Here is a 110,835-nt window from a genome sequence, read left to right as displayed (position 1 = left end):
GGTTCCGTCCTCACGCCGCAGGTCCTCCTGACCGGTCGGTCTCACTCCGATAAACAATGCCCGTGCGCGGGACTGATCCCGACGAATGTGGTTAGGGTCAACCCGTCCACGCAGCGCGGCATGGCACACCATGCCCGCGGCTCGGTCGCTCCACCCTTCGGGGGTCAACCGTGGCTCTCGAGGTTCGCACATCCAAGCGAGGTATCGATGACGTTCAAGCGCAAGGCGACCCCGGTCGCCGTGCTGGCGGTTGCGGCCCTGGCCCTGACGGCCTGCGCCCAGTCCGACCGTGACGACTCCGGGTCGGACACGGGTTCCACCTCCGGTTCCGACGGGGGCACGTCCACCTTCACCTTCGGCGCCGCCGGCGCCCCCAAGGTCATGGACCCCTTCTACGCCACCGACGGCGAGACCTTCCGGGTCACCCGTCAGATGTTCGAGGGGCTCGTCGGCATCAAGGCCGGCAGCGCCGAGATCGAACCCGAGCTCGCCGAGAAGTGGGAGCCGGACGCCTCCGGGACCAACTGGACCTTCACCCTGCGCGAGGGCGTGAAGTTCCACGACGGTGAGCCGTTCAACGCGGACGCCGTGTGCAAGAACTTCGAGCGGATGTTCGACCAGAACCCGGCCGGCCAGGTGGCCGCCGAGTACTGGTCCGGCACCTTCGGCGCCTTCAAGGCCAAGGCCGCGGAGTCGCTCTACAAGGGCTGCGAGGCCAAGGACGAGAAGACCGTGGTCCTCTCCGTGACCCGCCCCACGTCCGGCTTCCCCGTCTTCCTCTCGCTCGACTCGCTCTCCATGCAGTCGCCCAAGGCGATGGACGCCGGCAAGGCCAACGAGGTCGTCGCCCAGGGCGAGGGCTTCATCTACCCCGCCTACTCCAAGGCGGGCGTCGGCACCGGCCCCTACAAGCTCGAGAAGTACGACGAGGCCAACAAGACGGTCTCGCTCGTGCGCAACGACGACTACTGGGGCGAGAAGGCCAAGAACGCCAAGGTCGTCTTCAAGATCATCCCCGACGAGAGCACCCGTCGCCAGGAGCTCGAGGCCAAGAGCATCAACGGCTACGACCTGCCGAACCCGGCCGACTGGAAGGGTCTGGAGACCGCGGGCAACAAGGTCGAGATCCGTCCGGCGTTCAACGTGTTCTACCTGGGCCTCAACCCGACCAAGAACGCCAAGCTCACCGACCTCAAGGTCCGCAAGGCCATCTACCAGGCCATCAACCGCGACGAGCTCGTCAAGACCCAGCTCCCCGAGGGCGCCAAGGTCGCGACGCAGATGATGCCCGACACCGTGAGCGGCTACAACAAGTCGCTGGAGGCCGAGAAGTACGACCCGGCGGCGGCCAAGGCAGCCATCGCGGCGGCCGGTGGGCTGACGCTCAACTTCGCGTATCCGTCCGAGGTCACGCGTCCGTACATGCCGAACCCGCAGAAGCTCTACCAGGCCATGGCGGGCGACCTCGAGGCCGCCGGCATCAAGGTCAACGTCGTCACCAAGCCGTGGAACGGTGGTTACCTCGACGGGGTCGACGCGAACGCGTTCGACGCCTTCCTCCTCGGGTGGACCGGCGACTACGACTCACCGCACAACTTCATCGGCACCTTCTTCGGCAGCCTCGACGCGAACAACTTCGGTCTGGCCAAGCACTCGTTCGGCACCAAGCTCGCCGGCGACCTCGCCAAGGCGGACGCGATCGTCGACGAGGCGGAGCGCACCAAGGCCTATGAGGAGCTGAACCGCCAGATCCAGGAGGAGTACCTCCCGGCCCTCGCGATCAGCCACTCCCCGCCGGCGCTCGTCGTCGGTGAGGACGTCGAGGGCGTCGTGCCCTCGCCGCTCACCGCGGAGGAGTTCAGTGGCGTGACCGTCGGCGGCAAGTGACCCCTGAGGTAACTGCCCGTTGACGAGGTGGCCGTCCCGGCGAAGGATCGCCGGGACGGCCACCGCCATGACCGAAGGAGGATCGCGTGCTGAGGTTCATCATCAGGCGCCTGGTACAGATGGTCGGCGTCCTCGTTGTGCTGTCGTTGTTGTTGTTCCTGTGGTTGCGCTCCCTCCCCGGCGGGACGGTCTCCGCGATCCTCGGTGAGCGGGCGACGCCGGCCACACGCGCGGCGATGGAGAAGGCCTTCGGTCTCGACGAGCCCGTCTGGGTCCAGTACGGCAAGTTCGTGGGACGCGTTCTCCAGGGCGACTTCGGTCCCTCGACGAGCGTCCTTCCCGGGACCGACGCCCTCGACATCTTCCTGCAGCGCTTCCCGGCGACGATCGAGCTCAGCTTCTTCGCGATGCTCATCGCGGTCGCCCTCGGAATCCCGATGGGATACGTCGCCGCCCGGCGCCGGGCGAGCTTCCTCGACAACGCGTCGGTGGTCTTCTCCCTCGTCGGCGTCGCGGTCCCCGTCTTCTTCCTCGCGTTCCTGCTCAAGTACGTCTTCGCGATCAAGCTCGGCTGGCTGCCCGTGTCGGGCCGCCAGGACGGCAGCCTCGATGCCACCCGGGTCACCGGGTTCTTCGTCATCGACGGCCTGCTCACCCGCGAGTTCGACGCCTCGGTGAACGCGCTCAAGCACCTCGTGCTGCCTGCGGTGGCGCTGGCGAGCATCCCCTTCGCGGTGATCTTCAGGATCACCCGCGCATCGGTCCTCGAGGTGCTCGACGAGGACTACATCCGCACGGCCGAGTCGAAGGGTCTGACCAACCGGGTCATCCGGGGCCGCCACGTCCTGCGCAACGCGATGCTGCCCGTGACGACGACGATCGGACTGCAGATCGGTGCACTCCTGGGCGGCGCCGTCCTCACCGAGGCCGTCTTCTCGTGGGGTGGCATCGGTGAGGCCTTGGCGCTCTCGTTCAGCCGGCGTGACTATCCGGTGCTGCAGGTCATCATCCTCGCCGCGGCCGCCGTCTACGTGCTCGTCAACCTGCTGGTCGACATCATGTACGCCGTGATCGACCCCCGAGTCCGGACGAGGTGACCGGGATGACCCCCTCCCCCATGGATCCGCGCCCCAGCGCGAAGAAGAACCGCATCGACTCTCTCGCCGCAACTGCCGGCGGCGGGACCGCGACCGCGGTCAAGGACGTCCACGTCAGCGCGGCCGGCAAGGTCGGGGACACCGGCGGTGTCTCGCTCATCGCGAGTGCCTGGGCTCGGCTGCGCCGCAACCCGGTCTTCCTCCTCGGAGCCGCCATCACGCTCGTCTTCGTCGTGCTCGCCCTCGTGGCACCGTGGATCGCGCCCCACGACGCCAGCAAGCGGATCCCCGAGCTGCTGGACGACCTGAGGCCGGGCGCCATCCCCGGGCCGCGGGACGGTTTCCCGCTCGGATCCGACGAGTTCGGCCGCGACCTGCTCTCCCGGCTGCTCGTCGGGGCCCGTCAGACGCTCATCGTGGGTGTCTTCGCGACGATCTTCGGCCTCACCGGTGGCCTCGTCCTCGGGACCCTTGCCGGCGCGCTCGGCGGGTGGGTCGACTCGGTCGTGATGCGGGTCGTCGACGTCATGCTCTCGATCCCCTCCCTGCTGCTCGCGGTCTCGATCGCGGCGCTTGCCCCCAGGCCCTCGCAGTGGACGGTGATCATCGCCATCGCCACCGTGCAGGTGCCGATCTTCGCCCGCCTGCTGCGCGGCTCCATGCTGGCCCAGCGCTCGAGCGACCACGTCCTGGCCGCCCGGGCGCTCGGGGTGAAGCCACAGGCCATCATCTTCCGGCACATGCTGCCGAACTCGCTGGGACCGGTCATCGTGCAGTCGACCCTCGTCCTCGCGACGTCGATCATCGACGCCGCCGGTCTCTCCTTCCTCGGCCTCGGCAACTCCGACGACCGCCAGCCGGAGTGGGGGCAGATGCTCGGCGAGGCCCAGCGCCTCATCCAGGACTACCCGCACCTCGCGTTCTACCCGGCGATCTGCATCATCATCGTCGCCCTCGGGTTCACGCTCATGGGCGAGTCCCTGCGCGAGGCCCTCGACCCCAAGAGCCGGAGGTGACCCGGAGATGACCAGCACCAGCACGTCACCCTCCACCCACCCGCACGGCAGGACCGGCTCCTCCGAGCCCCTGCTCTCCGTGCGGGACCTGCGCGTGACCTTCCAGCGCCAGGGGCAGGAGCCGTTCGAGGCCGTCCAGGGCGTCAGCTTCGACGTCCACCCCGGCCAGACCGTCGGCCTCGTCGGCGAGTCCGGCTGCGGCAAGTCGGTCACCTCGCTCGCGATCATGGGCCTGCTTCCCGCGCGCGGCAACCGGGTCTCGGGGACGGTGAGCTACGACGGGACCGACCTGCTCACGCTGTCGGACCAGCAGATGAGGGACAAGCGCGGCAAGGACATCGCCATGGTGTTCCAGGACCCGCTGTCCTCGCTCAACCCGGTCATCCCGATCGGGCTCCAGGTCACCGAGGTCCTCGAGCGCCACCGCGGCATGTCCCGCAAGGCGGCCACCCCCGTCGCCCGCGACCTGCTCGACCGGGTCGGCATCCCCGACCCCGACCGCCGGCTCACCGACTACCCGCACCAGCTGTCCGGCGGTATGCGTCAGCGCGCCCTCATCGCGATCGCCCTGGCCTGCCAGCCGCGCCTGCTCATCGCCGACGAGCCGACGACGGCCCTCGACGTGACGATCCAGGCCCAGATCCTCGCCCTGCTCAAGGAGCTCGTGCAGGACACCGGGACGGCGCTGGTGATGATCACCCACGACCTCGGCGTCGTCGCCGGCCTCTGCGACGAGGTCAACGTCCTCTACGGCGGCCGGATCGTCGAACGGGGCGAGCGGCACGAGCTGTTCGCGCAGCCGCGGCACCCGTACACCCACGGGCTGCTCGCCTCGATCCCCCGGCTGGACGCCCCCCGCGGCCAGCGGCTCACCCCGATCCCGGGGTCGGTGGCGGACAACCTGCCGTGGACGCACGCCTGCGCGTTCGCGCCGCGCTGCTCGCAGCCGATCGAGGTGTGCACCCGCGTCATGCCGGAGCTCGTCCCGCACGAGGGCCGACCGCTGCGCTGCCACAACCCCGTGGAGGAGTCCCGATGAGCGAGCAGACGACCACCCCCACCGTCGAGGGGACGGCACCCGACGGTGACGTCCTCGTCGAGGCGCGCGGCATCAAGGTCCACTTCCCCATCAAGCGGGGCGTCATCTTCGACAAGACGATCGGCCACGTGTACGCCGTGGACGGCGTGGACCTCAAGATCCGTCGCGGCGAGACCTACGGCCTCGTCGGCGAGTCCGGCTGCGGCAAGTCGACGCTGGGCCGGGCCATCCTCAAGCTCGAGCCACCCACCGACGGCTCGGTCATCTTCGACGGCATCGACATCGCCACGCTCGAGGGCGAGGAGCTGCGACGCAAGCGCCAGGACATCCAGATGGTCTTCCAGGACCCGCTGTCGAGCCTGGACCCGCGCCAGTCCGTCGAGTCGCTCCTCTTCGAGGGGATGAAGGCGCACGGCATCGCGAAGAACGCCAAGGAGGCCCGGCCCCGGCTCGTCGAGCTGCTCGAGGCGGTCGGGCTGCCCGAGGCAGCGCTCGCGAAGTACCCCCACGAGTTCTCCGGCGGCCAGCGCCAGCGCATCGGCATCGCCCGGGCCCTGTCGGTCAACCCCAAGCTCATCGTCGCCGACGAGCCCGTCTCCGCCCTCGACGTCTCCGTGCAGGCGCAGGTCATCAACCTCCTCGAGGACCTCCAGGAGGAGTTCGGCCTCACCTACCTCGTCGTCGCCCACGACCTGGCCGTGGTGCGTCACATCAGCGACCGCATCGGGGTCATGTACCTCGGCGCCCTCGTGGAGGAGGCGGAGGCGGACGACCTCTACGCGGCTCCGCTGCACCCCTACACGCGGGCCCTCATGTCGGCCGTGCCGGTCCCCGACCCGGTCATCGAGGACCGGCGCGAGCAGATCCTGCTCACCGGCGACCTCCCGTCCCCGTCGAACCCGCCGACCGGGTGCCGCTTCCACACCCGCTGCCCCTGGCGGCAGGAGACGAAGTGCGAGACCGAGCGCCCGGTGCTGCGCGTGCCCGAGATCGCGGGCGTGAACCCCAGCCAGAGGGTCGCCTGCCACTGGACCGAGCAGATCGCCTCGGGCGAGATCGAACGGCACGCCGTCACGGCGACCGCGACCGAGGCGGGCGACCTCGACACCGGCCCCGACAGCCTCATGGGCCCGGCCTCCATCTCGGAAGCGCTCTGATTCGGCGATTCCGCCCCCGCGGTACCTGACGGGCGGTAGCGTCCGCGAAGCCGGGCTCGTCCCGGCCTTCGCACGACCCTTGCCTCCCCTGCCACACCTCGACCGACCCTGGAGGTCACATGAGCATCCGACGCATCGCTGCCGCCGGCGCCCTCGCCGCAGGCCTCGTCGCGGGATCCGCGCTCGCGGCCCACGCCATCACCGGAGGCCAGCCCGACGGCGAGGGCCACCCCAACGTGGCCCTCATTGCGTTCTACGACGCGACCGGCCGCTACCGCTGCTCCGCGAGCCTGGTCTCCCCGACCGTCCTCGTCACCGCCGCCCACTGCACCGACGGCACCGTGGGCAGCACCGCCGTCACCTTCAAGACGAAGATCGCCGACGCCCCCCCGTCGCCGCTCCCGGTCGCGAAGGACGTGGCCGCCGGCTACACCCCCGCCGAGCTCAAGGCTGCGGGCTACCTGTCCGGTACGGCGCACACCCACCCGGAGTACTCGGACTTCACCGACCTCAGGAACTGGAACGACGTCGGCGTCATCGTCCTCGACGAGCCGGTCACCGGCATCGCCCCCGTCACGGTCGCGCCCGAGGGCTACCTCGACCAGTTCACGCCCCGGATCCTCAACCAGACGCTCTTCACGTCGGTCGGCTACGGCACCGAGGTCCGCAAGGCCGAGAGCGGCCCGCAGAAGCCCACGCCGCAGTCCTATCCGCTCCTGCGCCGCGTCACGGAGGAGAAGGGCCAGAAGCTCATGCCGCAGATCCTCCAGGTCAACGGCAACGAGAACGACCCGTTCGGCGGCGGTGGCACCTGCTTCGGTGACTCCGGTGGCCCGACGTTCAAGGGTGGCTACCAGGTCACCGTGACGAGCTACGGCTACACCTCGAACTGCCGCTACCTCGGTGGCCTCCAGCGGATCGACATCCCCGTCGTCCAGGACTGGCTCGCCGAGTTCGGCGTCGACGCTGCGGCCTGACGCTCCCCGTCCCACCCGAGAGGCCGGTTCCGCACACCGCGGAGCCGGCCTCACGGCATACGACGTCGTATGCCGGGAGCGCGGGTCCGCGCGAAGGCGCGCCTTGCTGGACGGGCGCCCCCCATGCGGGACAGGCTGGGGGCATGAGCCGCCTGCTGACTGACGAGGAGGTCGAGCGCCAGCTCGCCGACCTCCCCCTGTGGACCCGCGAGGGCGATGCCATCGTCGCCACGATCGAGGCGCCGGACTTCCCCGCCGCCATCCGGATCGTCACCGACGCGGCCGAGGTCGCCGAGGAGATGAACCACCACCCCGACATCGACATCCGCTGGCGCACGACGACGTGGCTGCTGACGACGCACGACGCGGGGGGCCTCACCCAGCTGGACGTCGAGCAGGCGCACCGGATCACCGAGATCGCCCGTCGACACGGAGCGACGCACGGTGGCTGACACGTCACAGGTCATCGACGAGCACGACGAGCCGCACGACGACTCCATCGGCACCCGGCTCAACTGGCTGCGCGCCGGAGTTCTCGGGGCCAACGACGGCATCGTGTCGACGGCCGGCCTCGTCATCGGCGTCGCGGCGGCGACGACGGACCGCGCCGCGATCCTCACCGCGGGTCTCGCCGGGCTGGCGGCCGGTGCGATGAGCATGGCGGTCGGCGAGTACGTCTCGGTGAGCACGCAGCGCGACACCGAGCAGTCGCTGCTGGCCAAGGAGCGACGCGAGCTCCTCGAGGAGCCGGAGGCGGAGCTCCAGGAGCTCGCCGAGATCTATGCCGCCAAGGGGCTCGACCACGACCTGTCCCATCGGGTCGCCGTGCAGCTGACCGCGCACGACGCGCTCGGTGCCCACGCCGAGGCCGAGCTGGGGATCGACCCCAACGGCCTCACGAACCCGTGGCACGCGGCCTGGGCCTCGTGCATCGCGTTCATCCTCGGGGCCGCCCTGCCCCTGGCGGCCATCCTCCTCGTCTCGGTGGGGGCCAGGGTCCCGGTGACCGTCGCCGCCGTCATCCTCGCGCTCGCGACCACCGGCTTCGTGAGCGCCCGCCTGGGGTCCGCACCCCCGGGCCGGGCCGTCGGTCGCGTCGTGCTCGGTGGCCTCGTCGCCATGGCCGTGACCTATGCGATCGGCTCCCTGGTCGGCACCCAGATCTGAGCCGCGGGCCTGGGGGTCAGGGTGCTGCTCGCTCCGGGACCAGGGCCCGCAGGGCGTCGAGCTCGGCCTCGAAGAACGCGATGAGCTGGTCGGGCACCGGGACCGAGGCTGCGTCCACCTTGAACCCGATCCGCACCGTGTCGGCGTAGCTCAGGACGCACACCCCCAGCGTCTGGCCGCCCGACCCGGGCACCCAGCCGAGGACGCCCTTGACCTCGACACCGGCGAGGAAGCGCGGCTCCTTCGGGCCCATGACGTTCGTGGTCACCCCGATGGCCTTGCCTGCGAAGAAGTCGACGAGGGGCTTGTCGATGGCGTGGAGGAAGCCGATGCCGTCGGCGACGGCCGAGGTGATGAAGACCTCGGGCGAGTGCTTGATCTGCTCCATCCGCCGATGCACCTCCGCCAGTCGCTGCGCCACCGTGAGGTCACCCGTCGGCAGGTGGAGCAGGACGAGGGCGAACTTGTTGCCGAGCTCCCGGGGAAGGGGTTCGCCCGGCGGCCTGATGTTGACCGGGACCATGGTCGTGAGGTGGTCGACCGCCTCGCCGAACGACGCGAGGTAGCGCGCGAGCGCTCCCGACAGCGCCGCCATGAGGACGTCGTTGACCGTACTCCCGGTCTCCCTGCCGATCGCCTTGACGTCGGCCAGCGGCAGGGGCCGTGACCAGGCCAGCAGCTTGTCGACGCCGGGCTCCCCGCTGAGCAGCGTCCTCGGCAGGACTCCGAGCACGAGCTTGCGGCTGACCTGGACCGCCTGGAGCATCGTGAGAGGGACCGACGGCAGGCTCAGGGCGCTGCGCACGAGGCCGGTGGCCCGGGCCGCGACGGACCAGCCGCGGTTCGCCGGCTCGACCTCGCGCGGTTCGTCCCTGGCGTCCGGCGCGGGATCCGTCAGGGTGAGCATGACCTGGGCCAGCGCCATGCCGTCGGCCATCGCGTGGTGCAGGCGAAGGAAGAGCACGGAGCCCTCCCCGTAGCCGTCCACCAGCCAGGCCTCCCACAGTGGTCGGCTGCGGTCGAGGGGCCGGCTGACCTTCTTCTCGAGGAAGCTGCGCAGCTGCTTCTCACCCCCCGGCTTGCGCAGCCGGGCACGGTGCAGGTGGTGGGACAGCGCGAAGTCGGGGTCGTCCTCCCAGCTCGGGAGCTCCCAGGGGTGAACGGGGTCGACCGGGCGCTGGCCGAACACAGGGTAGGTGTCGACCAGTCTCTCCTGCAGCGTGGCTCGCAGCTGGCTCCAGTCCAGCCGCTGCTCGGTCCACATGATGCCGTCGATGACCATGAGGTGGTTCGGTCGGTCGGTGTGCAGCCACATGGCGTCCGCGGCCCCCATCGTCCGTCGGGTCGGGGTGGTCATGACGGCACCCCGGCCGGCTGGGCGGTGACGGGCCCGGTGCTGCTGCTCGTCCCGCCCGACGCACGCGCCGCCAGGGCCAGGGTCCGGATCCGGTCGATGTCCTCGGGCGTGAAGACGCCGTTGACGCCGGAGATGGTGGCCAGCCTCATCCCGTGCTTGAGTCCCAGCCGGTAGATCTCCTTGACCTTCTCCCACTCGATGTTGCGCCCGACGGTGAAGCTCTCGTAGCGGCCCTCCAGGGCGAGGACGACGGTCTCCGCGAGGCAGGCGTAGGCGACGTTCTTGGGCAGCCCGATGTCGCCCATGTGCACGTCGCCGGGGAGCTCGATCTCGCCCGACTCGACGACGAGCACGTCCGGTCGGGTGGCGACGTCCTCGGCGGACAGGTCGAGGGGCCGGGCCACGTCGGTGATGACGCAGCCGGGCTTGACGGCCCCGATGTCGAGGACGCGCTTGCCCGCACCCGAGGTGGCGGTGACGATGAGGTCCATCTCGGAGATGGCGTCGTCGGGGGTGGCGGCGATGTGCACCTCGACACGGGGGTGCTCACGCTCGATGAGCTCCTTGAGGGCCAGCAGCTTGCCGGACTCGGGCGAGACCAGCCACAGCCTGGCCTCCGCGACCGCGAGCAGGCGGGCACAGACCGAGCCGATGGCGCCGGTGGCCCCCACCACCATGGCATTCCCCCGCAGCGCCCCGGTGTCGTCCACCTCCGCCAGGCCGAGCCGGCGCAGCGCGTCGTGGGCCGCCCACAGGGCGCCGGACGCGCTGTAGCTGTTGCCGGTCGTCACCGGGAGCGGGGCCTGCCTGGCCACCGTCACCCCGGCGTCGCCGACGACCTTGGTGAAGGCGCCCAGGCCCATGATCTGGGCGCCGAGCTTGCGGGCGGTGTCGGCAGCGGTGAGCAGGCGGCGGTAGGTGAACTCGGGGCTGTGGGCCATCATCTCGCGGGGCGTGCCACCGACCGTGATGAGCCAGCCCTCCGCCTCGGCACCGGTGGGGGACGTGATGCCGGTGACGTGGCTGTAGGTGAACGGCGGGCTGTAGGCGGCGGCCTTCTCGACGAGGTCCATGACGGGACCGGGGGCGAAGCGGGCGATCGACCGCAGGGGCTCGACGTTCTGGAGGTACTGCTGGGACAGGGGGTGGATGACGAACGCGAAGCGGCTCTTGCGCCTGGGACCGTTGGGGTGGAGCTGTCGCGGCTCGAGCCCGGCATCGACGATCATGTCCAGCAGGTCGTCGTCGGTGAGCGGGCTGTCCCCGTGCACCCGCGCCATCATCAGCGCCTGCAGCGTCGCCGCGTTGACGATGACGTCGAACGGTTGCGGCGTCACGTCGACGACGAGGTAGACCCCGCGGTCGCCCAGGTCGGCCAGCCGCTCCTCGGAGACCGCCGAGGTGATGAGGGTCTTGCCGGCGAGGTCCTCGAGACCGAAGCCGGTCAGCTCCTCGTAAGTCCCGACCACGACGTCGCAGTCCCGGGCCGCTCGTCGCGCCAGTGCTCGCGCGGCCAGCCGGGCGGGCGAGTCGACCTGATCCCTGACCACATCGGGCACCATCCGCATCGCCAGCCCGGCCGCCCCACCCACGGCGTCGGCGGCCAGCCCCAGGACCGGCGTGCTGTGGAGCCGCCCGGGCAGGTCGAGACTGAGCAGGGGGTCGGCGAACTGGATGTTCTGCGTGTACTCACGCAGGATGCGGGTGGTCCGGCCGTGGTTCCTGCCTCCCAGCACGACGGTCCGTGCGTTCGTGAAGTGCCCCGGCATCTCGCCGTTGACCCGCCGGACCGCCCACTCCTGCAGCACCTCGAGCAGCTCGGTGCCGTCGGTGGCGGGGACGGCCCCCGCCTCGGCCATGATCCGCCTGTGGTTCCGCAGCTGACCGGCATACAGTCCGGCGGCTCGTGCGTCCCGTATGCCGGTGACGGCCAGGGCGCTCGACCTCGGCGCCCACAGGCGCACCTGGGCGAGGGCGGCCTCGACGTCGCCGGACGTCCCTCGGCGAACGATCCGGAAGCGCTGCCCGAGGAAGGTGACCCTCGTGTCGTAGTCCCACTCCGGGCCCATGAGGCTGATGTTGACGACCACTGGGGCTGCGCGTGTCATGTCTCTCCTCGTGTCAGACCATGGCCGCGGAGTCGAGCTCGGGGTGCTCGACCATGAAGTCCACCAGCCGGTCGGCGTAGTCCTCGAACCGCGCGCACCGCACGCCCGTGCCTGCGAGGTCGGTGAGCGTGTGCGTCGTGTCGTAGGTGGTGGGCGAGGCGAAGTACTCCAGCGCCTCTGCCGGGAGACCTGCGAGCCGTTCGACCAGCGGAAGGGAGATCGCCACCCTGGTGAGCAGGAGGGGCAGCGGCACCCAGACGACGCGCTTGCCGAGTCGGTGCGCGAACCTGTCGACCAGCTGGCGCGCGGTCGGCGGTTCGGGGTCCGTGAGGGCGTAGGTCCGGCCCCTCGACCCCTCGAGCACCGACAACCGGTCCATGGCCTCGATGACGAAGTCCCGTGGGACGAGGCAGAACCGCACCCGGTCGGGGTCGGCCACGGCGGGGACGACGGCGAGCGGTGGCTGACGGCGCAGGAAGGTGGCGAGGAAGTAGGGCCCGTCGTACTTCTGCGTCGCCCCGGTGCGGGAGTCCCCCACGACGATCCCGGGCCGGTAGATCGTCGCGGGCAGTCCCCCCGCCATGGCCCGGCGCACGAGCAGCTCGGCCTCGAACTTCGTCGACTCGTAGTGGTTGCGGAAGCTCTGGCCGACGTCGAGATCGTCCTCCCGGAACTCCCCGTCGTGCCGGCCGCTGACGTAGCACGTGCTGACGTGGTGGAGCCGGGTGAGGTGCTCGAGGTCGGCGCACAGCTCGAGCACCCGCGCAGTGCCGTCGACATTGACCCGCCGGGCCACCTCCTCGCCGACGGTGAGGTCGTAGACGGCGGCGAGGTGCCACACCTCGGTGACGTCCTCGAGCGAGCCTCTGTCCGAGGCGGTCAGACCGAGGCCGGGCAGCGTGAGGTCGCCGACGACGAGCCGCACCCGGCCGGCGACGTGCGCCTCGGTGGCCTCGATCTCCGACAGCCGTGCTCGCGCCTCGCCGAGATGCTTCTCCTGGACGACGCACACGGCGTCGGTCCCGGGGCGCCTGGCCAGCAGCCGTGCCAGCAGGGCCGAGCCCAGGAACCCGGGGAACCCGGTCATCACGAGCGCAGCCATCTGCTCCACCCTCCACTTCGTCGTCGGACCCCCAGCCTCGTCACCGCTGCGTGCGGGCGTCAGGGCCGAACGTCCCGGGGAAGCGGGACGGGTGGCGGGGGTCGGCGTCAGCGGCCGTCAGCGGCGGTCAGCGGCCGTCGGCGGCGTCGAAGAGCACGGGGGCCAGCTCGGACCGCATCGCGTCCTCGAGCGAGACCAGCGCACCATCCGGACCGGTGAGCGGCAGGCGCCAGTTCGGGTACTCGTCAGCGGTGCCGGGCTGGTTGATGGCGCGGCGGTCGCCGACGGCGTCGGCGAGCGAGATCGCGAGCAGCGCACTCGGGGTGTGGCCGAGCCAGCGGTGCATGGCCTCCATGACCGAGGGCACCCCCGCACCGGGCTCCAGCCACCCGCGGGCGACGAGGGCGTCGCGCACCTGCGCGATGGACTGCTCCTCGACCGCGCGCTCCTCCGCCACCGGGCGGGTGAGCAGGCCCAGCCGCTCACGGATGTCGACGTGCTCGAGCGCGAGGAAGCCCGCGGTCGGCGGCAGGTCGTGCGTCGTCACCGACGACAGGCACAGCTCGCGGTAGCGCTCCGGCGGCGTCGGCGCACCGTCCGTGGTCTCGAACCACATGATGCTCGTCCCGAGCACCCCGCGCTCGTGCAGGTAGTCGCGGGCGTTGGCGGGCACCACACCGAGGTCCTCGCCGATGACGACCGCGCCGGCGCGCTGCGCCTCGAGGCAGAGGATGCCGATGAGCGCCTCGTGGTCGTAGGTGACGTAGGTGCCGTCGGCCGGCGTCAGGCCCTTCGGGATCCACCACAGGCGGAACAGCCCGATGACGTGGTCGACGCGCACGCCGCCGGAGTCGCGCAGGACGGTGCGCACCATGTCACGGAACGGCGCGTAGCCGAGCTCCGCCAGGCGCTCCGGGTGCCACGGCGGCTGCGACCAGTTCTGGCCCAGCTGGTTGAACTGGTCCGGAGGCGCGCCCACGGTCACGCCGAGGGCCAGCGCGTCGGCGAGACCCCACGAGTCCGCGCCGCCCGGGCTGACGCCCACGGCGAGGTCGTGGATGACCCCGAGCGACATGCCCGCCGCCGTGGCCTCGCGCTGCACCTCGCCGAGCTGGCGGTCGAGGAGCCACTGGAGCCACATGTGGAAGCGGACGAGGTCCTCCTGTGACTTGGTGAACTCGGCCACGGCGGGGCTGGTGGGGTCGTGGTACTCGCTCGGCCACTGCGACCACGGCAGCCCGTGGCGGTCGGCGAGGGCGCACCAGGTGGCGAACGTCGCCAGCCCCTCGCCCTCGCGCTCGCGGAACCGCTCGAAGTCCCGGGCGCGCCGGCCCTCGAGGCCGACGGCGTGGACGAGCGCGAGCGCCTCCCGCTTGGCCGCCCAGGCGGCGTCCCGGTCGATGGTGTCGGTGGTGTTCAGCGCCCGCGCCTCGGTGGCGAGCTCCTCCATCCGGGTGCGAGCGGCGGCGTCGAGGCGCACGACCTCGGGGATGTCCTCGACGCGCAGGTAGATCGGGTTGACGAAGCGCCGGGTCGACGGGAGGTAGGGCGAGGCCTCCATCGGGGGGACCGGCTCGGCGGCGTGGAGCGGGTTGACGAGGACGAACTCGGCCCCCAGCTCGGTGGCGGCCCAGGACGCGAGGTCGCCGAGGTCGGCGAGGTCGCCGATCCCCCAGGACCCGGCCGAGCGGACCTGGTAGATCTGGGTCATCAGCCCGGTGACCCCGCCGTGGCGCAGCGTCTCGGGCAGCTCGAGGCGGGCGGGTGTGACGACCAGGGTCGAGATCTCCGTGCCGGCCGCCACCGGGTCCGCGTCGAGGTGGGCGACGAGGCGGTGCCACCCGGTCGGGAGGTCACCGGGCAGCTCGAAGGTCGCCTCGCCGACCTCGCGACCGTCGATGACGCGCGGATGCACCCACCGCTCCACCTGGGGCACGTCACGGGCGCCGCCGTCCTCGAGCTCGACCGTCAGGCGGACCGAGGAGCCGTGGGGCACGTGCGCGTGGATCCAAGGGGTCCACGCTTCACGGCAGACGACGGTCGCGGGGAGGGTGCGTCGCCACTCGCGGTCCGCCGCGTCCGCGAGCGAGGCCGACACCGCGTCGGGGGTCCCGGCGTCCACCCCCAGCGCGCCGAGGACGGCACGCAGGGTCTCCTCGGTGATGACGGTGTGGGCGCCCTTCCAGTCGTGGAAGTCGGTGGCCACCCCGTGGGCGCGGGCGAGCTCGAGCAGTGCGGGGGACGGTGCGACCGGAGGCATTGCCCCATCCTGCCGGTCGGCGGGCGGGAACGCGCACGGGGCGCCGCCGCGACTGCGGCGACGCCCCGGTGCTGGGCCGGAACGGCTCAGGGGCTGGCCGTGATCTCGTGCGGACCGAGGTTGAGCTTCTCGACGCGGGGGTCGCCCTCGTCGGCGAAGTAGTCGCCCTTGATCGTCTCGTCGATGCCCTTCGGGACCTTGGCCGCGTTGAGGGCGAGGCTGAGGACACCGGCGATGACGAGGTTGATGACGAACGCCGTCATCGCGATGTAGCCCATCTGCGCGATCCCCGGGATGTTGGCGATGGAGCCACCGAAGTGGGCTCCCGTCACCGGGTTGACGACGTTGTACGCCGACCACGTCCCGTAGACCATGCCGACGGCCCAGCCGGCGAGCAGGGCCCACCGGTGGAACCAGCGGGTGTAGAGCCCGAAGACGATCGAGGGGAAGGTCTGGAGGATCCAGATCCCCCCGAGGAGCTGGAAGTTGATCGCGTTCTGCTTGTCGAGCAGCAGGACGAAGACCAGCGCGAAGCCCTTGACCATCAGCGACACGAGCTTGGAGACCTGCGCCTCCTGCTTCGGCGTCGCGTTCGGCTTGATCCACTCCTTGTAGATGTTGCGGGTGAACGTGTTCGCCGCCGCGATCGACATGATCGCCGCCGGCACGAGCGCACCGATGGCGATGGCCGCGAACGCGACGCCGGCGAACCAGCTCGGGAACATGTCCTCGAACAGCTGCGGGATGACGAGCTGCGCGTTCGGCTTGCCGTCGAGGCCGATCGGCTTGGTCCCGGCCGCGATCGCCACCCACCCGAGCAGGGCCAGGAGGCCGAGGACGAAGGAGTAGGCCGGGAGGATCGCCGCGTTGCGCCGGATGACGTTGCGACTGCTCGCCGAGAGGCTCGCCGTGATCGAGTGCGGGTACATGAACAGCGCGAGCGCCGAACCGAGGCCGAGTGTGGCGTAGGCCCACATCTGCTGGCTCCCCGGGATGAACGCGCCGTTCGGCTTGCCCGTCGCGGGGTTCGTCGCCGCCATCTTCTCCTCGGCCGCGCCGAACACCGCCTCCCAGCCGCCCACCTTGGACGGCAGGTAGATGATCGCCACGATGATGACGAGGTAGATGAGGGTGTCCTTGACGAACGCGATCATGGCCGGGGCGCGCAGCCCGCTGCTGTAGGTGTAGGCCGCGAGCAGGGCGAACGCGATGAAGAGCGGCGCGTCCTTGGCGAGCCAGTTGTCGCCGCCACCCACGCCGGCGACCTCGAGGACCGCCTGGATCCCGACGAGCTGGAGCGCGATGTAGGGCATGGTCGCGAGGAAGCCGGTGACCGCGACGGCGAGCGAGAGCTCCCGGCTGCCGTAGCGACCCTTGACGAAGTCCGCCGGCGTGACGTAGCCGTGGCGGTGGCTCACCGACCACAGGCGGGCCATGAAGACGAAGATGATCGGGTAGAGGACGATCGTGTAGGGCACGGCGAAGAAGCCCGACACCGACCCGAGCGCGAACATCGCCGCCGGGACGGCGACGAACGTGTATGCCGTGTAGAGGTCGCCTCCGAGGAGGAACCACGTGACCCACGTGCCGAACGACCGTCCACCCAGACCCCACTCGTCGAGCGACTCCATGCTCGACGGGCGGCGCCAGCGGGTGGCGAGGAAGCCCATGACCGTGACGCCGAGGAAGAGGACGATGAGGATCGTCAGTGCCACGACGTTGACGCCACCGCTGTTCGCGGCGGGCAGTGCTGCTCCGAGCTGGCTCATCGGACGTCCTCCGGTCCGTCGAAGGGCTGGTCGTCGTGCAGGCCGGCGTCGGTGCCGTCACCCATCGCCGCGCCCCGCTGGTGGCGGCCGCGGCGGCCGTGCTTCTTCGGCTGGCGCATGGCGTCGCCCATGGCGCGGTGCGGGCGGGCCTTGAGCACGAGCCGGTACGCCGCGTAGGTCATCGCGGAGCAGAGGAAGACCCAGAGGAACTGGTACCAGATGAAGAACGGGAAGCCCCAGAGCTTCGGCTCGACCCTGCTGTAGGAGCTCACCCACATCAGCGCGACGATCGGGGCGAGCAGGAGCACGCCGGCTGCGGCGAGCAGCCCCTTGTTGGCCGGTGGGACCGTGTCGTGGTCGACGACCTCGTGTTCGTCCACGAGAAACCTCTCTCATCGGGGAGCGGGCGCCGTTGCGCGCACCGGGGAGAAACCTAGGCGGTGCACGTGACCTGCGCCACATCTGGGGAGGGGCGTCCTTTCCCCGGGCCCCCCGCCGGTCCTCACGAACGCGGCACAGGTCACGCGTTCGCGAGGACCGGGAGGCGGGACGAGCTCAGACGTTGAAGCGGAACTCCACGACGTCGCCGTCCTGCATGACGTAGTCCTTGCCCTCCATGCGGACCTTGCCCACCGACTTCGCCGCGGCCATCGACCCGGCGGCGTCGAGGTCGGTGAACGACACGATCTCGGCCTTGATGAAGCCGCGCTGGAAGTCGGTGTGGATGACCCCGGCGGCCTGCGGCGCGGTCCACCCGCGGCCGATGGTCCAGGCCCGCGACTCCTTGGGCCCGGCCGTGAGGTAGGTCTGCAGCCCCAGCGTGTGGAACCCGGTGCGCGCCAGCTGGTCGAGCCCGGACTCGGTCGCGCCGAACCCCTCGAGCATCTCCTGCGCGTCCTCCGGCGACATGTCCATGAGGTCCATCTCGAGCTTGGCGTTGAGGAAGACCGCGTCAGCCGGCTCCACGAGCGCCGCGAGCGAGGTCTTGAGCGCGTCGTCGGTGAGCTGGTCCTCGTCGAGGTTGAACACGTAGATGAACGGCTTCGTCGTGAGCAGGCCCAGCCCACGTGCCTGGTCGAGGTCGACACCGGCAGCCGGCCCACCGGCATACAGGGTGCTTCCCTCTTCGAGCACCTTCTGGGCGGCGAGCGCGTTGTCCAGGAGCGGTTTGGACTCCTTCTTGATCCGCGCCTCCTTCTCGAGCCGCGCGACCGCCTTCTCGAGGGTCTGCAGGTCGGCGAGGACCAGCTCGGTGTGGATGGTCTCGATGTCGGACTCGGGAGAGACCTTGCCGTCGACGTGCACGACGTCGCCGTCCTCGAAGGCCCGCACGACCTGGCAGATCGCGTCGGCCTCGCGGATGTTGGCGAGGAACTTGTTGCCGAGCCCCTCCCCCTCCGAGGCGCCACGCACGATCCCCGCGATGTCGACGAACGACACCGTCGCCGGGAGGATCTTGTCGGACCCGTGGATCTCGGCGAGGCGAGCCAGGCGGTCGTCCGGCAGCGGGACGACACCGACGTTGGGCTCGATGGTCGCGAAGGGGTAGTTCGCGGCGAGGACGTTGTTCTTGGTCAGGGCGTTGAACATCGTCGACTTGCCGACGTTGGGGAGCCCGACGATTCCGATGGTGAGTGCCACGGGGACAGGAGTCTAGTCGCGCTCGCGCCGTGCCCCCGCCACGCGCCGCACGGCCCAGGCCGCCAGCCCTCCCACGGCGATGCCGACCCCGGCGAAGAGGGCGTACGTCGTGGCCGCCCGCCCGTCATCCTGGCTCAGGGCGTAGGCGAGCGCAGCGAGGCTGACGAACACCCACCCGAGGACGAGCGCCGCGAGCAGCATCGCGGCGAGGATGCCCGCGAACCTGCCGACCCTCACGCCATGCCCCCCGGCACTTCGCTGTTCTCGAGGTACGCCGCGTGCTCACCGGCGAGGACCTGCTCCAGCATCCGCACGTTGTAGGGCGCGACGTGCGCCGGGACGTCCGCCGGCGCCACCCAGTGCACGGCCTTGAGCTCGCGCCTGAGCAGGGTGAGGTCGTCGGAGAACGAGCGCGGGACCGTGCCGAGGTCGTAGAGGAACAGGACGGCGTCGTCCCAGCCGCGCCACGGGGGCAGCCAGTTGACCGTGACGAGACCCTCGATCCCGACGCTGACGCCGAGCTCCTCGCTGATCTCCCGCACGACGCACGCGGCCGGGCTCTCCCGCGGGTCGACGACCCCACCGGGCAGGTCCCACTCGGACTTGTAGGTCAGCTCGCAGAGCAGGATCTCGCCGTCCTCGTTGCGCAGCAGTCCCTGCGCGATGTTGCGCTTGCGCGGGAGGCGGTCGTTGAGGACGTGGATGAACGAGCGCCCACTGTCAGCCATGTGCCGAGGCTAACCTCCCGCCGGATGTCGGTGCCCGCTGGCACGGTGTCCCCATGAACCCGTGGATCGCGTTGGTGGGCGGCATCGTCATCGGTGCGCTCATGGCACACCTGCTCCTTCGTTCGTCGTATGCCGTCCGCTCGGCCTCCGCCGACACCGAGCGCGACCTCCTGCGCGAGCGGGTCGTCGACCTCGAGGCGTCCCTCGCCGAGGACCTCGAGACCGCGTCGCTGCTGGCGCCGCTGCGCGACGCCCTGGGCCGGGTCGAGCGCCAGGTCGGGGTGCTCGAGCGTGACCGGGTCGAGCAGTTCGGCGCGCTGCGGGCGGTCATGGGCCGGGTCGAGTCCGAGGCCCAGCACCTCGGCCGCCAGACGCAGTCGCTCGCCGGGTCACTCCGCTCGTCGTCGGTGCGCGGGTCGTGGGGTGAGGTCCAGCTCCGCCGCGTCCTCGAGGCCTCCGGCATGCTCGCGCGCTGCGACTTCGAGGAGCAGGTCCGCAGCCGCAGCCGGCACGACCGCGAGGTCCGCCCCGACGTCGTCGTGCGCCTGCCCGGCGGGCGCTCGCTCGTCATCGACGCCAAGGCACCGATGAGCGCCTTCCTCGACGCCCAGACCGAGGACCTGCCGGACGACGAGCGGAGCCAGCTGCTCCGCGAGCACGCCACCGCCCTGCGCCAGCACGTCCTGGCGCTCTCGGCCAAGGACTACTGGTCCGCGTTCGAGTCCACGCCCGAGATGGTCGTCTGCTTCGTCCCCAGCGACGCGATGCTCGCCGCCGCGCTGTCCGCCGACCCCGGCCTGCACGAGCGGGCGATGACGTCGAAGGTCGTGCTCGTCGGCCCCGGCACGCTCCTCGCCCTGCTCCGCACGGTCGCCTTCGGCTGGCAGCAGGACTCGCTCTCGACCAGTGCCCGCGAGCTGCTCGCCCTGGGTCAGGAGCTCTACCGCCGGCTGGGGTCGCTCGGCACCCACACCGCGAAGATGGGGCGCTCGCTGCACGCGACCGTCGAGAGCTACAACCAGTTCGTCGGCGCCCTGGAGTCGCGGGTCCTCGTCACGGCCCGTCGGATGCAGGAGCTCGACGTCGTCACCGACGCGCTGCCGCACCTCGTTCCCGTCGAGACCGGGCCGAGGGTGCTGACGGCGATCGAGCTCCTCGAGGCCGTCGGGGCCGAGCACGAGCGTCCCGACCTGCTGCTCGACGCCGAGCGCGACGGCCGGGGCGGCTCGCGAGCCGGGTAGGTCGTCGCGAAGCGGCTCGCGAGCCACGGGCGGCTCGGGAGCCGCTCCTCAGGCCGTGACGAGCTCGCCCTCACCGGGGAGCCACGCTCGACCGTCCGGGGCGCGGAAGGCCACCGGCACCCCACGTGCCGACGCCCCCTCGATCGAGTCGCTGACCTGGAGGTGGACGTGCGGCTCCGTGCTGTTGCCGGTGTTCCCGCACTCCCCCACCTGCTCGCCGACCGCGACCTGCTGCCCGATGCGGACCGACGCGGACCCCTGACGCAGGTGGGCGAGCAGGACGAACGGCCCCGCTGGTGCGAGCGCGATCACGACGTGGTTGCCGGCCAGCCCGACGATGCCGCGGCGGGCCCGTCCGGCCTGGCCCATCGCGTACGCGGCGAGCCGCAGCGGCGAGCGCCGCGCCTCGTGGTCGGGTTCGGCGTCGTGCACGGCCACGACCACACCGGCCGCCGGTGCGAGCACCGGCTCACCGAACCCGAGGAAGCCCTCCGGGTCCTCGACGCCCACCCGGGTGCGCCACGTGCGGGGGGCCGAGAGGTTGCGCTCGTCCACCGCGACGAAGTCGATGGCGTGGGACACCCCGAACGCCTCCGTGCCGTGGCTGGGAACGCGTCGGGCCGGACTGTTCTCCACCCGCCACGTCCCCCGGAACGGGAACGACAGGACGACGACGCCGTCCGGGGTCGGCACCGTCAGTGCAGGGAGCCGGCCTCGACGAACGACCCGTCGTGGCGCATCTTGTCCGACAGTCCGGCGGCCTTGAGGTCGCGGCGGATCTCGTTGGGGAGGGAGAACATCAGCGACTCCTCCGCGGCGACGACCGGGCGGACGTCCTCGTACCCGCGCTCGGCGAGGTAGTCGAGGACTCCGCGGACGAGGAGCTCGGGCACGGACGCGCCGGAGGTGACGCCGACGGTGCCCACCCCGTCGAGCCACGACTCGTCGATCTCGTCCGCGTAGTCGACGAGGTGACCGGCGCGGGAGCCGTGCTCCAGGGCGACCTCGACGAGGCGGACCGAGTTGGAGGAGTTGCGCGAGCCGACGACGATCATGAGGTCGGTGTCGGGAGCCATGTGCTTGACCGCGAGCTGGCGGTTCTGGGTGGCGTAGCAGATGTCGTCGCTGGGCGGGTCCTGCAGCTTCGGGAACCTCTCGCGCAGCCTGCGGACCGTCTCCATCGTCTCGTCGACCGAGAGCGTGGTCTGGGACAGCCAGACGACCTTGTCGGGGTCGCGGACCTCGATGTTGTCGACGTCGTCGGGGCCGTCGACGAGGGTGATGTGCTCAGGGGCCTCACCGGCCGTGCCGACGACCTCCTCGTGACCCTCGTGACCGATGAGCAGGATGTCGAAGTCGTCGCTCGCGAACCGGACGGCCTCGCGGTGGACCTTGGTGACGAGCGGGCAGGTCGCGTCGATGGTCTTGAGGCCCAGCGCCTTGGCCTCCTCGTGCACCACGGGGGCGACGCCGTGCGCGGAGAAGATCACGGTGGCGCCCTCGGGCACCTCGTCGGTCTCCTCGACGAAGATCGCGCCGCGCCTCTCGAGCGTCGTCACGACGTGCTTGTTGTGGACGATCTCCTTGCGGACGTAGACGGGCGCGCCGTAGAGGTCGAGCGCCTTCTCGACGGTGACGACGGCCCGGTCGACACCGGCGCAGTAGCCGCGGGGCGCGGCGAGGAGGACGCGCTTGGTGGCCTGGTCAGTCGTGGCGGTCATGGCCCCATCGTAGGCGGGACGTCTGGGCCTGCCCTGTGCGCCCGTCCGGCACCGGAGGCATGGGGCGGGACCACATGGCCTCGACCGTCGGCACGTGATGGGGTCCGAGGGTGTACACCCACCTCACCGACCACCTCCGCTGGACCCTGCCGCAGGTCCTCGCCGACCAGGCAGTGCGCCACGGCGACCGGGTCCTCGTCACCGTCATCGGCGAGGGGGACCTGACCTACGCCGACGCGCAGCGGGACGCCGGCCGCATGGCCAACCACCTCAGCGCTTCCGGAGTGGGGGTCGGCGACCCCGTGGCCGTCGTCCTGCCCAACGGGCTCGACTTCGTCCGGGTGTGGCTCGCGCTGGGTCGGCTCGGGGCGGTCATGGTGCCGGTCAACACCGCACTCACCGGTGACTTCCTCGCCCACCAGCTGCGCGACAGCGGAGCGCAGCACGTGGTCGTCGCGGGCACCGCAGCGGCCGCCGTCGCCGAGGTCCTGGACGCCGTGCCCGGGCTCGCGCCGCTGTCGCTGGCCGGATGGGACTTGCAGCCGTCACGACCCGGGGCCGAGACCCACGACGCGGCCGCGAGCGACGTCGCGTGCGTCATGTACACCTCCGGCACGACCGGCCCCTCGAAGGGCGTGCTCATGCCCCACGCCCACTGCTACCTCTTCGGGCTCGGCAGCATCGAGGCCCTCGGCCTCACCGCGGAGGACCGCTACTACATCTGCATGCCGTTCTTCCACGCCAACGGCCTCTTCATGCAGCTCTACGCGACCCTCATCGCCGGGGCCACCGCCGTCGTCCGCCCTCGTTTCAGCGCCTCCGCGTGGCTGGGCGACGTGCGCGCACACCGGTGCACCGTCACCAACCTCCTCGGCGCGATGAGCCAGTTCGTCCAGGCGCAGCCCGCGGCGGACGACCGTGACCACGCCCTTCGCGTCATCTGCCCCGTCCCGAACCCGCCGACCCACGAGGAGACGTGGCGGGAGCGCTTCGGCATCGCCGACGTCGTCTCGGCCTACGGGATGACCGAGGTCAACATCCCCCTCTACGGCCGCCTGGGCCGGTCGCGCCCGGGGACTGCGGGTCTCGTCCTCGACCGGTTCTTCGAGGTGTCCATCCGCCACCCCGACACCGATGACGCCCTCGCCCCGGGAGAGGTCGGCGAGATCATGGTCCGGCCGCGGATCCCGTTCGGGTTCATGGCCGGCTACGCCGGGCTCCCCGAGGCCACGGCCGAGGCGTGGCGCAGCTCCTGGTTCCACACCGGGGACTCCGGGACGATGGACGGCGACGGGTGGGTGACCTTCGTCGACCGGACGAAGGACTGCATCCGCCGGCGCGGGGAGAACATCTCCTCGTTCGAGGTCGAGGCCGCGGTGACGCGGCTCACGGGCGTGGCCGAGGTGGCCGCGTATGCCGTCCCGGCGGGCGCCGAGGGCACGGAGGACGAGGTGATGCTCGCGGTCGTCGCCGAACCGGGCTCCGGACTCTCCGCCCCCGAGGTGGCCGCGCACGCCGACCGCGTGCTCCCACGCTTCGCCCAGCCGCGCTACGTCGAGCTCGTCACCGAGATCCCCCGGACCCCCACCGAGAAGGTGCGCAAGGCCGAGCTGCGACGACGCGGGGTCACCGCGGCGACCTGGGACCGGCTCGGTGACGGTGGCCGCTCCTAGAGTGGGCGACGTGAGCAGCCCTCCCGAGCGTCCCGCCCTGCCCGAACGGGCCGGTGACACCACCGCGGAGCACCCGTGGCCGGTGCGGCTGCTGAGCATGAAGATCGCCGAGTACGTCGACAGGATGTCCGTGCTCTGGGTCGAGGGGCAGGTCGTCCAGCTCAACCGGCGCCCGGGCGCGCGGACGGCCTACCTCACCCTGCGCGACCCGGACGTCGACATGTCGCTGTCGGTCGCCATCCAGGTCAACGCCCTCGACGCGATGGCGGCACCCGTCGCCGAGGGAGCCCGGGTCGTCGTCCAGGCCAAGCCGTCCTTCTGGACCCAGCGCGGCACGCTCATGCTCGACGGCCGCCAGATCCGACCGGTCGGTGTCGGCGAGCTCCTGGCCCGGATCGAGTACCTCAAGCGCAACCTCGCGAGCGAGGGCCTCTTCGACGCCGACCGCAAGCGCCCCCTGCCCTTCCTCCCGCGCCGGATCGGGCTCATCTGCGGCCGGGCGAGCGCCGCCGAGAACGACGTCGTCGAGAACTCCCGGCGCCGCTGGCCGACCGCGCGGTTCGAGATCCGGCAGGTGGCGGTCCAGGGCGCGAGTGCCGTCACCGAGGTGTCGCAGGCGCTGCGCGAGCTCGACGCGGCACCGGAGGTCGACGTCATCGTCATCGCGCGCGGCGGCGGCAGCGTCGAGGACCTCCTGCCGTTCAGCAACGAGGCGATGATCCGGGCCGTCGCCGCCGCCCGCACCCCGGTCGTCAGCGCCATCGGGCACGACGTCGACTCACCCCTGCTCGACCTCGTCGCCGACCACCGAGCCTCGACCCCGACCGACGCGGCCAAGGCGATCGTCCCCGACGCCGAGAGGGAGCACCAGCTCGTCCAGGCAGCGCGCACGCGCGGTCGCCGGGCCCTCGAGGCCCGGCTGCACCACGAGCGCCGGCGTCTGGTCGAGCTGCGGTCGCGCCCCGTGCTGGCCGACCCGGGCGCGTTCGTCCGGGTCCAGCGCGAGGTCGTCGCGGCCCTGCGCGCCCGCGCCCGGCGTCGCGCCGAGGCCCAGCTGCACCGGCACCAGGACGGCGTCGCCCACCTCGGCGCCCAGCTGCGGACCCTGTCACCCCAGTCCACGCTGGACCGTGGCTACGCGATCGTGCAGCGGGTGGGCGGCGAGATCGTCATGGACCCCGAGGAGCTCGACGTCGACGAGCTGCTGCGGGTCACCGTGGCCCGAGGCGACTTCGGCGTCCGGACGGCGGGTTAGGGTGCTCGGCATGGCCCAGGACACCCCGCAGACCGAGACCGACGACGTCGACGTCCAGCCGACGCAGACCGTCACTGCGGGCGGCGCCGACGCCAACGCCGACGTGCCGCAGCTGAGCTACGAGGCCGCCCGCGACGAGCTCGTCGACATCGTCTCGCGGCTCGAGAACGGCCAGGTCGGCCTCGAGGACAGCATGGGCCTGTGGCAGCGCGGGGAGGCGCTCGCCGCCCACTGCGCGAAGTGGCTCGACGACGCCGAGGCCAAGCTCAGCGACTGACCGTCACGGGGCGACCGGCGCGAGTCGCTCGGCGACGTAGGCCAGCTCCTCGAAGGTCCCGGTCCCGGTGAGCAGGGTGGTGAGCTCCCCCGACCCGGTGCGCCGGTCGAGCAGGCTGTTCTGGACCTTGGCCCCACGCTCGTACTTCAGCCACGTGATGCCCGCGGCCTGCAGCTCCCCGATGCGGCGGGCGCGGTTGGTCTGCGCCTCGACCCACCCCTGCGTCGCGTCACGGGTCTGCTCGACGGCGACGTAGTTGCCGGACGGGGCCTGGTAGCCGGCGTGCCACGTCATCAGCCCGTCCGTGCCCTTGACGTAGCGGGCGCTCGTCGTCGTCCAGCCCTGGGGCAGGTCGACGGCCTCCGAGATGGGCCAGCCGCTGTCCCGGGCGACGGTGAGCGCGGTGCCGTGCACGTCGACCGTCGGTCCGCCGAGGGTGTTGACCCGGGGGGTCATGAACCAGATGATCGCCATGAGGGCACCGATGACGAGCAGCGACCGCAGCATGTTGGGGGTCGATCCCATGGAGTAGCGGCTCTTGCCCGGCGCGGTGCTCACCCCTCCATGGTCGCTGATGACCGCACGATTCGAGCCATCGGGGTCGGCGATAGAGTCGGCGCGCAGGTTCCGCTCACGCCTCGGCACGCCGCGCCCCGTCAAGGAAGACAGGTCCACCCATGCCTGACGCCCCGTCCACGAACGTCCCCGACCGCAACCTCGCGCTCGAGCTCGTCCGGGTCACCGAGGCCGCCGCGATGGCCGGCGGACGCTGGGTCGGCCGCGGCGACAAGAACCTCGCGGACGGCGCCGCCGTGGAGGCGATGCGCGCCCTCATCGCCACCGTCGAGATGCGCGGCACGGTCGTCATCGGCGAGGGCGAGAAGGACAACGCCCCCATGCTCTTCAACGGCGAGCAGGTCGGCAACGGGTCGGGGCCGGAGGTCGACGTCGCGGTGGACCCGATCGACGGCACGACCCTCGCCGCCAAGGGCATGCCCAACGCCATCGCCGTCATGGCCGTGAGCGACCGCGGGACCATGTACGACCCCAGCGCGGTCTTCTACATGGACAAGCTCGTCGCCGGGCCGGAGGTCGCCGACGTCGTCGACATCCGCCTCCCGCCGGCCGAGAACATCCGGCGGATCGCCAGGGCCAAGAAGGAGCGACCGCAGGACGTCACCGTCGTCATGCTCGACCGACCGCGCCACGAGACCCTCGCCCAGGAGGTGCGCGACGCCGGCGCCCGGATCAAGTTCATCTCCGACGGCGACGTGGCCGGCGCCATCTCTGCGGCCCGCGAGACCACCGGCATCGACCTCCTCCTCGGCATCGGCGGCACCCCCGAGGGCATCATCACCGCCTGCGCCATCAAGTGCCTCGGCGGCGTCATCCAGGGCCGCCTCTGGCCCACCGACGACGACGAGCGGCAGCGGGCGCTCGACGCCGGCCACGACCTCGACAAGGTGCTGACGACCGAGGACCTCGTCACCTCGGACAACTGCTTCTTCGTCGCCACCGGGATCACCGACGGCGAGCTCCTCCGAGGGGTCCGATACTCCCGAGGCCAGGCGACGACGAACTCGATCGTCATGCGCAGCAAGTCCGGCACGGTCCGGGTCATCGAGAGCCACCACGTGCTCGACCGCACGGCCGGCCTCCCGAAGGGCGATGCCTGACATGGCCGCCGCGCAGCAGGTGCTCGTCGTCGGGGAGACCCTCGTCGACATCGTGCACACGCCCGACGGCCTCGTCGAGGAGCACGTGGGCGGCTCTCCCGCGAACGTCGCGATGGGCCTCGCCCGGTTGAGTCACGACACGGTCCTCGCGACCTCGCTCGGCGAGGACCCCCACGGCACCCGCTGCCGCGGCCACGTCACCGACCGGGGCGTGAGGATCGAGAACCTCGACGCCGGGGACCACCCCACCTCCACCGCCATCGCGACGCTCGACGACTCCGGCGCCGCCGAGTACGAGTTCGACCTGCACTGGGACCTGCGCCCCATCCACCGGCTCGACCGCTTCGCCCACGTCCACACCGGGTCGATCGCCGCCACCCTCACCCCCGGGGCCGCCGTCGTCGCGCAGACGCTGCGCGACGCCCGGGCCCACGCGACCATCTCCTACGACCCCAACGCGCGCCCCACGATCATGGGCGACGTGGACGGGGTGCGCCCGCGCATCGAGGAGCTCATCGCGCTCAGCGACGTCGTCAAGGCCAGCGAGGACGACGTCGAGTGGCTGTATGCCGGCCGGACCCTTCCCGACGTCATGGCCGCCTGGGGCCGGCTGGGACCGGGCCTGGTCGTCATCACCCGGGGTGGCGACGGCGTCACCTACCGCGTCACCGCCACCGGTGAGACCGCCGAGTCCCCCGCCCGGGTGGACCGGGTCACCGACACCGTGGGCGCCGGCGACTCGTTCATGGCCGGACTCGTCTCGGGCCTGCTCGACGCCGGGCTGCTCGGCGAGGCCGCCGCCCGTGCCCGCCTGGCCGGCGCCACCCTCGGCGACGTCACCGGCGCGGTCGACCGGGCCATGAGCACGAGCGCGATCACCGTCGTGCACGCCGGCGCCTACGCTCCCACCCGGGACGAGCTCCCGGCCGACGCCGCCACCACCCCACAGGGACGAGGACCGCAGTGAACGACGACACGACTGCTCCGCACGGGTTCGACGACCTGCTGGCCGCGAACGCGGCCTTCGCGCAGGACTTCACGCTCGGGGGCTTCGACGGCATCGCACACCGCGGCGTCGCCGTCGTGACCTGCATGGACTCGCGCATCGACCCGCTGGGCATGATCGGGCTGTCGCCCGGCGACGCCAAGATCTTCCGCAACCCGGGCGGGCGCGTCACCGCGGCGGCGCTCGAGGCCCTCGTCCTCGGCGTGCACCTCCTCAACGTGCAGCGCATCCTCGTCGTCCCGCACACCCGCTGCGCCATGGCGAACCACACGGAGGTCGAGCTGCGCGCCCTCATCGGCCAGAAGGCCGGCTCCGACGCGTCCTGGCAGGGGTTCCACGTCGTCGCCGACCAGGACGCCGCCCTGCGGGCGGACGTCGCGGCGATCCGGTCGCACCCGCTCATCCCCGACACCGTGGACGTCGGCGGCTTCCTCTACGACGTCGACTCCGGCCTGCTCGAGCACCGCGCCTGAGTGAGGGCCGGTCGAGGACGAGGGCGAGGTATCCCGTGAGGGTCGTCGGGCTCAACGTGCACCCCGTGAAGAGCTGCGCGATCCGGCCGGTCCGGTCGGCCGTCGTCGAACGCGCCGGGTTCGCGGGAGACCGTCGGTGGATGGTCGTGGACGCCCACGGCCGGCTCGTCTCCGCCCGCGAGCTGCACGCGCTGTTCTCCGTCGTCCCCGACACCGCCGAGACGAGCGACGAGGTGGACGACGGCCTGCGCCTGCGGGCTCCCGGAGTACCCGACCTGCACCTGCACGGTGACACCGGTGAGGAGGTCCCGGTGCGGCTGCACCGCCACGAGCTCACCGGCGCGCCGGTCTCGCCCGCCGCCGACACCTGGCTCCAGCAGGTGCTGGGGCGGCCCGGCCTCCGGCTCGTGCGCTGCGTCGACCCGACCCGGCGCGCCCTCAACCCGGCGTACAGCGTGGCCGGCGACCACACGGCATACGCGGACGGGTACCCGGTCACGCTCGCGAGCCGAGCCTCGCTGCGGCAGCTGGACGACTGGATGGCCGAGGGTGCGGTCGAGCGCGGCGAGCCCGTGCCGGAGCCCCTGCCGGTCGAGCGCTTCCGCGCCAACGTCGTCGTCGACGGCGATCTGGAGGCGTTCGTCGAGGACACGTGGGCCCGGGTGCGGATCGGCGGCGTGACCTTCCGGGTCGCCAAGCCGGTCGACCGCTGCGTCATGACGACGATCGACCTCGAGAGCCTCGAGACGGGCAGGGAGCCGATCCGGACCCTGGCCCGCCACCGGCGCTGGGACGGCGCCACGTGGTTCGCCGTCCAGCTCGTCCCCGACGGCACCGGTGCGGTGCACGTCGGAGACGAGGTCACGCCGGGCTGAGCGCCTCGCCGATCGGGGTGTCGCCGCTGGTGAACTCGATGGTCGAGCCGGCCAGCTCGGGGTGGTCCAGGACGTGCGCGACCACCGCGGCCACGTCGTCGCGCGAGACGCTCCGGCCGCCCGCGTCGCCACCCACCTCGACCCGCCCGGTGCCGGTGTCGTCGGTGAGGGCACTCGGCCCGAGCACGACCCACCTCAGGGCCGACGCACGGAGGTGCCCGTCGGCCGCCGCCTTGGCCTCGGCATACGTGTGGAACGGGTTGTCCTCCGGCACTCCGTGGTCCGTTCGGGCTCCGAAGTAGGACACCATGACGTAGAGCGGGTCGCCCGAGCGCGCGGCCGCGTCCATGGAGCGGATCGCGGCGTCCCGGTCGACGGCGAGGGTCCGCTCCGGACTGCCACCGCCGGCGCCGGCGGACCACACCACCGCGTCGGCGCCCGCGAGCGCGGCCGCCATCTCCTCCCCGGACATCTGCTCGACGTCGAGGACGGCCGGCGTCGCGCCCACCGCCTCGATGTCCGGGCCCTGGTCCGCGCTGCGGATCCACGACGTGACGTCGTGGCCGGCGTCGGTGAGCAGTCCGGCGAGCCGGAGGGCGATCTTGCCGTGCCCGCCGATGATCGTGACGGAGGCCTTCGGGTCGTTGACTGCGTCGGGTGCCATGCCGACACCCTGCCTCAGTACTCGGGGCAGCACTACCGTGGGCCCATGACGTTCCAGACGACCTTCCCCGACGGCTTCCTCTGGGGGGCAGCGACCGCGAGCTACCAGATCGAGGGTGCGGTGTCCGAGGACGGCCGCTCGCCGTCCATCTGGGACACGTTCAGCGCAGTCCCGGGCAAGGTGCTCGGCGGCGACTCCGGCGCGGTCGCGTGCGACCACTACCACCGGTTGGAGTCCGACGTCGACCTCATGAAGGGCCTCGGCCTCGAGGCGTACCGCTTCTCGGTCGCGTGGCCGCGCGTCATCCCGACCGGGACGGGCGCGGTGAACCAGGCGGGGCTCGACTTCTACTCGCGGCTCGTCGACCGGCTGCTGGACAACGGGATCCGTCCCTTCGTCACGCTCTACCACTGGGACCTGCCGCAGGTGCTCGACGATCGCGGCGGCTGGCTCAACCGGGACGTCAAGGACTGGTTCACCGACTACACCGCCGCCGTCGTCGGGGCGCTGGGCGACCGGGTCACCCACTGGACGACCCTCAACGAGCCGTGGTGCTCGTCGGTCCTCAGCTACGCCATCGGCGCCCACGCGCCCGGGCACACCGACGCGGCCGAGTCCCTGGTCGCCGCGCACCACCTCACCCTCGCGCACGGCACGGCGGTCCCCGTCATCCGCGAGCTCTCCCCCGGCGCCGAGGTGTCGGTCACGCTCAACCCCACCCAGGTGCACGGGCCCGAGGACCCGGACGAGCGCGACGTCGACGCCGTACGCCGTGCCGACAACGCCCTCAACGGGATCTTCTTCGGCCCGTTGTTCCACGGCGCCTACCCCCAGGGGATGCTCGAGGACACCGCGCACCTCACGGACCACGCCTACCTCCACGACGGCGACTTCGCCGTCACCAGCGCGCCCCTGGACAACCTCGGGGTCAACAACTACTTCCCGACGCGGGTGCGCTTCTCCGAGGGGGCGCAGAACCCGATGCCGGGCTGCGACGGTGTCGAGGAGACGGCTCCCCGCCCGCCCCTGACCGACATGGGCTGGGAGATCTCGCCCGACAGCCACCACGACATCATCCTGCGGTCGTCGCGGGAGTCGGGGCTGCCGATCTACATCACCGAGAACGGCTCGGCCTGGCCGGACACCGTCGGCGCGGACGGGGCGGTCCACGACCCGGACCGGACGGCATACCTCCACGGCCACCTCGAGGCGGTGCGCCGCGCGATCGACGACGGCGCGGACGTCCGCGGGTACTTCGCGTGGTCGCTCATGGACAACTTCGAGTGGGCGTACGGCTACAGCAAGCGCTTCGGGATCGTCCACGTCGACTACGAGACGCAGGAGCGGACGGTGAAGGACTCCGGTCTCGAGTACGCCCGGATCATCGCCGCCCATCAGCGCTGACCGCGGCGACACCGGCGCAACACAGGTCACGATTCGGGCGTCCGATGGGGGAAAAACGGTCCATCCGGCCCCCCGCTGGGTAGGGTCAGCGACTAGTCAGATGTGGGTCGACCACGTCAACTACTGCCAAGGAGTACCGGTGACCACCTCACGTACCCGCCGCGCCAGCACCATTGCTGCCGTGGCCCTCGTCTCCACGCTCGCCCTCGCGGCCTGCGGCTCCAGCGACGGCGACGGCGACGCCGATGCAGCCGCCACGAACTCCAGCGGGATCACGACGATCGAGTCGGGCAAGCTCAAGGCCTGCACCCACCTGTCGTACAAGCCCTTCGAGTTCAAGGAGGGTTCCAAGGTCGTCGGCTTCGACGTCGACCTCATGGACCTGCTCGCCAAGGAGCTCGGCCTCGAGCAGGAGGTCGTCGACATCGAGTTCGCGACGATCACCTCCGGCGCGGCGTTCGCGGCCAAGAAGTGCGACGCCGGCTACGGCGCCACGACCATCAACGACGAGCGCAAGAAGGCCGTGCTCTTCTCCGACCCGTACTTCGACTCCACGGCGGCCCTCATCGTCAAGAAGGACTCGGGCATCACCGACCTCGCCGGACTCAAGGGCAAGAAGCTCGGTGTCCAGACCGACACCACGGGCCAGGAGTTCGCCGAGAAGGAGAAGGCCGCCAACGGCTTCACGCCGGTCGTCTTCGACGACCTGCCGACCCAGCTCGCCGGCGTCCTGTCCGGCCGCGTCGACGGTGCGATCAACGACAACGGCCCGCTCCTCGACTACGCCAAGGACAACCCGACGACCGAGGTCGTCAAGGAGTTCGACACCGGCGAGCAGTACGGCCTGATGTTCAAGAAGGACGACCCCAACGGCACCAAGATGGCGGAGAAGGCCAACGAGATCCTCGCGGCCGCCAAGACGGACGGCCGCTACAACACGATCTACAAGAAGTGGTTCGGGGTCGACGCCCCGAAGTGATCCTTCCTTCGACGCCGAGGGCGGCGGTACGGTTCGACCGGACCGCCGCCCTTCGGCGTCCTTGGTCCCCGCACCCGCAGGCCGGCAGGAGAACTCATGAGCACCGCCATCACTGACGCTCCCGCGAAGAAGAAGCTGTCACCCCGCAGACGCGCGCAGCGCATCCGATGGACGCAGTACGCGCTCCTGGTGGCCTTCGTCATCGCCTTCGCGCTCGGCGCCGACTGGGGCCAGATCCAGAGCGTCTTCTTCCGCTCGGACCTCGTCAAGGCCACGCTCACCGAAGGCCTCCCCAACGCCTTCAAGAACACCCTGGTCTACACCGCGGGCGCGTTCGTCCTCGGACTGCTGCTGGGAACGGTGCTCGCCCTGATGCGCCTGTCCTCGGTCGGCCCCTACCGGTGGATCTCGACGGCGTGGATCGAGTTCTTCCGAGGGCTTCCCGCGATCGTCGTCTTCATCGCCTTCAGCCTGCTGCCCCTGGCCTTCGAGGGCCTCGTCATCCCGTACGACCCGTACGGCACGGTCTGGGTGGCACTCGGTCTCGTCGCCTCGGCCTACATGGCCGAGACCATCCGTGCGGGCATCCAGGCGGTGCCGCCGGGCCAGATCGAGGCGGCGCGGTCGCTCGGTATGCCGGCCGGTGTCGCCACGCGCAAGATCATCCTGCCCCAGGCGTTCCGCATCATCACCCCACCCCTGACCAACGAGGTGATCCTGCTCGTCAAGGACTCCTCGCTGGTCTACGTGCTCGGGCTCTCCGCCGCGGGCTACGAGCTGACGAAGTACGGCCGAGACCTCGCGAGCTCCAACGCCAACCTCACCCCGCTCGTCGTCGCCGGCTTCTGCTACCTCGTCATCACCCTGCCACTGTCCTACGTCGTGCGTCGCATGGAAGCCCGCCAGAAGAAGGAGCGCTGAGCATGAGCTCATCAGCCACCCACCGGGGAGCAGCCGTCGTCGAGGTCACCGACCTCCACAAGTCGTTCGGCTCCAACCACGTCCTCCGGGGCCTCGACGCCACGATCCGCCAGGGCGAGGTCGTCTGTGTCATCGGACCGTCCGGGTCGGGCAAGTCGACCTTCCTGCGGTGCATCAACCTGCTCGAGCAGCCGACCAGCGGCTCGATCAAGGTCGGCGGGGAGGAGGTCACCGACCCCGACTGCGACATCGACGCGATCCGTCGCAACATGGGCATGGTCTTCCAGCAGTTCAACCTCTTCCCGCACCTGTCGGTCCTCGACAACTGCACCGTCGCCCAGACCACCGTGCTCAAGCGGGGCAAGGAGGAGGCGGAGACCAAGGCGCGTGACAACCTCGAGAAGGTCGGGCTCTCCGACAAGGCCGACGCCTACCCGGCCCAGCTCTCGGGTGGCCAGCAGCAACGCGTCGCGATCGCCCGCGCGCTGTCGATGGACCCCAAGCTCATGCTCTTCGACGAGCCGACGTCGGCCCTGGACCCCGAGCTGGTGGGCGACGTGCTCTCGGTCATGCGCCGCCTGGCCACCGAGGGGATGACGATGTTCGTCGTCACGCACGAGATGGCGTTCGCGCGCGAGGTCGCCGACCGGGTGATCTTCATGGACGGTGGCTCGATCGTCGAGGAGGGCGTCCCCAGCCAGGTCATCGGATCGCCCACCGAGGAGCGGACCCGCGTCTTCCTCCAGCGCGTCCTCGACCCGACGCACGTGGACCCCGGGGCGGAGGACGAGGCTCACGCCGAACGTCACCGGGCCGCCGCCGCAGCGGCCGGCTCGACGCCCGGCGTCCCGCTCGACCCCCAGCGCTGACCCGGCTCCCGCCTCGTCAGAGGGTCAGGCGCTCCCTGACGACCTTGACGAGGCGGTCGGCGACGTCCTGGGCGTCCTCGGCCGTGACCGCCTCGACCATGACGCGCACGACCGGCTCCGTGCCGGACTTGCGCAGCAGGACCCGGCCCCTGCCGTCCAGGAGGACCGTCTCCGCGGCCACGGCTGCCTGCACGCCCTCGTCGGTGTCGACGCGGGCCTTGTCGACGCCCTTGACGTTGACGAGCACCTGCGGCATCCGGGTCATCACGGTGCCGAGGTCGGCGATCGTGCGGCCGGTCTGCGCCATGCGCGCAGCCAGCATGAGGCCGGTGAGGACTCCGTCACCCGTCGTGCCGTGCTCCATCATGATGACGTGGCCGGACTGCTCGCCGCCCAGCGTGTGGCCGGACCGGCGCATCTCCTCGAGCACGTAGCGGTCCCCCACCCCGGTCTGCTTGACGGTGATGCCCTCGCGCTCCATGGCCTGGAGGAGGCCGAGGTTGCTCATCACGGTGGCGACGAGGGTGTCCCCGGCCAGTGCGCCACGCTCCTTGAGCGCGACGGCGAGGATGCCCATGATCTGGTCGCCGTCGATCTCGTTGCCGTCGGCGTCGACGGCCAGGCAGCGGTCGGCGTCGCCGTCGTGGGCGATGCCGATGTGGGCGCCCTTGGCGGCGACGGCCTGCTTGAGGTGGCCGAGGTGGGTCGAGCCGTAGCCGTCGTTGATGTTGAGGCCGTCCGGCTCGGTGCCGATCTCGATGACCTCGGCCCCGGCGAGGCGGAACACCTCGGGCGAGACCGACGAGGCGGCGCCGTGGGCGCCGTCGATGACGACGGTGAGCCCGTCGAGGCGGTTGGGCAGGGCCTGGAGCAGGTGCGCGACGTAGCGAGCCTGCCCGGCGCGGTTCTGGTGGACCCGCCCGATCTGGGCGCCCGTGGGGCGCTCCCACTCGCGGCCGAGACCCGCGGCGATCTCGTCCTCCACCGAGTCGGGGAGCTTGTGACCGCCTGAGGCGAAGAACTTGATGCCGTTGTCGGGCATGGCGTTGTGCGAGGCCGAGAGCATGACGCCGAAGTGGGCGTCCATGTCGGAGGTGAGGAAGGCGACGGCGGGCGTCGGGAGGACGCCGACGTTGTGGACGTCGACCCCGGCCGAGGCGAGGCCGGCGACGACGGCTGCGCCGAGGAACTCCCCCGAGGCGCGGGGGTCGCGCCCCACGACGGCCTTCGGGCGGCGGCCGGCCTCGCGGGCCTCACGGCCGAGGACGTGCGCCGCCGAGACGGCGAGCCCCAGGGCGAGGTCCGCGGTGATGTCGACGTTGGCGAGTCCTCGGACCCCGTCGGTCCCGAACAGTCGTGCCATGCGCGTGCCGTGCCTTTCCTCGTCCTGCTGGGGTGTCGGCCGTGGAAACCGGCCGACGAGTCAACCTACCGCCGCACGCCGAAGGCGGCACCCCTGGAGAGATGCCGCCTTCGTCGCGGAACGCGCCACAACGGGCGCCTGCCGATCAGCGCTTGCTGTACTGGGGCGCCTTGCGGGCCTTCTTGAGACCGGCCTTCTTGCGCTCGGGGACGCGGGCGTCACGGGTGAGGAAGCCGGCCTTCTTGAGCGCCGGACGGTTCAGCTCCTCGTCGACCCCGTTGAGCGAGCGGGCGACACCGAGGCGGACCGCGCCGGCCTGGCCGGAGGGGCCACCACCGTGGACGCGCACGAGCACGTCGTAGGCGCCGACGAGCTCGAGGACCGCGAGCGGCTCGTTGACGATCTGCTGGTGCACCTTGTTGGGGAAGTACCCCTCGAGGGAGCGGCCGTTGATCTTCCACTCACCGGTGCCGGGGACGATGCGCACGCGGGCGATGGCCTGCTTGCGACGACCGGTGGCAGCGCCGGGGGCGGAGGCGGTCGGGCGACGGGTCTCCTCGCCCGCGACGTCGCCGGAGGACTCCGAGGTGTACTCGGAGATCTCGACGTCGTCGGCGTCGGTGCCGAGCTCGACGTCGGACTCGATGGAGGTGTTCTCGGTCATTACTGGGCCACCTGGGTGATCTCGAAGGGCTTGGGCTGCTGGGCCGCGTGGGGGTGCTCGGAGCCGGCGTAGACCTTGAGCTTGGTCAGCTGCGCGCGACCGAGCGTGGTCCGCGGGAGCATGCCGCGCACGGCCTTCTCGACGGCCTTGGCGGGGAACTTGTCGAGCATCTCGACGTAGGTGCGGCTCCGGAGACCACCCGGGAAGCCCGAGTGGCGGTAGGCACGCTTCTGCTCGGCCTTGGAGCCGGTGAGGGCCACCTTCTCGGCGTTGATGATGATGACGAAGTCACCGGTGTCGACGTGGGGGGCGAAGGTCGCCTTGTGCTTGCCGCGCAGCAGGATCGCGGTCTGGCTCGCGAGGCGCCCCAGCACGACGTCAGTGGCGTCGATGACGTGCCACTGCCGCGTGATGTCGCCCGACTTCGGGGTGAAGGTACGCACGGTGTTACCTAACGTGTGGATGGAACGGGAACCTGCGACGGTGAACCTCCGGCCGACAGGGGTATGCCGTGTGCTCCCGCCAGGGCTCTCACCTCTCGGGCCACCCTGGGAAGGGCGCACGGCACAACAGTCACCAAGTTTACGGGGGCACGCCCGCGCACCCAAATCCCCGGTCGCGCCGCCTGAAACACCCGCTGACCTGCACGGACGGTGCCCGGAGCACGCCGTGCACACTACTTGTGCACACAGAGTGTGCAGAGGTATTGTGCACGCATGGCCTCCGAACCGTCCGCCAACACCCGTGGTCTCACCGGCATCCGGCTGGACTCGACCTCGCTCAAGGTGCTCGCCCACCCGCTGCGCTCGCGACTGCTCTCCACCCTCCGGCGCAACGGGCCGGCGACGGCGACCGACCTCGCCGCGACCCTGCACACGAACTCGGGGGCGACGAGCTACCACCTCCGCAAGCTCGAGGCGGTGGGGCTGGTCGCCGACACCGGGGACGGCGAGGGCAAGCGCCGGCTGTGGCGCGCCGCCACCGAGAGCCACCAGTTTGACGCCAGCGACTTCGCCGGCGACGAGGACTCCGAGACCGCGCTCAACTGGCTCGTGCGTGACTACACGAGGCACTTCGCCGAGCAGTTCGAGAAGTGGCTCGACGTCGAGGGCGCGTGGCCGCTCGCCTGGCGGGACGCCGCCGGGATGAACGACTCCTACGTCGTGGCCACCCCCGCCCAGCTCCGGGCGATGAACGCCGAGATCGACGAGGTCATCACGCGCTACCGGCGCGTGGGCCAGGGCAACCCGGCGGCGCGACGGCTCGCCGTCTACAGCGTCGCCTACCCGCTCGACCTCGACCGCATCCCGCGGGGGGAGGAGGCGTGAGCACCCACCTCTCGCCTTCCGCCGCCCGCCGCGTCTTCCTCGTCCTCACCGCCACCCGGTGGCTTCCCGTCGGGTTCGTCATCGGGGTGTTCACCCTGTTCGCGCTCGAACGCGGGTTGACCGTCCAGGAGACGATGACCTACGGCGCCGCGCAGGGCGTCATGGTCCTGCTCCTCGAGCTTCCCACGAGCGGCTTCGCCGACGCCTTCGGCCGCAAGGCCGTCCTCGTCGCGGCCGGCGTCGTCAACGTCATCGCGGGCGTCCTCTACCTGACCGCGACGACGTTCTGGCAGTTCGCCCTGGCTGCGGGCTTCCTCGGGATCTACCGCGCGCTCGACTCGGGGCCGCTCGAGGCGTGGTTCGTCGACACCGTGCACCTCACCGAGCCCGGCGCGGACGTCGACCAGGCCCTCGCCGCCCAGGGCACCATCGTCGGTGTCGCGATCGCCGGCGGGTCGCTGGCCTCCGGCGGACTGATCCTGTGGCACCCGTTCGCGGACTACAGCGCCATCGCGTTCCCGATCGTCGTCTCCATCGCCTTCGCCGTCGTCCACCTCGTCCTCACCCTGACGATGGTCCACGAGCCGCACGAGTCGTCGGAAACGACCCGGGCGCGTCAGGCGCTGGACTCGGCCAGGGACACCCCCAAGGTCATCGGCGACGGGCTGACCCTGCTGCGGCACAACCGGATCCTCGCCGGGCTGATCGGTGTCGAGCTCTTCTGGGTCATCGGCATGATGGTCTTCGAGACGATGCTCCCGATCCGGCTGTCCGAGATGCTCGGCACCACGGACGCCGGCGTCCTTCTGGGGCCCGTCGCCGCGGGCGGGTGGGCCGTGTTCGCCTTCGGCTCGGCCGTCGCCGGCCGGATGATGCGGCGCTGGGGCGTGGTGCGCGCAGCCATCGCGGCACGCGTCCTCAACGGCCTCGGCGCCGCCGTCATGGGCCTCATGCTCGGTCCCGCCGGCCTCGTCGGCGCCTACCTCGTGACCTACATGCTGCACGGCGTCGGTGGGGCCCCGCACCTGACCCTGCTCCACCGCGAGGCGAGCGCCCGCAACCGCGCCACCGTGCTGTCGATGAACTCGATGGTCATGCAGGCCGGTGGCGCGGTGGCCGCGCCGACGATCGGGTGGCTGGCCGCGACCACCTCGGTGCAGACGGCGATGGTCGCCGCCGGGCTCGTCAGCGTGCTGGGCGCGTTCCTCTACCTCCCGGCACTGCGCCAGGAGCGCGCCCTCAAGGGCGGCGCCCACCCGGCGCCCGTCACCTGAGCCCCCTGCCCCCGTCTGCGTGGATGGTCGAGAACCTCACCATCCACGCAGACGCCAACGCGGGTCACGGGGTCACGGGGCGGCGGCGACGCTCGTGACGGTGGTGCGGTGGGTCGCCGAGTCGTAGACGAAGTTCGTCGTCGCCCCGGCGCTCGGCACCGTCACGCTGATGTCGCCGCCGTTGGGGACGCCGCCGTCGCCGTAGTTCTCGGTCCACGACTGGTCGTGGGCGATCTTGAACTGCCACGTGCCCGCGGGGATCTTCGTCGTCGCCCAGGTGAAGACGCCGTCGCCGTCCTTGTCCTGCAGCCACGGGCGCATGCAGTCCGGGGACCAGTCCGCGGGGCAGCCGAGCTCGGACTGGAACGTGCCGGCCGCGGTGATGATCTCGGTCTGCTCGTCCGAGGTGCCCCAGTGGGTGCGCGGGTCGTAGAAGAACGTCACCGTCCCGTCGAGCGTCTCGTACGAGATGTTCTCCGTCCCGCCACCGTCCCCGTAGGACTCGGTCCACGAGCGGTCGTGCGCCACCTTGTAGGCGTACGGCCCGGCCGGAATCGTGAACGTCTTCTTCCAGATGAGGTCGTCGGGGTCGAGGGCCAGCTGGGCCTGGTCGCAGTCCGGCGCCCAGTCCCCGCTCACGCCGAGGTTGGTCGGGCAGCCCATCTCCGAGTTGTGCGTCCCCGGCACGGAGACCGCCGTCGGCTGGGTCGCCGGCGGGTCGCCGATCTCACCCTCCGTCGAGCCGCCGGTGGCCTCCGCGACCACCGAGGCCCACGTGCCGTCCGCGGCCACCCGGCCCGCAGCGTCACGCACGACCGCGCGGTACTCGAGGACGGAGCCCAGCGGCATACCTGCGACGTCGTGGAAGACCCGGAAGGGGGCGTTGTCGTCGGTCCCGATGGGGCGCCACGTCGCCGTCCCGACCGGGCGGTAGAGGAACGTCGTCTGCGCGAACGTGCTGGTCGTGACGTCCGCCGCCACCTCGGCGCGACCGGCCACCGTGGAGTCCGACCCTGCGGACAGCTCCACGGTCGGGGCGGCGCCGGTGGTGGCGATGGGCTTGTTGGCCCGCCAGACGCTCACGGTCAGCGGCGGCACCGTCACCTTCACCGAGCCGTCGGCCGTCGGCTTGACGGCCCTGTCGGTGCCGGACACCGGCGTGAACACCACGCCCTTGCCCCTGCTCCACGTCGGGAACGTCGCGGTTGCGGGCTTGCTGTCGTTGTTGGCCGCGACGACGTACTCGACCTTCTGGCCGGCGTCGATCCGGGACACGGCGAAGATGCCCGCGCCCGGTGCGGCGTACCGGTTGACCTGGGCGCCGTCCGCGAGGGCCGGGTGCTTGGCGCGCACCGCCGAGAGTGCCTTGATGTGCTCGTAGAGCGGGTGGGTGGTCGAGTACCGGTCCCGCGAGCCCTCCGGCCCTGCGAGCACGTCCTCGGTGTTGTAGACGTCGACCTTGCTCGCGAACATGTCCTCGCGGGCCAGCTGGTCGCCACCGGTGCCGACGAAGCCCTGCTCGTCGCCGTAGTAGGTGACCGGGTTGCCGCGCGTCGCGAACATCAGCGAGTCCGCGAACTTCACCCGGGCGAGGTGCTGGGCCTCGCTCGTCACGCCCTCCTTGAGGAACATGGCGGCGCGCCCCATGTCGTGGTTCCCGAGGAAGGTCGGCAACTGGTAGGCGTTGCTGTCGGCGTCGGTGTACCAGTCGTCCTTGGCGAAGAAGTCCGCGAGCGCGCCGGCCGGCTTGCCCTTGGCGAAGTCGATGCCCTGCTGCTGGAAGCCGAAGTCGAGGGTCGCCTGGAGCTTGCCGCGGGTCGTGTACTCGGACATGACCGCGGGGTTGCCGTCGTAGACCTCGCCGAACGCGAAGAAGTCGTCGTTCTTCTTCGCCGCGTGCTCGAGCAGGTCCGGCATGAACTTCTGCCAGAACTCGAGGTTGACGTGCTTCACGGTGTCGATGCGGAAGCCGTCGATGCCGAAGTCGACCCACTGCTTGTAGATCTCGCCCATCCCCTCGACGACCTCGGGCCGCTCGGTGAACAGGTCGTCGAGCCCGATGAAGTCGCCGTACGTCGAGGACTCGCCGGCGAAGGTCGAGTCACCGCGGTTGTGGTACATCAGCGGGTCGTTGAGCCACGCAGGCGTCTTGGCGTCCTCGTCGCCCGGGCGGAGGACCGGGGTGTACGGGAAGGACGTCGCCGGGTCCATCTCGGGGAAGGTCTCGTTGACGAAGTCCCGGTCGTCGAAGACCTCTCCGGCGGCGTCCCTGTACGGGAACGCCTTCTTGGAGCGGTAGGTGTACTGCTGCTCCTCGTAGTCGATGACGTCCGCGGTGTGGTTGGTGATGATGTCGAAGAAGACCTTCATCCCCTTCTTGTGGGCCGCGGCGATGAGCGCCTTCATCTCCTCGTTGGTGCCGAGGTGGGGGTCGATCTGGGTGAAGTCGGTGATCCAGTAGCCGTGGTAGCCCGCGCTCTCCTCGCCTGCCTTGCCCTGGACCGGCTTGTTCTTGAAGCTCGGCGTGAGCCAGATCGCGGTCGTCCCCATGCCCTTGATGTAGTCGAGCTTGTTGATGACGCCCTTGAGGTCCCCACCGTGGTAGAAGCCCTTGTTGGTCGGGTCGAACCCGGTCGTCAACGGACCGCCGGTGAGCCCGCCCCTGTCGTTGGCGGTGCTGCCGTTGGCGAACCGGTCGGCCATGAGGAAGTAGAACCGCTCGCGCGTCAGGGGCTGGCGCAGCGAGCTCTGGGCGAGCGCCGCGTCACCCGCCGTCGTGCCGCCGGAGAGGTTCTGGGGCGTGAGGCTCACGAGGTGCGTGGCGTCGTCGTAGGTGAACGTCAGCGTCGCCGGGGCCTCGAGCACGAGGGGGAGGTTGCCTCCGTCGAGCACGCCGCCGGCGCCGTAGTTGACCGTCCACGTGTCGTTGAGGGCGACCTTGTACTCGTACGTCCCCGCGGGCACGGTGAACGTCTTCGTGTATGCCGTCGTGTCACCCACCCGGGCCAGCTCGGAGGCCGCACACTCCGGCTTCCAGTCCTCGGGGCAGCCGATCTCGGACTGGAGCGAGCCGACGAGGGCGACGGTGGTCGTCTCCGCCGCGGCGGGGAGGGAGGACCCCACCACGGGGGTCAGGGCGACTGCGGCTCCTGCTGCGACGGCTAGCAGGCGGCGTGGACTGGGCATCGTTGCTCCTCCGGGGGTCCCCGCGCTGCCGTCGTGGCCCCGCGGAAGGGATGTCTGCCGTCGAGGCTAGCTGCGAAAACGCTTTACAGGCACCCCCGACGCCCGGCCGTCTGTGGCTCGGCGCGGGCGGGGCGCGCGCTCAGGCACGCAGGGCAGGATCGCCTGCGTGAAACAGTTCGCCCTCGGGGCCGTGTCGATGCTCGTCGCCCTCGTCGTCGCCGTGCTCGCCCTCATCTGGTCGGTGGGCAGCCCGGGCGCCGGCCGGGGCGTCCCCGCCCCCACCGCCACCGTGTCGACTCCGGCCACCGCCCCGCCCGACCTCGCCACCGGCGAGACCTGGCTGCAGGACGTGCGTCTGACCAGCGCCGACGTCACGACCTCCGACGGTGGCCTGAGCGACGTGACGGCCGTCGGCTCGGACGTCGCCCTCACGCCCGACGGCCTGCGAGCGGGGCGACTCGACATCGACGCGACGCTGCCGTTCGCCACCGCGGCGAGCCAGATCGGCGGCGGGGTGAGCCTGTACGCCGCCGACGCAGGCCTGGCGGGGCTGCGCCGCCGAGTGAGCGTCCTGGGGCGCGACGTCGAGGTGCGGGCGACCGGGACCGTGAGGGCCGTCGACGGACGGCTGGTCATCGAGCCCGAGACGATCGACCTCGACGGCCCCGACTGGCTCGACTCGGCGGCGTCGACCGTCGTCCGACAGCTCGTGACCATCCGGCACACGGTCGAGGGCGTCCCGGAGGGCATGGCGCTCACGTCCGTCTCGGTACAGCCCGGCGGCTTCCGCGCCCACCTGCGCGGCGACGACGTCACGATCACCCGCTGAGGCGGTCGCGGTCAGTCGGCGAGGGCGCGCGTCGAGCGGGCCTGGCGGGCTCGCTCCGCCAGCTGCGCGTCGGGTGGGTACGAGACCTCCTCGAGCGAGAGCCCGTGGGCAGGCATGACCTTCACCCGGGGATCGCGGGCGCGGGCGGTGAGGACCTCGTGGGGGAAGGCGACGTCGGCACGCCCCAGTCCGACGGGGACGACGGCTCCCACGAGCGCGCGAACCATGCTGTGGCAGAACGCATCCGCGACCACTGTGGCTTCAACGGTGCCGTCCGGCTCACGATCCCACTCATACGCGAGCAGGGTCCTGACGGTCGTCGCGCCCTCCCTCTTCCTGCAGAACGCCGCGAAGTCGTGCAGGCCCATGAGGCGTCTGGTGGCCGCTGTCATCGCGAGGAGGTCGAGCCGGTCCTTGACGACGACCGTGTCGCGGCGCCTCAGGGGGTCGAGGGTTCCCGGGACGTCACAGATCCGGTAGCGGTAGCGCCGTCGAAGCGCGGAGAAGCGGGCGTCGAAGCCGTCAGGGGCCCGGCTCACCCGTCGCACCACGACGTCGGCAGGAAGGAGTCCGGCGAGGCGCGCGCGCGCCGCCTCCTCGGCCGAGCGTGAGGACCGTCCGGGCAGGACGGCATACAGGGACTCGTCGACGTCTGCGTGGGCGACCTGTCCGCGGGCATGGACCCCGGCGTCGGTGCGGCCGGCGACGGTGAGGCGCACCGGTTCCGGCGCGCGCAGGAGCGTCGTCAGCGCCGTCGACAGCTCGCCCTCGACGGTTCGTCGTCCGGGCTGCGCAGCCCACCCCGAGAAGTCGGTGCCGTCGTAGGCGAGGTCGATCCGCACCCGCAGCAACGTCATGGCATCGCAGCCTAGGTCACCCTGACCGGCGTCCACGCCACCGTCACCTGGCCTCGCGGTTCACGCCAGACCTAGCCCGACTCCTCGTCGAGGAGGGCGAAGTCGGTGGGCACACCGGCCGTCACCACGGTCCCGTCGTCCCGGACGATCGGGGAGGGCACTCTCGGCACGACGTGGGTGAGCCGGGGACCCTGTCCGTCGAGGGCCACCCGCACGGGCGCGTCCGGGCCGACGTCGTGGGAGGTGCCGCGGACCCCGACCGTGAACGGGTCGCCGTCGACGAGCGTGAAGGTGATCGCCTCCTGCTCGAGGTCGACGCGGATCTTGCTGTCTCGCAGCCGCATCCGGAAGGTCAGGCGGGGCCAGGACTCCGGGAGTCGGGGATCGAACGTCAGGCCGCCGCCGTGGTCGCGCATTCCCGCGAAGCCGTAGACGAGCGCGTTCCACACCCCGCCCGCCGAGGCGATGTGCACGCCGTCGGAGGTGTTGCGGTGCAGGTCGGCCAGGTCGACGAAGAGACCGCTGCGGAAGTAGTGCATCGCCATGCGGTGGTGCCCCACCTCGGCGGCGATGATCGACTGGACGACCGCACTCAGCGAGGAGTCACCCGTGGTGATCGGGTCGTAGTACTCGAAGTTGCGTCGCTTCTCCTCGAGACTGAACCGGTTGCCCTGCAACAGCATCGCGAGGACGACGTCGGCCTGTTTGAGCACCTGGAACCGGTAGATCACCAGCGGGTGGTAGTTGAGCAGCAGCGGACGCTTGTCCGGGGGCGTGACCGACAGGTCCCACATCTCACGGTCGAGGAAGTTCTCGTCCTGTGGGTGGATGCCCAGTCCCTCGTCGAACGGGATGGCCATGGCCGCGGCGCACTCCTCCCACTCCTCGACCTCGCCCTCCTCGAGGCGCAGTCGCGAGCTGAACCGGGCGTATGCGGTCGGGTCTGCCTGACGCAGCTCACGCACCGCGGCTGCGGCCCGCTCGAGGTTGAAGCGGGCCATGACGTTGGTGAAGAGGTTGTTGTTGACGACCGTCGTGTACTCGTCCGGGCCGGTGACGCCGTGGATGTGGAAGGTCCGAGAGCCGTCGACCCGCCAGAACCCCAGGTCGGCCCACATGCGCGCGGTCTCGACGAGGATCTCGGCGCCGTCCCGGCGCTGGAAGGCGGTGTCCCCGGTGGCGTCGCAGTAGCGCGCCACGGCGTACGCGATGTCGGCGTCGATGTGGTACTGGGCGGTGCCCGCCGCGTAGTAGGCAGAGGCCTCCAGCCCGTTGATGGTGCGCCACGGGAAGAGCGCCCCGCGCTGGGCCAGCTCCCTGGCCCGCTCCCGTGCCCGGTCGAGCAGGTTGACGCGGAAGCGCAGGAGGTTCTTGGCGGCGACCGGGAACGTGTAGGCGAGGAACGGGACGACGTAGATCTCGGTGTCCCAGAAGCAGTGGCCCTCGTAGCCGCTGCCGGTGACGCCCTTGGCCGGGACACCGAGCTGGTCGGCCCGCGCCGACGCCTGCGCGATCTGGAAGAGGTTCCAGCGGATCGCCTGCTGCAGCTCGGGCTCGCCCTCGACCTCGACGTCGGCGTTGAGCCAGTACTTGTCGATCCACTCCGACTGGAGCCGGAACTGATGGGCCGTGCCGTCACGCCGCACCCGGTCGAGCGTGCGTCGGCACCGGTCGAACAGCTCACGGGTGGGCACGCCGCGCGACGTGTGGTACGCCACCGACTTCGTGATGCGGATCGGCCGGCCCTCGGTCGCGTCGACCCGGTACACCTTCTTGCCGAGGTCCTGCTCGGTGTCGATGAGCTCCTCGAAGGTGTTGTCGGTGTCGATGCCGTGGTCCGCTCCGACCGCGATCGTCATCCCCGACCGCGCGCAGCGGTAGCCGAGGATCATCCGACGGTCGCTGTGCCAGTTGCCCTGCGGCTCGAGGACCCGCGCCTCGAAGGACCCGGCCCGTCGGGGGTCCCAACCCTTCTCGGCCATGGCGTCTCGGTCCTGGTACTCGTCCGCACCGTCCTGGCGGTTGAGGATCTGGCTGGAGATGACGACGGGTGCGTCTCCCGCGAGCATCGTCACCTCGATGGTCATCACCGCCAGGTGGCGTTCGGTGAACGAGATCATCAGGCTCGTGTCGACCCGCACGACCTTGCCCGACGGCGTGCGCCAGACGAGGTGGCGGCGGGCGACCCCGTCACGGAAGTCGAGGGAGCGCTCGTACTCGACGAGGTCCGCCGTCGACAGCAGCAGCGGCTCGTCGTCGACGTAGAGCTTCATGACCTTGCTGTCCGGCGCGTTGACGATCGTCTGTCCCGTGTGGGCGAACCCGTAGGCCTGCTCCGCGTGGTGGATCTCCCACGTCTCGTGGAAGCCGTTGACGAACGTGCCGTGGCTCAGCGTGGGCCTGCCCTCGGGCGGGTTGCCGCGCATGCCCAGGTAGCCGTTGCCGACGGCGAAGAGCGTCTCGGTCACGCCCACGTCGGCGTCGCTGGGGAACGCCTCGACGAGCCGCCACTCGTCCACCGGGAAGCGCTGCCGGTCCATGGGGTCGTGCTCGAAGTGTTCCGCGGTCACGGCAGGAGCTCCGCGAGGTCCTGCACGACGAGGTCGGCGCCGGCCTCGGTCAGGGCGGCCGCACCCGCACCACGGTCCACCCCGACGACGAGCCCGAACTCACCGTCGCGGCCGGCGCGCACCCCGGACGTCGCGTCCTCGAGCACGACCGCCCGCTCCCTCGTCACGCCGAGCGCGAAGGCCGCGTGCAGGAAGGTCTCGGGCGACGGCTTGCCGGCCAGCCCCAGCTCGTTCGCCTCGGCCCCGGACACGACGACGGGGAAGCGGTCCGCGATCCCGGCCGCTTCGAGCACGGCGGCGGCGTTCTTCGACGACGACACCACGGCCATCCGTGTCCCTGCCTTCTCCAGCGCGTCGAGGAGCCGGATCGACCCCTCGTATGCCGTGACGCCGTCCCGCGCGAGGACCACGTTGAAGGCCTCGTTCTTCCGGTTCCCCAGCCCGCTCACCGTCTCCGCGTCGGTGCCGTCCGACGGGTCGCCCTCGGGCAGCTCGATCCCCCGGGACTCGAGGAAGGTCCGCACCCCCTCGTACCGGGGCCGCCCGTCGACGTGCGCGAAGTAGTCCTCGTCCGTGTACGGCTCCGAGACGCCCCTGGCCCGCAGGAAGTCGTTGAACATCTCGCTCCACGCCCGCATGTGCACCTCCGCCGTGGGCGTCAGCACACCGTCGAGGTCGAACAGGGCAGCGTCATACAGGGTCCAGTCCACCCACCCAGCCTACGGACCCGAGCCCACCCCCCGCGCCCCCCTCCACACCGCACCCGAGCGCGGCCCCCGAGACCCGCCGAGTGAGTGTGCCGGAGTGCGGCGACCCAGCCGGCCGGAGCGGACGCGGGCCGATTCGCCGCCGGCTGGGCCTGGCGGCGGGTCCCACGCTCTGCGTGGGCGCGGGAGTGCGCGCAGCGCGCGAGCGCGGATGGGACAGCGGCGAATCGGCCTGCGTCCGCGACCACACCACGACGCGACCGACGACAGAACGGCATACGAAAGGGCCGTCCACCTGGCGAGAGGTGAACGGCCCCGTTCGTGTGCCGAGTGGCAGGTCAGGCGTCGTCGCCGTCGACCTGCTGCTTCGACTCGCCGCCGGCCGGCTCGAAGCCGGCTGCCTGGGCGTCGTCCGCCGAGGCGAACCAGAACTCGGCGTCGGTCTGTTCGTACCACTGCGAACCCTCGACGTGGTACTTGCCGGAGTCGGCGTTGCCCTTGACCGAGTAGCCCTCGGGAGCGGAGCCGTCCTCGTTCGAGGCGACCGCACCCTTCGGCAGCTCGACGAGCGCAGTGGCCTCGGTGGCCTCGGTGGCCTCGGCGGCCGGGGCCTCCGTGGTCTCCGTGGCAGCCGCCGTGTCGGCGTCCTTCGCGGCACGCTTGGTCGCGCCCTCGGCCTCCTTGACGGTGGCCTTCCTGGCGACGGGCTCGCGGACGAGCTCGATGACCGCCATGGGGGCGTTGTCGCCCTTGCGCGGGCCGATCTTCGTGATCCGCGTGTAGCCACCCTGGCGCTCGGCCATGTCGGGGGCGACCTCGACGAACAGGCGGTGGACGACACCCTTGTCGCGCACGACCGTCATCACCCGGCGACGGGCGTGGAGGTCACCACGCTTCGCGAAGGTGATGAGCCGCTCGGCGAGCGGACGGAGGCGCTTGGCCTTCGTCTCGGTCGTCGTGATGGAGTCGTGCTCGAACAGCGCGGTCACGAGGTTCGCCAGGATGTGGCGCTCGTGAGCCGGGCCGCCTCCGAGACGGGGACCCTTGGTGGGCGTAGGCATGTCTATATCTCCTAGGGGTTAAGTCAGCGTCAGAGCTGCTCGTCCTCGGCGAACGACGCGTCCTCGGCGTCGTCGGCGTCGGCGAAGCTGAACTCGTCGTCGTAGGAAGCGATCTGGCTCGGGTCGAAGCCTGCCGGGCTGTCCTTGAGGGCCAGACCCATGCCGTGCAGCTTGGCCTTGACCTCGTCGATGGACTTCTGACCGAAGTTGCGGATGTCGAGCAGGTCGGCCTCGCTGCGACCGACCAGCTCACCCACGGTGTGGATGCCCTCGCGCTTGAGGCAGTTGTAGGACCGGACGGTGAGGTCGAGGTCCTCGATCGGCAGGGCGAGGTCGGCGGCCAGGGCGGCGTCGGTGGGCGACGGGCCCATGTCGATGCCCTCGGCCTCGACATTGAGCTCACGGGCGAGCCCGAAGAGCTCGACGAGGGTCTTGCCGGCGGAGGCGAGAGCGTCGCGCGGGGTGACCGACTGCTTGGTCTCGACGTCGAGGACGAGGCTGTTGAAGTCGGTGCGCTGCTCGACTCGGGTCAGCTCGACCTTGTAGGTGACGGTGAGGACCGGGCTGTAGATGGAGTCGACCGGGATGCGGCCGATCTCCTGGTCACCGGACTTGTTCTGCTGCGCGGAGACGTAGCCGCGACCGCGCTCGACGGTCAGCTCCATCTCGACGCTGCCCTTGTCGTTGAGCGTGGCGATGTGCAGGTCGGGGTTGATGACCTCGACACCGGCCGGCGGAGCGATGTCCGCGGCCGTGACGGCGCCCGCACCCTGCTTGCGCAGGTACATGACGACCGGCTCGTCGTGCTCGGAGGAGACGACGAGGCCCTTGATGTTGAGGATGATCTCGGTGACGTCCTCCTTGACCCCGGGGATCGTGGAGAACTCGTGGAGCACGCCGTCGACGCGGATGCTCGTCACGGCGGCACCGGGGATGCTCGAGAGCAGGGTGCGACGGAGGGAGTTGCCGAGCGTGTAGCCGAAGCCGGGCTCGAGCGGAGCGATGGTGAACCGGCTCCGGTTCTCGGAGATGACGTCCTCGGTGAGGATCGGACGTTGTGCGATGAGCACGGTGATGTTCCTTCCCACGGGCGACCGCTATATGACGCCTCGTGAAGCTGCCGGGTCCTGCCCGGCGTCCGACCCACCTCTGTACGTGGTCCGGACAAGCCATTCGGTATGCCGTGACGCACCGGGGTGCCCACGGCCGACTTATTGCGACTTTCGGCGCGCAGACCGCGGTCGGCGCACCGACGCTGGAACGCGCCGAAAGTCGCAATAAGTCGGTTGGTGCTCAGTTCTTCGAGTAGAACTCGACGATGAGCTGCTCGGTCAGGATCGTGTCGATCTGGGCACGGATCGGGAGCGAGTGGATGAGGATCTGCAGCGAGCCCGGGACGACCTGGATCCAGGCCGGGGTCGGGCGGTCGCCGAAGGTCTCGCGAGCCAGCTGGATCGGGAGCTTCTCCGTCGACTGCTTGCGCACGGTGACGATGTCGTACTGCTCGACGCGGTAGGACGGGACGTCGACGCGCACGCCGTTGACCTCGAAGTGGCCGTGCGTGACGAGCTGACGCGCGGCACGACGGGTGCGGGCGAGGCCGGCACGGTAGATGACGTTGTCGAGCCGGGACTCGAGGATCGTCAGGATGTTCTCACCGGTCTTGCCGGGGCGGTTCGCCGCTTCCTTGTAGTAGCGGCGGAACTGCTTCTCCATGACGCCGTAGGTGAAGCGGGCCTTCTGCTTCTCCTGCAGCTGGGTGAGGTACTCCTTCTCCTGCATCCGGCGACGGCCGTGCTGGCCGGGCGGGAAGGGGCGGAGGTCGAAGTTCTTGTCTCCGCCGACGAGGTCAACCCTCAGGCGACGGGACTTCTTGGTGATCGGGCCGGTGTAACGAGCCATGTCTCTAGTTCTCTTTCCGTCTTCTCAGGCGCTCAGACGCGGCGGCGCTTGGGCGGGCGGACACCGTTGTGCGGCGCGGGGGTGACGTCCTGGATCGAACCGACCTCGAGGCCGGCTGCGGTCAGGGAGCGGATCGCGGTCTCACGACCGGAGCCGGGGCCCTTGACGAAGACGTCGACCTTGCGCATGCCGTGGTCCATGGCCCGACGGGCAGCGGCCTCGGCGGCGGTCTGCGCGGCGAACGGGGTCGACTTGCGCGAACCCTTGAAGCCGACCTGGCCGGCGGAGGCCCAGGCGATGACGGCACCGGCGGGGTCGGTGATCGAGATGATCGTGTTGTTGAACGTCGACTTGATGTGGGCCTGGCCCACGGCGATGTTCTTCTTCTCCTTGCGGCGCACCTTCTTGGCGCCCGTAGCCATACGGCCCTTGGGAGGCATTACTTACCAACCTTCTTCTTGCCGGCGACGGTGCGCTTGGGGCCCTTGCGGGTGCGCGCGTTGGTCTTGGTCCGCTGACCGCGGACGGGGAGGCCGCGACGGTGGCGGATTCCCTCGTAGGACCCGATCTCGACCTTGCGACGGATGTCGGCGGCGACCTCACGGCGGAGGTCACCCTCGACCTTGAGGTGCTCGTCGATCCAGTCGCGCAGGGAGACGAGGTCGGCGTCGCTGAGGTCCTTGACGCGGGTGTTGGGGTCCACGCCGGTGGCGGCGAGGGCCTTCTGGGAGCTGGGGCGGCCCACACCGAAGATGTAGGTCAGTGCGATCTCGACACGCTTCTCACGCGGCAGATCGACTCCTTGGAGACGTGCCATCTGTTGATGGTTCCTGTTCTGGTGTTCCGGAGGTCTGGTGCAGTCGCCGGTCCGGTCGTGTCCGGTCCCCGGCCTCCGGGCCGGGGGTGACGTCCCTCGCTCACCTCTACAGGTGACGGACAAGGGGGTCGGGCGCTGCGTTCTCAACATTCACTTGTGCGTGTGCTCGAAGCTGTGCCTCGTGCAGGACTCCGACCGGGTGGGAGGGAGGTGGTCTCTGGTCAGCCCTGGCGCTGCTTGTGGCGCGGGTTCTCGCAGATGACCATGACCCGACCGTTGCGGCGGATCACCTTGCACTTCTCACAGATCTTCTTGACGCTCGGCTGAACCTTCATTGCCTCTGCTGTCTTGTCGATCCTCCCGACACGGCGGAGGCCGTGACGGGTTGTGCTCTGGGGTGTTCTGGTGGTGCGGTGCTGCTGCTGGCCCGGGGAACCGGTCAGCGGTAGCGGAAGACGATGCGGCCTCGGGTCAGGTCGTAGGGGCTGAGCTCCACCACCACGCGGTCCTCGGGGAGGATCCGGATGTAGTGCTGGCGCATCTTGCCCGAGATGTGCGCGAGCACCTTGTGACCGTTGGTGAGCTCCACGCGAAACATCGCGTTGGGGAGCGCCTCAACGATGGTGCCCTCGATCTCGATGACGCCGTCCTTCTTGGCCATACCCTCTCAATCCGTTGCTGGCCCCACCCTGGGTGCGGCGCGAGGCCACCAGTGGAACCATGGAAGTGGTCGCGCATGCGTGAGCACACGAGACCGACGCTCCATCCTACGGGAGCGGGTCCTGAGCACGAAATCGTCCCGGGGCCGGCCGCGGTCCGCTCGTGACCGGCATACGAGGTCGTATGCCGTCCGCACCCACCGGACGTCGTGGTCGCCTCCGCGGGTGGGGAGACTGGAGTCCATGACCGTGCGCATCGCTGCCGTGGGGGACCCCGGACGGCACCAGGACCAGCAGGCCGTCGACCGGGCCCGAGCCCTGTCCGTGGGCGGGGCCGCCGACCTCGAGTGGTGGCCGGTGTCTCGCGCGGACGTGCACGGCGACCGGCTGGACCGGTTCGACGGGGTCTGGCTCACCGACTGGCCGCAGGATCCGGCCGCCGAGGCACTGCGCGCGGCGGCGCACCGGGCCCACGCCCTCGGGATGCCCGTCGTCGTCTCCGCGACCGAGCCCGCACCGGTGTTCGTGGCGCAGGCGCGTCGTCGCGCGCGCCTGCGCGAGGAGCACGAACGCCGCCTGGCCGAGGCCGCCGCGCTCGAGGCGGGCGAGCGCGAGCCCCGCACCTACGTCCACCAGATGCGGGGGCCGCGCCACCGCTGGTGGCGACCCCTCGTCGCGCTGGCGGTCGCGACCGCCGTGTTCCTCCTGTCCGTGGCGCTCGTCTTCGGGGCGCTGTTCGGGTTGGGCCTCGTCGAGAACGAGGACCAGATGACCAACCCCGTCGACCCGTGGGCCTCGCTGTCGCTCAACCTCCTGCTCGCGGCCCTGATCCCGGCCACCTTCCTCGGCGTCTGGGTCGGCTTCCGCCGGAGTCCGTGGCGGGTGCTGTCCGTGGCGGGACGGATGCGCTGGCGGTGGTTGGGGTGGTGCCTGCTCGTCGTGACGCCGCTGTGGGCGGTCTACCTCGCGGTGACCTGGGTGGTGTTCGACCAGGAGGTCCTCGAGCGTCCGCAGGACTGGGGGTGGCTCCTCGTCATCACCCTCCTGACGACGCCGCTGCAGGCCGCCGGCGAGGAGGTGGGCTTCCGCGGCGGCCTCGTGCAGGGGGTCGGGGCGTGGGTCCGCTCCCCCGTCGCCGCCCTCGCCGTGACCACGGTGCTGTCGACGGCCGCCTTCGTGGCCGCACACGGGTCCGCCGACCCGTGGATCGTCATCGAGCTCGGCTCGCTCGCCGTCGCGGGGTGCTGGCTCGCGTGGCGGACGGGCGGTCTGGAGGCCGTCATCGTCATGCACGTCGTCAACAACCTGCTCATCCTGTTCACCGGGATCCTGTTCGGCGGGATCGAGGAGTCCTATGTCGACGGGGCCAGCGAGGGCTCACCGCTGTCGGCCGGGATGAACCTCGTCGCGACGGCCCTCGTCACGGCGGTGCTGCTGTGGCTGGCCCGCCGTCGCGGCATCGCCCCGGCCGGATGGCGCACCCCTGCTCGCGGCTGACACCGGAGCCACGGGCTCACGTCAGGTCAGTCGGCGTGGCCGAACAGGCCCAGCACCTGCGCGGCGGCGTCGACGGCGCTGAGCTCACCCGAGCGCACCGCCGCCTCGATCTCGGCCCGATGCACCCGCACCGCCGGCGCGGCACGGACGGCGTCGGTGAGGTGGGCGTCGACGAGCGCCCACATCCAGTCCTGCTGCTGCTGGGCGCGGCGGGCCTCGAGCGAGCCCTCCGATTCGAGGTGGGCCCGGTGGTCGAGCACCGCCGCCCAGACCTCGTCGAGCCCCGCCCCGGTCTGCGCGGAGCAGGTGAGCACCGCCGGGCGCCGGACGTCCTTGCCCGGCAGCATGAGCCGCATCGCCGCGGTGAGGTCCTTGGCGGCACCGCGAGCCGGGATCTCGCCGTCCCCGTCGGCCTTGTTGACCGCGATGACGTCGGCGAGCTCGAGGATGCCGCGCTTGATCCCCTGCAGCTGGTCTCCCGCCCGGGCCAGGGTGAGCAGGAGGAAGGTGTCGACCATCTCGGAGACGGCGATCTCGTTCTGCCCCACGCCGACGGTCTCGACGATGACGACGTCGAAGCCGGCCGCCTCGAGGACGAGCATCGACTCACGCGTCGCCCGGGCCACTCCCCCGAGGTGGCGACCGCTCGGGCTGGGTCGCACGAACGCCCGGTCGCCGGCGCTCAGCTCCCCCATCCGGGTGCGGTCACCGAGGATGGACCCGCCGGTGCGCCGCGAGCTCGGGTCGACCGCGACGACCGCGACCTGGTGGCCTGCGTCGATGAGGCGGACCCCCATCGCGTTGATGAACGTCGACTTGCCCGCACCGGGCACGCCCGAGATCCCGACGCGGACGGCCGACCCCGTGTGGGGCGCGAGCTCCGTGAGCAGGGCACGTGCCCGCTCGCGGTGGTCGGGTCGGGTGGACTCCACGAGGGTGATCGCGCGCGCCACTGCGGCCCGGTCCCCCGCGCGGATCCCGGCGAAGAGCTCGTCGGTCACGCGCGTCCCGCGGCAGCGTCAGGGACATCGGCTCCCGAGCCGTCCTCGCTCTCGCGAGCCGCGTCAAGGGGGCTCGCGACCGGAGCGTCGGCTCCCGAGCCGGCGTGCAGGCGGGCGCGCAGGTCGCCGATGAGCCCGATCGCCGCGCGCGAGATGACCGTGCCGGGCGGGTAGATGGCGTCGGCACCGGCGGCGCGCAGGTCGTCGAAGTCCTGGGTGGGGATGACCCCGCCAACGACGATCATGAGGTCCTCACGGCCGAGGGCGTCGAGCTCCCGGCGCAGGGCGGGGACCAGCGTGAGGTGCCCGGCCGCCAGCGACGAGACACCGACGACGTGCACGTCGGACTCGACCGCCTGGCGCGCCACCTCGGTGGGCGTCTGGAACAGCGGACCCACGTCGACGTCGAAGCCGAGGTCCGCGAACGCGGTGGCGATGACCTTCTGGCCGCGGTCGTGGCCGTCCTGGCCCATCTTCGCGACGAGGATGCGCGGACGGCGGCCCTCGGCCTCGGCGAACTCCTCGACGAGGTCCTGCGCCTGGCGCACGGTCGCGTCGCTGCCGGCCTCGTCGGAGTACACGCCACCGATCGTACGGATCTGGGCGGTGTAGCGGCCGAAGGCCTCCTCCATCGCCGCGGACATCTCGCCGACCGTCGCCTTGGCCCGGGCGGCGTCGATCGCGAGGGCGAGGAGGTTGGTCTCCATCGAGCCGTCCGAGCCACCGCGGGCGGCGGCGGTCAGGCGCTCGAGTGCCGCACGGCATACGGGCTCGTCCCGCTCGGCGCGCAGCCGCTCGAGCTTCGCGATCTGGCTCGTGCGCACGGCCGCGTTGTCGACCCGGAGCACCTCGAAGGGCTCGTCACCGTCCGGGACGTAGCGGTTGACGCCGATCACCGGCTGCTGGCCGGAGTCGATCCGCGCCTGGGTGCGGGCTGCCGCCTCCTCGATCCGCATCTTGGGGATGCCGGCCTCGATCGCCTTGGCCATGCCACCGGCGGCCTCGACCTCCTCGATGTGCGCCCACGCGCGCTCGGCGAGGTCGTGGGTGAGCCGCTCGACGTACGCCGACCCGGCCCACGGGTCGATGGTGCGGGTCGTGCCCGACTCCTGCTGGAGGACGAGCTGGGTGTTGCGGGCGATGCGCGCGCTGAAGTCCGTGGGCAGCGCGATCGCCTCGTCGAGGGCGTTGGTGTGCAGGCTCTGGGTTAGGCCCTGGGTCGCCGCCATCGCCTCGATGCAGGTCCGCACGACGTTGTTGAAGACGTCCTGCGCGGTGAGCGACCACCCGCTGGTCTGGCAGTGGGTCCGCAGGCTGAGCGACTTCGGGTTCTTGGCGCCCTGCTCCTCGACGAGCCGCGCCCAGAGCAGGCGGGCCGCGCGCATCTTGGCGACCTCCATGAAGAAGTTCATCCCGATGGCCCAGAAGAACGACAGCCGCGGGGCGAAGCGGTCGACGTCGAGGCCCACGGCCTGGCCGGCGCGGAGGTACTCGGCACCGTCGGCGAGCGTGTAGGCGAGCTCGAGGTCCTGCGTCGCACCGGCCTCCTGCATGTGGTAGCCCGAGATGGAGATCGAGTTGTAGCGGGGCATCCTCTCGGAAGTGAACGCGAAGATGTCGCTGATGATCCGCATCGACGGCTCGGGCGGGTAGATGTAGGTGTTGCGGACCATGAACTCCTTGAGGATGTCGTTCTGGATGGTCCCAGAAAGCATGTGAGCTGGTACCCCTTGTTCCTCCGCGGCGACGACGAAGAGCGCGAGGACGGGGATGACCGCGCCGTTCATCGTCATCGACACCGACATCTGGTCGAGCGGGATGCCGTCGAAGAGGGTGCGCATGTCGTAGATCGAGTCGATCGCGACACCCGCCATGCCGACGTCGCCCTCGACTCGCGGGTGGTCGCTGTCGTACCCGCGGTGCGTGGCGAGGTCGAAGGCGACGCTCAGGCCCTTCTGCCCCGCGGCGAGGTTGCGCCGGTAGAAGGCGTTGGACTCCTCCGCGGTGGAGAAGCCGGCGTACTGGCGGATCGTCCACGGCTGGTTGACGTACATCGTCGGGTACGGACCGCGCAGGTACGGCGGCGCCCCGGGGATGGTGTCGAGGAAGTCCAGGCCCTCGAGGTCGGCGTCGGTGTAGAGCGGCGGCACCTCGATCTGCTCGGGTGTCAGCCACGTCCGGCCACCGAGGTCGCGGGGCTCGGCCGCGGTGGCGGGCCGGCCGTCACCGAGGTCGACCTGGGCGAAGTCGGGGATCGAGCTCATGCGGGAGCTCCTGTCTCGTCGAGGAGCGCGGAGAGGAAGGCGACGACGTCCATGTCCCCGGCCACGCCCTCGTAGCCCGTGTCGGTCGCCGTGAGGGACGCCGCGACGTCGGTGCCGTCGTCCGCGGCCTCGATGCCGGCGACGGTGAGGATGTTGACAGCGTCGACGCGTCGGTCGGCGGCGCGCGGCACCGCCAGGGTCGGCACCGCGACCCGCGGTGGGTGCCCGTGCTCCGCCGCGAAGGCCGCCGAGCGGTCGCGGAGCGCCTCGAAGATCGCCGAGTCGCGGTGTGGCAGAAGGGCACCAGCCTGGGTCGGCAGGGCCGCCCGGCGGACCCGACCCAGTGGCTTCTCGCCGGCGAGCGGGAACGTGCTGACGCCGGTCAACGGCTGCGCCCGCGTGGCCAACGCATGGTCCCGCGCCGCCACGTCAGCGGAGATCCGCTGTGCGACAGCGCCGTTCGCGAGCGCCTCGACCATTCCGCCGCCGCGCTCGACCTCCTGCAGCACGGCCCACGCCGCGGTCGCGACGTCGTCGGTGAGGGCCTCGACGTACCAGGCGCCCCCTGCCGGGTCGGTCACCCGCGCCACGTAGGACTCCTCCGCGAGGATGATCTGGGTGTTGCGGGCGATCCGGCGCGAGAACGCGGTCGGCAGCCCGGCGACGGTGTCGAACGGCAGGACGGTGATGGCGTCCGCGCCCCCCAGGCTCGCCCCGAACGTCGCCAGCGTGCTCCGCAGGATGTTGGTCCACGCGTCGTCCCGGCTGAACATCCGTCCCGACGTCACGGCGTGGGTGAAGGCGCCGCGCGAGGCCTCGGGGACACCCACGCTCTCCCCCACGCGCGCCCAGGCGCGTCGGAGTGCGCGCAGCGCCGCGGCCGTGAGGAACTGGTCGGCGCTCGCGCTCACCCGGAACTCGATGTGCCGGAACGCGTCGACGACCTCGACCCCTTCGCCCTCGAGGTGGCGGAGATAGGCGACGCCCGTCGCGAGCGCGAACCCGAGCTCGTCGGTGACGGAGGCACCGGCCTCCGCGTAGGGCCGCGTGTCGACGGTGACCGCCCGGAGCTCCGCGCGCCCGACGAGTCGACGCACCGCGCCGGCCAGGGGAGAGAGGTCGGCGGGTGCTCCCGTGCGGGCCGCGGCACCGAGGGGGTCGTGCCCGAGGTTGCCCGAGGCGGCCGCGGAACCGGACAGGACGGCATACAGGGCATCGGCGGCACCGACCTGGTCGTCCCAGGAGGAGACGACGACCGGGGCGAGGTCGAGCCGCACGTCGGCCAGCGCCTCGGCGACGTCCGCCGCGGCCAGTCCGTCGGCTCCGACGTGGAGCCAGACCGAGGTCACACCGCTCTCGAGGTCCGCGAGGACCGACGAACGCGTCGCGGCGGCATCGGGGTCGTCGTGGAGCTGGCGGACGTCCCACGGGACGTCGGCGTCGCGGACGGCCCGACCGCGGGTGAAGGGCATCTCGCCGGGTACGCCCAGGGGCGTCGGCTCGGCGGGCCGCGTGTAGAGGGGCTCGACGACGAGGCCACCGTCGATGCGGCTGCGCATCGACGCGACGGCGTCGTCGGGGCCGAGGTGCTCGCCCTCGGGCCGGCCCTTGTTGACGACGCCGGCGACGAGCTCGCGCCACTCTGCCTCGGTACGTTCGGGGAAGTGTGCCGCCAGCGCCATCGCCGCGGGCCGCTTCGGGGCCACCGTCATCCACCGCTCCTTCGCGCTGATCGAGTCGGCCGCACCTGCGTCATGAGGTCTGCGGACCTTGCGTCACCCTACCGGCGGCCACGTGCGCCGACGACGAGAGTTTGGGCACACCGCGCTCAGACGAGGGACTCGTATGCCGCCCGCAACCGTTCGCTCGCGAGCGGGCCCCGGCGCGTGGGCAGCGGGACGCCGAGGTGGCGCGACCGGAGCTCGTCCATGAGCTCGGCGACCATCTCCGGCCCGCCCTCCTCCATGAGCTGCTGGCGGATGGTCAGCTGCGGGCTGGTGTCGCGGTGGGCCCGGCCCCAGGTGCCGAGGGCGACGAGGACCGGAAGGGTCTGGATGCCGGCCTCGGTGAGGGTGTAGCGCGCCCGCTGGCCGCGGGTGGCGTCGTCGCGGACGAGGAGGCCGGCGGCGACGAGGAACTTGAGTCGGGAGGCGAGCACGTTGCTCGCGATCCCCTCCTCCGAGCCGGTGAGCAGCTCCCGGAAGTAGCGCCGGTCGCCGAACATCATGTCGCGCAGCACGATGAGGCTCCACGGGTCGCCGAGCGCCTCGACGGCGGCGTTGATCGGACAGCCCGACCGTGGTTCGCTCCGCATCGATCTCCTCAAAGTGCTTGCCAACAGCAATCACCTTACTCTAGCGTGACGAGTGGTTGCCTGTCGCAATCACTCGCCACTCGAGGAGCCGCCATGTCACTCGTCCGGGTCACCCAGTTCAGCGTCTCGCTCGACGGCTATGCCACCGGCGAGGGCCAGTCGTTCGAGGCCCCGTTCGGCCATGCCGGCGACCGGCTCATGGAGTGGTTCGCCGCGACGCGCCTCGGCCGCCAGGTGCACGACGACGGCACCCCCGCCCGCAGGGGCGTCGACGACGCCCTCGTCTCCTCCGGCTGGGACGGCAGCGTCGGCGCCGAGATCATGGGCCGAGGGAAGTTCGGGCCGCAGACCGGGCCGTGGACCGACGACGGGTGGCGCGGCTGGTGGGGTGAGGACCCGCCCTTCCACACGCCGGTGTTCGTGCTCACCCACCACCCGCGACCGCCGATGGAGATGGAGGGCGGCACGACCTTCCACTTCGTCGACGCCACCCCCGAGGAGGTGCTCGCGCAGGCCCGCGAGGCTGCCGGCGGGCTGGACGTGCGCATTGGCGGGGGGCCCAGCACCGTGCGGCAGTTCCTCGCCGCCGGGCTCGTCGACCTCATGCACGTCGCCCTCGTGCCCATCGTCCTCGGCCGAGGGGTCTCCCTCTGGGACGGGCTCGAGGGGGTCGAGGCCGGCTTCGACATCGAGACGGTCCACTCACCGACCTCGCGGGTCACCCACCTGCTCTTCCAGCGCAAGGAGAGCTGATGGGTCGCCTCCGCTACGGGATGATGATCTCGCTCGACGGGTTCATCCGGGACGCCTCGGGGTCGACCGACTGGATGCTCGCCGACGAGGAGCTGCACGGCTTTGCCAGCGCACAGGACCGCACGGTCGGAACGCGCGTCTACGGCCGCGGCCTGTGGGAGACGATGCGCTACTGGCAGTCCCCACCCGAGGAGGACCTCACCGCCCCCGAGGCCCGCGAGTTCGCGCAGACCTGGCAGGACACCGACAAGATCGTCGTCTCGACCACCCTCGCTCCCCCGGCGGAGCCCCGCACGTCGCTGTGGGACCGGCTCGACGTCGACCGGCTCGCCGCCCTGGTGCGCGACAGCGACCTCGACGTGGAGATCGGCGGCCCGACCCTGGCCGCCCACGCGCTGGAGGCGGGACTCGTCGACGAGCTCACGGCATACGTCATGCCGCACCTCGCCGGCGGTGGCACTGCGTGGCTCCCCGCAGGGTTCTCCACCGGGCTGGCCCTGCGCCGGCAGCACACCTTCGCCAGCGGAGCACTCGCGCTCGTCTACGACGTGGTCCACGAGGGCGACTCGGGGTGACGCCGGTTGGTCCGGTGCCGGTCAGGCGCCCGGTCAGGCGATGGGCGCGTAGGCGGCACCGAGCTCGCCCAGCCGGGCCTCGCCGCCGTCGACCTCGGTGAGCACCCAGAGCCCGCGGGACGTGGCCGCGACGGTGTTCTCCCAGTGGGCGGCGCGTGAGCCGTCGTCGGTGATGATCGTCCAGTCGTCCTCGAGCACATGGTTGGCCTCGTCGCCGAGGGTCACCATCGGCTCGATGGCGACGGTCGTCGCGTCGACGACGGTGGGACCCTTGCCACTCACCCGGTAGTTCGGGACCTGCGGGTCCATGTGCATCGACGTGCCGATGCCGTGGCCGACGTAGTCCTCGACGATGCCGTACTGACGGCCTCGCCGCTTCCCCGCCGCGGTGAGGCTGTCCTCGACGGCCTCGCCGACGGCGTGCAGGCTCCTGCCGACGCTGAGGGCGGTGATGCCGGCCCACATCGAGGCCTCGGTGTCGTCGATGAGCTCGAGGTCCTCCGGGCGGCCCGCCTCGCGACCACCGACGATGAGCGAGATGGCGGCGTCGCCGTGCCAGCCCTCGACGACGGCGCCGCAGTCGATGGAGAGCAGGTCGCCCTCGTGCAGGACGCGAGGGCCGGGGATCCCGTGGACGATCTCGTCGTTGACCGAGGTGCAGAGGGTGCCGGTGAACCCGTGGTAGCCGAGGAAGCTCGGGGTGCCGCCGCCGTCACGGATGTGGGTCTCGGCGAGGGCGTCGAGGTCCCCGGTCGTCATGCCCGGACGCACCGAGGCACGCATAAGCTCGAGCGTCCGGCCGACGAGCAGTCCGGCGGCGCGCATGAGCAGCACCTGCTCGGGGGTCTTGGCCTCGATGCGCTCACGTCCGAACAGTCCCATGGGCCGCACGCTACCGCCCGGCCACCCGCTCCCCCGAATCGCGGAGGTCAGGGACCGGGCAGGCGCCTGACCGGTCGGGGGTCAGGACCGGGCGGGGACCTCGTCGAGGTCGAGCACCTTGGCGCGGAGCGCGTCGAGGAGCCCACGGAGCTCGGCCGCCGCCCCGGTCTCGTCGGCGACGGCTCCCGCGGGGGTGAGCTGCTCGGGGAAGGTCAGGCCCAGGTCACCGACGACGTCGGCCTCGACGTGGGTGAGGACCCGGGTGAGGTCGGCCCGGGCGTCGACCCCGCCGGACCAGCCGTAGCCGACGATCGCGATGGGCTTGGCGTGCCACTCGGCGTAGAGGAAGTCGATCGCGTTCTTGATCGGCGCCGGGAAGCTGCGGTTGTACTGCGGGGTCACGACGACGATCGCGTCGGACTCGAAGATCTCGCTCGCCCACGCCCGGGTGTGCGGCTTGGCGTAGTTGCCGCTCTTCGGCATGTCCTCCTCGTCCATGAACGGCAGGCCGATCGCCGCGAGGTCGAGGATCCTGACCTCCCACTGGGTGGGGTCGGCCTGGTCGACCACCCACTGGGTGACGGCCGGGCCGATCCGGTTCGGGCGGGTGCTGGACACGATGACGCGCAATTGGTTCACAATTCAACCAACAGGGCTTGGCGTCGGACCATTCCCGATCCCCGCGTGGCCTTCATCCCACCCACCGCCGGGGCGATGTCGGACACAGAACGGTTCGCGAACCGGGATGTCGCTCGCGAACCGGATCGAACCGGCGTGCGAGCACACCTCCGGTTCGCGAACCGGTTTGAGCGCGCGGGTCGGCCCGCGCGCGCCTGGGAGGCTCAGGAGAGGGCGGAGACGATCCGCTCGGTGACCTCGTCGACCTCACCGAGGCCGTCGACCTCGACGAGGAGACCGCGCTCGGCGTAGACCTCGACGAGCGGAGCCGTCTCGCGACGGTAGATGGCCTGGCGCTCGCGGATGACGTCCTCGGTGTCGTCGGGGCGACCCTCGACCTCGGCGCGCTTGAGCAGGCGCGCGACGACGGCCTCCTCGTCGACGGTGAGCGCGAGGACCTTGTCGAGACCGTGGTCCTTCTTGCCGAGCATCCAGTCCAGGGCGGTGACCTGGCCGGTCGTGCGGGGGTAGCCGTCGAGGAGGAAGCCCTCACGGGCGTCGTCCTCGTTCAGCCGGTCCTCGACGATGGCGTTGGTGATGTCGTCCGAGACGTACCCGCCGGAGGCGGTGATCTCCTGCACCTGCTTGCCGAGGTCCGTGCCGTTCCTGATGTTGGCCCGGAAGATGTCGCCGGTCGAGATCGCCGGGATCCCGAAGTGCTCGGCGATGCGAGCGGCCTGCGTGCCCTTACCGGCGCCGGGGGGGCCGAGGATGATGAGTCGCATTAACGGAGGAACCCTTCGTAGTGACGCTGCTGCAGCTGGGACTCGATCTGCTTCACGGTCTCGAGACCGACACCGACGATGATGAGGATCGAGGTGCCACCGAAGGGGAAGTTCTGGTTGGCCCCGACGAGGACGATCGCGATGAGCGGGATGAGCGAGATCAGCGCGAGGTAGATCGCACCCGGGACGGTGATCCTGGTGAGAACGTACTGCAGGTACTCGGCCGTGGGTCGCCCGGCGCGGATACCCGGGATGAAGCCGCCGTACTTCTTCATGTTGTCGGCGACCTCGGTGGGGTTGAACGTGATCGACACGTAGAAGAACGTGAAGAACAGGATCAGCGCCGTGTAGGTGAGCATGTACTCCCACGTGTCACCTCCGGCGAAGTTGGCGTCGATCCACTGGACCCAGCCCGCGCTCGTGCCGTCGGCGCGACGGTTGAACTGGGCGAGCAGCGTCGGCAGCGCCAGCAGCGAGCTGGCGAAGATGACGGGGATGACGCCGGCCATGTTGACCTTGAGCGGGATGTAGGTCGAGGTGCCGCCGTAGACGCGGCGGCCGACCATGCGCTTGGCGTACTGCACGGGGATCCGCCGCTGGCTCTGCTCGACGTAGACGACGAGCGCGATGACGACGAAGCCCATGAGGATGATCCCCAGGAAGATGTCCCAGCGACCGTCCTTCTGCTGGATCGCCCACAGCGCACCGGGGAAGGTGGCGGCGATCGAGGTGAAGATGAGGATCGACATGCCGTTGCCGACACCCTTGTCGGTGACGAGCTCACCGAGCCACATGACGAGGCCGGTGCCGGCCGTCATCGTGAGCACCATGATGAGGATCGTCACGGTGGAGTCGTCGGTGAGGATGTTGGTGCAGGCCGGGTTCGCGAACAGCTGCGAGGGATTCTGCGCGAAGGTGATGAACGTCGCCGACTGGAGCACCGCGAGGGCGATGGTCAGGTAGCGCGTGTACTGGGTCATCTTCGACTGACCCGCCGAGCCCTCCTTCTTGAGGGCCTCGAACTTCGGGATGACCACCGTCAGCAGCTGGACGATGATGCTCGCCGTGATGTACGGCATGATCCCGAGCGCGAAGATCGACAGCTGGAGCAGGGCTCCACCGCTGAAGAGGTTCGCCAGGCCGAGGAGGTCGTTGGCCTCACCGGCCCCCGCCTGACAGGCCTGGATGAGCGAGTAGCTCACCCCGGGCGTCGGCACGTGCGCGCCGAGGCGGTAGATCGCGATGACGGCGAGCGTGAACAGGATCTTCCTGCGCAGGTCGGGCGTCTTGAACGCGCGGCCGAAGGCGGTGAGCACAGGTCCTCCAGGTGGGCGGCAGGCGCCGCGTCAGTGTGGTGATCGACGAACAAGATACCCCGGCGTGGGCTGCGGTCCGGGACCGCCGTGCTCACAGGGGGTCAAACGACGTATGCCGCAAGGCGAGTTCCCGGATCGCCTCCGGGAACCGCGCCCTGCGGCATACGCACTGCGTGAACGACTCAGGAACCGCTGAGGGTGGCCGAGCCGCCCGCCGCCACGATCTTCTCCTTGGCGGAGGAGGAGAACGCGTCGACGGTGACGTTGACGGCAACCGTGATCTCGCCGGTGCCGAGCACCTTGACGAGCTGGTTGTCGCGCACCGCACCCCGGGCCACGAGCTCCTCGACCGTCACGTCTCCACCGTCGGGGAAGAGAGCGGACAGCTTGTCGAGGTTCACGACCTGGTAGTGGGTCTTGAACGGGTTCTTGAAGCCGCGAAGCTTCGGGAGACGCATGTGGAGGGGGGTCGAGCCACCCTCGAAGCGCTCCGGAACCTGGTAGCGGGCCTTGGAGCCCTTGGTACCGCGACCGGCGGTCTTGCCCTTGGAGCCTTCGCCACGACCGACACGGGTCTTGGCGGTCTTGGCTCCGGGGGCCGGACGCAGGTGGTGGATCTTGAGGGCGGACGCGGGGGCCGCGCCCTCGGTGGTGGCCTTCTTGTCAGCCATGATCACTCAACCTCCTCGACGGCAACGAGGTGCGTCACCGTCTTGACCATCCCGCGGATCTCGGGACGGTCCTCCTTGACGACGACGTCGCCAATGCGCTTGAGACCGAGGCTTCGCAGCGTGTCACGCTGGTTCTGCTTGCCGCCGATCTCCGAACGGGTCTGGGTCACCTTGAGACGAGCCATCACGCACCTGCCTTGGCCTCGGCGATGCCGGCGGCCTGGGCGCGGAGCATCGCCGCGGGGGCGACCCGGTCCACGGGGAGGCCACGGCGCGCGGCCACGGACTCCGGACGCTCGAGCTCCTTGAGAGCCTGAACGGTGGCGTGGACGATGTTGATGGCGTTGCTCGAGCCGAGGCTCTTGGAGAGCACGTCGTGGATGCCGGCGCACTCCAGGACCGCACGCACCGGGCCACCGGCGATGACGCCGGTACCGGGGCTGGCGGGACGGAGCATGACGACACCGGCAGCGGCCTCACCCTGCACGGGGTGCGGGATGGTGCCCTGGATGCGCGGGACCTTGAAGAACTCCTTCTTGGCCTCCTCGACACCCTTGGCGATGGCGGCGGGAACTTCCTTCGCCTTGCCGTAGCCGACACCCACCGTGCCGTCGCCGTCACCGACGACGACGAGGGCGGTGAAGCTGAAGCGACGACCACCCTTGACGACCTTGGAGACGCGGTTGATGGTCACGACGCGCTCGAGGTAGGTGCTCTTCTCGGCCTCACGGCCACCACCACGACGGTCGTCACGACCGCCGCCGCGACGGTCGCCGCCACCACGGTTGTCGGTGCGCTCGCCACCGGCGGACGCGGGACCGGTGCCTCGACGCTGGGGTCCTGGCATCAGATGTTCCTCATTCCACAGAGAGTCATGGTCACGGTGCGGGTCACAGGGACAGCCCACCCTCGCGGGCGCCGTCGGCGATGGCCGCCACTCGACCGTGGTACTTGTTGCCGCCGCGGTCGAAGACGACCGCCTCGACACCGGCAGCCTTGGCGCGCTCGGCGACGAGCTCGCCGACCTTCTTCGCCTTGGCGGTCTTGTCACCGTCGAAGGTACGGACGTCGGCCTCCATGGTCGACGCGTACGCGACGGTCTTGCCCGCGGTGTCGTCGACGACCTGGACGAAGACGTGACGCGACGAGCGCGAGACGACGAGACGGGGACGCACTGCCGTGCCCGCGACGTGCTTGCGGACGCGAGCGTGGCGACGGCCGCGCGCGGCGACCTTGCCCTTGGCACGCTTGATGATCATTGCCATGGCCTACTTACCAGCCTTTCCGACCTTGCGGCGGATGTGCTCGCCGGCGTAACGCACGCCCTTGCCCTTGTACGGGTCGGGCTTGCGGAGCTTGCGAATGTTGGCGGCAACCTCACCGACGAGCTGCTTGTCGATGCCCTCGACCTGGAACCGGGTGGGGTTCTCGACGGTGAAGGTGATGCCCTGCGGCGGCTCGATCGTGATCGAGTGCGAGTACCCGAGAGCGAACTCGAGCGAACCGCCCTTGTTCACCACGCGGTAACCGGTGCCGTGGATCTCGAGCTTCTTGACGTAGCCCTCGGTGACACCGAGGACCATGTTGTGGATGAGCGAACGGGTCAGGCCGTGGAGCGAGCGCGACTCGCGCTCGTCGTTCGGGCGAGTGACCTCGACCTGGTCGTCCTTGCGCTCCACCACGATGGGCTGCGCCACCGTGTGCGCGAGCTCGCCCTTGGGACCCTTGACCTTGACGGTCTGGCCCTCGACGGCGATCTCGACACCAGAGGGGATGGCAACCGGAAGGCGTCCGATGCGCGACATGTCAGATCCCCTTACCAGATGTAGGCGAGGACTTCCCCACCCACACCCTTGTTAGCGGCCTGCCGGTCAGTGAGCAGACCGGACGACGTCGAGATGATGGCAACGCCGAGCCCACCGAGAACCTTGGGAAGGTTGGTGGACTTGGCGTAGACGCGCAGTCCGGGCTTGGACACGCGACGCACACCGGCGATGGAGCGCTCGCGGTTCGGGCCGTACTTGAGGTTGATCGTCAAGGTCTTGCCGACCTCGGCGTCCTCGACGGTCCAGCCGGCGATGTAGCCCTCGGCCTCGAGGATCTCCGCGATGTGCGACTTGAGCTTGCTGAACGGCATGGCGACCGTGTCCTTGTGCGCCGAGTTGGCGTTCCGGACGCGGGTCAACATGTCCGCAATCGGGTCTGTCATGGTCATTGGGCTTCTCCGCCCTCTCTCACCGTGGTTTCATCCGGGGCTGCTGCTCCGGCTGACCTTCGATGTAGATGGTTGTGGGGTGTGCCGCGAGTGCGGCGTGGTCTCGGCAGTGCCTCGACCGGGAAGGCTGCGTCAGCCGTGGTCACCAAGAGGACTTCGTGATCCCGGGGAGCTCGCCGCGGTGGGCCATCTCCCGGAAGCAGATCCGGCACAGGCCGAACTTGCGGTAGACGGCGTGGGGACGACCGCAGCGCTGGCAGCGGGTGTAGCCGCGAACCTTGAACTTCGGCTTCTTGTTCGCCTTGTTGACCAGAGCGGTCTTGGCCATGTCAGTTCTCCTTGAACGGGAAGCCGAGCGCCTTGAGCAGCGCGCGTCCCTCGTCGTCGTTCGTCGCGGTGGTGACGATGGTGATGTCCATGCCCCGGACGCGGTCGATCTTGTCCTGGTCGATCTCGTGGAACATCGACTGCTCCGTGAGACCGAAGGTGTAGTTGCCGCGGCCGTCGAACTGCTTGGGGCTCATGCCGCGGAAGTCACGGATGCGGGGAAGCGCGACCGAGATGAGGCGGTCGAGGAACTCCCACATGCGGTCCCCACGCAGCGTGGTGTGCGTGCCGATCGGCATGCCCTCACGCAGCTTGAACTGGGCGATGGACTTGCGAGCCTTGGTGACGATCGGCTTCTGGCCGGTGATCGCCGTGAGGTCGCGCACCGCGCCGTCGATGAGCTTGCTGTCCTTGGCCGCGTCGCCGACACCCATGTTGACGACGACCTTGACGACGCCCGGGATCTGCATGACGTTGCCGTAGCCGAACTTCTCCTGGAGCGAGCCCTTGATCTCGTCGGCGTAGCGCGCCTTGAGACGGGGCTGGCTGCCCGTGGTGTTCTCGGTCTGGGTGCTCATGGTGCTCACAGGTCCTTGCCCGAGCGCACGCCGACGCGGGTCCGGACGGCCTTCTGGCGTCCGTCACGCTCGACGGTCTCGACGCGGGTCTTGATACGGGTCGGCTTCTTGTCGGAGGGGTCGACCACCTGCACGTTGCTCACGTGGATCGCAGCCTCCTGCACGACCAGGCCACCGGTCTGGCTGCCACGGGCGGTCTGGCCGGCCTTGGTGTGGCGGGTGACGCGGTTGACGCCCTCGACGAGGACGCGCTCGGTCTCGCGGTAGACCGCGATGACCTTGCCGGTCGAACCCTTGTCCTTGCCGGTGAGCACCTGGACGGTGTCACCCTTCTTGATCTTCATTCGCGCGGCCATGGTCACAGGACCTCCGGCGCCAGCGAGATGATCTTCATGAACTTCTTGTCGCGAAGCTCACGGCCCACCGGGCCGAAGATGCGGGTACCACGAGGGTCACCGTCGGTCTTGAGGATCACTGCGGCGTTCTCATCGAACTTGATGTAGGAACCGTCGGAACGACGGCGCTCCTTCTTGGTGCGGACGATGACCGCCTTGACGACGTCACCCTTCTTCACGTTGCCACCGGGGATGGCGTCCTTCACCGTGGCGACGATCGTGTCGCCAATACCGGCATACCGGCGACCCGAGCCCCCGAGAACGCGGATGCACAAGATCTCCTTGGCACCCGTGTTGTCGGCGACGCGCACTCGCGACTCCTGCTGGATCACTTATCTGTCTCCTATACGTCGTGCTGGTTCTCCGCCTCGCGGCGGAGCCTGGCCGAACCTGGGGCTTGCAGTGGCTTACTTCGCCTTTTCGAGGATCTCGACCAGGCGCCAGCGCTTGGTGGCCGAGAGCGGTCGGGTCTCCATGATGAGGACGCGGTCGCCGATGCCGGCGGTGTTGCCCTCGTCGTGTGCCTTGACCTTGCTGGAACGACGCAGCACCTTGCCGTAGAGCGCGTGCTTGACGCGGTCCTCGACCTCGACGACGACGGTCTTGTCCATCTTGTCGCTGACGACGTAGCCCTGGCGGGTCTTGCGGTACTTCCGCGCGTTCTCGGTCTCGGTCTGCACGGTGTCGTCCTTCACGTTCTCACTCACTTGGTGTCCTCCGACGTCGCCGGGGCGGAGCCAATGCCGAGCTCGCGCTCGCGCATCTCGGTGTAGATCCGGGCGATGTCCTTGCGGACCGCACGGAGCCGGCCGTGGTTGTCGAGCTGGCCGGTGGCGGACTGGAACCGCAGGTTGAACAGCTCCTCCTTGGCCTTGCGCAGCTCGTCGACGAGACGGTCGTCGTCGAAGCCACGCAGCTCGTTGGAGATCAGGTCCTTGGAACCGACAGCCATCAGAAGTCACCACCCTCACGCTGGACGAAGCGGCACTTCATCGGCAGCTTGTGCATGGCCAGGCGCATGGCTTCGCGCGCGACCTCTTCGGACACACCGGAGATCTCGAACATGATGCGTCCCGGCTTGACGTTGGCGATCCACCACTCGGGTGAACCCTTACCGGAACCCATGCGGGTCTCAGCCGGCTTCTTGGTGAGCGGGCGGTCGGGGTAGATGTTGATCCACACCTTGCCGCCACGCTTCATGTAGCGCGTCATGGCGATACGCGCGGACTCGATCTGACGGTTGGTGACGTATGCCGGCTCGAGAGCCTGGAGGCCGTAGTCACCGAAGGCGATGGTCGTCCCACCCTTGGCAGCGCCCGAGCGACCCGGGTGGTGCTGCTTGCGGTGCTTGACGCGACGGGGAATCAGCATCAGCTGGCCCCTCCCTCGGTGGTCTCCGCTGCGGCCGGAGCCTCAGCGGCGGCCGGAGCGGCGTCGGTCTGCGGGGCGTCCTGCCGGTCGCCGCGACGAGCGCGGGCCGGACGGTCGGCACCGGGACCGTCGCGACGCGGGCCACGGCCCTGACGCGGCGCGGTGGCCTGCTGGGCGGCGAGCTCACGTGCGGTGACGTCGCCCTTGTAGATCCAGACCTTCACGCCGATGCGGCCGAAGGTGGTCTTGGCCTCGTAGAAGCCCACGTCGATCTGCGCACGAAGGGTGTGCAGCGGCACGCGACCCTCGCGGTAGAACTCGGTGCGGGACATCTCGGCGCCGCCGAGACGGCCGGAGACCTGGACGCGGATGCCCTTGGCACCGGCGCGGGTCGCCGACTGCATGCTCTTGCGCATGGCGCGACGGAACGAGACGCGAGCAGAGAGCTGCTCGGCGACGCCCTGGGCGACGAGCTGCGCATCGGTCTCGGGGTTCTTGACCTCGAGGATGTTCAGCTGCACCTGCTTGCCCGTGAGCTTCTCGAGCTCGCCGCGGATGCGGTCGGCCTCGGCGCCACGGCGGCCGATGACGATGCCCGGACGCGCCGTGTGGATGTCCACGCGGACACGGTCACGGGTGCGCTCGATCTCGACCTTGGAGATGCCCGCGCGCTCCATGCCCTCGGACATGAGCTTGCGGATGGCGACGTCTTCCTTGACGTAGTCGCGGTAGCGCTGACCCTCCTTGGTGGAGTCAGCGAACCAGCGGCTGCGGTGCTCGGACGTGATTCCCAGACGGAAGCCGTGCGGGTTGACCTTCTGACCCATTAGCGGTTGCCTCCCTTGCTGGGCTTGGTCTGGGGCGCGACGACCACGGTGATGTGGCTCGTGCGCTTGTTGATGCGTGAGGCGCGGCCCTGGGCACGGGGACGGAAGCGCTTCATGGTGGCGCCCTCGTCGACGTACGCGGAGGTGATGACGAGCTCGCGCTCGTCGAACCGCTCGGCCGTCTTGTCGGCCTTGACCCGGGCGTTCGCGATGGCGCTCTCGAGCACCTTGAGGATCGGCTCGGACGCCGACTGCGGGGCGAAGCGCAGCGTGGCGATGGCCTCGCTGGCGTTCTTCCCGCGGATGAGGTCGATGACCCGGCGCGCCTTCTGCGCCGTCACCCGGACGTGGCGGGCCTGGGCCCGCGCCTCCAGGGTGGGGTTCTCGGTGGATGTGGTGGCCATCAGCGGCGCCGGCCCTTCTTGTCGTCCTTCACGTGACCCCGGAAGGTGCGCGTGGGTGCGAACTCGCCGAGCTTGTGGCCGACCATCGACTCGGTGACGAACACCGGGACGTGCTTGCGGCCGTCGTGGACGGCGAGGGTGTGGCCGAGCATGTCCGGACTGATGACCGAACGGCGTGACCAGGTCTTGATGACGTTCTTGGTGCCCGCTTCGTTCTGGACGTCGACCTTCTTCTGAAGGTGGCCGTCGATGAAGGGGCCCTTCTTCAAGCTACGAGGCATGTGTCAAAGGCTCCTTGTCAGCGCTTCTTGCCAGTGCGGCGTCGGCGGACGATCATCTTGTCGCTCGGCTTGCCGGGGCGACGGGTGCGCCCCTCGGGCTTGCCCCAGGGGCTCACCGGGTGGCGACCACCGGACGTACGGCCCTCGCCACCACCATGGGGGTGGTCGACCGGGTTCATGACGACACCACGGACGGTCGGGCGCTTGCCCTTCCAGCGCATGCGGCCGGCCTTGCCCCAGTTGATGTTGGACTGCTCGGCGTTGCCGACCTCGCCGATCGTCGCGCGGCAGCGCGCGTCGACGTTGCGGATCTCGCCGGACGGCATACGCAGCTGGGCGTAGGGGCCGTCCTTGGCGACGAGCTGCACCCGGACTCCGGCCGAACGCGCGATCTTCGCGCCGCCACCGGGGCGGAGCTCGACGGCGTGGACGACCGTACCGGTCGGGATGTTGCGCAGCGGCAGGCTGTTGCCGGGCTTGATGTCGGCGCCGGGGCCGTTCTCGATGTTGGCGCCCTGCTCCAGACCCTTGGGGGCCAGGATGTAGCGCTTCTCACCGTCGGCGAAGTGCAGCAGCGCGATGCGCGCCGTGCGGTTGGGGTCGTACTCGATGTGAGCGACCTTGGCCGGGACGCCGTCCTTGTCGTGGCGACGGAAGTCGATGAGTCGGTAGGCGCGCTTGTGGCCACCCCCGATGTGACGCGTCGTGATGCGGCCGTTGTTGTTGCGGCCACCGCTCTTGGTGAGCGGGCGCACGAGCGACTTCTCAGGCGTGCTGCGCGTGACCTCGACGAAGTCGGCGACGCTTGAGCCGCGACGGCCAGGCGTCGTCGGCTTGTACTTGCGGATACCCATGTCGTGTTTCCTTAAGTTCCTCAGTCGTCTCTCAGGCGCCGGCGCTGCCGAAGATGTCGATCGTGCCCTCGCGGAGGGTGACGATCGCGCGCTTGGTGTCCTTGCGCTTGCCCAGGCCGAAGCGGGTACGCCGCGTCTTGCCCTTGCGGTTGAGCGTGTGGACGGAGTCGACCTTGACGTTGAAGATCTTCTCCACGGCGATCTTGATCTCGGTCTTGTTCGAGCGCGGGTCCACGATGAACGTGTACTTGCCCTCGTCGAGCAGCCCGTAGGACTTCTCGGACACGACCGGTGAAATCAGGATGTCCCGGGGGTCCTTGCCGATGCTCACTTGTCCTCCTCGGAGATCTGCTGGGCGGACTCGCCGCCGGCGGGGACGAAGCCGGCAGCCTTGGCGGCATCCGCGGAGCGGAACCAGACCTCGGCGGCGGTGGCGTCGTACCAGCGCGAGCCGGGCACGTGGTACTTCATCGAGTCCTTGTTGCCCTTGACGTCGAAGCCCGCCGGAGCGGACCCGTCCTCGAGGGCGGCGTGGCTGTCCGGCCCGAAGCCGGTGTCGGCCTCGGTCTCGTCGGCCTCGACGGTGTCGGTCTCGACGAGCGTGGCGGGCTTGGTGGCCTTCGCCGGCTTGTCGGCCTTCGCGGGCTTGTCGGCCTTCGCGACGGGGGCGGCCTCGGTCTCGACGACCTCGACGGACTCCATGGACGCGACCGCAGCGGCGGGGCCGGCGACGAACGCGTCGAAGGCGGCCTGCGTGAAGACCACGTCGTCCGCGCAGAGCACGTCGTACGTGTTGAGCTGGTCGGCGGCGATGACGTGGACGTTGTCCAGGTTGCGCACCGACTTCATCGACACGATGTCGCTGCGGTCGAGGACGATGAGCATGTTCTTGCGGTCGGTCAGGCCCGCGAGCAGCGCGACGACGTCCTTGGTGGACGGCGCGTTGCCGGTGACGAGCGAGGTGACGACGTGGATGCGGCCGTGACGCGCCCGGTCGGAGAGGGCACCGCGCAGGGCGGCTGCCTTCATCTTCTTGGGGGTGCGCTGCGAGTAGTCACGCGGCTGGGGGCCGTGGACGACGCCACCGCCGGTCCAGTGCGGCGCGCGGGTCGAGCCCGCACGGGCGCGGCCGGTGCCCTTCTGGCGGTGCGGCTTGCGGCCACCACCGCGGACCTCGCCGCGGGTCTTGGTCGAGTGCGTGCCCTGACGCGCGGCGGCGAGCTGGGCGACGACGACCTGGTGGATGAGCGGGATGTTCGTCTGCACGTCGAAGATCTCGGCGGGCAGCTCGACGTTGACGGTGTTCGTGGCCATCGTGGTCACGCTCCCTTCACGGCGTTGCGGACGAGCACGACCGCGCCGCGGGGACCGGGAACGGCGCCCTTGACGAGCAGCAGGCCGCGGTCGGCGTCGACGGCGTGGATGGTGAGGTTCTGGGTGGTCTGACGCACGCCACCCATGCGGCCGGCCATGCGCATGCCCTTGAAGACACGACCCGGGGTGGCGCAGCCACCGATCGAGCCCGGCTTGCGGTGGTTCTTGTGGGAACCGTGGGAGGACGAGACGCCGTGGAAGCCGTGACGCTTCATGACGCCGGCGAAGCCCTTGCCCTTGGTCGTGCCGGACACGTCGACGGCCTGGCCGGCCTCGAAGGTCTCGGCGGTGAGCTCCTGGCCCAGCGAGTACTCGGCGGCGTCCGCGGTGCGGAGCTCGACGAGGTGGCGGCGCGGCGTGACGCCGGCCTTCTCGAAGTGGCCGGTGAGCGGCTTGGTCACCTTGCGCGGGTCGATCGCGCCGAACGCGATCTGCACGGCGGCGTAGCCGTCCTTGCTCGCGTCGCGGACCTGCGTGACGACGCAGGGGCCCGCCTCGATGACGGTGACGGGGACGAGCCGGTTGTCGGCGTCCCACACCTGGGTCATGCCGAGCTTCTTGCCCAGCACGCCCTTCACGGTCTTGTCTGCAATGTTGGTCATCTGGTCAACCCTCAGAGCTTGATCTCGATGTTGACGTCAGCCGGGAGGTCGAGGCGCATCAGCGAGTCGACGGCCTTGGGCGTCGGGTCGATGATGTCGATGAGGCGCTTGTGGGTGCGCATCTCGAAGTGCTCGCGGCTGTCCTTGTACTTGTGCGGCGAACGGATGACCACGAAGACGTTCTTCTCCGTGGGCAGCGGCACAGGGCCGACCACCGTTGCGCCGGCACGGGTCACCGTGTCGACGATCTTCCGCGCCGAGTTGTCGATGACCTCGTGGTCATACGACTTCAAGCGGATGCGGATCTTCTGTCCCGCCATCTTGGCTTCCGTCTCTCTCTCGCCGTCGTCTTGCATCTGTCTGTGGCCGGTGTCGGTCCGACCCCCGAGGTCGGGCGTGTCGCGCCCGATCCGCAGTCCGACGGCAGACGCGATGGTTCGCGTCGTGTCGTCGGGTGGATCGAATCTCCGGTGAACCGGGGTTGCTCTGGTCTGCCGTGTGTCGCCCCGGGGTGGCCGGTTCGGTTGGTTCTCACGTGCACTGGCGGAACGGTGTCGCCTCGAGTGGTCGAGGCGATGGCGTCCTGCACCCAGCAACCTGACAAGTGTGCCAGAGGCGGTGTCGACCTACCAAATCGGGGCTGCCGCGGGCGGCAACGGTGTGCACGTGGCACGTCGCGCTCGCGCGTGTGCCGCCGGGTCAGCGGCGGCCGCGGTCGGCCTGCTCCCGCGTGCTCGAGCTCTCGTCGTCGCGACCTGCCCGCTCCCGCAGGCGGCGGCCCTCGGCGACGTGCTCCTCGTGCTTCTTCTCCTTCTTGGTGAGGTTCGTGTCGTCGCGCGGAGGCAGCTGGAGGGTCTCCTCGGCCTCGATGCCTGCCTGGAGCTGGCGCGACCGCTCGAGCTCGGAGTCCACCTCGGCACCGAAGAGCAGGGCGAGGTTGGTGAGCCAGAGCCACAGCAGGAAGACGATGACCCCCGCCAGCGACCCGTAGGTCTTGTTGTAGGAGCCGAAGTTGGCCACGTAGAGCCCGAAGAGGATCGACGCGACGAGCCAGGTCACGATGGCGATCCCGGCGCCCACGCTGATCCACCGGAACGTGGGCTGCTTGATGTTGGGCGTCGAGTAGTAGAGGAGCGCGACGAGCACGGCCACCACGAGCAGGATGACCGGCCACTTGGCGATGTTCCAGATGGTCACGGCGCCGGACCCGAGCCCGATCGTCTCCCCCACGGTCTCGGCGAGGGGACCGCTGACGACGAGCGCCACCAGCACGAGGGCCACCATGATGACGCCCACGAGGGTGATGAGGAGCTGCAGCGGCCGCAGCTTCCAGAACGGCCGGCCCTCGTCGATCTGGTAGATGCGGTTCATCGCGCGCCCGAATGCCCCGACGTAGCCCGATGCCGACCACAGCGCACCGGCGAGCCCGGTAACGAGTGCGAACCCGGCGGCGTTGGTCTGCGTCATCTGGTTGATCGGGCCCTCCAGCTGGTCCGCGGCGTTGGCCTGGCCGAGGTCGCGCACCATGTCGAGCAGGGCGGTCGTCGTGGACTCCCCCTGCCCGAACACCCCGAGCAGGGAGACGAGGGCGAGGAGGGCCGGGAACAGCGACAGCACCGAGTAGTAGGTCAGCGCGGCGGCGAGGTCGGTGCAGCCGTCCGCGCTGAACTCCGCCCAGGCCTTCTTGGCGGTGTACTTCCAGGAGGGCCTGGTCAGGTCGCCCGGAGAGTCGGGCTTCTCACCCGCGTCCGGGTGGGGAGCCGTCCGGGACGTGGTGCTGCTGCTGCTGCCTTCGTGTGCCATGGCGGGAGTCCTACCCCGCTCCCCCGGCGAGCATTCATCCCGTCCACTGCGGTGGACCCGTCGTGACCCCGTGGACGGGTCCACGGGGTCACGGGGTCACGGGGTGCGGCGGTCGGTCAGCGCGGTCCCCCGCCGCCCAGGACGCCTGCGTCGAACGCCTTGAGGACAGAGGCCCTGTCCGCGTCGCTCAGGGTGCCGTCGTCGACGGCGGTGTCGAGCCGCTCCTCCAGCCGGGTGCGGTGCTCGGCCTGGTGCTCGCCGCGGATCTCGGCGAGTGCAGCCGTCAGCTTCGCCTCCGTGACACCGAGCTCCTCGGCCAGGGCGGTGACGTATGCCGCCTGCCGCGCCTCGCGCTCGGCCTCGGTCGGCCGGGTGCCCTCCGCGGGCCTCTCGGTCGGGCGGGTGGCCTCCCGGACCTTGGTGACGGCGGCCTCGACCGTCGCCTCGTCGAGCCCGAGCTGTTCGGCGAGGGCCGAGGCGTCGGCCCCACGCATCCCGCCCTTGCCACCGGGGCCGTGGCCGCCGCGGCGTTCACCCATGGCGTCCGAGGTGCTGGGGGCGTCGTCGGAGTCGGAGGTGGCACTCGAGCTGCTGGGCGCGGGGGTGGGCGTGGTCTCGGCCAGTGCCGCGTTGGCACCGACTCCGAGGGTGACGATCGCGGCCGCGCCGGCCATGCCGGCCAGTGCCGTGGTCTTCGTGATCCTGGTCATCGTGGTGTCCTCTCGTGAGGGCCGGCCCGGGTGGCTGACCTCGTTGGCTCCACTGTCGGACGCTCGACTGGGGCGGACCCATGGCGAACCTGTCACGAGCCTGTCAGTCCACAGCGCGGGCCCGCCGTCACGGGGGGGGGCGCGGAGGGGACGCGGAAGGGCCCCGTGTGCCGGACGGCATACGGGGCCCTTCGCGATGGGGCGTCGGTGCGACGCGACCAGCGTCAGATCACCCGGCGACGACGTCGCCGAAGGTCACTTGGTGATCTTGGTGACGCGACCGGCGCCGACGGTCCGTCCACCCTCACGGATGGCGAACTTGAGGCCCTCTTCCATGGCGATCGGCTGGATGAGCTCGACCGACATCTCGGTGTTGTCGCCGGGCATGACCATCTCGGTGCCCTCGGGCAGCGAGACGACGCCGGTGACGTCCGTGGTGCGGAAGTAGAACTGCGGGCGGTAGTTGTCGTAGAACGGCGTGTGACGGCCGCCCTCGTCCTTGGACAGGATGACGACGTTGGCCTCGAAGTTCGTGTGCGGGGTGATCGAGCCCGGCTTGCAGATGACCTGCCCGCGCTCGACCTCCTCGCGCTTGATGCCACGGATGAGGAGACCGACGTTCTCTCCCGCGCGACCCTCGTCGAGGAGCTTGCGGAACATCTCGATGCCGGTGACCGTGGTCTTGGTGGCCGGGCCCTCGTGGATGCCGACGATCTCGACGTCCTCGTTGACCTTGAGGATGCCGCGCTCGATACGACCGGTGACGACGGTGCCACGACCGGTGATCGTGAAGACGTCCTCGACGGGCATGAGGAACGGCTTGTCGACGTCACGCTCGGGCTCCGGGACGGCCTCGTCGACCGCGTCCATGAGCTCGATGACCGACTTGCCCCACTCGGCGTCGCCCTCGAGCGCCTTGAGCGCCGAGACCTTGACCACGGGGACGTCGTCGCCGGGGAACTCGTAGGTCGACAGCAGCTCGCGGACCTCCATCTCGACGAGCTCGAGGATCTCCTCGTCGTCGACCATGTCGGCCTTGTTGAGCGCCACGACGATGTAGGGGACACCCACCTGGCGAGCCAGGATGATGTGCTCCTTGGTCTGCGGCATCGGGCCGTCAGTGGCGGCGACGACGAGAATCGCACCGTCCATCTGCGCAGCACCGGTGATCATGTTCTTCACGTAGTCCGCGTGACCGGGGCAGTCAACGTGGGCGTAGTGACGCTTCTCGGTCTGGTACTCGATGTGCGCGATGGAGATGGTGATACCGCGCTGCTTCTCCTCGGGCGCCTTGTCGATGTCGTCGAACGCGAACTGCGGGTTCAGGTCCGGGAACTTGTCGTGCAGGACCTTCGAGATCGCAGCCGTCAGCGTCGTCTTTCCATGGTCAATGTGACCGATGGTGCCGATGTTGACGTGCGGCTTGGTCCGCTCGAACTTTGCCTTCGCCACTTGTTGTCCTCCTCAGGACTCTTCTTTGGTGAAACGCAACACGGCCGTGAGGGACGTGGCGTCGTTCTGGGATGGTGCTTTGGGGATGTGGTTGCTCTGGACGCTGTCAACGTCGTGCCGTGCCGACAGGGTGCCCAGATCCGGACCAGCGACCAGTCTAGCGGTCACTCGCCCCGGGTCTTGGCGATGATCTCCTCGGCCACGGACTTGGGAACCTCGGCGTAGGAGTCGAACTCCATCGAGTAGTTCGCCCGGCCCTGAGTCTTGGACCGGAGGTCGCCGACGTAGCCGAACATCTCGGACAGCGGGACGAGGCCCTTGACGACCTTGGCGCCGCTGATGTCCTCCATGGCCTGGATGTGGCCACGGCGCGAGTTGATGTCGCCGATGACGTCACCCATGTAGAGCTCGGGAGTGCGCACCTCGACGGCCATCATCGGCTCGAGGAGCACGGGGTCGGCCTTGCGGACGGCCTCCTTGAGCGCCATCGAACCGGCGATCTTGAACGCCATCTCCGAGGAGTCGACGTCGTGGTAGGAACCGTCCAGCAGCGAGGCCTTGATGCCGACGAGCGGGTAACCCGCGAGCACGCCGTACTGCATGGCGTCCTGGATGCCGGCGTCGACCGACGGGATGTACTCGCGCGGGATGCGCCCGCCGGTGACCTTGTTCTCGAACTCGTACAGCTCACCGGACTCGGTGGTGTCGAGGGGCTCGAGGCGGATCTGGATCTTGGCGAACTGGCCCGACCCACCCGTCTGCTTCTTGTGGGTGTAGTCGTGCTTCTCGACCGTGCGACGGATCGTCTCGCGGTAGGCGACCTGCGGCTTGCCGACGTTGGCCTCGACCTTGAACTCGCGCTTCATGCGGTCGACGAGGATGTCGAGGTGGAGCTCGCCCATGCCGGCGATGATCGTCTGGCCCGTGTCCTCGTCGAGGTGGACCTGGAAGGTCGGGTCCTCGGCGGAGAGCTTCTGGATGGCCGTGGAGAGCTTCTCCTGGTCACCCTTGGTCTTGGGCTCGATGGCCACCTGGATGACCGGGTCCGGGAACGACATCGACTCGAGCACGATCTGCTGGTCGGGGTCGCTCAGGGTGTCACCGGTCGTGGTGTCCTTGAGGCCGATCGCGGCGTAGATGTGGCCCGCGAGGGCCTCGTCGACCGGGTTCTCCTTGTTGGCGTGCATCTGGAAGAGCTTGCCGATGCGCTCCTTCTTCCCCTTGGTCGTGTTGACGACCGCGGTGCCTGCGGAGATGTGCCCCGAGTAGACCCGGATGAAGGTGAGGGTGCCGAAGAACGGGTGCGTGGCGACCTTGAAGGCCAGCGCCGAGAACGGCTCGGTGGTGTCCGGCTTGCGGGTCAGCTCGACCTCCTCGTGGTTCGGCTTGTGGCCGACCATGGGGGGCACGTCGATCGGCGAGGGGAGGTAGTCGACGACCGCGTCGAGCATCGGCTGGACGCCACGGTTCTTGAACGCCGAGCCGCAGAGGATCGGGTAGAGCTCGGAGCGGACGGTCAGCGTGCGGATGCCGGCCTTGATCTCGGCCACCGTGAGGTCCTCGCCACCGAGGTACTTCTCCATGAGGGCGTCGTCGGACTCGGCGACGCGCTCGATGAGGTGGTGGCGGTACTCGTCGGCCTTGGCCTGGAGGTCCGCGGGGATCTCCTGGACCTCGTACTTGGCACCCATGGTGACGTCACCCTTGGAGTCACCGGGCCACACCAAGGCGCGCATCTCGACCAGGTCGATGACACCGAGGAAGTCGTTCTCGGCGCCGATCGGCAGCTGGATGACGAGCGGCTCCGCACCGAGGCGGTCCTTGATGGTGTCGACGGTGAAGTAGAAGTCCGCGCCGAGCTTGTCCATCTTGTTGACGAAGCAGATGCGCGGGACGTCGTACTTGTCGGCCTGGCGCCACACCGTCTCGGACTGGGGCTCGACGCCCTCCTTGCCGTCGAAGACGGCGACGGCGCCGTCGAGGACGCGCAGCGACCGCTCGACCTCGACGGTGAAGTCGACGTGACCGGGGGTGTCGATGATGTTGACCTGGTTGTCGCCCCAGAAGGAGGTCACGGCGGCGGACGTGATCGTGATGCCGCGCTCCTTCTCCTGCTCCATCCAGTCGGTCGTCGAGGCGCCGTCGTGCGTCTCACCGATCTTGTGGTTGACGCCGGTGTAGAAGAGGATGCGCTCCGTCACCGTCGTCTTGCCGGCATCGATGTGGGCCATGATGCCGATGTTGCGGACCATGGTCAGGTCCGTCAGGACGTCGAGTGCCACTCGTTCATCTCATTCCTGGTAGCTGAAGTTCTGCGTGCTGTGTCGTGCAGGGGGCAGTTCCAACGGAACTGCGGGTCCCGGTATGCCGGCCCGCGCGGTGGGCGCGGGTCCCGCGCTCTGCGTGGGCCGGCATACCGGTCGCTGTCACCAGCGGTAGTGCGCGAAGGCCCGGTTCGACTCGGCCATCTTGTGGGTGTCCTCGCGGCGCTTGACTGCGGCGCCGAGGCCGTTGGAGGCGTCGAGGATCTCGTTCATGAGGCGCTCGGTCATCGTCTTCTCACGACGCTGACGCGAGTAGCCGACCAGCCAGCGCAGCGACAGGGTCACGGCCCGGTTGGGCTTGACCTCGATCGGCACCTGGTAGGTGGCGCCACCGACGCGGCGGGACTTGACCTCGAGCGTGGGCTTGATGTTGTCGAGCGCGCGCTTGAGGAGCAGCACGGGGTCGGTGCCGGTCTTCTCGCGGGCACCCTCGAGGGCGCCGTAGACGATGGTCTCGGCGATGGACTTCTTGCCGTCGAGGAGGATCTTGTTGACCAGCTGGGTCACGAGCGGGCTCTGGTAGACCGGGTCGATGAGCAGCGGGCGCTTGGGCGCGGGGCCTTTACGGGGCATTACTTCTTCTCCTTCTTGGCGCCGTAGCGGCTGCGAGCCTGCTTGCGGCCCTTGACACCCTGGGTGTCGAGCGAGCCGCGGACGATCTTGTAGCGGACGCCGGGAAGGTCCTTCACACGGCCACCGCGGACGAGCACGATGGAGTGCTCCTGGAGGTTGTGACCCTCACCGGGGATGTAGGCCGTGACCTCGATGCCCGAGGTGAGCTTGACGCGCGCGACCTTGCGGAGCGCGGAGTTCGGCTTCTTGGGGGTGGTGGTGTACACGCGGGTACACACACCGCGGCGCTGCGGAGAGCCCTTGAGGGCAGGAGTGGTCGTCTTCGTGACCTTGTCCTGCCGGCCCTTGCGCACCAGCTGGTTGATGGTAGGCAACCTGGATCCTTTGTCTGTCTGGTCGATGTCGCGGCGGTTGCCGCGACTCCTTGGGGTGTCCGGAGCGTCGACCCCCGAGGTCGGGCGTGTCACTCCGGGTGCTCTCCCCTGCACTCCCCGCGCCAGCCCGCGTCACCCTGGGGTGACTCGGTCGTGGAATGGGGTGCCCGGCGAGAGGTGGGCGGCCGTGCGCTGACGCACGCGGCTCGTGTCGTCTGGTCCTAGCCAGACACGCGGATCCACGATACCGGCATGCGAGGAGGGCACCAAATCGCCCCGACCTCCCCCTCCCCCGCAACGTCTGCGCCAACGGTCGCCCTGGCGACCGTTGGCGCAGACGCAACGAGGGGTGGCGGCGCGGCGGGACAGCGATGTCAGGCGTCGAGGCGCTCGAAGGCGGGGGCGTACCGGAACGGGCCCGCCTGCTCGGGGCGCCAGGCGCGCAGCGTCTTCGCCTGGAAGTGGGCCGGGTCCCACGGGCCCGGGCAGCCGATGCCCAGCTCGCCCGCGGGGACGAAGCCGAAGTGCGCGTAGTAGGCGGGGTCCCCGAGCAGGACGATCACCGCGTCGCCGCGCTGCTCGGCCGAGGCGATGACCGAGGCCATGAGCGCCGCGCCGATCCCCTGCCGCTGCAGCTCGGGGGTGACGGCGATCGGCCCCAGGCCCACCGAGGGCGACTCCCCCAGCGTCGCGGTGGAGCACATGACGTGCCCGACGACGACGCCGTCGAGCTCGGCGACGAAGGTGAGCTCGTCGATGACGTCCCCGTCGCCCCGCAGCTCGTCGACCAGGCTCGACTCCACCGAGCGGGCGGCCCCCTCGACGCGCGGGAACGCGTCGTCGTGCAGCGCGGCGATCTGCGCGTGGTCCGTGGGCTGCTCGCGCCTGATGGTCATGTCGTCACGCATGGGCCCAGCCTCTCATCCCGTTACGTCTGCGGATGTGGCGGTTCTAGCCGCCACATCCGCAGACGCAGCAAGGAGGTAACCCCACGACGAAGGGCGGGTATGCCGTGTGGTGACCACACGGCATACCCGCCCTTGTCGAACGGGTGCGTCAGACCTCAGAGGCGGTCGAGGCCCAGCTCGCTGTCGTCGAGGCGGACGGCCTCGCCCGAGCCCGGTCCGAAGGCCGGGTAGGCGAACTCGTCGTAGCTCGGCATCGAGTACATCGCGGCCTTGGCCTCCTCGGTCGGCTCCACGTTGATGTTGCGGTAGCGCGACAGCCCGGTCCCGGCAGGGATGAGCTTTCCGAGGATGACGTTCTCCTTGAGGCCGAGGAGGGAGTCGGACTTGCCCTCCATGGCGGCCTCGGTGAGCACGCGGGTGGTCTCCTGGAAGGAGGCCGCCGACAGCCACGACTCGGTCGCGAGCGAGGCCTTGGTGATGCCCATGAGCTCGGGACGACCGGAGGCGGGGGTGCCGCCCTCGGAGACGACGCGACGGTTCTCGTCCTCGAAGCGGCCACGCTCGGCGAGCATGCCCGGGAGCAGCTCGGCGTCGCCGGCCTCGATGATCGTGATCCGGCGCAGCATCTGCCGCACGATGACCTCGATGTGCTTGTCGTGGATCGACACGCCCTGCTGGCGGTACACGTGCTGGACCTCGTCCACGAGGTGGATCTGGACCGCACGCGGGCCGAGGATGCGCAGGACCTGCTTCGGGTCGATGGAGCCGACCGTGAGCTGGTGCCCGACCTCGACGCTCTGGCCGTCGGTGACGAGCAGGCGGGCCCGCTTGATCACCGGGTAGGCGTGCTCCTCGGAGCCGTCGTCCGGCGTGAGCAGGATGCGACGCGCCTTGTCGGTCTCCTCGATGGTGATCCGTCCGCTGGCCTCGGCGATCGGGGCGACACCCTTGGGGGTGCGCGCCTCGAAGAGCTCGACGACACGGGGCAGACCCTGCGTGATGTCGTCACCGGCCACACCACCGGTGTGGAAGGTGCGCATCGTCAGCTGGGTACCGGGCTCACCGATCGACTGGGCCGCGATGATGCCGACGGCCTCGCCGATGTCGACGAGCTTGCCCGTGGCGAGCGAGCGGCCGTAGCAGGCCGCACACGTGCCCACCTTGCTGTCGCAGGTGAGGACGGACCGGACCTTGACGTTGTCGATACCGGCCGCGAAGAGCGCACCGATGACGAGGTCACCGAGGTCGATGCCGGCCTCGGCCAGCGTCTCGCCGTCCTTGACGACGTCGTCCGCGAGCGTGCGGGCGTAGACCGAGGTCTCGACGTCCTCGTGGACCGTCCGGTTGCCCGTGCGCTCGTCGGTGGCCGCGATCGGCATCGGCAGACCGCGGTCGGTGCCGCAGTCGTCCTCGCGGACGATGACGTCCTGCGACACGTCGACGAGACGACGCGTGAGGTAGCCCGAGTCGGCGGTCCGCAGTGCGGTGTCCGCCAGGCCCTTGCGCGAGCCGTGCGTGGAGATGAAGAACTCGAGCACGGACAGGCCCTCGCGGAAGTTCGCGCGGATCGGTCGCGGGATGATGTCGCCCTTCGGGTTGGACACCAGCCCTCGCATGCCGGCGATCTGGCGCAGCTGCATCCAGTTGCCGCGAGCACCCGACGAGACCATGCGGAAGATGGTGTTGGTCGGCGGGATGTTCGCCTCCATCTCCTTGGCGACCTCGTTGGTGGCCTGGGTCCAGATCTCGATGAGCTCCTGGCGACGCTCGTCGTCGGTGATGAGACCGCGCTCGTACTGGGTCTGGACCTTGGTCGCCTTGGTCTCGTAGGCCTCGAGGATCTCGAGCTTGCGAGGAGGCGTGACGACGTCGGAGATGGCGACCGTGATGCCGGACCGGGTGGCCCAGTGGAAGCCGTACTCCTTGAGCGCGTCCAGCGAGGCCGCGACCTGCACCTTGGTGTAGCGCTCGGCGAGGTCGTTGACGATCGTCGAGAGACGCTTCTTGTCGACCTGGTCGTTGACGTACGGGTAGTCCACCGGCAGCGTCTCGTTGAAGAGCGCGTTGCCGAGGGACGTCTCCGGCAGCCACTCCTTGACGAAGCCCTCGGCGTCGGGCTCGACGCCCTCGGGCAGCACGGCCCCGGGGGTCGGGACGACGTCCTTGAGACGGATCCGCACCGGGGTGCCGAGCAGGATCTCGCCGGCGTCGAACGCCATCCGGGCCTCGGAGACGGTCGAGAAGACCCGTCCCTCACCCTGGCTGCCCTCGATGGGCGACGTGAGGTGGTAGAGGCCGATGATCATGTCCTGGGTGGGCATGGTCACGGGGCGGCCGTCGGCCGGCTTGAGGATGTTGTTGCTCGACAGCATGAGGATGCGGGCCTCGGCCTGCGCCTCCGCGGAGAGCGGGACGTGGACGGCCATCTGGTCACCGTCGAAGTCCGCGTTGAACGCGGTGCAGACGAGCGGGTGGATCTGGATGGCCTTGCCCTCGACGAGCTGCGGCTCGAACGCCTGGATGCCGAGCCGGTGCAGCGTGGGTGCACGGTTGAGCAGCACCGGGTGCTCGGTGATGACCTCTTCGAGGACGTCCCACACGACCGAGCGGTGACGCTCGACCATGCGCTTGGCCGACTTGATGTTCTGCGCGTGGTCGAGGTCGACGAGGCGCTTCATCACGAACGGCTTGAACAGCTCGAGGGCCATCTGCTTGGGCAGGCCGCACTGGTGCAGCTTGAGCTGCGGGCCGACGACGATGACCGAACGGCCGGAGTAGTCGACGCGCTTGCCGAGGAGGTTCTGGCGGAAACGCCCCTGCTTGCCCTTGAGCATGTCGGACAGCGACTTGAGCGGACGGTTGCCGGGACCCGTGACCGGGCGACCACGACGACCGTTGTCGAAGAGGCTGTCGACGGCCTCCTGCAGCATCCGCTTCTCGTTGTTGACGATGATCTCGGGCGCGCCGAGGTCGAGCAGTCGCTTGAGGCGGTTGTTGCGGTTGATGACGCGACGGTAGAGGTCGTTGAGGTCCGACGTCGCGAAGCGGCCACCGTCGAGCTGCACCATCGGGCGCAGGTCCGGCGGGATGACCGGGACGGCGTCGAGGACCATGCCGGCCGGCTTGTTGGTCGTCGTCATGAAGGCGGAGACGACCTTGAGCCGCTTGAGGGCACGGGTCTTCTTCTGGCCCTTGCCGGTGGCGATGATCTCGCGCAGCAGCAGCGCCTCGGCGTCGAGGTCGAAGGACTCCAGACGCTTCTGGATCGCGGCGGCGCCCATGCCACCCTCGAAGTACAGACCGAAGCGGTCACGCATCTCGCGGTAGAGGATCTCGTCACCCTCGAGGTCCTGGACCTTGAGGTTCTTGAACCGGTCCCACACCTGCGCCAGGCGCTCGACCTGGGCGTCGGCGCGCTTGCGGATCTGGTTCATCTCGCGCTCGGCGGAGTCGCGGACCTTGCGCTTGGCGTCGGACTTGGCACCCTCGGCCTCGAGGGCGGCGATGTCGGCCTCGAGCTTCTTGGCGCGGGTCTCGACGTCGGCGTCGCGACGGTTCTCCAGCTCCTTCTTCTCGACCTCGATCTGGGCCTCGAGCGAGGGCAGGTCGGTGTGACGCTGGTCCTCGTCGACGCTCGTGATCATGTAGGCGGCGAAGTAGATGACCTTCTCGAGGTCCTTCGGCGCGAGGTCGAGCAGGTAGCCCAGGCGGGACGGGACGCCCTTGAAGTACCAGATGTGGGTGACGGGGGCGGCGAGCTCGATGTGGCCCATCCGCTCACGACGCACGGCCGCACGGGTCACCTCGACGCCGCAGCGCTCACAGATGATGCCCTTGAAGCGGACGCGCTTGTACTTGCCACACGCGCATTCCCAGTCCCGGGTCGGGCCGAAGATCTTCTCGCAGAAGAGTCCGTCCTTCTCGGGCTTGAGGGTGCGGTAGTTGATGGTCTCGGGCTTCTTCACCTCGCCATGGCTCCACTCACGGATGGAGTCGGCGGTGGCGAGGCCAATGCGCAGTTCGTCGAAGAAGTTGACGTCGAGCACGTGGTTCCTTCTCTCGTTGCTCTAGCTAAATCAGAATTGTGGGTCGTCAGCAGGCTGGGTATGCCGTGCGCTCGCCGAGCGCGGTGTGCGGACGGGAGCGCACGGCATACGGGTCAGACCTCTTCGACCGAACTGGGCTCGCGGCGGGACAGGTCGATACCGAGCTCCTCCGCGGCGCGGAAGACGTCCTCTTCGGCCTCACGCATCTCGATGGCCTGGCCGTCGCTGGACAGGACCTCGACGTTGAGGCAGAGGCTCTGCATCTCCTTGATGAGCACCTTGAAGGACTCGGGGATGCCGGGCTCGGGGATGTTGTCGCCCTTGACGATGGCCTCGTAGACCTTCACGCGGCCGTTGACGTCGTCCGACTTGATCGTCAGCAGCTCCTGCAGCGCGTAGGCGGCGCCGTAGGCCTCGAGGGCCCACACCTCCATCTCACCGAAGCGCTGGCCACCGAACTGGGCCTTACCGCCGAGCGGCTGCTGGGTGATCATCGAGTACGGACCCGTGCTGCGTGCGTGGATCTTGTCGTCCACGAGGTGGTGCAGCTTGAGGATGTACATGTATCCGACCGAGACCGGCTCCGGGTACGGCTCGCCGGAGCGACCGTCGAAGAGCATGGTCTTGCCGGACCCGTCGATGAGACGGACACCGTCACGGGTCTTGCGGGTGCTGTCGAGCAGGCCGACGATCTCGTTCTCGCGCACGCCGTCGAAGACGGGCGAGGCGACCCGGGTGCCGGGCTCGGCCGAGCGGGCGTCGGAGGGGATGAGGTTGGCCCACTCGGGGCTGCCCTCGATGTCCCAGCCACGGCTCGCGGCCCAGCCCAGGTGCAGCTCGAGGATCTGGCCGATGTTCATTCGACCGGGGACCCCGAGCGGGTTGAGCACGACGTCGACCGGCGTGCCGTCCTCGAGGAACGGCATGTCCTCGACCGGCAGGATCTTGGAGATGACGCCCTTGTTGCCGTGACGACCGGCGAGCTTGTCACCGTCGGTGATCTTGCGCTTGTTGGCGACGTAGACACGCACGAGCTGGTTGACGCCCGGGGGCAGCTCGTCGCCGTCGTCCTTCTCGAACACCTTGACGGCGATGACCGTGCCGGTCTCACCGTGGGGCACCTTGAGGGACGTGTCGCGGACCTCGCGCGCCTTCTCACCGAAGATCGCGCGGAGCAGGCGCTCCTCCGGGGTCAGCTCGGTCTCGCCCTTGGGCGTGACCTTGCCGACGAGGAGGTCACCGTCACGGACCTCGGCCCCGATGCGGATGATCCCGCGCTCGTCGAGGTCCGCGAGGACCTCCTCGGAGACGTTGGGGATGTCGCGGGTGATCTCCTCCGGGCCGAGCTTGGTGTCACGGGCGTCGACCTCGTGCTCCTCGATGTGGATCGAGGAGAGGACGTCGTCCTGCACCAGGCGCTGGCTGAGGATGATCGCGTCCTCGTAGTTGTGGCCCTCCCACGGCATGAACGCCACGAGGAGGTTGCGGCCGAGCGCCATCTCGCCACCGTCGGTCGCGGGACCGTCGGCGATGAGTCCGGACTTCTCGACCCGGTCACCCTCGGCCACGACCACACGCTGGTTGTAGCTGTTGCCCTGGTTGGAGCGGGTGAACTTGTCGATCCGGTACGTGCGCGAGGTGCCGTCGTCGGCGGCGACCGTGACGAGGTCAGCCGACACCTCGGTGACCACGCCCGCCTTTTCGGCGATGACGACGTCACCGGAGTCGACCGCTGCGCGGTACTCCATGCCGGTGCCGACGAGCGGGGCCTCGGCCTTGACGAGCGGCACGGCCTGGCGCTGCATGTTGGACCCCATGAGCGCGCGGTTGGCGTCGTCGTGCTCGAGGAACGGGATGAGCGCGGTCGCGGCCGAGACCATCTGGCGGGCGGAGACGTCGATGTAGTCGACGTCGTCACCCGGGATGTACTCGACCTCGCCACCCTTGACGCGCACGAGCACGCGCTCGTGGGCGAAGCGCTCACCCTCGGCGTCGAGGGTCGCGTTGGCCTGGGCGATGACGTGCTCGTCCTCTTCGTCCGCCGACAGGTAGTGGATCTCGTCGGTGATGCGACCCTTGGTGACCTTGCGGTACGGGGTCTCGATGAAGCCGAACGCGTTGATGCGGCCGTAGGACGCGAGCGAGCCGATGAGGCCGATGTTCGGGCCCTCCGGGGTCTCGATCGGGCACATGCGGCCGTAGTGCGACGGGTGGACGTCACGGACCTCCATGCCGGCGCGGTCACGGGAGAGACCACCCGGGCCCAGGGCGGACAGACGACGCTTGTGCGTCAGCCCCGAGAGCGGGTTGTTCTGGTCCATGAACTGCGACAGCTGGGAGGTGCCGAAGAACTCCTTGATCGAGGCCACCACGGGGCGGATGTTGATCAGGGTCTGCGGCGTGATCGCCTCGACGTCCTGCGTGGTCATCCGCTCGCGGACGACGCGCTCCATCCGGGACAGGCCCGTGCGGACCTGGTTCTGGATGAGCTCGCCGACGTTGCGCAGGCGACGGTTGCCGAAGTGGTCGATGTCGTCGGTCTCGACCCGCACGTCCACGGACTCGCCCTTGCGGGTGCCCGGGAGCGTCTCGTCGCCGTTGTGCAGGGCGACGATGTACTTGATGGTCGCGACGATGTCGTCGATGGCCAGCGTCGAGTTGGTGAGCTCGCCGTCGAGGCCGAGCTTCTTGTTGATCTTGTAACGACCGACCTTGGCCAGGTCGTAGCGCTTGCCGTTGAAGTAGAGGTTGTCGAGCAGGTTCTGCGCGGCCTCACGGGTGGGCGGTTCGCCCGGACGCAGCTTGCGGTAGATGTCGAGCAGCGCGTCGTCCTGGCCCTGGGTGTTGTCCTTGTCCAGGGTGAGCTCGATCGACTCGTAGCCGGCGAACTCCTCACGGATCTGGGCCTCGGTCATGCCGAGCGCCTTGAGGAGGACGGTGACCGACTGCTTGCGCTTGCGGTCGACGCGGACGCCGACCATGTCGCGCTTGTCGATCTCGAACTCGAGCCAGGCGCCACGGCTCGGGATGATCTTGGCGGTGTAGATGTCCTTGTCGGACGTCTTGTCGGCGGTGCGCTCGAAGTACACGCCCGGGCTGCGGACGAGCTGCGAGACGACGACCCGCTCGGTGCCGTTGATGATGAACGTGCCGCGCTCGGTCATGAGCGGGAAGTCGCCCATGAAGACGGTCTGGCTCTTGATCTCACCGGTGGTGTTGTTCATGAACTCGGCGGTGACGAACAGGGGCGCGGAGTAGGTCTGGTCGCGCTCCTTGCAGTCCTCGATCGAGTACTTGACGTCTTCGAAGCGGTGGTCGCGGAACGAGAGCGACATGGAGCCGCTGAAGTCCTCGATCGGGGAGATCTCCTCGAAGATGTCCTCGAGCCCGGACCGCTCCGGGACGTCGTCACGGCCGACAGCGCGCGCTTCGGCGACGCGCTCCTGCCAGCGCTCGTTGCCGAGGAGCCAGTCGAAGCTCTCGGTCTGGAGAGCGAGGAGGTCAGGGACCTCCAGGGGCTCACGGATCTTGCCGAACGAGAGACGGCCCGAAGCCGTCAATGCGGTGGTCACGGTCTTGGACGCGGTGCGCGAGGCAGCCAAGGATGGTCCTTCCACTGGCCATGTGTTGGTACGGAGGTCGCACGACCCAGGACTCCCGAGTGCTCGTGCCTTGGTGCGGCCACGCCGTGCAGTAGCCGGGGTGCGGCGGGGGCACGGCAGAGGACGCTCGGCGGGAGCGGACGGAGGTCATGGGCAGGGCAAAGCACGAGTCTAGACCAAAAAGGGCACGCCCGTCCAACCCTGTCCAATCGCGCCCCTCGCGGGGCGGACGCAGGTCCGGTCAGCCGTCGCATGCGGCAGGCACGCGGTGTGACCCGGAAAGGATGACTCGCGCAGCGCCGGACGTCAAGCGCTGTCGTCGGCCCGTTGCGCGTGTCGCCTGGGGGGACACGGAACGGGCGGGACGGATCCGAGGATCCGTCCCGCCCGTTCGCGAGGTGATTCAGCCTCTGTCGAGGCTCAGCTCACTTGAGCTCGACGGTCGCGCCTGCGCCCTCGAGCTGCTCCTTGGCCTTGTCGGCCGCGGCCTTGTCGACCTTCTCGAGGACGGCCTTGGGGGCGCCGTCGACGAGGTCCTTGGCCTCCTTGAGACCGAGGGAGGTCAGGGCGCGGACCTCCTTGATGACGGCGATCTTCTTGTCGCCGGCGGCGATGAGGACGACGTCGAACTCGTCCTGCTCCTCGACGGCAGCGGCGTCGCCGCCACCACCGGCGGGGGCTGCACCGGCAACCGCGACGGGCGCGGCGGCGGTGACGCCGAAGGTGTCCTCGAACTGCTTGACGAACTCGGAGAGCTCGATGAGGGTCATCTCCTTGAAAGCCTCAAGGAGCTCGTCGGTGCTGAGCTTGGCCATGATGGCGCCTTTCTACTTCTGTGTATGCCGTGAGTGGCGGTGAGGTGGAAAACCTGGGTCCGTGCGTCGAGACGCGCGGGCTCAGGCGTCGTCGCCACCCGTGGCGACGTCTGCGGTTGCCTCGGCCGCAGGTGCGGCGTCGGCGGGGGTCTCTTCACCAGCGGTCTCGGCTGCGGGCGCAGCGTCAGAGCCACCGATCGGGCCCTCTGCCTCGACCTTGGCCCGCAAGGCGTCGACGACCCGAGCGGTCTGCGACAACGGAGCGGCGAAGAGGTAGACAGCCTTGCTGAGCGAGGCGTTCATGGCGCCGGCCAGCTTGGCGAGGAGGACCTCGCGGGACTCGAGGGCCGCGAGCTTGGTGATGTCCTCGGCCGAGAGCGCCTTGCCGTCGAGCAGGCCGCTCTTGATCACGAGGAGGGGGTGTGCCTTGGCGAAGTCACGCAGGCCCTTGGCGGCCTCGACCGGGTCACCGTCGACGAAGGCGATGGCGGAGGGTCCCACCAGCTGCCCGTCGAAGGCCGTGACTCCGGCCTCCTTGGCGGCGAGCTCGGTCAGCGTGTTCTTGACCACGGCGTAGGTCGCGTTGCCACGAAGGGCGGCGCGAAGGTCGGTGATCTGCTTCACCGAGAGCCCGCGGTACTCCGTGAGGACAGTGGCGTTGGAGCTACGGAACTTCTCCGCGAGCTCGGCGATCGCCGCGGTCTTGTCTGCACGAGACATTCGGGCCTCCTTCCGTCGGTACGACCATCGGGTGAAGGAGCCACGAACGAGAATGAGCCCCGGCGCAGGGCGCGGGGCTCAAGCAGACGCGACGATGAGGTCGCATGTGGTCGAAACTCGGCCTGCGCTGGTTGCCCGCTCTCGCGGATCCTTCGGTCAGGTGCGGATGCACCCGACAACCGGCGGTCTTTGGTCAAGGGACACAGTAGTGGCGCGACGCCCCGGCGACCAAATCGACCCCAGCGACCTCCGTCGGGCGCCCGCTGCGTGCGTCCGCAACCCTGGTCAGGACCGCGACCACCTTTGCGGACGCTGACGTATGCCGGCTGCGTGCGTCCGCAACCCTGGTCAGGTTCACGACCACCCTTGCGGACGCTGACGTATGCCGGCTGCGTGCGTCCGCAACCCTGGTCGGGTTCTCGACCAGGGTTGCGGACGCTGCGGCAGCCGGGGGCGGCTGGGGTGGCTGGGGTGGCGGGCGTGGCTGGGGTCAGCCGGCGGAGGGGAAGCTCATCGGACCGACCTGGTCCGCGGGTGGCTCGGTGATCTCGACCTTCTTGCCCCAGTCGCCGTAGGTGACCTCGATCGACTGGTTGGCGACCTGGGTGGAGATGGTGACCGGGCGGTCCTCCTTGTCGAGGACGTAGACCATGGCCAGCGGCGGCGCCGAGGCGCTCGCCGACGGGCTCGGGGACGCGGTCGCGCCCATGGCCTTGGCCGGGTCGACCGAGAACTCGTAGGTGGTGCTGTCGGCGGACGTGGCCTTGACCGTCGCCTGCGTGCCCTTGAGGTTGGCGGCCATCCTGGACGGGTCGCTGACGCCGCCCTCGACGATGCCCTTGAACATCTGGCTCACCGGGTCGTCGGCGGCGGGGTCGATCTTGACCCACGGCTTGGCCTGCCCCGGAAGTCCCTTGAGGTAGACGAAGTCGCCGACGGCGATGATCTCCATCTCGGAGCCCTCGATCGGGACCGTGGTGTGCTGCTCGAGCTTGCCGTCGACGTAGCGGAAGTCCCCCGTGGCGGTCTCGCCGCCGGTGTCCATCGTCATCGTGCCGCTGCCGGCCTTCTCCATCGCCGCGACCATGCGTGCCGCCACCTCGCCGGCGTCGACCTTGTCGCCCTCGGCCGCGGCCTTGGTCCCCGCGGACGCGGAACCCGAGGCCTTCGTGTCGGTCGACCCGGAGCCGCCCGAGCCGGACTCGGCCGAGCCGGTGTCGCCCGAGCCGCAGGCGCCGAGCGTGAGCAGTCCGGCGAGTGCGAGAGCCGCACCGCTGGAGCGGCGCATCGTGAGTGTCATGGGTTCCCTCCCCTGTTGAGTGCCTCGAGCGTAACGGCGAGCCCCGCCACCCCACGAACCCGCCGGCGGGCGGGAGCCCTCAGGAGGCCTCGACCTCCCCGGGTCGTCATCCCGGGCAGCACGAAGGCCCCCACCCGTGACGGGTGGGGGCCTTCGTCGTCCGGCGAGGGGACTCAGGCGTCGGCCTGGTCCTCGCCGAGCAGGTTGCGGGTCTTGGTGAAGTCCACGGGGATGCCGGGGCCCATCGTCGTCGACATCGTGGCCTTGCTGATGTAGCGGCCCTTCGACGACGCGGGCTTGAGGCGGAGGATCTCCTCGAGCGCGGCGGCGTAGTTCTCGACGAGCTTGGTCTCGTCGAAGGACGCCTTGCCGATGATGAAGTGGAGGTTCGCGTGCTTGTCCACGCGGAACTCGATCTTGCCGCCCTTGATGTCGGTCACGGCCTTGGCCGTGTCCATCGTGACCGTGCCGGTCTTCGGGTTCGGCATGAGACCACGCGGGCCCAGGACCTTGCCGAGACGACCGACCTTGCCCATGAGGTCGGGGGTGGCGACGATCGCGTCGAAGTCGAGCCAGCCGTTCGCGACCTTCTCGAGGAGGTCGTCGGAGCCCACGTAGTCGGCGCCGGCCGCCTTGGCCGCCTCGGCCTTGTCGCCGTTGGCGAAGACGAGGACGCGGGCGGTCTTGCCCGTGCCGTGCGGGAGGTTGACGGTGCCACGGACCATCTGGTCGGCCTTGCGCGGGTCGACGCCGAGTCGCATCGCGACCTCGACCGTCTCGTCGTACTTGGCCTTGGCGCCGGCCTTGGCGAGGCGGACGGCCTCACGGGGGGCGTAGGCGGTGTCGGTGTCGATCTGCTCCGCGGTGGCGCGGTAGCCCTTGCTGCGCTTCATGTCTGCTCCTGGTGTCTCAGTGGTGGAGTCGTGGTCCGGGCCAGCGCTGGCCCTCCCACCCGCTTCGCCCGAGGGGGCGAAACGCTTCCGGTATGCCGGCCGCCCCCGTCTGGGGGGTCCCACGCTCTGCGTGGGCCGGCCGGCATACCGACGTCGGTCTCGATCGTCCCCCTCAGAGGGAGGTCTCGATACCCATCTGACGGGCCGTACCGGCGATGATCTTCATCGCGGCGTCGATGTCGTTGGCGTTGAGGTCCGGCATCTTCTGCTCGGCGATCTCGCGCACCTGGTCCGTGGTCAGCTTGGCGACCTTGGTCTTGTGCGGCTCGCCGGAGCCCTTCTGGACGCCCGCGGCCTTCTTGATCAGCTCGGAGGCCGGCGGGGTCTTGGTGATGAAGGTGAACGAGCGGTCCTCGAACACGGTGATGACGACGGGGATGATGTTGCCCCGCTGGTGCTCGGTCGCAGCGTTGTACTGCTTGACGAACTCCATGATGTTGACACCGTGCTGACCGAGGGCGGGGCCCACGGGAGGAGCCGGGGTCGCCGCACCAGCCTGGATCTGCAGGTTGATGTAGCCGGAGACCTTCTTGCTCTTGGGAGGCATGTCTGTGTTCCTTTGTCGGTTGTGGGCCCACGCCGTGGGCGATGACCCGGTTGCAGTGCTGGCGGACGTCAGATCTTGGTGACCTGGCTGAACGACAGCTCGACCGGGGTCTCCCGGCCGAAGATGGAGACGAGGACCTTGAGCTTCTGGCTCTCGGCGTTGATCTCGGAGATCGTCGCCGGCAGGGTCTCGAAGGGGCCGTCCATGACGGTGACCGACTCGCCGACCTCGAAGTCGACGATGGCGGGGCCGGAGGCGGAGCCGCCACCGGAGCCGGAGGAGCCGGACCCGGAGGCCGCGGAGGCGGCGAGCTCGAGGTCGGCCGGCTTGATCATCGTGTAGACCTCGTCGAGGCTCAGCGGCACCGGCTGGTGCGCGTTGCCGACGAAGCCGGTGACACCGGGCGTGTGGCGCACGGCGCCCCACGACTCGTCGGTGAGGTCCATGCGGACGAGGACGTACCCGGGCATCCGGACCCGGCGGACCAGCTTGCGCTGACCGCTCTTGATCTCGGTGACCTCCTCCATGGGGACCTCGATCTCGAAGATGTAGTCCTCCATGTTGAGGGACTGGATCCGGGTCTCGAGGTTGGTCTTCACGCGGTTCTCGTAGCCCGCGTAGGAGTGGATGACGTACCAGTCACCGAACTTCGACGCGAGGTCCTCCTTGAAGGCCTTGACCGGGTCGATCTCGGTGGGGACGACGTCGCCGTCCTCGTCGGTCTCGGTCGTGGCCGTCACGAGGGCGCCCTCGGTGTCCTCGTCGGAGTCGTCGGAGTCGTCGGTCTCGTCGGCGTCGGACTCGTCGGACTCGAGGCTCTCGCGGGGCGCGTCGGGGAGCGTGTCGAGGAACGCGGGGGCGGTGTCGCCGAGGGACAGCGACTCACGCTGGGCGGCGCTGTCGACGTCGTCGACGGCGAGGGTCTCGGGCTCGCCGGAGGTCGACTCGGCGTCCTGGGACGTCGTGTGGTCGGACACGTGCGGACCTACTTCCTGTACAGCGTTGAGTTCGATCGTGGTGCGGGCGCGACCTCTCGGACGCGCCCGGGGGCTCAGCCCCCGTTGCCGAAGACCAGACCGACCAGCTTGCTGAAGCCGAAGTCGAGTCCGGACACGAACGCCATCATCACCGTCACGAAGACGATGACGACGATCGTGTAGTTCCACAGCTCGGAGCGGGTCGGTCGAACGACCTTGCGCAGCTCGTCGAGGATCTGGCTGATGAACAGACCGAGGGATCCGAAGAGCCGCGACACGGGGTTGCGACCGTCGCGGGCGCGCTTCGTCGCCTGCTTCGAGTCGCGGGACTCGCCCACTTCCGTCACGTTGCCTCTTCTCCGAAATGATCTGAACCTGCAGGGCAGGAGGGACTCGAACCCCCAACCGCCGGTTTTGGAGACCGGTGCTCTACCAATTGAGCCACTGCCCTAGGAACGCACCCGCTGGGCCGGTGGTTCCGAGGTGACCGCAGGCATGACGAATCATGGTGCAATCACCGATCAACCAGCATACGGGAAGCCCCGGCCCGACGCGAAACGCCTCAGGCCGTGGGCCCTCCTCGCCGAGGGGCCCCATGAGCAGACATGTCGGTGCCGGTCCGGGTCTGCGAGCATGGGTGGCGTGACCGAGCCGACCACCGCCACCGCCCTGTCCGACCTCTCCGCCGACGAGCTGGAGTCCTTCCTCGAGAACCAGCGCACGGCATACGCCGAGCTCCAGGGCCGAGGGCTGAAGCTCGACCTCACCCGTGGCAAGCCCTCGGTCGCCCAGCTCGACCTGTGCAACGAGCTCCTCGGGCTGCCGAAGGGCCACCTCGACGCCGGCGGGACCGACGTCCGCAACTACGGCGGGCTGTCCGGGATCACCGAGCTGCGGGAGATGTTCGCCGACCTGCTGTGGGTCGAGACCGAGCAGGTCGTCGCGGGCGGCAACTCCAGCCTGACGATGATGCACGACTGCCTCGTCCAGCTGCTCCTGCACGGCGCCCCGGACTCACCCCGGCCGTGGTCGCAGGAGGAGAGGGTGAGGTTCATCTGCCCCGTCCCCGGCTACGACCGGCACTTCACGATGCTCGCGTCCTACGGGATCGAGATGCTCACCGTGCCGATGCACGAGGACGGCCCGGACGTCGCCGCGGTGCGTGAGCTCGTCAAGGACCCGGCGGTCAAGGGCATGTGGATCGTCCCGACCTACGCGAACCCGTCCGGCTCGACCTGCTCCCAGGAGGTGGCGAGCGCTTTGGCGTCGATGGAGACCGCGGCACCGGACTTCCGCATCTTCTGGGACAACGCCTACGCCTTCCACCACCTCACCGAGGACGAGGCCAAGAGCGCCGACATCCTCACCCTCGCCTCCGGGTCCGGGCACCCCGACCGGCCGATCATGTTCGCGTCGACCTCGAAGATCACCTTCGCCGGCTCCGGGGTCGCGTTCCTCGCGGCGTCCAAGGCCAACGTCGACTGGTACCTCGGCCACCAGCAGTTCGCGTCCATCGGGCCCGACAAGGTCAACCAGCTCCGGCACGCCCAGTTCTTCGGGTCGGCCGAGGGCGTGCGCGCGCACATGGCGCGGCACCGCGAGATCCTCGCGCCCAAGTTCGCGGCGGTCGACGAGGCCCTGACGTCGGCGCTCGAGGGCCGCGCGGTGGCGACGTGGTCCAAGCCGTCCGGCGGCTACTTCGTCAACCTCGACGTCCTCGACGGCACCGCGACCCGGGTCGTGGAGCTGGCCAAGGCTGCCGGGATCGCGCTGACCCCCGCGGGTGCGTCCTTCCCGCACGGCCACGACCCGCGCGACCGCAACATCCGCCTGGCGCCGTCGTTCCCGGTGCTCGACGAGGTCCGGACCGCGATGGCGGGGGTCGCCACGTGCGTGCTCCTCGCCGCCGCCGAAACGCTCTCCGGCGTGCAAGGCTGAGGACATGAGCGATCAGCCGGGAACAGAGAGCTTCGACACCGACCTGGGCTCGATGAGCCTCGACGACGGTGTGGACGCAGGTGCCGGGGAGCCGGGCCTGCTCGACTCGAGCGAGGGCGACAACCTGCCCTTCACGCCCCCGGACAGGCAGTCGCGGGCGACCGAATGGGGCACGACCGCCTCCGAGCAGGCGCAGGACGAGACCATCGACCAGCGCATCGCGCAGGAGGTGCCGGACCCGGACTCCGCCTACGGTGCGCCCGACAACGAGTCCGGTCTCGACGGTGAGGCCCCGGTCGGCGGTGACGACCCCGACGCCATCCCTGCGTCCGAGGACTTCCTCGGGGAGCCGGGCGACGTCGACGGAGCCTCCCTGACGAGCCCCGACGAAGGTGCCCGTGCCGACGACGAGGCCACGCTCGTGGCGGAGGAGACGACGGCGTTCCGGCCCGGCCCGGAGGCCGACGAGACGCGGTCGGCCGAGGAGTCGGCCATGCACATCGTCGAGGAGTGAGCCAGGCCCTCCGGCCGACGGTGACCCTGCCGAAGGCGCACCTGCACCTGCACTTCACCGGGTCGATGCGCATCGACACCGTGCGCGAGATGTCGCGGGCACTCGGTCTGCGGTTGCCCTCGGCGCTCGAGGCCGACTGGCCGGTGACCTTCGAGACCCGGGACGAGCGCGGGTGGTTCCGCTTCCAGAGCCTGTACGACGCGGCGCGGGCGTGCGTGCGCGGCGAGGCGGCGATGCGCCGGATCGTGCGCGAGGCCGCTCTGGACGACGGCGCCGAGGGTTCGCGCTGGCTCGAGCTGCAGGTCGATCCCACGTCGTACGCGCCGTTCGTCGGGGGGATCACCCCGGCGATCGAGATCGTGCTCGACGAGGCGGCGGTGGTGTCCCGCGAACCGGGAGCGGCGCAGGTCGGCATCATCGTGGCGGCCTCGCGGATGCGCCACGAGCTGGAGTCGCGCACGCTCGCCCGCCTCGCGGCGCGGTATGCCGGCGAAGGACCCGGTGCCGTCGTGGGCTTCGGGCTGAGCAACGACGAGCGACGTGGGGAGACGGAGTCGTTCGCGCCCGCCTTCGCCATCGCCCGCCGCGCCGGCCTGGCGCTGGTGCCCCATGCGGGCGAGCTGCTGGGGCCGGAGGCGGTCGAGCGCACGCTGTCGTCGCTGGCGCCGGACCGGCTCGGCCACGGGGTCCGGGCGGTGGAGGACCCGCGGACGCTGGAGCGGGTGGCCGCAGACGGTGTCGCACTCGAGGTGTGCCCCGGGAGCAACATCTCGCTCGGCGTCTACGACGAGATCGAGGACGTTCCGCTGAGACGGCTCGTCGACGCGGGGGCGACCGTCGCGCTGGGCGCCGACGACCCGCTGATCTTCGGGTCGCGGCTGGTCGCGCAGTACGAGGTCGCGCGGTTGCTGGAGTTCAGCGATGCCGAGCTCGCCGAGCTGGCGCGCGGCTCGCTGCGGGCGTCGCGGGCGCCCGCCTCGGTGAAGGACGCGGCCCTCTCCGACATCGACGGGTGGTTGGCGGCCACACCCGTCTGACAAGTCGGACGTCCCTGTCCCAGGGCCGCCGAATCACCGCCTATGTTGGGTCGATGCAGGGACCTCCGAGCGCCAGTACTGGGCGGTCCGTCACGAGTGGCGGTTCGCTGGCCGTTCTCGGAGATGCCGGTGGAGCGGTCCTCGCCCGTGCTTTCGGCCTGGTCGCGCGGCTGCGCGGCACGCGCGCGCTGCACTCGGTCGGGTTCTGTGGCACCGGGGCCTTGACCATCGAGCCCGGGCCCCGCAGTGGAGTCGTGCTGCTCGACGACCCGGGCCCGCACCGCTGCCTGGTGCGCTGGTCGCGCGCGACCGGCCTCCACGACGCTGCCGACATCGAAGGCCTGGCCGTCCGACTGCAGGGACCTGCCGCCGGTGACGTGCTCGTCGCCTCCACCGGCACCGGCGTGCTGACCCGGCACGTGCTCACGCTGCGCGGTCGCCGCGACCACGGCCCCCTCACCACCCTGCTGCCCCTGTCCACCGCGCGAGGTCCGCTCCTCCTCCGCCTCGACCCCGTGACGGACACGGTCGACCCGCCGTCGGCCTACCGCCTCCTCGTCTCCGCGCCGGGGAGGCCGTGGCACGAGCGCGGCCGGCTGGACATCACCTGGACCGACCTGGACTGCTCCCGCCGCCACGACCCGGTCGGCCGCCCACCGGCGGGCACGTGGACCCACCCGATGTGGGCGCGGCTGCGCGAACCCTCGTATGCCGCGTCCCACCGGGTGCGGGCCGCCCCGGACGAGCCGCGCCATGCGTGAGCCGACGACGGGCGCCGAGGAGCACCCCGAGCGGTGGCTCGTCGTCGGCGGTCGGCGGTGGCGGCGACAGGACCCGGAGCTGCCGTCAGACGTCGCGGAGCGGCTGCTGTCCCACTTGGGCCGCGGGCGCTCGGGTGTGCGGTCGGCGACCGCGGCGGGTGAGGACCCGGCGTCGGCCCGGCGGCGGGTCGACCTCGCCAAGCACGGGCTCGGCGAACGGGGCGCCGCATGGTGGGAGCAGGACGCCTCGGAGCGGCGACGCCGCTGGGAGGAGGCGTTGACCGACCTTGACCGACTCGACGACTGAGCCCGCGCACCGACCGACACACGGCCCCGGGCTGAGCCTGCTGCTCATCTCCGACACGCACGTGCCCGCCCGCGCCCGTGACCTCCCGGACCGGGTGTGGGACCAGGTGGGGGCGGCCGATGTCGTCGTGCACGCCGGCGACTGGGTGACGCCCGACCTGCTCGACGCCCTCGAGGCGCGGTGCTCCCGCCTCATCGGGGTGTGGGGCAACAACGACGGTCTGGAGCTGCGCCGTCGGCTGCCGGAGGTGGCGCGGGTCGAGCTCGGCGGACTGGCCTGGGGCGTCGTCCACGAGACCGGACCCCGGACCCGGCGCGAGGAACGGATGCGGGCGGCGCACCCCGATCTCGACGTGCTCGTCTTCGGGCACAGCCACATCCCGTGGGACACCGAGCACGACGGGCTGCGGCTGCTCAACCCCGGGTCGCCCACCGACCGACGCCGCCAGCCGTCGTGCACCTACATGACGTGCAGGGTCGGCGGAGGCGTGATCCACGACCTCGAGCTGCACGCCCTGCCGCCGCGTCGCTAGCCGGCGAGGAAGTCCAGCCGGACGCTGCGGTCGTGGTTGTCGACGTTGAGGTCGACGAGGCAGATGCTCTGCCACGTGCCGAGGGCGAGACGGCCGGCCTCGACCGGCACGCTCGCGTAGGGCGGGACCAGCGCCGGCATGACGTGTGACCGACCGTGGCCGGGGGTTCCGTGCCGGTGCCGCCACCGGTCGTCGGCGGGCAACAGGTCGGACAGCGCCGTGAGCAGGTCGCCGTCCGAGCCTGCCCCGGTCTCGATGATCGCGATGCCGGCCGTCGCGTGCGGGACGAAGAGGTGCAGCAGCCCGTCCCCGAGATCCCGCACGAAGTCCGCACAGTGGTCGGTGAGGTCCAGGACGACGTCCTCCGCACCGGTGCGCACGTGCAGGGTGAGCGTCTGCATGACAGGTCCTCTCAGAGGTCGTGGCCGACGAAGACCGGCTCGTTGACCAGGGTGACGCCGAAGCGGTCGCGCACTCCGTCGCGCACCTGCCGGGCGAGCGCCGCGACGTCGGCCGCCGTCGCCGACCCGCGGTTGGTGACCGCGAGGGTGTGCTTCGTCGAGAGCGCGGCGGGGCCCGGCAGGCCGAAGCCCTTGCCGAAGCCAGCCTTGTCGATGAGCCACGCGGCGCTCGTCTTGACGTCACCGCTGGCGTCGGTGAACCGCGGCGGCGTCGCACCGTCGTCGCCGAGCGCGGAGCGCACCCGCTCCGCCAGCGCGTCGAAGCGCGCCGCGGACATGATCGGGTTGGTGAAGAACGAGCCACAGCTCCACGTGTCACGGTCGGCGTCGTCGAGCACCATCCCGCGCCGGCGCCGCTGCTCGAGCACCGCCTCGCGGGCGTCCGTGAGCGGCACGCGCGCACCGACCTCGACGCCGAGCCCCTGGGCGAGGTCGGCATAGGCGACGGGGCGCGAGAGGTCGGCCACGACGAACTGGAAGGTGACGTCGAGGACGACGTACTGCGAGGTCCCCTTGAACAGCGAGTGCCGGTAGGTGAAGGCACACTCGGCTGCGCTCAGCGTGCGCACCGCCTGCGTCTGCCGGTCCCACACCCGGACGCGCGCGATGGTCTGCGCGACCTCCTGGCCGTAGGCGCCGACGTTCTGCACCGGTGTCGCGCCAGTCGACCCGGGTATGCCGCTCAGGGCCTCGACCCCGGACCATCCCTCCGCGACCGCCCGGACCACGACGTCGTCCCACACCTCGCCCGCGGCGACGCGGACCATCGCTCCCCCGCAGGCATCGACCGACTCCGGCTCGATCCCCGACGTCGCGATCTTGACGACCGTCCCCGGGAAGCCCGCGTCGGCGATGACGAGGTTGGACCCGCCCCCGAGGACGAGGAGCCGCTCGTCGGCGTCGTCGACCTCGCGCACGGCGTCGACGAGCTCGTCGATCGTCTCGACGACGACGAGCCGCTGGGCCGGGCCACCGACCCGCATCGTCGTGTGCTCGGCGAGCGGGGTGTCGTGGAGCTCCTGCATCAGTCGAGCTGGACGACGGCGACGCAGCGGCCGAGGACCTTGGCACCCTCGGCCGTGACCGTCATCTCGACCGTCGCGCGACCGGTGTCCGCGTCGAGGGCCTTGACGACGCCACCGACCTCGATCTCGACCCCGGCGGCCGGCACGACGACGGGCTTGGTGAAGCGGGTGCCGAACTCGACGACGCGTCCCGCTCCCCCGGCCCAGCCGGAGACGACCGAGCCGGCCGCCCCCATCGTCCACATGCCGTGGGCGATGACGTCGGGCAGGCCGACGGACCTCGCGAACTGCTCGTCCTGGTGGATGGGGTTCTGGTCGCCGGAGGCGTTCGCGTAGGACACGAGCGTCTCTCGCCCGACGGGCACGGTGACCGGCCCGAGGGTGTCCCCGACGGCGGTCTCGGCAGCGGTGCGGGCGGTCACTGGTCCTCGCCTCCCCGGACGACGATGGTCGAGGTGGAGGTGCAGACCGGTTCGCCGGCGGCGCTGAGCTCGGTGCGCGTCGTGATCATCGCGTGGCCGCCGGCCATCCGGATCGAGTCGACGGTGAGCTCGCCCGCCAGCTCGTCCCCGGCGGTGATGGGGCGGTGGTGGACGAAGCGCTGTTCGCCGTGAACCACCCGGCTGTAGTCGACACCCGCGTCGGGGTCCATGACGTACACCCGGTCGCACTGCTGCGCGATCGTCACGGCGAACGTCGGGGGCGCGATGACGTCGGCGTACCCGGCCGCTCGCGCGGCCTCCGGGTCGCGGTGCAGCGGGTCGTCGGAACCGACCGCGTCGGCGAACGCGGCGATCTCGGCCGCGCTCACGGCATACGGTCCGCTCGATGGGTAGGTGCGCCCCACGAAGTCGGCGTTCACACCGGAGGTCTCAGTCATGGGCCCACTCTAGGGACTGGGGAACGACGAAGCCGCCCGGCACCGTGAGGTGGGGCGGCTTCGGCGGACGAGGCGCTGGGATCAGCGGGTCTCGCGGTGCGTCGTGTGCTTCTTGCAGCGCGGGCAGAACTTCGCCAGGTCGAGACGGTCGGGGTCGTTCCGACGGTTCTTCTTGGTGATGTAGTTGCGCTCCTTGCACTCCGTGCACGCCATGGTGATCTTGGGGCGGACGTCAGTGGCCTTCGCCATCGGGGCAACCTGCTCTCGAAATTGAACGTGGTGTGAAGTGTGTCGGCGCTCGCGCTGCGGGGAACGCGCGACGCCAGCACAACAGAGTACGCGAGTTCAGGTATTCCCTGAAATCACGCCGTGTAGCGGGAGCGGGGCTCGATCCCGCGACCTCACGATTATGAGTCGTGCGCTCTAACCAGCTGAGCTACCCCGCCTTGGGGGTCCGGGATCACCACGCGTCGTGATGGCCCTGACCAGAGCCCCCTGTCGGAATCGAACCGACGACCTTTTCCTTACCATGGAAACGCTCTACCGACTGAGCTAAGGGGGCGTTCCAGACACCGGGCCTGGCCCGGGCTGAGTGCGTCGGAGACATTACACGGACACCCGCGCGCCCGTGAAATCCGGGTCGTGCGACGCTGGCCCGATGATCGACGACGACGAGGTCCGCACCTTCTGGGACGTGGCCCGCGTCCACGCCCGGATCAACGGGGTCCCCACCTATTTCGGGCCCACACCGCTGGAGTCGGTGCCGCCGCCCGCGTGGTCCTTCGGGGCCGGAGCCGAGCAGGCCGACGAGCTGCTCGAGCTCGTGCTGGCCGGGACGAAGACCGCCACCGCGAGCGCGGCCCGGGACTACGAGGCCGAGGACGAGCCGCTTCCCGAGCGAGGCACGCTGAGCATCATCCTCGACGGCTCCGGCCGCCCCCGGGTCCTCATCGAGACCACGGACGTGGAGGTCGTGCCCTTCGACCGGGTCTCCGAGGAGCACGCGCGTCTCGAGGGCGAGGGCGACCGGTCCCTGGCGCACTGGCGTGACGTGCACCAGCGGTTCTTCACCGCGGAGGCCGGGCACGACCGCGGGTTCTCCGCCGACATGCCGGTCGTGTGCGAGCGCTTCCGCGTCCTCTACTCCGACTGAGGCGGTCAGACCAGGCCGTCGAGCACGGTGGGGGCGTCCACCAGGGACGGCCCGTACCAGGTGAGCAGCCGCCCGTTCACGAGCCGGGTGGGCGTGCGCTCGAACGCCTCCGGACCGTCGTCCGCCGTGAAGACGTAGGGCTCGTCCGGGAGGAGCACGGCGTCGGCACCGGCGGCGTCGAGTCGCTCCGCGTCGACCGGCGGGTAGCGCCCGTCGACCCCGGCCGTGACGACCTCGAGGCCGAGCCGGGCGAGCAGGTCGGCCGTGAACGTCGGGCGGCCGACGACCATCCACGGGTCGCGCCAGACCGGCACGACCACGCGGGCACGCGGCCGCGGGACGTGGCCGGACCACAGGCGCTCGGCGTCGACGAGCCAGTGCGGCTCGTCCCAGCCGCACGCGTCGACGAGGAGCCGGCGCATCGCCGCCAGGGACTGGGGCACGGTCTCGATGTCGGTGACCCAGACGGGGACGCCGGCCTCGCGGAGCCGGGTGACGTCGAGCTCCCGGTTCTCCTCCTTGTTGGCGACGACGAGGTCCGGCTCGAGCGCGGCGACCGCCGCCCGGTCCGGGTTCTTGGTGCCTCTCACCCGCGAGACGTCGAGGTCGGCGGGGTGGGTGCACCAGTCCGTGGCCCCGACGAGAGCATCCGGCGCGGTCGCGGCCACCGCCTCGGTGAGGGAGGGCACGAGCGAGACCACCCGGCATACGGGGCCCTCGGGCAGGACCACGGCATGACCGAGGTCGTCGCGCAGCGTGCGGCTCATGGAGGCAGGGCCCTCAGGCCCGGGCGACGGCGAGGAAGGTCGCGAAGGTCCCCCGACCCTGGTGGTCGCCGCCGAGCTCCTTCTCGACCGACCCGGCATCGGACACGGTGACGTCGTGGAACCCCAGGCGCCGCAGGCGGTCGGCGAACGCGTCGCGGTCGAAGCCGTCGTGTCCGGTGAAGTCCCCCTGGTCGGCGTGGAAGGCGCCGGCCCTGTCGTCATCGAGCTCGACGACGGCCAGCCAGCCCCCGGGGACGAGGACGTCCCTGACCCGACCGAGCAGGAGGTCCACCTCGCGGACGTGGTGCAGCGCGAGCTGGGCCCACGCCCCGTCGAACCGACCCTCCGGCGCCGGGTCGGTGACGAGGTCCAGCTGCTGCGCGGTGAGGCTTTCGGCGAGCCCGGCCCGGTCGATGTTGGCGCGGGCCACCTCCGCCATCCCCGCCGAGGCGTCGGTGACGAGCACCGAGGCCACGTCGGCGGCGAGGGCGAGGCTGAGCTGGCCGGTGCCGCCGCCGACCTCGAGGACGCGCTCGGTGCCGCGGAGCTCGAGTGCGGCCCGGAGCAGGGTCGCCGTGGCCCGGGCGCGCTCGACCTTGGCGGGGTCGTCGTCCCACGTGCTGGCGGCGGCGTCGAAGTGGCCGTGGCCGTGGTCGTGGTGGGAGCCGGAGTGGCTGTGGCTCATCGGCTCATCCTGTCGACGTGTCACCGCGGGGCCATCCGCAGGGCGCCGTCCATGCGGATCGTCTCGCCGTTGAGGTAGTCGTGGTCGATGATGGCGAGGGCGAGCTTGGCGTACTCGTCGGGGCGCGCCAACCGCTGCGGGAACGGGATGCCGGCCGCGAGACCGGCACGGAACTCGTCGGAGACGGTCGCGAGCATCGGCGTCTCGACGATTCCGGGCGCGATCGTGCAGACGCGGATGCCGTACTGGGCGAGGTCGCGGGCGGCCGGGAGGGTGAGACCGACGATGGCGCCCTTGGAGGAGGCGTATGCCGCCTGGCCCACCTGGCCGTCGTAGGCGGCGATGCTCGCCGTGTTGATGATGACGCCGCGTTGGCCGTCGGCGTCGGGCTCGGTCTGCGCGATGGCCTCGGAGGCGACGGCGAGAACGGTGAACGAGCCGACGAGGTTGATCTCGATGACCTTGCGGTAGAGCGAGAGGTCGTGCACGCCCTTCTTGCCCAGGATGCGGGCGCTGGGACCGATGCCGGCGCAGTTGACGACGAACCTCAGGGGCTGGGCCGGGTCGGCGCTCGCTCGCGCGACGGCGGAGCGGACCTGCTCCTCGTCGGTGACGTCGGTCGCGACGTGGGTCACGCCGTCCACCTGCGGGGCCTGCTCGATGGCCGGGGCGAGGTCGAGCGAGACGACGTGGACGCCCTGCGCGGCAAGGGCGGCTGCGGTCGCGGCTCCCAGGCCGGAGGCGCCGCCGGTGACGATGGCGGAGGTCTGATGGGTCTGCATGGCGGTCATCCTGTCACTGAGACGTGACCTCGTGGCGGGTGGACGGCGTTGCCGCTGGGCGCCCTTGCAGTCATAATGGTGTGGATGCCCACCTCACCCGTGAACCCGCGCCCTCGTCATGCCAGCAGCCCCTTCATGGCTCAGCCCGAGCCGGTCGTCGAGGAGTTCGCGGTCGACGACCGGGTCTGTCACGACTCCTACGGCCTGGGTCGGGTCATCGGCGTCGACAGCACCGGCGCGACGGTCGACTTCAGCAGCGCGACCGTGCGGATCGCGACTCCCTTCCGCAAGATGACCAAGCTCTGACCTGAGCAGCCCGGCCCGGGACCGTTTCGGCCCGAGGGCCCTGAGGCCCCGGGCCGAAACGGTCCCGCTCGGTGTCGCTAGCCGCGGCCCACCGGCTGGGCGAAGTGGGTGGCTCCGTAGGCGGCGACGTTGCGGCCGAGCAGCTGGCCCGCCACGTCTGCGCTGCGGTAGTGCAGCCCGGCCCAGATCCGGGCGTCGATGAGCTCGGTGAGCGGCTCGGTGAACGTGTCGAACATCCGCACCGCTGCTCCTCCGTGGTTCGTCGCGAAGCTCGTGATCTGGTATTTCCCGCCCACGGGGTCGTCGCCGAAGAACATGCGCAGGACTGCCGCGTGCACGCCGTCCTGGCAGTTGTGTCCCGAGGTCCACTCCGGGTACGGCGCCGCGATGAGGGACGTCCACGTCGGGTCGGCGACGGTCAACGGGTTGTTGTCCTCGTCCCCGCGCTGGATGGCGTTCCACGGGCGCCAGAAGTCGAAGTGGTACTTGTCGTTCCAGCAGGTGATCGACGCGTCCGCACCCGCCATGTTCTGCAGGGCGAGCAGGCGCGCGCTGTCGGCGGCGTCGAGATCGGTCCGGGCGATGAGCTGTCGGGCGACCTCGTTCCAGCTGTGGACGGGGGCGCTCTGCCACCACCTGGCGATGTAGGTCTGCGTGTCGGTCCGGGTGGAACCGGTCGCCCGTCCGATGTCCTTGACCTCGTTGTACTCCGCGGCCCACTGCGCGCTGGTGAGGTCGGGCGGCGGGGCCGAGCGGAACTGCGAGGGGCTCTCCACGAGGAAGGGCCGCACGTTGCCCGCCCACGGCGTGGGGTCGAGCGCCGGGACGCCGTTGGTGACGATGGGCGACCAGTGACCGGGGGCGGAGCTGGGTACCCAGGCCGACGGACCGAACCGGCCGTCACCCTCCCTGTCCTCGAGCATGGCCTCGGCCGCTGCATGTCCCACCGCGATGCCCTGCCGCTTGAACGCGGTGTCGGCGATGGCGGCGAGCGAGGAGGCGTAGGTCGTCGACAGCGTGCTGAGCAGTCCGGCGCGACCTGGGAAGGGCGCGCGCTCCGGTGCCGAGGAGACGAGCTCGTCGAGGACGTGGAAGGCGGCAGTCGCGACCGCGGCGTCGATCGACGCCCGGGCCCCGGCGCGCGTCTCGAGCACGTAGGGCCGGTGCTTCTTCGGGCCGATCGCGTTGACCGCGTCGTACACGGCGCCCGAGACGATGCCCATGTTGATCTGGAATGCCGGGGGGGCACCACCGTTCGGCCCCGGTACGGCCCCGAGCGTGGCTGCGGCGAGCTGGTTCCAGCGGCTCACCTCGCTGGCATCGGTCCCCGTGGGCGGCGCCGCCGTCGCACCGCTCGTGCCGAGCGCACCCAAGAGCGCCCCGACGGTCATCGTGACGACCGCGACAGATCGACGGCGCACCATGATGAGTCTCCTTCTCGAACCCGCATGAGGTTGTGGACTGGGTCGCACCGGGTGTCGTCAGGAGAGCGTGAATGCCGCCCGGCCACGTGATGCGGCCGCATCGTCCAGTAAGGCACCGACCACCCGAGCCCGCCATAGTCAATACGGAGCCGGCGTCATGGCCCTCCACCAGCCGTGGCGGGGTTCGGGGAGGACACCGATCGTCCCGCCGAGGCCGCCCGCTTCCGTCGACCGCCCACGGGCACCAGAATGTGGCTCGTGGAGCAGGAGCTCGGGTCGGCCACCCTGGCGGACGGCACGCCGGTCCGGTTCGCCGTGGCAGGCAGGGGCCCGGTGGCGATCCACCTTCCGGGGTGGGTGTCGCATCTCGAGCTGGGGTGGGCCGTGCCGGCCGCGCGCCAGTTCTACGAGGGCCTTGCCACCGGCCGGACGCTCGTGCGCTACGACAGACCCGGGTGCGGGATGTCCGGCAGGACCAGCCGCACCGACGTCGTCGACCTGGAGATGGAGGTCATCCGCGCGGTCGCGACGGCGGTCGGAGTCGACCGGTTCGACCTCGTCGGGGCCTCCTTCGGCGCGCCCCTGGCAGTGAGGTGGGCGGCGCGTCATCCGCAGTCGGTGGCGCACCTGGTGCTCTACGGCGGATGGGTGGACGGTGGCGCGGTGGCCCCACCCGGCATACGGGAGCACGTCCTCGGTCTCGTCGACCAGCACTGGGGTCTCGCATCGGACGTGCTGACGGAGATCTTCGCCCCGGACGCGGACGCCGGGTTCCGCGCCATGTTCTCCCGATACCAGCGGGAGTCGGCGCCCGCTGGATGGGCGCACGTGCTGCTGGCGGCCTGCTACGACATCGACGTCTCCGAGGACCTCGGCCGGATCGTGGCACCAACCTCGGTCATCCACCGCGAGGACGACCGCGCGGTCCCGCTGGCGGAGGGTGAGCGGTTGGCTGCCGGCATCGACCGAGCGACCCTGACCGTGCTGCCGGGGCGCACCCACATCCCGTTCGCCGGCGACTCGCACTCCGTGCTCAACGCGATGCGCGGAGGCCTCGGACTGCCCGCGCTCCTGCCCCAGGCGCCGCCCAGGTTGACCTCGCGCCAGACCCAGGTGGCGGCGCTGGTGGCGCGGGGGTGGTCGAACCGGCAGATCTCCGAGGAGCTCGTCATCAGCGAACGGACCGCCGAGTCACACGTCGAACGGATCCGGGACCGGCTCGGGTTCCGGTCCCGGGCCCAGGTGGCGGCCTGGTACGTCGCCACGAGCTCGGTCGACTGACGGGTGCAAGTGCCGTATTTCCACTGCTGACCACGCTCCATGCGGCCCGGCAGGCTCGCTGCATGAGCACTTCCACCACGCGCGACACCCCGGTCACCACGGCGCAGCACCCTCCGGTCCGAGGGGCCGAGGAGCACCCCGAGTTCGCGGACCACCCCGTCCGTGGCCGGTTCAACTCGGCGTTCTTCTGGTTCATGGACGGCTACATCGACCGCCACCTGCGCCAACGCAAGTCGGCCGTCTTCGCCGACCTCCCGCTGCGCGTGGTCGAGCTGGGCCCGGGGGTCGGCGCGAACCTGCGCTACCTGCCCCCCGGCGCCCGCCTGGTCGCGATCGAGCCCAACCCCCACATGCATGCCCGACTCCGGCGGGCCGCCCGGTCACACGGCGTCGACGTCGAGATCCGTGATGTCGTCGGCGAACGGATGGACCTGCCCGACGCCAGCGTCGACGCCGTCATCTCGAGCCTCGTCCTGTGCAGTGTCGGCGACCCGGTCGCCGTCCTCGCCGAGGTCCGCCGGGTCCTGCGACCCGGGGGGCGGTTCGGCTTCGCCGAGCACGTCGCGGCCAGGCCGGGCACGCCGACGCGCTGGGTGCAGCGGATGCTGCGCCGCCCGTGGGCGTGGGTCTTCGAGGGCTGCTCCTGCGAGCGGGACCTCGCGGGCGCGATCGAGCGCGCCGGCTTCTCCCGGGTCGACCTCGACCACTACCGGATCCACTCGCCGTTCCTGCCGTTCAACACCCACATCGCCGGCACGGCCATCGCCTAGCCCCCACGCGAACGGGCCGGACCCGAAACCCGGCCCAGGAAGACACTCCGATGAACCTCCCCCTCATGGCTGCCACGAGGGCGCGCCGAGAGGCCCGCGCCCGAGCCGCCGACCCCCTCCACCTGCGCTGCCTCACGCCCGATGACGGGCACCACGTGAGGGACCTCCTCGAACGGATGTCGCCCCAGTCGCGCTACCAGCGCTACTTCCGCCCGGTGCGCTCCTTCCGGCCGGCCGACGTCGCACGCTTCGTGGCCGTCGGCCCCACCCATGTGGCAGTCGGGGCGTTCGACCGAGGCTGCCTCGTCGGGACCGCGCAGTACTTCCGTTCCTCACAGCAACCCGGCCACGCGGAGGTCGCCGTCGAGGTCGCCGACAGCCACCACGGACGCGGTGTCGCCAGTCGGCTGGTCCACGAGCTCGCCGGGCTGGCCACCGACGTCGGCATCACCCACTTCACGGCGACCGTGCTCACCGACAACCGCCCGGTGCTATCGCTCATGCGGTCCCTGGGCTGGCAGGTCGCCGCCACCCCGGACGGGGCCTACACCGAGATCGTCGCGACCCTGCCGCCCGACCTCGTGAGGAACGCGGTCAGCCGCGGGAGGGTGGGCTGGGCCGGCTGGCAGACCCGCCGCGCCGGAGCCGCGTGAAGCGCGCCGGAGTCGCGTGAACCCGGGGATCCGCCTCGATGTCACCCATGGCGCAGGCAGGTGCGTCACGCTGGAGGACTGATGGGGTACCGACTGGTCGCCGACGCCGCCATGGTGGCGCACTTCGCGTTCCTGGCCTACCTCGTGCTGGGTGGGTTCATCGCCTGGGTCTGGCCCCGGACACTCTGGACTCACGTCGCGGCAGCGCTGTACGGGCTCTTCAACCTCCTCATCGGCTGGCCGTGCCCGCTGACCCACGTGGAGAACTGGGGCAGGACGCGGGCCGGCGAGGCGACCCTGCCCGGTACGGGCTTCATCGACCACTACCTCGCCGACGTCGTCTACCCGACGGAGCACGAGTCCCTCGTCCAGGGCGTCGCGGCGCTCGTCGTGCTTGCGTCGTGGGTCGGCTTCACGGTGCGGCATCGACACCACGGCACGTCCTCGGACGACGAGCCGCGTGCGTGAGACGAGGGAGACGTCGACTCCGGCGGGCTGGCTGTCGGTCCCCCCGCCGCGATAAACTGGTCCCGAGCGGCCAGCAAGGGAGCGGTCATGAACGTCCTCGTCGCCTACGCCACCCGTCACGGTTCCACGGCTGGCATCGCCGAGCACATCGCCGCCACGCTCACCGAGCGGGGGCTGCCCGCCGAGGCGAAGCCGGTGGAGGAGGTCGAGGGGGTCGACGGCTACGACGCCGTCGTCCTCGGTGGCGCGGCCTACATGTTCCACTGGCTCAAGCCGGCCGTGCGCTTCGCCAGGAAGCACCGCGACGAGCTCACCACCAAACCCGTCTGGCTGTTCAGCAGCGGCCCGCTCGGCACCGACCGGGTAGACAAGGACGGCAAGGACGTCCTCGAGTCCACTCGGCCCAAGGAGTTCGACGAGCTCACCACGTTGATCCGGCCGCGAGGGGAACAGGTCTTCTTCGGCGCCTACGACCCGGAGGACGCGCCGATCGGTCTCGGCGAACGACTCACCCGCCACCTTCCGGC

Annotated in this window: 121 protein-coding genes and 3 tRNA genes (2 of these 124 cut by a window edge); 39 read left to right on the top strand and 85 right to left on the bottom strand. The window is 70.2% G+C overall.

All coding sequences use genetic code 11. The features are described from left to right. Positions 1-14 carry the start of a (deoxy)nucleoside triphosphate pyrophosphohydrolase gene (locus tag N801_RS01175; protein WP_035931888.1) on the bottom strand. Its footprint begins 424 nt before the window's first position, so the window shows 14 of its 438 coding nt (coding positions 1-14); its start codon is at positions 12-14; its stop codon lies beyond the left edge, outside the window. 193 nt (positions 15-207) lie between these two features. On the opposite strand from N801_RS01175, the gene N801_RS01170 reads away from it, so the two are divergent. From N801_RS01170 to N801_RS01135, 8 genes are all read left to right on the top strand, one after another. Beyond that, the gene (locus N801_RS01170) at positions 208-1,887 is read left to right on the top strand and encodes an ABC transporter substrate-binding protein (RefSeq protein ID WP_035931886.1); all 1,680 of its coding nucleotides are present in this window, start codon (positions 208-210) and stop codon (positions 1,885-1,887) included. 86 nt (positions 1,888-1,973) lie between these two features. Beyond that, positions 1,974-2,984, top strand: coding sequence for an ABC transporter permease (locus N801_RS01165; RefSeq protein WP_035931884.1), 1,011 nt, complete (start codon positions 1,974-1,976; stop codon positions 2,982-2,984). A 5-nt stretch (positions 2,985-2,989) separates the two neighbouring features. Further along, on the top strand, positions 2,990-4,000 hold the full coding sequence (locus N801_RS01160; RefSeq protein ID WP_035931882.1) for an ABC transporter permease: 1,011 nt from the start codon (positions 2,990-2,992) through the stop codon (positions 3,998-4,000). Positions 4,001-4,007: 7 nt separating this feature from the next. Next, the gene (locus N801_RS01155; protein WP_084107986.1) at positions 4,008-5,039 is read left to right on the top strand and encodes an ABC transporter ATP-binding protein; all 1,032 of its coding nucleotides are present in this window, start codon (positions 4,008-4,010) and stop codon (positions 5,037-5,039) included. Beyond that, on the top strand, positions 5,036-6,196 hold the full coding sequence (locus N801_RS01150; protein WP_035931880.1) for an ABC transporter ATP-binding protein: 1,161 nt from the start codon (positions 5,036-5,038) through the stop codon (positions 6,194-6,196). Before N801_RS01155 ends, N801_RS01150 begins: the two co-directional genes overlap by 4 nt. A 119-nt stretch (positions 6,197-6,315) precedes the next feature. Next, positions 6,316-7,173, top strand: coding sequence for a trypsin-like serine protease (locus N801_RS01145; protein ID WP_035931878.1), 858 nt, complete (start codon positions 6,316-6,318; stop codon positions 7,171-7,173). A gap of 143 nt (positions 7,174-7,316) precedes the next feature. Continuing rightward, positions 7,317-7,625: a 4a-hydroxytetrahydrobiopterin dehydratase gene (locus N801_RS01140; RefSeq protein ID WP_035931876.1), complete on the top strand. Its 309-nt coding sequence runs from the start codon at positions 7,317-7,319 to the stop codon at positions 7,623-7,625. Next, on the top strand, positions 7,618-8,340 hold the full coding sequence (locus N801_RS01135) for a VIT1/CCC1 transporter family protein (RefSeq protein WP_035931873.1): 723 nt from the start codon (positions 7,618-7,620) through the stop codon (positions 8,338-8,340). The genes N801_RS01140 and N801_RS01135 overlap by 8 nt, the downstream gene beginning before the upstream one ends. A gap of 16 nt (positions 8,341-8,356) precedes the next feature. On the opposite strand, the gene N801_RS01130 is transcribed toward N801_RS01135, so the two are convergent. The 9 genes from N801_RS01130 to N801_RS01090 all read right to left on the bottom strand — a co-directional run bounded on the left by N801_RS01130 (position 8,357) and on the right by N801_RS01090 (position 19,305). After that, complete coding sequence (locus tag N801_RS01130) at positions 8,357-9,697, bottom strand: wax ester/triacylglycerol synthase family O-acyltransferase (protein WP_052112476.1); 1,341 nt, start codon at positions 9,695-9,697, stop codon at positions 8,357-8,359. Next, the gene (locus N801_RS01125; RefSeq protein ID WP_052112475.1) at positions 9,694-11,805 is read right to left on the bottom strand and encodes a DUF8754 domain-containing protein; all 2,112 of its coding nucleotides are present in this window, start codon (positions 11,803-11,805) and stop codon (positions 9,694-9,696) included. Before N801_RS01125 ends, N801_RS01130 begins: the two co-directional genes overlap by 4 nt. A gap of 13 nt (positions 11,806-11,818) precedes the next feature. Further along, positions 11,819-12,907, bottom strand: a complete 1,089-nt coding sequence (locus N801_RS01120; RefSeq protein ID WP_035932030.1) for an SDR family oxidoreductase — start codon at positions 12,905-12,907, stop codon at positions 11,819-11,821. A 127-nt stretch (positions 12,908-13,034) separates the two neighbouring features. After that, positions 13,035-15,167 carry a 4-alpha-glucanotransferase gene (malQ, locus tag N801_RS01115; protein WP_035931870.1) on the bottom strand — a complete coding sequence of 711 codons (2,133 nt, stop codon included), beginning with the start codon at positions 15,165-15,167 and terminating at the stop codon, positions 13,035-13,037. An 86-nt stretch (positions 15,168-15,253) separates the two neighbouring features. Further along, on the bottom strand, positions 15,254-16,936 hold the full coding sequence (mctP, locus tag N801_RS01110; protein ID WP_052112474.1) for a monocarboxylate uptake permease MctP: 1,683 nt from the start codon (positions 16,934-16,936) through the stop codon (positions 15,254-15,256). Continuing rightward, the gene (locus N801_RS19475; protein ID WP_052112473.1) at positions 16,933-17,316 is read right to left on the bottom strand and encodes a DUF3311 domain-containing protein; all 384 of its coding nucleotides are present in this window, start codon (positions 17,314-17,316) and stop codon (positions 16,933-16,935) included. The genes mctP and N801_RS19475 overlap by 4 nt, the downstream gene beginning before the upstream one ends. A gap of 175 nt (positions 17,317-17,491) precedes the next feature. Further along, entirely contained in the window at positions 17,492-18,577 is a 1,086-nt protein-coding gene (ychF, locus tag N801_RS01100) for a redox-regulated ATPase YchF (protein WP_035931868.1), read from the bottom strand. A 12-nt stretch (positions 18,578-18,589) separates the two neighbouring features. Continuing rightward, positions 18,590-18,814 (bottom strand): hypothetical protein, encoded by a 225-nt coding sequence (locus N801_RS01095; RefSeq protein ID WP_035931865.1) that lies wholly within the window; start codon positions 18,812-18,814, stop codon positions 18,590-18,592. Continuing rightward, on the bottom strand, positions 18,811-19,305 hold the full coding sequence (locus N801_RS01090) for an NUDIX domain-containing protein (RefSeq protein ID WP_035931862.1): 495 nt from the start codon (positions 19,303-19,305) through the stop codon (positions 18,811-18,813). The genes N801_RS01095 and N801_RS01090 overlap by 4 nt, the downstream gene beginning before the upstream one ends. A 53-nt stretch (positions 19,306-19,358) precedes the next feature. Between N801_RS01090 and N801_RS01085 the strand changes: the two genes are divergently transcribed. Next, entirely contained in the window at positions 19,359-20,546 is a 1,188-nt protein-coding gene (locus N801_RS01085) for a DNA recombination protein RmuC (RefSeq protein ID WP_052112472.1), read from the top strand. A 48-nt stretch (positions 20,547-20,594) separates the two neighbouring features. Here the strand turns inward: N801_RS01085 and N801_RS01080 are convergent, their stop codons facing one another. Together N801_RS01080 and N801_RS01075 are read right to left on the bottom strand one after the other, a co-directional pair. Continuing rightward, positions 20,595-21,239, bottom strand: a complete 645-nt coding sequence (locus tag N801_RS01080; RefSeq protein ID WP_035931859.1) for a M23 family metallopeptidase — start codon at positions 21,237-21,239, stop codon at positions 20,595-20,597. A gap of 2 nt (positions 21,240-21,241) precedes the next feature. Further along, positions 21,242-22,267: a 4-hydroxy-3-methylbut-2-enyl diphosphate reductase gene (locus tag N801_RS01075; RefSeq protein ID WP_035931855.1), complete on the bottom strand. Its 1,026-nt coding sequence runs from the start codon at positions 22,265-22,267 to the stop codon at positions 21,242-21,244. Positions 22,268-22,377: 110 nt separating this feature from the next. Between N801_RS01075 and N801_RS01070 the strand changes: the two genes are divergently transcribed. The 3 genes from N801_RS01070 to N801_RS01060 are packed head-to-tail and all read left to right on the top strand — an operon-like array spanning position 22,378 to position 25,472. Beyond that, on the top strand, positions 22,378-23,940 hold the full coding sequence (locus N801_RS01070; RefSeq protein WP_035931853.1) for an AMP-binding protein: 1,563 nt from the start codon (positions 22,378-22,380) through the stop codon (positions 23,938-23,940). A 10-nt stretch (positions 23,941-23,950) separates the two neighbouring features. Then, on the top strand, positions 23,951-25,195 hold the full coding sequence (xseA, locus tag N801_RS01065) for an exodeoxyribonuclease VII large subunit (RefSeq protein WP_035932020.1): 1,245 nt from the start codon (positions 23,951-23,953) through the stop codon (positions 25,193-25,195). A 10-nt stretch (positions 25,196-25,205) separates the two neighbouring features. Then, positions 25,206-25,472 carry an exodeoxyribonuclease VII small subunit gene (locus N801_RS01060; RefSeq protein ID WP_084108002.1) on the top strand — a complete coding sequence of 89 codons (267 nt, stop codon included), beginning with the start codon at positions 25,206-25,208 and terminating at the stop codon, positions 25,470-25,472. A 3-nt stretch (positions 25,473-25,475) separates the two neighbouring features. On the opposite strand, the gene N801_RS01055 is transcribed toward N801_RS01060, so the two are convergent. Then, positions 25,476-26,030, bottom strand: coding sequence for a DUF4245 domain-containing protein (locus N801_RS01055; RefSeq protein ID WP_245618155.1), 555 nt, complete (start codon positions 26,028-26,030; stop codon positions 25,476-25,478). A gap of 119 nt (positions 26,031-26,149) precedes the next feature. Here N801_RS01055 and glpX point away from each other — a divergent pair, with 119 nt between their 5' ends. The 4 genes from glpX to N801_RS01035 are packed head-to-tail and all read left to right on the top strand — an operon-like array spanning position 26,150 to position 29,502. Then, the gene (gene glpX, locus N801_RS01050) at positions 26,150-27,148 is read left to right on the top strand and encodes a class II fructose-bisphosphatase (protein WP_035931851.1); all 999 of its coding nucleotides are present in this window, start codon (positions 26,150-26,152) and stop codon (positions 27,146-27,148) included. A gap of 1 nt (position 27,149) precedes the next feature. Beyond that, positions 27,150-28,115: a carbohydrate kinase family protein gene (locus N801_RS01045; RefSeq protein ID WP_084107984.1), complete on the top strand. Its 966-nt coding sequence runs from the start codon at positions 27,150-27,152 to the stop codon at positions 28,113-28,115. Next, complete coding sequence (locus N801_RS01040) at positions 28,112-28,627, top strand: beta-class carbonic anhydrase (RefSeq protein ID WP_035931846.1); 516 nt, start codon at positions 28,112-28,114, stop codon at positions 28,625-28,627. Before N801_RS01045 ends, N801_RS01040 begins: the two co-directional genes overlap by 4 nt. Positions 28,628-28,662: 35 nt before the next feature. After that, positions 28,663-29,502: an MOSC domain-containing protein gene (locus N801_RS01035; RefSeq protein WP_035931843.1), complete on the top strand. Its 840-nt coding sequence runs from the start codon at positions 28,663-28,665 to the stop codon at positions 29,500-29,502. Here N801_RS01035 and N801_RS01030 read toward each other — a convergent pair. Continuing rightward, positions 29,489-30,166: an SDR family oxidoreductase gene (locus N801_RS01030; RefSeq protein ID WP_035931841.1), complete on the bottom strand. Its 678-nt coding sequence runs from the start codon at positions 30,164-30,166 to the stop codon at positions 29,489-29,491. The two genes, N801_RS01035 and N801_RS01030, sit on opposite strands and share 14 nt — an antisense overlap. A 45-nt stretch (positions 30,167-30,211) precedes the next feature. Between N801_RS01030 and N801_RS01025 the strand changes: the two genes are divergently transcribed. The 4 genes from N801_RS01025 (at position 30,212) to N801_RS01010 (ending at position 34,339) form a co-directional block, all read left to right on the top strand. Continuing rightward, positions 30,212-31,570: a GH1 family beta-glucosidase gene (locus tag N801_RS01025; RefSeq protein WP_035931839.1), complete on the top strand. Its 1,359-nt coding sequence runs from the start codon at positions 30,212-30,214 to the stop codon at positions 31,568-31,570. 139 nt (positions 31,571-31,709) lie between these two features. Beyond that, the gene (locus tag N801_RS01020; RefSeq protein ID WP_035931837.1) at positions 31,710-32,549 is read left to right on the top strand and encodes an ABC transporter substrate-binding protein; all 840 of its coding nucleotides are present in this window, start codon (positions 31,710-31,712) and stop codon (positions 32,547-32,549) included. 96 nt (positions 32,550-32,645) lie between these two features. Continuing rightward, on the top strand, positions 32,646-33,470 hold the full coding sequence (locus N801_RS01015) for an amino acid ABC transporter permease (RefSeq protein WP_084107982.1): 825 nt from the start codon (positions 32,646-32,648) through the stop codon (positions 33,468-33,470). Positions 33,471-33,472: 2 nt separating this feature from the next. Next, entirely contained in the window at positions 33,473-34,339 is an 867-nt protein-coding gene (locus tag N801_RS01010; RefSeq protein WP_035931835.1) for an amino acid ABC transporter ATP-binding protein, read from the top strand. Positions 34,340-34,355: 16 nt separating this feature from the next. Here the strand turns inward: N801_RS01010 and glmM are convergent, their stop codons facing one another. The 3 genes from glmM to rplM all read right to left on the bottom strand — a co-directional run bounded on the left by glmM (position 34,356) and on the right by rplM (position 36,809). Beyond that, complete coding sequence (gene glmM / locus N801_RS01005; RefSeq protein ID WP_035931833.1) at positions 34,356-35,702, bottom strand: phosphoglucosamine mutase; 1,347 nt, start codon at positions 35,700-35,702, stop codon at positions 34,356-34,358. A 145-nt stretch (positions 35,703-35,847) separates the two neighbouring features. Beyond that, complete coding sequence (gene rpsI / locus N801_RS01000; RefSeq protein WP_035931830.1) at positions 35,848-36,366, bottom strand: 30S ribosomal protein S9; 519 nt, start codon at positions 36,364-36,366, stop codon at positions 35,848-35,850. After that, a complete protein-coding gene (gene rplM / locus N801_RS00995; RefSeq protein WP_035931828.1) occupies positions 36,366-36,809 on the bottom strand; it encodes a 50S ribosomal protein L13 in 444 nt (147 codons plus the stop codon). Before rplM ends, rpsI begins: the two co-directional genes overlap by 1 nt. Positions 36,810-37,082: 273 nt before the next feature. Between rplM and N801_RS00990 the strand changes: the two genes are divergently transcribed. Further along, on the top strand, positions 37,083-37,694 hold the full coding sequence (locus tag N801_RS00990) for an ArsR/SmtB family transcription factor (RefSeq protein ID WP_035931826.1): 612 nt from the start codon (positions 37,083-37,085) through the stop codon (positions 37,692-37,694). Continuing rightward, entirely contained in the window at positions 37,691-38,968 is a 1,278-nt protein-coding gene (locus N801_RS00985; protein ID WP_035931824.1) for an MFS transporter, read from the top strand. The genes N801_RS00990 and N801_RS00985 overlap by 4 nt, the downstream gene beginning before the upstream one ends. A gap of 72 nt (positions 38,969-39,040) precedes the next feature. Here N801_RS00985 and N801_RS00980 read toward each other — a convergent pair whose 3' ends face one another. Further along, positions 39,041-42,154 carry a pullulanase X25 domain-containing protein gene (locus tag N801_RS00980; RefSeq protein WP_084107980.1) on the bottom strand — a complete coding sequence of 1,038 codons (3,114 nt, stop codon included), beginning with the start codon at positions 42,152-42,154 and terminating at the stop codon, positions 39,041-39,043. Between the two features lie 166 nt (positions 42,155-42,320). Between N801_RS00980 and N801_RS00975 the strand changes: the two genes are divergently transcribed. Next, positions 42,321-42,983 (top strand): LmeA family phospholipid-binding protein, encoded by a 663-nt coding sequence (locus N801_RS00975; protein WP_052112469.1) that lies wholly within the window; start codon positions 42,321-42,323, stop codon positions 42,981-42,983. An 11-nt stretch (positions 42,984-42,994) separates the two neighbouring features. Here the strand turns inward: N801_RS00975 and truA are convergent, their stop codons facing one another. The 10 genes from truA to infA all read right to left on the bottom strand — a co-directional run bounded on the left by truA (position 42,995) and on the right by infA (position 51,558). Further along, positions 42,995-43,840 (bottom strand): tRNA pseudouridine(38-40) synthase TruA, encoded by an 846-nt coding sequence (truA, locus tag N801_RS00970; RefSeq protein WP_035931822.1) that lies wholly within the window; start codon positions 43,838-43,840, stop codon positions 42,995-42,997. Between the two features lie 71 nt (positions 43,841-43,911). Continuing rightward, positions 43,912-46,380, bottom strand: coding sequence for a glycoside hydrolase family 65 protein (locus tag N801_RS00965; RefSeq protein ID WP_052112485.1), 2,469 nt, complete (start codon positions 46,378-46,380; stop codon positions 43,912-43,914). A gap of 26 nt (positions 46,381-46,406) precedes the next feature. Then, positions 46,407-47,120 (bottom strand): HAD family hydrolase, encoded by a 714-nt coding sequence (locus N801_RS00960; protein WP_035931820.1) that lies wholly within the window; start codon positions 47,118-47,120, stop codon positions 46,407-46,409. Positions 47,121-47,455: 335 nt separating this feature from the next. Further along, entirely contained in the window at positions 47,456-48,178 is a 723-nt protein-coding gene (gene rplQ, locus N801_RS00955; protein WP_035931818.1) for a 50S ribosomal protein L17, sunset domain variant, read from the bottom strand. A gap of 29 nt (positions 48,179-48,207) precedes the next feature. Beyond that, positions 48,208-49,248 carry a DNA-directed RNA polymerase subunit alpha gene (locus N801_RS00950; protein WP_035932001.1) on the bottom strand — a complete coding sequence of 347 codons (1,041 nt, stop codon included), beginning with the start codon at positions 49,246-49,248 and terminating at the stop codon, positions 48,208-48,210. 223 nt (positions 49,249-49,471) lie between these two features. Beyond that, on the bottom strand, positions 49,472-50,080 hold the full coding sequence (gene rpsD, locus N801_RS00945) for a 30S ribosomal protein S4 (protein WP_035931816.1): 609 nt from the start codon (positions 50,078-50,080) through the stop codon (positions 49,472-49,474). 32 nt (positions 50,081-50,112) lie between these two features. Next, the gene (gene rpsK / locus N801_RS00940) at positions 50,113-50,520 is read right to left on the bottom strand and encodes a 30S ribosomal protein S11 (RefSeq protein WP_035931814.1); all 408 of its coding nucleotides are present in this window, start codon (positions 50,518-50,520) and stop codon (positions 50,113-50,115) included. After that, entirely contained in the window at positions 50,520-50,897 is a 378-nt protein-coding gene (gene rpsM, locus N801_RS00935; protein ID WP_035931811.1) for a 30S ribosomal protein S13, read from the bottom strand. Before rpsM ends, rpsK begins: the two co-directional genes overlap by 1 nt. Positions 50,898-51,118: 221 nt before the next feature. Further along, positions 51,119-51,232: a 50S ribosomal protein L36 gene (gene rpmJ, locus N801_RS00930; RefSeq protein ID WP_035931810.1), complete on the bottom strand. Its 114-nt coding sequence runs from the start codon at positions 51,230-51,232 to the stop codon at positions 51,119-51,121. 104 nt (positions 51,233-51,336) lie between these two features. Then, positions 51,337-51,558: a translation initiation factor IF-1 gene (gene infA / locus N801_RS00925; protein ID WP_006946284.1), complete on the bottom strand. Its 222-nt coding sequence runs from the start codon at positions 51,556-51,558 to the stop codon at positions 51,337-51,339. A 241-nt stretch (positions 51,559-51,799) separates the two neighbouring features. Here infA and N801_RS00920 point away from each other — a divergent pair, with 241 nt between their 5' ends. Beyond that, entirely contained in the window at positions 51,800-53,053 is a 1,254-nt protein-coding gene (locus N801_RS00920; RefSeq protein ID WP_052112468.1) for a CPBP family intramembrane glutamic endopeptidase, read from the top strand. Positions 53,054-53,079: 26 nt separating this feature from the next. Here the strand turns inward: N801_RS00920 and meaB are convergent, their stop codons facing one another. The 4 genes from meaB to N801_RS00900 form a co-directional block, all read right to left on the bottom strand. Further along, positions 53,080-54,054: a methylmalonyl Co-A mutase-associated GTPase MeaB gene (gene meaB / locus N801_RS00915; protein WP_035931808.1), complete on the bottom strand. Its 975-nt coding sequence runs from the start codon at positions 54,052-54,054 to the stop codon at positions 53,080-53,082. Further along, on the bottom strand, positions 54,051-56,318 hold the full coding sequence (scpA, locus tag N801_RS00910) for a methylmalonyl-CoA mutase (protein WP_052112467.1): 2,268 nt from the start codon (positions 56,316-56,318) through the stop codon (positions 54,051-54,053). The genes meaB and scpA overlap by 4 nt, the downstream gene beginning before the upstream one ends. Beyond that, a complete protein-coding gene (locus N801_RS00905; RefSeq protein ID WP_035931806.1) occupies positions 56,315-58,030 on the bottom strand; it encodes a methylmalonyl-CoA mutase subunit beta in 1,716 nt (571 codons plus the stop codon). The genes scpA and N801_RS00905 overlap by 4 nt, the downstream gene beginning before the upstream one ends. Before the next feature lie 116 nt (positions 58,031-58,146). After that, positions 58,147-58,632, bottom strand: a complete 486-nt coding sequence (locus N801_RS00900) for a winged helix-turn-helix transcriptional regulator (protein WP_035931804.1) — start codon at positions 58,630-58,632, stop codon at positions 58,147-58,149. Between the two features lie 93 nt (positions 58,633-58,725). On the opposite strand from N801_RS00900, the gene N801_RS00895 reads away from it, so the two are divergent. Next, entirely contained in the window at positions 58,726-59,385 is a 660-nt protein-coding gene (locus N801_RS00895; RefSeq protein ID WP_035931802.1) for a dihydrofolate reductase family protein, read from the top strand. Further along, entirely contained in the window at positions 59,385-59,960 is a 576-nt protein-coding gene (locus N801_RS00890) for a dihydrofolate reductase family protein (RefSeq protein WP_035931799.1), read from the top strand. The genes N801_RS00895 and N801_RS00890 overlap by 1 nt, the downstream gene beginning before the upstream one ends. Before the next feature lie 33 nt (positions 59,961-59,993). On the opposite strand, the gene map is transcribed toward N801_RS00890, so the two are convergent. From map to N801_RS00680, 42 genes are all read right to left on the bottom strand, one after another. Continuing rightward, positions 59,994-60,842: a type I methionyl aminopeptidase gene (gene map / locus N801_RS00885; RefSeq protein ID WP_035931797.1), complete on the bottom strand. Its 849-nt coding sequence runs from the start codon at positions 60,840-60,842 to the stop codon at positions 59,994-59,996. Positions 60,843-60,923: 81 nt separating this feature from the next. Then, positions 60,924-61,460, bottom strand: coding sequence for an NADPH-dependent FMN reductase (locus N801_RS00880; RefSeq protein WP_245618153.1), 537 nt, complete (start codon positions 61,458-61,460; stop codon positions 60,924-60,926). A gap of 224 nt (positions 61,461-61,684) precedes the next feature. Continuing rightward, positions 61,685-62,245: an adenylate kinase gene (locus N801_RS00875; protein ID WP_035931793.1), complete on the bottom strand. Its 561-nt coding sequence runs from the start codon at positions 62,243-62,245 to the stop codon at positions 61,685-61,687. Further along, the gene (gene secY / locus N801_RS00870; protein ID WP_035931791.1) at positions 62,245-63,561 is read right to left on the bottom strand and encodes a preprotein translocase subunit SecY; all 1,317 of its coding nucleotides are present in this window, start codon (positions 63,559-63,561) and stop codon (positions 62,245-62,247) included. Before secY ends, N801_RS00875 begins: the two co-directional genes overlap by 1 nt. A 182-nt stretch (positions 63,562-63,743) precedes the next feature. Then, positions 63,744-64,232 carry a 50S ribosomal protein L15 gene (rplO, locus tag N801_RS00865; RefSeq protein ID WP_052112484.1) on the bottom strand — a complete coding sequence of 163 codons (489 nt, stop codon included), beginning with the start codon at positions 64,230-64,232 and terminating at the stop codon, positions 63,744-63,746. Positions 64,233-64,234: 2 nt separating this feature from the next. After that, complete coding sequence (gene rpmD / locus N801_RS00860; RefSeq protein WP_035931789.1) at positions 64,235-64,417, bottom strand: 50S ribosomal protein L30; 183 nt, start codon at positions 64,415-64,417, stop codon at positions 64,235-64,237. After that, on the bottom strand, positions 64,417-65,079 hold the full coding sequence (gene rpsE, locus N801_RS00855) for a 30S ribosomal protein S5 (protein ID WP_035931785.1): 663 nt from the start codon (positions 65,077-65,079) through the stop codon (positions 64,417-64,419). The genes rpmD and rpsE overlap by 1 nt, the downstream gene beginning before the upstream one ends. Positions 65,080-65,122: 43 nt before the next feature. Continuing rightward, positions 65,123-65,497, bottom strand: a complete 375-nt coding sequence (gene rplR / locus N801_RS00850) for a 50S ribosomal protein L18 (protein ID WP_035931783.1) — start codon at positions 65,495-65,497, stop codon at positions 65,123-65,125. Between the two features lie 3 nt (positions 65,498-65,500). Next, on the bottom strand, positions 65,501-66,037 hold the full coding sequence (gene rplF, locus N801_RS00845) for a 50S ribosomal protein L6 (RefSeq protein ID WP_035931781.1): 537 nt from the start codon (positions 66,035-66,037) through the stop codon (positions 65,501-65,503). A gap of 11 nt (positions 66,038-66,048) precedes the next feature. Continuing rightward, a complete protein-coding gene (gene rpsH / locus N801_RS00840) occupies positions 66,049-66,447 on the bottom strand; it encodes a 30S ribosomal protein S8 (protein WP_035931779.1) in 399 nt (132 codons plus the stop codon). A gap of 142 nt (positions 66,448-66,589) precedes the next feature. Beyond that, the gene (locus N801_RS00835; protein WP_009775952.1) at positions 66,590-66,775 is read right to left on the bottom strand and encodes a type Z 30S ribosomal protein S14; all 186 of its coding nucleotides are present in this window, start codon (positions 66,773-66,775) and stop codon (positions 66,590-66,592) included. Position 66,776: 1 nt separating this feature from the next. Beyond that, positions 66,777-67,352, bottom strand: coding sequence for a 50S ribosomal protein L5 (gene rplE, locus N801_RS00830; RefSeq protein ID WP_035931991.1), 576 nt, complete (start codon positions 67,350-67,352; stop codon positions 66,777-66,779). Between the two features lie 5 nt (positions 67,353-67,357). After that, the gene (rplX, locus tag N801_RS00825) at positions 67,358-67,708 is read right to left on the bottom strand and encodes a 50S ribosomal protein L24 (protein ID WP_035931776.1); all 351 of its coding nucleotides are present in this window, start codon (positions 67,706-67,708) and stop codon (positions 67,358-67,360) included. A 2-nt stretch (positions 67,709-67,710) separates the two neighbouring features. Next, positions 67,711-68,079 carry a 50S ribosomal protein L14 gene (rplN, locus tag N801_RS00820; protein ID WP_035931773.1) on the bottom strand — a complete coding sequence of 123 codons (369 nt, stop codon included), beginning with the start codon at positions 68,077-68,079 and terminating at the stop codon, positions 67,711-67,713. A 75-nt stretch (positions 68,080-68,154) separates the two neighbouring features. Then, complete coding sequence (rpsQ, locus tag N801_RS00815; RefSeq protein ID WP_084107978.1) at positions 68,155-68,454, bottom strand: 30S ribosomal protein S17; 300 nt, start codon at positions 68,452-68,454, stop codon at positions 68,155-68,157. Beyond that, the gene (gene rpmC / locus N801_RS00810) at positions 68,451-68,699 is read right to left on the bottom strand and encodes a 50S ribosomal protein L29 (RefSeq protein WP_035931771.1); all 249 of its coding nucleotides are present in this window, start codon (positions 68,697-68,699) and stop codon (positions 68,451-68,453) included. The genes rpsQ and rpmC overlap by 4 nt, the downstream gene beginning before the upstream one ends. Next, positions 68,699-69,118 carry a 50S ribosomal protein L16 gene (gene rplP / locus N801_RS00805; RefSeq protein ID WP_009775958.1) on the bottom strand — a complete coding sequence of 140 codons (420 nt, stop codon included), beginning with the start codon at positions 69,116-69,118 and terminating at the stop codon, positions 68,699-68,701. The genes rpmC and rplP overlap by 1 nt, the downstream gene beginning before the upstream one ends. Continuing rightward, positions 69,118-69,945, bottom strand: a complete 828-nt coding sequence (gene rpsC / locus N801_RS00800) for a 30S ribosomal protein S3 (RefSeq protein WP_035931769.1) — start codon at positions 69,943-69,945, stop codon at positions 69,118-69,120. The genes rplP and rpsC overlap by 1 nt, the downstream gene beginning before the upstream one ends. Further along, on the bottom strand, positions 69,945-70,319 hold the full coding sequence (gene rplV, locus N801_RS00795) for a 50S ribosomal protein L22 (protein WP_084108000.1): 375 nt from the start codon (positions 70,317-70,319) through the stop codon (positions 69,945-69,947). Before rplV ends, rpsC begins: the two co-directional genes overlap by 1 nt. Positions 70,320-70,348: 29 nt before the next feature. Next, positions 70,349-70,630, bottom strand: a complete 282-nt coding sequence (rpsS, locus tag N801_RS00790; protein ID WP_035931765.1) for a 30S ribosomal protein S19 — start codon at positions 70,628-70,630, stop codon at positions 70,349-70,351. 17 nt (positions 70,631-70,647) lie between these two features. Beyond that, positions 70,648-71,484: a 50S ribosomal protein L2 gene (rplB, locus tag N801_RS00785; RefSeq protein ID WP_035931763.1), complete on the bottom strand. Its 837-nt coding sequence runs from the start codon at positions 71,482-71,484 to the stop codon at positions 70,648-70,650. A 31-nt stretch (positions 71,485-71,515) separates the two neighbouring features. Beyond that, positions 71,516-71,815 (bottom strand): 50S ribosomal protein L23, encoded by a 300-nt coding sequence (gene rplW / locus N801_RS00780; protein ID WP_035931761.1) that lies wholly within the window; start codon positions 71,813-71,815, stop codon positions 71,516-71,518. After that, on the bottom strand, positions 71,812-72,798 hold the full coding sequence (rplD, locus tag N801_RS00775; RefSeq protein WP_035931987.1) for a 50S ribosomal protein L4, sunset domain variant: 987 nt from the start codon (positions 72,796-72,798) through the stop codon (positions 71,812-71,814). Before rplD ends, rplW begins: the two co-directional genes overlap by 4 nt. 5 nt (positions 72,799-72,803) lie before the next feature. Beyond that, on the bottom strand, positions 72,804-73,460 hold the full coding sequence (gene rplC / locus N801_RS00770) for a 50S ribosomal protein L3 (protein WP_035931759.1): 657 nt from the start codon (positions 73,458-73,460) through the stop codon (positions 72,804-72,806). Positions 73,461-73,471: 11 nt separating this feature from the next. Then, positions 73,472-73,780, bottom strand: a complete 309-nt coding sequence (gene rpsJ / locus N801_RS00765; protein WP_009775966.1) for a 30S ribosomal protein S10 — start codon at positions 73,778-73,780, stop codon at positions 73,472-73,474. 379 nt (positions 73,781-74,159) lie between these two features. Continuing rightward, positions 74,160-75,263, bottom strand: a complete 1,104-nt coding sequence (locus tag N801_RS00760; protein WP_052112465.1) for a YihY/virulence factor BrkB family protein — start codon at positions 75,261-75,263, stop codon at positions 74,160-74,162. A 116-nt stretch (positions 75,264-75,379) separates the two neighbouring features. Further along, complete coding sequence (locus tag N801_RS00755) at positions 75,380-75,973, bottom strand: hypothetical protein (RefSeq protein WP_035931756.1); 594 nt, start codon at positions 75,971-75,973, stop codon at positions 75,380-75,382. Between the two features lie 255 nt (positions 75,974-76,228). Further along, positions 76,229-77,425 carry an elongation factor Tu gene (gene tuf, locus N801_RS00750; protein WP_035931753.1) on the bottom strand — a complete coding sequence of 399 codons (1,197 nt, stop codon included), beginning with the start codon at positions 77,423-77,425 and terminating at the stop codon, positions 76,229-76,231. A 164-nt stretch (positions 77,426-77,589) separates the two neighbouring features. Next, positions 77,590-79,707: an elongation factor G gene (gene fusA, locus N801_RS00745; protein ID WP_035931751.1), complete on the bottom strand. Its 2,118-nt coding sequence runs from the start codon at positions 79,705-79,707 to the stop codon at positions 77,590-77,592. 144 nt (positions 79,708-79,851) lie between these two features. After that, positions 79,852-80,322: a 30S ribosomal protein S7 gene (gene rpsG / locus N801_RS00740; RefSeq protein WP_009775971.1), complete on the bottom strand. Its 471-nt coding sequence runs from the start codon at positions 80,320-80,322 to the stop codon at positions 79,852-79,854. Further along, the gene (rpsL, locus tag N801_RS00735) at positions 80,322-80,696 is read right to left on the bottom strand and encodes a 30S ribosomal protein S12 (protein ID WP_035931747.1); all 375 of its coding nucleotides are present in this window, start codon (positions 80,694-80,696) and stop codon (positions 80,322-80,324) included. The genes rpsG and rpsL overlap by 1 nt, the downstream gene beginning before the upstream one ends. 374 nt (positions 80,697-81,070) lie before the next feature. Further along, positions 81,071-81,604: a GNAT family N-acetyltransferase gene (locus N801_RS00730; protein WP_156996382.1), complete on the bottom strand. Its 534-nt coding sequence runs from the start codon at positions 81,602-81,604 to the stop codon at positions 81,071-81,073. A gap of 155 nt (positions 81,605-81,759) precedes the next feature. Beyond that, positions 81,760-85,650, bottom strand: coding sequence for a DNA-directed RNA polymerase subunit beta' (locus N801_RS00725; RefSeq protein ID WP_035931745.1), 3,891 nt, complete (start codon positions 85,648-85,650; stop codon positions 81,760-81,762). A gap of 113 nt (positions 85,651-85,763) precedes the next feature. Further along, the gene (gene rpoB, locus N801_RS00720) at positions 85,764-89,252 is read right to left on the bottom strand and encodes a DNA-directed RNA polymerase subunit beta (protein WP_035931743.1); all 3,489 of its coding nucleotides are present in this window, start codon (positions 89,250-89,252) and stop codon (positions 85,764-85,766) included. Between the two features lie 425 nt (positions 89,253-89,677). Next, entirely contained in the window at positions 89,678-90,067 is a 390-nt protein-coding gene (gene rplL, locus N801_RS00715) for a 50S ribosomal protein L7/L12 (RefSeq protein WP_035931741.1), read from the bottom strand. 81 nt (positions 90,068-90,148) lie between these two features. Then, a complete protein-coding gene (gene rplJ / locus N801_RS00710; RefSeq protein ID WP_035931739.1) occupies positions 90,149-90,787 on the bottom strand; it encodes a 50S ribosomal protein L10 in 639 nt (212 codons plus the stop codon). A gap of 490 nt (positions 90,788-91,277) precedes the next feature. Then, positions 91,278-92,087: a hypothetical protein gene (locus N801_RS00705; RefSeq protein ID WP_035931735.1), complete on the bottom strand. Its 810-nt coding sequence runs from the start codon at positions 92,085-92,087 to the stop codon at positions 91,278-91,280. 173 nt (positions 92,088-92,260) lie between these two features. Beyond that, positions 92,261-92,980, bottom strand: a complete 720-nt coding sequence (gene rplA / locus N801_RS00700; protein WP_035931733.1) for a 50S ribosomal protein L1 — start codon at positions 92,978-92,980, stop codon at positions 92,261-92,263. Positions 92,981-93,152: 172 nt separating this feature from the next. Then, a complete protein-coding gene (rplK, locus tag N801_RS00695; protein ID WP_035931731.1) occupies positions 93,153-93,587 on the bottom strand; it encodes a 50S ribosomal protein L11 in 435 nt (144 codons plus the stop codon). A gap of 68 nt (positions 93,588-93,655) precedes the next feature. Continuing rightward, positions 93,656-94,564 carry a transcription termination/antitermination protein NusG gene (nusG, locus tag N801_RS00690; protein ID WP_035931729.1) on the bottom strand — a complete coding sequence of 303 codons (909 nt, stop codon included), beginning with the start codon at positions 94,562-94,564 and terminating at the stop codon, positions 93,656-93,658. A 74-nt stretch (positions 94,565-94,638) separates the two neighbouring features. Continuing rightward, positions 94,639-94,911 (bottom strand): preprotein translocase subunit SecE, encoded by a 273-nt coding sequence (secE, locus tag N801_RS00685; RefSeq protein WP_035931727.1) that lies wholly within the window; start codon positions 94,909-94,911, stop codon positions 94,639-94,641. A gap of 31 nt (positions 94,912-94,942) precedes the next feature. Then, positions 94,943-95,015: transfer RNA gene (locus tag N801_RS00680), tRNA-Trp, on the bottom strand. A 182-nt stretch (positions 95,016-95,197) separates the two neighbouring features. Here N801_RS00680 and N801_RS00675 point away from each other — a divergent pair. Genes N801_RS00675 through N801_RS00650 form a run of 6 tightly spaced genes read left to right on the top strand, consistent with a single transcriptional unit; the run spans position 95,198 to position 99,653 of the window. Beyond that, positions 95,198-96,502 (top strand): aspartate aminotransferase type Ic, encoded by a 1,305-nt coding sequence (locus N801_RS00675; RefSeq protein ID WP_035931724.1) that lies wholly within the window; start codon positions 95,198-95,200, stop codon positions 96,500-96,502. Positions 96,503-96,506: 4 nt separating this feature from the next. Next, a complete protein-coding gene (locus tag N801_RS00670; protein ID WP_035931722.1) occupies positions 96,507-97,016 on the top strand; it encodes a hypothetical protein in 510 nt (169 codons plus the stop codon). After that, positions 97,013-98,053 (top strand): adenosine deaminase, encoded by a 1,041-nt coding sequence (locus tag N801_RS00665; RefSeq protein WP_035931720.1) that lies wholly within the window; start codon positions 97,013-97,015, stop codon positions 98,051-98,053. The genes N801_RS00670 and N801_RS00665 overlap by 4 nt, the downstream gene beginning before the upstream one ends. A 53-nt stretch (positions 98,054-98,106) precedes the next feature. Next, complete coding sequence (locus N801_RS00660) at positions 98,107-98,814, top strand: LSm family protein (protein ID WP_156996379.1); 708 nt, start codon at positions 98,107-98,109, stop codon at positions 98,812-98,814. Next, positions 98,807-99,121 (top strand): hypothetical protein, encoded by a 315-nt coding sequence (locus N801_RS00655; protein ID WP_035931715.1) that lies wholly within the window; start codon positions 98,807-98,809, stop codon positions 99,119-99,121. The genes N801_RS00660 and N801_RS00655 overlap by 8 nt, the downstream gene beginning before the upstream one ends. A gap of 31 nt (positions 99,122-99,152) precedes the next feature. Further along, the gene (locus N801_RS00650; RefSeq protein WP_035931979.1) at positions 99,153-99,653 is read left to right on the top strand and encodes a metallophosphoesterase family protein; all 501 of its coding nucleotides are present in this window, start codon (positions 99,153-99,155) and stop codon (positions 99,651-99,653) included. Here the strand turns inward: N801_RS00650 and N801_RS00645 are convergent. The 7 genes from N801_RS00645 to N801_RS00615 form a co-directional block, all read right to left on the bottom strand. Further along, positions 99,650-100,054 (bottom strand): secondary thiamine-phosphate synthase enzyme YjbQ, encoded by a 405-nt coding sequence (locus N801_RS00645; protein WP_035931713.1) that lies wholly within the window; start codon positions 100,052-100,054, stop codon positions 99,650-99,652. The genes N801_RS00650 and N801_RS00645 overlap by 4 nt on opposite strands. An 11-nt stretch (positions 100,055-100,065) precedes the next feature. Continuing rightward, positions 100,066-101,139: a UDP-N-acetylmuramate dehydrogenase gene (locus N801_RS00640; RefSeq protein WP_035931710.1), complete on the bottom strand. Its 1,074-nt coding sequence runs from the start codon at positions 101,137-101,139 to the stop codon at positions 100,066-100,068. After that, on the bottom strand, positions 101,139-101,561 hold the full coding sequence (locus tag N801_RS00635; RefSeq protein ID WP_035931708.1) for a MaoC family dehydratase: 423 nt from the start codon (positions 101,559-101,561) through the stop codon (positions 101,139-101,141). Before N801_RS00635 ends, N801_RS00640 begins: the two co-directional genes overlap by 1 nt. Further along, complete coding sequence (locus N801_RS00630; protein ID WP_035931705.1) at positions 101,558-102,019, bottom strand: FAS1-like dehydratase domain-containing protein; 462 nt, start codon at positions 102,017-102,019, stop codon at positions 101,558-101,560. Before N801_RS00630 ends, N801_RS00635 begins: the two co-directional genes overlap by 4 nt. A gap of 81 nt (positions 102,020-102,100) precedes the next feature. Further along, positions 102,101-102,268, bottom strand: a complete 168-nt coding sequence (gene rpmG, locus N801_RS00625) for a 50S ribosomal protein L33 (protein WP_035931703.1) — start codon at positions 102,266-102,268, stop codon at positions 102,101-102,103. Positions 102,269-102,391: 123 nt separating this feature from the next. After that, a tRNA-Met gene (locus N801_RS00620) sits at positions 102,392-102,465 on the bottom strand. A 43-nt stretch (positions 102,466-102,508) separates the two neighbouring features. Next, positions 102,509-102,581 (bottom strand) — tRNA-Thr (locus tag N801_RS00615). A 96-nt stretch (positions 102,582-102,677) separates the two neighbouring features. Between N801_RS00615 and N801_RS00610 the strand changes: the two genes are divergently transcribed. Further along, positions 102,678-103,172 (top strand): ASCH domain-containing protein, encoded by a 495-nt coding sequence (locus N801_RS00610; RefSeq protein WP_035931700.1) that lies wholly within the window; start codon positions 102,678-102,680, stop codon positions 103,170-103,172. Between the two features lie 5 nt (positions 103,173-103,177). On the opposite strand, the gene N801_RS00605 is transcribed toward N801_RS00610, so the two are convergent. The 3 genes from N801_RS00605 to N801_RS00595 are packed head-to-tail and all read right to left on the bottom strand — an operon-like array spanning position 103,178 to position 105,406. Further along, complete coding sequence (locus tag N801_RS00605) at positions 103,178-103,939, bottom strand: helical backbone metal receptor (RefSeq protein WP_035931698.1); 762 nt, start codon at positions 103,937-103,939, stop codon at positions 103,178-103,180. A gap of 13 nt (positions 103,940-103,952) precedes the next feature. After that, positions 103,953-104,624: a class I SAM-dependent methyltransferase gene (locus N801_RS00600; RefSeq protein ID WP_035931696.1), complete on the bottom strand. Its 672-nt coding sequence runs from the start codon at positions 104,622-104,624 to the stop codon at positions 103,953-103,955. Positions 104,625-104,644: 20 nt separating this feature from the next. Further along, entirely contained in the window at positions 104,645-105,406 is a 762-nt protein-coding gene (locus N801_RS00595) for an SDR family NAD(P)-dependent oxidoreductase (RefSeq protein WP_035931977.1), read from the bottom strand. Between the two features lie 84 nt (positions 105,407-105,490). Between N801_RS00595 and N801_RS00590 the strand changes: the two genes are divergently transcribed. Further along, the gene (locus tag N801_RS00590; protein ID WP_052112482.1) at positions 105,491-105,712 is read left to right on the top strand and encodes a hypothetical protein; all 222 of its coding nucleotides are present in this window, start codon (positions 105,491-105,493) and stop codon (positions 105,710-105,712) included. 77 nt (positions 105,713-105,789) lie between these two features. Here N801_RS00590 and N801_RS00585 read toward each other — a convergent pair whose 3' ends face one another. Beyond that, positions 105,790-107,136 carry a vanadium-dependent haloperoxidase gene (locus tag N801_RS00585; protein WP_052112464.1) on the bottom strand — a complete coding sequence of 449 codons (1,347 nt, stop codon included), beginning with the start codon at positions 107,134-107,136 and terminating at the stop codon, positions 105,790-105,792. Between the two features lie 249 nt (positions 107,137-107,385). Here N801_RS00585 and N801_RS00580 point away from each other — a divergent pair, with 249 nt between their 5' ends. The 5 genes from N801_RS00580 to N801_RS00560 form a co-directional block, all read left to right on the top strand. Continuing rightward, positions 107,386-108,417, top strand: coding sequence for an alpha/beta fold hydrolase (locus N801_RS00580; protein ID WP_035931693.1), 1,032 nt, complete (start codon positions 107,386-107,388; stop codon positions 108,415-108,417). Positions 108,418-108,479: 62 nt separating this feature from the next. Further along, entirely contained in the window at positions 108,480-109,187 is a 708-nt protein-coding gene (locus N801_RS00575) for a class I SAM-dependent methyltransferase (RefSeq protein WP_084107974.1), read from the top strand. 50 nt (positions 109,188-109,237) lie between these two features. Continuing rightward, a complete protein-coding gene (locus N801_RS00570) occupies positions 109,238-109,840 on the top strand; it encodes a GNAT family N-acetyltransferase (RefSeq protein WP_035931689.1) in 603 nt (200 codons plus the stop codon). Positions 109,841-109,921: 81 nt separating this feature from the next. Continuing rightward, positions 109,922-110,308: a DUF2784 domain-containing protein gene (locus tag N801_RS00565; RefSeq protein ID WP_052112463.1), complete on the top strand. Its 387-nt coding sequence runs from the start codon at positions 109,922-109,924 to the stop codon at positions 110,306-110,308. Positions 110,309-110,395: 87 nt separating this feature from the next. Beyond that, positions 110,396-110,835: the 5' portion of a flavodoxin domain-containing protein gene (locus tag N801_RS00560; protein ID WP_035931687.1), read on the top strand. It continues 94 nt past the right edge of the window; 440 of the gene's 534 nt are visible here — the first part of the coding sequence; it begins with the start codon at positions 110,396-110,398; its stop codon lies off the right edge, out of view.

This window comes from Knoellia aerolata DSM 18566, from assembly GCF_000768695.1.
GTDB lineage: Bacteria > Actinomycetota > Actinomycetes > Actinomycetales > Dermatophilaceae > Knoellia > Knoellia aerolata.
This window is presented reverse-complemented; position numbering and strand designations above follow the sequence as displayed.

What these genes read in the sequence shown, in the direction of transcription:
- N801_RS01170 (WP_035931886.1), top strand. Translation starts at nt 208, where the DNA reads ATGACGTTCAAGCGCAAGGCGACCCCGGTCGCCGTGCTGGCGGTTGCG.
- N801_RS01160 (WP_035931882.1), top strand. Translation starts at nt 2,990, where the DNA reads ATGACCCCCTCCCCCATGGATCCGCGCCCCAGCGCGAAGAAGAACCGC.
- N801_RS01155 (WP_084107986.1), top strand. Translation starts at nt 4,008, where the DNA reads ATGACCAGCACCAGCACGTCACCCTCCACCCACCCGCACGGCAGGACC.
- N801_RS01150 (WP_035931880.1), top strand. Translation starts at nt 5,036, where the DNA reads ATGAGCGAGCAGACGACCACCCCCACCGTCGAGGGGACGGCACCCGAC.
- N801_RS01145 (WP_035931878.1), top strand. Translation starts at nt 6,316, where the DNA reads ATGAGCATCCGACGCATCGCTGCCGCCGGCGCCCTCGCCGCAGGCCTC.
- N801_RS01140 (WP_035931876.1), top strand. Translation starts at nt 7,317, where the DNA reads ATGAGCCGCCTGCTGACTGACGAGGAGGTCGAGCGCCAGCTCGCCGAC.
- N801_RS01130 (WP_052112476.1), bottom strand. Translation starts at nt 9,697, where the DNA reads ATGACCACCCCGACCCGACGGACGATGGGGGCCGCGGACGCCATGTGG.
- N801_RS01125 (WP_052112475.1), bottom strand. Translation starts at nt 11,805, where the DNA reads ATGACACGCGCAGCCCCAGTGGTCGTCAACATCAGCCTCATGGGCCCG.
- N801_RS01120 (WP_035932030.1), bottom strand. Translation starts at nt 12,907, where the DNA reads ATGGCTGCGCTCGTGATGACCGGGTTCCCCGGGTTCCTGGGCTCGGCC.
- malQ (WP_035931870.1), bottom strand. Translation starts at nt 15,167, where the DNA reads ATGCCTCCGGTCGCACCGTCCCCCGCACTGCTCGAGCTCGCCCGCGCC.
- mctP (WP_052112474.1), bottom strand. Translation starts at nt 16,936, where the DNA reads ATGAGCCAGCTCGGAGCAGCACTGCCCGCCGCGAACAGCGGTGGCGTC.
- N801_RS01090 (WP_035931862.1), bottom strand. Translation starts at nt 19,305, where the DNA reads ATGGCTGACAGTGGGCGCTCGTTCATCCACGTCCTCAACGACCGCCTC.
- N801_RS01085 (WP_052112472.1), top strand. Translation starts at nt 19,359, where the DNA reads ATGAACCCGTGGATCGCGTTGGTGGGCGGCATCGTCATCGGTGCGCTC.
- N801_RS01075 (WP_035931855.1), bottom strand. Translation starts at nt 22,267, where the DNA reads ATGACCGCCACGACTGACCAGGCCACCAAGCGCGTCCTCCTCGCCGCG.
- N801_RS01060 (WP_084108002.1), top strand. Translation starts at nt 25,206, where the DNA reads ATGGCCCAGGACACCCCGCAGACCGAGACCGACGACGTCGACGTCCAG.
- glpX (WP_035931851.1), top strand. Translation starts at nt 26,150, where the DNA reads ATGCCTGACGCCCCGTCCACGAACGTCCCCGACCGCAACCTCGCGCTC.
- N801_RS01045 (WP_084107984.1), top strand. Translation starts at nt 27,150, where the DNA reads ATGGCCGCCGCGCAGCAGGTGCTCGTCGTCGGGGAGACCCTCGTCGAC.
- N801_RS01030 (WP_035931841.1), bottom strand. Translation starts at nt 30,166, where the DNA reads ATGGCACCCGACGCAGTCAACGACCCGAAGGCCTCCGTCACGATCATC.
- N801_RS01025 (WP_035931839.1), top strand. Translation starts at nt 30,212, where the DNA reads ATGACGTTCCAGACGACCTTCCCCGACGGCTTCCTCTGGGGGGCAGCG.
- N801_RS01015 (WP_084107982.1), top strand. Translation starts at nt 32,646, where the DNA reads ATGAGCACCGCCATCACTGACGCTCCCGCGAAGAAGAAGCTGTCACCC.
- N801_RS01010 (WP_035931835.1), top strand. Translation starts at nt 33,473, where the DNA reads ATGAGCTCATCAGCCACCCACCGGGGAGCAGCCGTCGTCGAGGTCACC.
- glmM (WP_035931833.1), bottom strand. Translation starts at nt 35,702, where the DNA reads ATGGCACGACTGTTCGGGACCGACGGGGTCCGAGGACTCGCCAACGTC.
- rpsI (WP_035931830.1), bottom strand. Translation starts at nt 36,366, where the DNA reads ATGACCGAGAACACCTCCATCGAGTCCGACGTCGAGCTCGGCACCGAC.
- N801_RS00990 (WP_035931826.1), top strand. Translation starts at nt 37,083, where the DNA reads ATGGCCTCCGAACCGTCCGCCAACACCCGTGGTCTCACCGGCATCCGG.
- N801_RS00980 (WP_084107980.1), bottom strand. Translation starts at nt 42,154, where the DNA reads ATGCCCAGTCCACGCCGCCTGCTAGCCGTCGCAGCAGGAGCCGCAGTC.
- truA (WP_035931822.1), bottom strand. Translation starts at nt 43,840, where the DNA reads ATGACGTTGCTGCGGGTGCGGATCGACCTCGCCTACGACGGCACCGAC.
- N801_RS00965 (WP_052112485.1), bottom strand. Translation starts at nt 46,380, where the DNA reads ATGGACCGGCAGCGCTTCCCGGTGGACGAGTGGCGGCTCGTCGAGGCG.
- rplQ (WP_035931818.1), bottom strand. Translation starts at nt 48,178, where the DNA reads ATGCCTACGCCCACCAAGGGTCCCCGTCTCGGAGGCGGCCCGGCTCAC.
- rpsD (WP_035931816.1), bottom strand. Translation starts at nt 50,080, where the DNA reads ATGGCTCGTTACACCGGCCCGATCACCAAGAAGTCCCGTCGCCTGAGG.
- rpsK (WP_035931814.1), bottom strand. Translation starts at nt 50,520, where the DNA reads ATGCCTCCCAAGGGCCGTATGGCTACGGGCGCCAAGAAGGTGCGCCGC.
- rpsM (WP_035931811.1), bottom strand. Translation starts at nt 50,897, where the DNA reads ATGGCACGTCTCCAAGGAGTCGATCTGCCGCGTGAGAAGCGTGTCGAG.
- rpmJ (WP_035931810.1), bottom strand. Translation starts at nt 51,232, where the DNA reads ATGAAGGTTCAGCCGAGCGTCAAGAAGATCTGTGAGAAGTGCAAGGTG.
- infA (WP_006946284.1), bottom strand. Translation starts at nt 51,558, where the DNA reads ATGGCCAAGAAGGACGGCGTCATCGAGATCGAGGGCACCATCGTTGAG.
- N801_RS00920 (WP_052112468.1), top strand. Translation starts at nt 51,800, where the DNA reads ATGACCGTGCGCATCGCTGCCGTGGGGGACCCCGGACGGCACCAGGAC.
- scpA (WP_052112467.1), bottom strand. Translation starts at nt 56,318, where the DNA reads ATGAGCTCGATCCCCGACTTCGCCCAGGTCGACCTCGGTGACGGCCGG.
- N801_RS00905 (WP_035931806.1), bottom strand. Translation starts at nt 58,030, where the DNA reads ATGACGGTGGCCCCGAAGCGGCCCGCGGCGATGGCGCTGGCGGCACAC.
- N801_RS00900 (WP_035931804.1), bottom strand. Translation starts at nt 58,632, where the DNA reads ATGCGGAGCGAACCACGGTCGGGCTGTCCGATCAACGCCGCCGTCGAG.
- N801_RS00895 (WP_035931802.1), top strand. Translation starts at nt 58,726, where the DNA reads ATGTCACTCGTCCGGGTCACCCAGTTCAGCGTCTCGCTCGACGGCTAT.
- N801_RS00890 (WP_035931799.1), top strand. Translation starts at nt 59,385, where the DNA reads ATGGGTCGCCTCCGCTACGGGATGATGATCTCGCTCGACGGGTTCATC.
- map (WP_035931797.1), bottom strand. Translation starts at nt 60,842, where the DNA reads ATGGGACTGTTCGGACGTGAGCGCATCGAGGCCAAGACCCCCGAGCAG.
- N801_RS00875 (WP_035931793.1), bottom strand. Translation starts at nt 62,245, where the DNA reads ATGCGACTCATCATCCTCGGCCCCCCCGGCGCCGGTAAGGGCACGCAG.
- rplO (WP_052112484.1), bottom strand. Translation starts at nt 64,232, where the DNA reads ATGGCTGACAAGAAGGCCACCACCGAGGGCGCGGCCCCCGCGTCCGCC.
- rpmD (WP_035931789.1), bottom strand. Translation starts at nt 64,417, where the DNA reads ATGGCTCGTCTCAAGGTGACCCAGACCCGTTCGGAGATCGGCGGCAAG.
- rpsE (WP_035931785.1), bottom strand. Translation starts at nt 65,079, where the DNA reads ATGCCAGGACCCCAGCGTCGAGGCACCGGTCCCGCGTCCGCCGGTGGC.
- rplR (WP_035931783.1), bottom strand. Translation starts at nt 65,497, where the DNA reads ATGGCAATGATCATCAAGCGTGCCAAGGGCAAGGTCGCCGCGCGCGGC.
- rplF (WP_035931781.1), bottom strand. Translation starts at nt 66,037, where the DNA reads ATGTCGCGCATCGGACGCCTTCCGGTTGCCATCCCCTCTGGTGTCGAG.
- rpsH (WP_035931779.1), bottom strand. Translation starts at nt 66,447, where the DNA reads ATGACCATGACAGACCCGATTGCGGACATGTTGACCCGCGTCCGGAAC.
- N801_RS00835 (WP_009775952.1), bottom strand. Translation starts at nt 66,775, where the DNA reads ATGGCCAAGACCGCTCTGGTCAACAAGGCGAACAAGAAGCCGAAGTTC.
- rplE (WP_035931991.1), bottom strand. Translation starts at nt 67,352, where the DNA reads ATGAGCACCCAGACCGAGAACACCACGGGCAGCCAGCCCCGTCTCAAG.
- rplX (WP_035931776.1), bottom strand. Translation starts at nt 67,708, where the DNA reads ATGGCCGCGCGAATGAAGATCAAGAAGGGTGACACCGTCCAGGTGCTC.
- rpmC (WP_035931771.1), bottom strand. Translation starts at nt 68,699, where the DNA reads ATGGCTGTCGGTTCCAAGGACCTGATCTCCAACGAGCTGCGTGGCTTC.
- rplP (WP_009775958.1), bottom strand. Translation starts at nt 69,118, where the DNA reads ATGCTGATTCCCCGTCGCGTCAAGCACCGCAAGCAGCACCACCCGGGT.
- rpsC (WP_035931769.1), bottom strand. Translation starts at nt 69,945, where the DNA reads ATGGGTCAGAAGGTCAACCCGCACGGCTTCCGTCTGGGAATCACGTCC.
- rpsS (WP_035931765.1), bottom strand. Translation starts at nt 70,630, where the DNA reads ATGCCTCGTAGCTTGAAGAAGGGCCCCTTCATCGACGGCCACCTTCAG.
- rplB (WP_035931763.1), bottom strand. Translation starts at nt 71,484, where the DNA reads ATGGGTATCCGCAAGTACAAGCCGACGACGCCTGGCCGTCGCGGCTCA.
- rplD (WP_035931987.1), bottom strand. Translation starts at nt 72,798, where the DNA reads ATGGCCACGAACACCGTCAACGTCGAGCTGCCCGCCGAGATCTTCGAC.
- rplC (WP_035931759.1), bottom strand. Translation starts at nt 73,460, where the DNA reads ATGACCAACATTGCAGACAAGACCGTGAAGGGCGTGCTGGGCAAGAAG.
- rpsJ (WP_009775966.1), bottom strand. Translation starts at nt 73,780, where the DNA reads ATGGCGGGACAGAAGATCCGCATCCGCTTGAAGTCGTATGACCACGAG.
- N801_RS00760 (WP_052112465.1), bottom strand. Translation starts at nt 75,263, where the DNA reads ATGGCACACGAAGGCAGCAGCAGCAGCACCACGTCCCGGACGGCTCCC.
- N801_RS00755 (WP_035931756.1), bottom strand. Translation starts at nt 75,973, where the DNA reads ATGACCAGGATCACGAAGACCACGGCACTGGCCGGCATGGCCGGCGCG.
- rpsG (WP_009775971.1), bottom strand. Translation starts at nt 80,322, where the DNA reads ATGCCCCGTAAAGGCCCCGCGCCCAAGCGCCCGCTGCTCATCGACCCG.
- N801_RS00730 (WP_156996382.1), bottom strand. Translation starts at nt 81,604, where the DNA reads ATGCGTGACGACATGACCATCAGGCGCGAGCAGCCCACGGACCACGCG.
- rplL (WP_035931741.1), bottom strand. Translation starts at nt 90,067, where the DNA reads ATGGCCAAGCTCAGCACCGACGAGCTCCTTGAGGCTTTCAAGGAGATG.
- rplJ (WP_035931739.1), bottom strand. Translation starts at nt 90,787, where the DNA reads ATGTCTCGTGCAGACAAGACCGCGGCGATCGCCGAGCTCGCGGAGAAG.
- N801_RS00705 (WP_035931735.1), bottom strand. Translation starts at nt 92,087, where the DNA reads ATGACACTCACGATGCGCCGCTCCAGCGGTGCGGCTCTCGCACTCGCC.
- rplA (WP_035931733.1), bottom strand. Translation starts at nt 92,980, where the DNA reads ATGAAGCGCAGCAAGGGCTACCGCGCCACCGCGGAGCAGATCGACACC.
- rplK (WP_035931731.1), bottom strand. Translation starts at nt 93,587, where the DNA reads ATGCCTCCCAAGAGCAAGAAGGTCTCCGGCTACATCAACCTGCAGATC.
- N801_RS00675 (WP_035931724.1), top strand. Translation starts at nt 95,198, where the DNA reads ATGGGTGGCGTGACCGAGCCGACCACCGCCACCGCCCTGTCCGACCTC.
- N801_RS00670 (WP_035931722.1), top strand. Translation starts at nt 96,507, where the DNA reads ATGAGCGATCAGCCGGGAACAGAGAGCTTCGACACCGACCTGGGCTCG.
- N801_RS00660 (WP_156996379.1), top strand. Translation starts at nt 98,107, where the DNA reads ATGCAGGGACCTCCGAGCGCCAGTACTGGGCGGTCCGTCACGAGTGGC.
- N801_RS00655 (WP_035931715.1), top strand. Translation starts at nt 98,807, where the DNA reads ATGCGTGAGCCGACGACGGGCGCCGAGGAGCACCCCGAGCGGTGGCTC.
- N801_RS00645 (WP_035931713.1), bottom strand. Translation starts at nt 100,054, where the DNA reads ATGCAGACGCTCACCCTGCACGTGCGCACCGGTGCGGAGGACGTCGTC.
- N801_RS00640 (WP_035931710.1), bottom strand. Translation starts at nt 101,139, where the DNA reads ATGCAGGAGCTCCACGACACCCCGCTCGCCGAGCACACGACGATGCGG.
- N801_RS00630 (WP_035931705.1), bottom strand. Translation starts at nt 102,019, where the DNA reads ATGACTGAGACCTCCGGTGTGAACGCCGACTTCGTGGGGCGCACCTAC.
- rpmG (WP_035931703.1), bottom strand. Translation starts at nt 102,268, where the DNA reads ATGGCGAAGGCCACTGACGTCCGCCCCAAGATCACCATGGCGTGCACG.
- N801_RS00610 (WP_035931700.1), top strand. Translation starts at nt 102,678, where the DNA reads ATGATCGACGACGACGAGGTCCGCACCTTCTGGGACGTGGCCCGCGTC.
- N801_RS00605 (WP_035931698.1), bottom strand. Translation starts at nt 103,939, where the DNA reads ATGAGCCGCACGCTGCGCGACGACCTCGGTCATGCCGTGGTCCTGCCC.
- N801_RS00600 (WP_035931696.1), bottom strand. Translation starts at nt 104,624, where the DNA reads ATGAGCCACAGCCACTCCGGCTCCCACCACGACCACGGCCACGGCCAC.
- N801_RS00595 (WP_035931977.1), bottom strand. Translation starts at nt 105,406, where the DNA reads ATGCAGACCCATCAGACCTCCGCCATCGTCACCGGCGGCGCCTCCGGC.
- N801_RS00590 (WP_052112482.1), top strand. Translation starts at nt 105,491, where the DNA reads ATGCCCACCTCACCCGTGAACCCGCGCCCTCGTCATGCCAGCAGCCCC.
- N801_RS00585 (WP_052112464.1), bottom strand. Translation starts at nt 107,136, where the DNA reads ATGGTGCGCCGTCGATCTGTCGCGGTCGTCACGATGACCGTCGGGGCG.
- N801_RS00580 (WP_035931693.1), top strand. Translation starts at nt 107,386, where the DNA reads ATGTGGCTCGTGGAGCAGGAGCTCGGGTCGGCCACCCTGGCGGACGGC.
- N801_RS00575 (WP_084107974.1), top strand. Translation starts at nt 108,480, where the DNA reads ATGAGCACTTCCACCACGCGCGACACCCCGGTCACCACGGCGCAGCAC.
- N801_RS00570 (WP_035931689.1), top strand. Translation starts at nt 109,238, where the DNA reads ATGAACCTCCCCCTCATGGCTGCCACGAGGGCGCGCCGAGAGGCCCGC.
- N801_RS00565 (WP_052112463.1), top strand. Translation starts at nt 109,922, where the DNA reads ATGGGGTACCGACTGGTCGCCGACGCCGCCATGGTGGCGCACTTCGCG.